General features: G+C 70.5%; 101 protein-coding genes and 2 tRNA genes (1 of these 103 only partly in view). 48 read left to right on the top strand and 55 right to left on the bottom strand.

The genetic code is table 11. From position 1 onward, the window contains the following. Positions 1-178 precede the first annotated feature (178 nt). The 3 genes from ABD978_RS08975 to ABD978_RS08985 all read left to right on the top strand — a co-directional run bounded on the left by ABD978_RS08975 (position 179) and on the right by ABD978_RS08985 (position 5,630). On the top strand, positions 179-2,404 hold the full coding sequence (locus tag ABD978_RS08975; protein ID WP_345351396.1) for an RICIN domain-containing protein: 2,226 nt from the start codon (positions 179-181) through the stop codon (positions 2,402-2,404). Between the two features lie 79 nt (positions 2,405-2,483). Then, positions 2,484-3,872 (top strand): ricin-type beta-trefoil lectin domain protein, encoded by a 1,389-nt coding sequence (locus tag ABD978_RS08980; RefSeq protein WP_345351399.1) that lies wholly within the window; start codon positions 2,484-2,486, stop codon positions 3,870-3,872. Positions 3,873-4,166: 294 nt separating this feature from the next. Further along, positions 4,167-5,630 carry a WGR domain-containing protein gene (locus ABD978_RS08985; protein WP_345351402.1) on the top strand — a complete coding sequence of 488 codons (1,464 nt, stop codon included), beginning with the start codon at positions 4,167-4,169 and terminating at the stop codon, positions 5,628-5,630. 72 nt (positions 5,631-5,702) lie between these two features. On the opposite strand, the gene ABD978_RS08990 is transcribed toward ABD978_RS08985, so the two are convergent. Next, positions 5,703-6,407: a GNAT family N-acetyltransferase gene (locus ABD978_RS08990; RefSeq protein WP_345351405.1), complete on the bottom strand. Its 705-nt coding sequence runs from the start codon at positions 6,405-6,407 to the stop codon at positions 5,703-5,705. A 36-nt stretch (positions 6,408-6,443) separates the two neighbouring features. On the opposite strand from ABD978_RS08990, the gene ABD978_RS08995 reads away from it, so the two are divergent. The 9 genes from ABD978_RS08995 (at position 6,444) to ABD978_RS09035 (ending at position 15,170) form a co-directional block, all read left to right on the top strand. Then, entirely contained in the window at positions 6,444-7,031 is a 588-nt protein-coding gene (locus ABD978_RS08995; RefSeq protein WP_345351408.1) for a potassium channel family protein, read from the top strand. Between the two features lie 387 nt (positions 7,032-7,418). Beyond that, a complete protein-coding gene (tatA, locus tag ABD978_RS09000; RefSeq protein WP_345351411.1) occupies positions 7,419-7,685 on the top strand; it encodes a Sec-independent protein translocase subunit TatA in 267 nt (88 codons plus the stop codon). Between the two features lie 51 nt (positions 7,686-7,736). Further along, positions 7,737-8,057, top strand: a complete 321-nt coding sequence (locus tag ABD978_RS09005) for a sec-independent translocase (protein WP_345351414.1) — start codon at positions 7,737-7,739, stop codon at positions 8,055-8,057. A gap of 243 nt (positions 8,058-8,300) precedes the next feature. Then, positions 8,301-9,776 carry an LCP family protein gene (locus ABD978_RS09010; protein ID WP_345351417.1) on the top strand — a complete coding sequence of 492 codons (1,476 nt, stop codon included), beginning with the start codon at positions 8,301-8,303 and terminating at the stop codon, positions 9,774-9,776. A 140-nt stretch (positions 9,777-9,916) separates the two neighbouring features. After that, positions 9,917-10,270 (top strand): ArsR/SmtB family transcription factor, encoded by a 354-nt coding sequence (locus tag ABD978_RS09015; RefSeq protein WP_345351420.1) that lies wholly within the window; start codon positions 9,917-9,919, stop codon positions 10,268-10,270. Next, positions 10,254-13,007 carry a magnesium-translocating P-type ATPase gene (gene mgtA / locus ABD978_RS09020; RefSeq protein WP_345351423.1) on the top strand — a complete coding sequence of 918 codons (2,754 nt, stop codon included), beginning with the start codon at positions 10,254-10,256 and terminating at the stop codon, positions 13,005-13,007. Before ABD978_RS09015 ends, mgtA begins: the two co-directional genes overlap by 17 nt. A gap of 72 nt (positions 13,008-13,079) precedes the next feature. Then, complete coding sequence (locus ABD978_RS09025; RefSeq protein ID WP_345351426.1) at positions 13,080-13,898, top strand: YbfB/YjiJ family MFS transporter; 819 nt, start codon at positions 13,080-13,082, stop codon at positions 13,896-13,898. A gap of 124 nt (positions 13,899-14,022) precedes the next feature. Further along, a complete protein-coding gene (locus tag ABD978_RS09030) occupies positions 14,023-14,736 on the top strand; it encodes an SDR family NAD(P)-dependent oxidoreductase (protein WP_345351429.1) in 714 nt (237 codons plus the stop codon). 62 nt (positions 14,737-14,798) lie between these two features. Next, positions 14,799-15,170: a nuclear transport factor 2 family protein gene (locus ABD978_RS09035; RefSeq protein WP_345351432.1), complete on the top strand. Its 372-nt coding sequence runs from the start codon at positions 14,799-14,801 to the stop codon at positions 15,168-15,170. A 47-nt stretch (positions 15,171-15,217) separates the two neighbouring features. Here the strand turns inward: ABD978_RS09035 and ABD978_RS09040 are convergent, their stop codons facing one another. Together ABD978_RS09040 and ABD978_RS09045 are read right to left on the bottom strand one after the other, a co-directional pair. Further along, positions 15,218-16,183, bottom strand: a complete 966-nt coding sequence (locus ABD978_RS09040; protein ID WP_345351435.1) for an acyl-ACP desaturase — start codon at positions 16,181-16,183, stop codon at positions 15,218-15,220. A gap of 199 nt (positions 16,184-16,382) precedes the next feature. Next, positions 16,383-16,763 carry an STAS domain-containing protein gene (locus ABD978_RS09045; protein WP_345351438.1) on the bottom strand — a complete coding sequence of 127 codons (381 nt, stop codon included), beginning with the start codon at positions 16,761-16,763 and terminating at the stop codon, positions 16,383-16,385. A gap of 451 nt (positions 16,764-17,214) precedes the next feature. On the opposite strand from ABD978_RS09045, the gene ABD978_RS09050 reads away from it, so the two are divergent. Next, positions 17,215-17,439, top strand: coding sequence for a hypothetical protein (locus ABD978_RS09050; RefSeq protein WP_345351441.1), 225 nt, complete (start codon positions 17,215-17,217; stop codon positions 17,437-17,439). A gap of 71 nt (positions 17,440-17,510) precedes the next feature. Here the strand turns inward: ABD978_RS09050 and ABD978_RS09055 are convergent, their stop codons facing one another. After that, entirely contained in the window at positions 17,511-18,272 is a 762-nt protein-coding gene (locus tag ABD978_RS09055; RefSeq protein WP_345351444.1) for a hypothetical protein, read from the bottom strand. A gap of 186 nt (positions 18,273-18,458) precedes the next feature. Here ABD978_RS09055 and ABD978_RS09060 point away from each other — a divergent pair, with 186 nt between their 5' ends. Then, a complete protein-coding gene (locus ABD978_RS09060; RefSeq protein ID WP_345351447.1) occupies positions 18,459-20,120 on the top strand; it encodes an ABC-F family ATP-binding cassette domain-containing protein in 1,662 nt (553 codons plus the stop codon). Between the two features lie 123 nt (positions 20,121-20,243). On the opposite strand, the gene ABD978_RS09065 is transcribed toward ABD978_RS09060, so the two are convergent. From ABD978_RS09065 to ABD978_RS09090, 6 genes are all read right to left on the bottom strand, one after another. Beyond that, positions 20,244-21,446 (bottom strand): ABC transporter permease, encoded by a 1,203-nt coding sequence (locus ABD978_RS09065; protein WP_345351450.1) that lies wholly within the window; start codon positions 21,444-21,446, stop codon positions 20,244-20,246. Further along, the gene (locus ABD978_RS09070) at positions 21,443-22,147 is read right to left on the bottom strand and encodes an ABC transporter ATP-binding protein (RefSeq protein WP_345351453.1); all 705 of its coding nucleotides are present in this window, start codon (positions 22,145-22,147) and stop codon (positions 21,443-21,445) included. Before ABD978_RS09070 ends, ABD978_RS09065 begins: the two co-directional genes overlap by 4 nt. Beyond that, positions 22,144-23,316, bottom strand: a complete 1,173-nt coding sequence (locus tag ABD978_RS09075; RefSeq protein WP_345351457.1) for an efflux RND transporter periplasmic adaptor subunit — start codon at positions 23,314-23,316, stop codon at positions 22,144-22,146. Before ABD978_RS09075 ends, ABD978_RS09070 begins: the two co-directional genes overlap by 4 nt. After that, positions 23,303-23,815, bottom strand: coding sequence for a hypothetical protein (locus ABD978_RS09080; protein WP_345351459.1), 513 nt, complete (start codon positions 23,813-23,815; stop codon positions 23,303-23,305). The genes ABD978_RS09075 and ABD978_RS09080 overlap by 14 nt, the downstream gene beginning before the upstream one ends. A gap of 169 nt (positions 23,816-23,984) precedes the next feature. Further along, a complete protein-coding gene (locus ABD978_RS09085; RefSeq protein ID WP_345351461.1) occupies positions 23,985-25,100 on the bottom strand; it encodes a sensor histidine kinase in 1,116 nt (371 codons plus the stop codon). Beyond that, the gene (locus ABD978_RS09090; RefSeq protein WP_345351463.1) at positions 25,093-25,788 is read right to left on the bottom strand and encodes a response regulator transcription factor; all 696 of its coding nucleotides are present in this window, start codon (positions 25,786-25,788) and stop codon (positions 25,093-25,095) included. Before ABD978_RS09090 ends, ABD978_RS09085 begins: the two co-directional genes overlap by 8 nt. Positions 25,789-26,017: 229 nt before the next feature. Here ABD978_RS09090 and ABD978_RS09095 point away from each other — a divergent pair, with 229 nt between their 5' ends. Then, the gene (locus tag ABD978_RS09095; protein WP_345351466.1) at positions 26,018-27,313 is read left to right on the top strand and encodes an SGNH/GDSL hydrolase family protein; all 1,296 of its coding nucleotides are present in this window, start codon (positions 26,018-26,020) and stop codon (positions 27,311-27,313) included. Positions 27,314-27,684: 371 nt separating this feature from the next. On the opposite strand, the gene ABD978_RS09100 is transcribed toward ABD978_RS09095, so the two are convergent. The 5 genes from ABD978_RS09100 to ABD978_RS09120 all read right to left on the bottom strand — a co-directional run bounded on the left by ABD978_RS09100 (position 27,685) and on the right by ABD978_RS09120 (position 31,574). Continuing rightward, on the bottom strand, positions 27,685-28,281 hold the full coding sequence (locus ABD978_RS09100) for an alpha/beta hydrolase fold domain-containing protein (protein ID WP_345353657.1): 597 nt from the start codon (positions 28,279-28,281) through the stop codon (positions 27,685-27,687). A gap of 107 nt (positions 28,282-28,388) precedes the next feature. Further along, complete coding sequence (locus tag ABD978_RS09105; protein WP_345351469.1) at positions 28,389-30,200, bottom strand: ferritin-like domain-containing protein; 1,812 nt, start codon at positions 30,198-30,200, stop codon at positions 28,389-28,391. A gap of 64 nt (positions 30,201-30,264) precedes the next feature. After that, positions 30,265-30,498, bottom strand: coding sequence for a hypothetical protein (locus ABD978_RS09110; RefSeq protein WP_345351472.1), 234 nt, complete (start codon positions 30,496-30,498; stop codon positions 30,265-30,267). Continuing rightward, positions 30,495-30,695 carry a hypothetical protein gene (locus ABD978_RS09115; protein WP_345351475.1) on the bottom strand — a complete coding sequence of 67 codons (201 nt, stop codon included), beginning with the start codon at positions 30,693-30,695 and terminating at the stop codon, positions 30,495-30,497. Before ABD978_RS09115 ends, ABD978_RS09110 begins: the two co-directional genes overlap by 4 nt. A 126-nt stretch (positions 30,696-30,821) precedes the next feature. Then, positions 30,822-31,574: an SDR family oxidoreductase gene (locus ABD978_RS09120; RefSeq protein WP_345351478.1), complete on the bottom strand. Its 753-nt coding sequence runs from the start codon at positions 31,572-31,574 to the stop codon at positions 30,822-30,824. Positions 31,575-31,675: 101 nt separating this feature from the next. Between ABD978_RS09120 and ABD978_RS09125 the strand changes: the two genes are divergently transcribed. Continuing rightward, positions 31,676-31,924, top strand: coding sequence for a low temperature requirement protein A (locus ABD978_RS09125; RefSeq protein WP_345351481.1), 249 nt, complete (start codon positions 31,676-31,678; stop codon positions 31,922-31,924). 25 nt (positions 31,925-31,949) lie between these two features. Further along, a complete protein-coding gene (locus tag ABD978_RS09130; RefSeq protein ID WP_345351484.1) occupies positions 31,950-32,267 on the top strand; it encodes a hypothetical protein in 318 nt (105 codons plus the stop codon). Between the two features lie 636 nt (positions 32,268-32,903). On the opposite strand, the gene ABD978_RS09135 is transcribed toward ABD978_RS09130, so the two are convergent. Genes ABD978_RS09135 through ABD978_RS09145 form a run of 3 tightly spaced genes read right to left on the bottom strand, consistent with a single transcriptional unit; the run spans position 32,904 to position 35,762 of the window. After that, positions 32,904-34,304, bottom strand: a complete 1,401-nt coding sequence (locus ABD978_RS09135; RefSeq protein WP_345351487.1) for a purine-cytosine permease family protein — start codon at positions 34,302-34,304, stop codon at positions 32,904-32,906. Between the two features lie 31 nt (positions 34,305-34,335). Continuing rightward, positions 34,336-35,304 (bottom strand): isopenicillin N synthase family dioxygenase, encoded by a 969-nt coding sequence (locus ABD978_RS09140; RefSeq protein ID WP_345351490.1) that lies wholly within the window; start codon positions 35,302-35,304, stop codon positions 34,336-34,338. Continuing rightward, positions 35,301-35,762 (bottom strand): nucleoside deaminase, encoded by a 462-nt coding sequence (locus tag ABD978_RS09145; RefSeq protein WP_345351493.1) that lies wholly within the window; start codon positions 35,760-35,762, stop codon positions 35,301-35,303. Before ABD978_RS09145 ends, ABD978_RS09140 begins: the two co-directional genes overlap by 4 nt. A 94-nt stretch (positions 35,763-35,856) precedes the next feature. Between ABD978_RS09145 and ABD978_RS09150 the strand changes: the two genes are divergently transcribed. Then, positions 35,857-37,368, top strand: coding sequence for a helix-turn-helix domain-containing protein (locus ABD978_RS09150; protein ID WP_345351496.1), 1,512 nt, complete (start codon positions 35,857-35,859; stop codon positions 37,366-37,368). Between the two features lie 362 nt (positions 37,369-37,730). Here the strand turns inward: ABD978_RS09150 and ABD978_RS09155 are convergent, their stop codons facing one another. From ABD978_RS09155 to ABD978_RS09200, 10 genes are all read right to left on the bottom strand, one after another. Then, complete coding sequence (locus ABD978_RS09155; RefSeq protein WP_345351499.1) at positions 37,731-37,985, bottom strand: hypothetical protein; 255 nt, start codon at positions 37,983-37,985, stop codon at positions 37,731-37,733. 16 nt (positions 37,986-38,001) lie between these two features. Further along, the gene (locus ABD978_RS09160; protein ID WP_345351502.1) at positions 38,002-39,426 is read right to left on the bottom strand and encodes an amidase; all 1,425 of its coding nucleotides are present in this window, start codon (positions 39,424-39,426) and stop codon (positions 38,002-38,004) included. Between the two features lie 157 nt (positions 39,427-39,583). Further along, on the bottom strand, positions 39,584-40,330 hold the full coding sequence (locus ABD978_RS09165; RefSeq protein ID WP_345351505.1) for a GntR family transcriptional regulator: 747 nt from the start codon (positions 40,328-40,330) through the stop codon (positions 39,584-39,586). Positions 40,331-40,478: 148 nt separating this feature from the next. Then, positions 40,479-42,149 (bottom strand): purine-cytosine permease family protein, encoded by a 1,671-nt coding sequence (locus ABD978_RS09170; protein ID WP_345351508.1) that lies wholly within the window; start codon positions 42,147-42,149, stop codon positions 40,479-40,481. 627 nt (positions 42,150-42,776) lie between these two features. After that, complete coding sequence (locus tag ABD978_RS09175) at positions 42,777-43,163, bottom strand: SCO5389 family protein (protein ID WP_345351511.1); 387 nt, start codon at positions 43,161-43,163, stop codon at positions 42,777-42,779. Positions 43,164-43,222: 59 nt separating this feature from the next. Further along, entirely contained in the window at positions 43,223-44,053 is an 831-nt protein-coding gene (locus tag ABD978_RS09180; protein ID WP_345351514.1) for a metal ABC transporter permease, read from the bottom strand. Beyond that, complete coding sequence (locus tag ABD978_RS09185) at positions 44,050-44,934, bottom strand: metal ABC transporter permease (protein ID WP_345351517.1); 885 nt, start codon at positions 44,932-44,934, stop codon at positions 44,050-44,052. The genes ABD978_RS09180 and ABD978_RS09185 overlap by 4 nt, the downstream gene beginning before the upstream one ends. Beyond that, positions 44,931-45,794 carry a metal ABC transporter permease gene (locus ABD978_RS09190; protein ID WP_345351519.1) on the bottom strand — a complete coding sequence of 288 codons (864 nt, stop codon included), beginning with the start codon at positions 45,792-45,794 and terminating at the stop codon, positions 44,931-44,933. The genes ABD978_RS09185 and ABD978_RS09190 overlap by 4 nt, the downstream gene beginning before the upstream one ends. A gap of 9 nt (positions 45,795-45,803) precedes the next feature. Continuing rightward, complete coding sequence (locus ABD978_RS09195; protein ID WP_345351522.1) at positions 45,804-46,571, bottom strand: metal ABC transporter ATP-binding protein; 768 nt, start codon at positions 46,569-46,571, stop codon at positions 45,804-45,806. A 2-nt stretch (positions 46,572-46,573) separates the two neighbouring features. Further along, positions 46,574-47,524 carry a metal ABC transporter substrate-binding protein gene (locus ABD978_RS09200; protein WP_345351525.1) on the bottom strand — a complete coding sequence of 317 codons (951 nt, stop codon included), beginning with the start codon at positions 47,522-47,524 and terminating at the stop codon, positions 46,574-46,576. Positions 47,525-47,629: 105 nt separating this feature from the next. Here ABD978_RS09200 and ABD978_RS09205 point away from each other — a divergent pair, with 105 nt between their 5' ends. From ABD978_RS09205 to ABD978_RS09225, 5 genes are all read left to right on the top strand, one after another. Then, on the top strand, positions 47,630-48,112 hold the full coding sequence (locus ABD978_RS09205; protein WP_345351528.1) for a Fur family transcriptional regulator: 483 nt from the start codon (positions 47,630-47,632) through the stop codon (positions 48,110-48,112). A 110-nt stretch (positions 48,113-48,222) separates the two neighbouring features. Further along, positions 48,223-48,612, top strand: a complete 390-nt coding sequence (locus ABD978_RS09210; protein WP_345351531.1) for a Fur family transcriptional regulator — start codon at positions 48,223-48,225, stop codon at positions 48,610-48,612. A 229-nt stretch (positions 48,613-48,841) separates the two neighbouring features. Further along, a complete protein-coding gene (locus ABD978_RS09215; protein ID WP_345351534.1) occupies positions 48,842-49,822 on the top strand; it encodes an ATP-binding protein in 981 nt (326 codons plus the stop codon). Positions 49,823-49,855: 33 nt separating this feature from the next. Continuing rightward, positions 49,856-50,896, top strand: coding sequence for a permease (locus ABD978_RS09220; protein WP_425550702.1), 1,041 nt, complete (start codon positions 49,856-49,858; stop codon positions 50,894-50,896). Further along, positions 50,893-51,612, top strand: coding sequence for a TIGR03943 family putative permease subunit (locus tag ABD978_RS09225; protein WP_345351540.1), 720 nt, complete (start codon positions 50,893-50,895; stop codon positions 51,610-51,612). Before ABD978_RS09220 ends, ABD978_RS09225 begins: the two co-directional genes overlap by 4 nt. A gap of 84 nt (positions 51,613-51,696) precedes the next feature. Here ABD978_RS09225 and ABD978_RS09230 read toward each other — a convergent pair whose 3' ends face one another. Continuing rightward, the gene (locus ABD978_RS09230) at positions 51,697-51,990 is read right to left on the bottom strand and encodes a hypothetical protein (protein ID WP_345351543.1); all 294 of its coding nucleotides are present in this window, start codon (positions 51,988-51,990) and stop codon (positions 51,697-51,699) included. Positions 51,991-52,079: 89 nt separating this feature from the next. Here ABD978_RS09230 and ABD978_RS09235 point away from each other — a divergent pair, with 89 nt between their 5' ends. From ABD978_RS09235 to ABD978_RS09245, 3 genes are all read left to right on the top strand, one after another. Then, positions 52,080-53,090, top strand: coding sequence for an LLM class flavin-dependent oxidoreductase (locus ABD978_RS09235; protein ID WP_345351546.1), 1,011 nt, complete (start codon positions 52,080-52,082; stop codon positions 53,088-53,090). A gap of 84 nt (positions 53,091-53,174) precedes the next feature. Next, the gene (locus tag ABD978_RS09240; protein WP_345351549.1) at positions 53,175-53,963 is read left to right on the top strand and encodes a polysaccharide deacetylase family protein; all 789 of its coding nucleotides are present in this window, start codon (positions 53,175-53,177) and stop codon (positions 53,961-53,963) included. Between the two features lie 692 nt (positions 53,964-54,655). Beyond that, positions 54,656-56,008: a hypothetical protein gene (locus tag ABD978_RS09245; protein ID WP_345351552.1), complete on the top strand. Its 1,353-nt coding sequence runs from the start codon at positions 54,656-54,658 to the stop codon at positions 56,006-56,008. 25 nt (positions 56,009-56,033) lie between these two features. Here the strand turns inward: ABD978_RS09245 and ABD978_RS09250 are convergent, their stop codons facing one another. From ABD978_RS09250 to ABD978_RS09280, 7 genes are all read right to left on the bottom strand, one after another. Continuing rightward, on the bottom strand, positions 56,034-57,017 hold the full coding sequence (locus ABD978_RS09250) for an NAD-dependent epimerase/dehydratase family protein (protein WP_345351555.1): 984 nt from the start codon (positions 57,015-57,017) through the stop codon (positions 56,034-56,036). Positions 57,018-57,090: 73 nt separating this feature from the next. Then, entirely contained in the window at positions 57,091-58,899 is a 1,809-nt protein-coding gene (locus ABD978_RS09255; RefSeq protein WP_345351558.1) for a glycoside hydrolase family 15 protein, read from the bottom strand. 12 nt (positions 58,900-58,911) lie between these two features. After that, entirely contained in the window at positions 58,912-59,517 is a 606-nt protein-coding gene (locus ABD978_RS09260; RefSeq protein ID WP_345351561.1) for a hypothetical protein, read from the bottom strand. Further along, a complete protein-coding gene (locus ABD978_RS09265; protein WP_345351564.1) occupies positions 59,514-60,965 on the bottom strand; it encodes a molybdopterin-dependent oxidoreductase in 1,452 nt (483 codons plus the stop codon). The genes ABD978_RS09260 and ABD978_RS09265 overlap by 4 nt, the downstream gene beginning before the upstream one ends. After that, complete coding sequence (locus ABD978_RS09270; protein WP_345351567.1) at positions 60,947-61,618, bottom strand: TIGR04282 family arsenosugar biosynthesis glycosyltransferase; 672 nt, start codon at positions 61,616-61,618, stop codon at positions 60,947-60,949. The genes ABD978_RS09265 and ABD978_RS09270 overlap by 19 nt, the downstream gene beginning before the upstream one ends. Further along, positions 61,618-62,277 carry a glycosyltransferase family 2 protein gene (locus tag ABD978_RS09275; RefSeq protein WP_345351570.1) on the bottom strand — a complete coding sequence of 220 codons (660 nt, stop codon included), beginning with the start codon at positions 62,275-62,277 and terminating at the stop codon, positions 61,618-61,620. Before ABD978_RS09275 ends, ABD978_RS09270 begins: the two co-directional genes overlap by 1 nt. 391 nt (positions 62,278-62,668) lie before the next feature. Continuing rightward, positions 62,669-62,754 (bottom strand) — tRNA-Leu (locus ABD978_RS09280). A 232-nt stretch (positions 62,755-62,986) separates the two neighbouring features. Here ABD978_RS09280 and ABD978_RS09285 point away from each other — a divergent pair. Both ABD978_RS09285 and ABD978_RS09290 read left to right on the top strand, forming a co-directional pair. After that, positions 62,987-64,294, top strand: coding sequence for a M20/M25/M40 family metallo-hydrolase (locus ABD978_RS09285; RefSeq protein WP_345351573.1), 1,308 nt, complete (start codon positions 62,987-62,989; stop codon positions 64,292-64,294). Positions 64,295-65,312: 1,018 nt separating this feature from the next. Beyond that, positions 65,313-67,070, top strand: a complete 1,758-nt coding sequence (locus ABD978_RS09290; RefSeq protein WP_345351576.1) for a chaplin family protein — start codon at positions 65,313-65,315, stop codon at positions 67,068-67,070. A 996-nt stretch (positions 67,071-68,066) separates the two neighbouring features. On the opposite strand, the gene ABD978_RS09295 is transcribed toward ABD978_RS09290, so the two are convergent. After that, complete coding sequence (locus ABD978_RS09295) at positions 68,067-68,252, bottom strand: DUF5703 family protein (protein ID WP_252782122.1); 186 nt, start codon at positions 68,250-68,252, stop codon at positions 68,067-68,069. Positions 68,253-68,400: 148 nt separating this feature from the next. Between ABD978_RS09295 and topA the strand changes: the two genes are divergently transcribed. From topA to ABD978_RS09315, 4 genes are all read left to right on the top strand, one after another. Continuing rightward, the gene (topA, locus tag ABD978_RS09300) at positions 68,401-71,028 is read left to right on the top strand and encodes a type I DNA topoisomerase (protein WP_345351580.1); all 2,628 of its coding nucleotides are present in this window, start codon (positions 68,401-68,403) and stop codon (positions 71,026-71,028) included. Positions 71,029-71,054: 26 nt separating this feature from the next. Beyond that, positions 71,055-73,073, top strand: coding sequence for a dTMP kinase (tmk, locus tag ABD978_RS09305; protein ID WP_345351584.1), 2,019 nt, complete (start codon positions 71,055-71,057; stop codon positions 73,071-73,073). A 271-nt stretch (positions 73,074-73,344) separates the two neighbouring features. Next, the gene (locus ABD978_RS09310; RefSeq protein ID WP_345351587.1) at positions 73,345-74,499 is read left to right on the top strand and encodes a DNA polymerase III subunit delta'; all 1,155 of its coding nucleotides are present in this window, start codon (positions 73,345-73,347) and stop codon (positions 74,497-74,499) included. A gap of 165 nt (positions 74,500-74,664) precedes the next feature. Next, a complete protein-coding gene (locus ABD978_RS09315) occupies positions 74,665-76,383 on the top strand; it encodes a S8 family peptidase (RefSeq protein WP_345351590.1) in 1,719 nt (572 codons plus the stop codon). Between the two features lie 98 nt (positions 76,384-76,481). On the opposite strand, the gene ABD978_RS09320 is transcribed toward ABD978_RS09315, so the two are convergent. Continuing rightward, positions 76,482-77,996: an outer membrane protein assembly factor BamB family protein gene (locus tag ABD978_RS09320; protein WP_345351593.1), complete on the bottom strand. Its 1,515-nt coding sequence runs from the start codon at positions 77,994-77,996 to the stop codon at positions 76,482-76,484. A gap of 164 nt (positions 77,997-78,160) precedes the next feature. Between ABD978_RS09320 and ABD978_RS09325 the strand changes: the two genes are divergently transcribed. Then, positions 78,161-78,640, top strand: a complete 480-nt coding sequence (locus ABD978_RS09325) for a low molecular weight protein-tyrosine-phosphatase (RefSeq protein WP_345351596.1) — start codon at positions 78,161-78,163, stop codon at positions 78,638-78,640. Positions 78,641-78,643: 3 nt separating this feature from the next. Further along, positions 78,644-79,501 carry a fructosamine kinase family protein gene (locus tag ABD978_RS09330; RefSeq protein ID WP_345351599.1) on the top strand — a complete coding sequence of 286 codons (858 nt, stop codon included), beginning with the start codon at positions 78,644-78,646 and terminating at the stop codon, positions 79,499-79,501. Positions 79,502-79,561: 60 nt separating this feature from the next. Here the strand turns inward: ABD978_RS09330 and ABD978_RS09335 are convergent, their stop codons facing one another. Then, complete coding sequence (locus ABD978_RS09335; RefSeq protein WP_345351602.1) at positions 79,562-82,339, bottom strand: lectin; 2,778 nt, start codon at positions 82,337-82,339, stop codon at positions 79,562-79,564. A 188-nt stretch (positions 82,340-82,527) separates the two neighbouring features. On the opposite strand from ABD978_RS09335, the gene ABD978_RS09340 reads away from it, so the two are divergent. From ABD978_RS09340 to ABD978_RS09350, 3 genes are all read left to right on the top strand, one after another. Further along, a complete protein-coding gene (locus tag ABD978_RS09340; RefSeq protein WP_345351605.1) occupies positions 82,528-83,355 on the top strand; it encodes a PSP1 domain-containing protein in 828 nt (275 codons plus the stop codon). Between the two features lie 84 nt (positions 83,356-83,439). Continuing rightward, complete coding sequence (locus ABD978_RS09345) at positions 83,440-84,945, top strand: alpha/beta hydrolase (protein WP_345351608.1); 1,506 nt, start codon at positions 83,440-83,442, stop codon at positions 84,943-84,945. Positions 84,946-85,007: 62 nt separating this feature from the next. Continuing rightward, positions 85,008-85,080: transfer RNA gene (locus ABD978_RS09350), tRNA-Thr, on the top strand. 421 nt (positions 85,081-85,501) lie between these two features. On the opposite strand, the gene ABD978_RS09355 is transcribed toward ABD978_RS09350, so the two are convergent. Further along, positions 85,502-86,086 (bottom strand): helix-turn-helix domain-containing protein, encoded by a 585-nt coding sequence (locus ABD978_RS09355; RefSeq protein WP_345351611.1) that lies wholly within the window; start codon positions 86,084-86,086, stop codon positions 85,502-85,504. Between the two features lie 63 nt (positions 86,087-86,149). Between ABD978_RS09355 and ABD978_RS09360 the strand changes: the two genes are divergently transcribed. Then, positions 86,150-87,478, top strand: coding sequence for an erythromycin esterase family protein (locus ABD978_RS09360; RefSeq protein ID WP_345351614.1), 1,329 nt, complete (start codon positions 86,150-86,152; stop codon positions 87,476-87,478). A gap of 296 nt (positions 87,479-87,774) precedes the next feature. Here ABD978_RS09360 and ABD978_RS09365 read toward each other — a convergent pair whose 3' ends face one another. From ABD978_RS09365 to ABD978_RS09385, 5 genes are all read right to left on the bottom strand, one after another. Continuing rightward, a complete protein-coding gene (locus ABD978_RS09365) occupies positions 87,775-88,206 on the bottom strand; it encodes a site-specific integrase (RefSeq protein ID WP_345351617.1) in 432 nt (143 codons plus the stop codon). Positions 88,207-88,469: 263 nt separating this feature from the next. Next, positions 88,470-90,050: an alpha/beta fold hydrolase gene (locus ABD978_RS09370; RefSeq protein ID WP_345351620.1), complete on the bottom strand. Its 1,581-nt coding sequence runs from the start codon at positions 90,048-90,050 to the stop codon at positions 88,470-88,472. 390 nt (positions 90,051-90,440) lie between these two features. Continuing rightward, on the bottom strand, positions 90,441-91,445 hold the full coding sequence (locus ABD978_RS09375; protein ID WP_345351623.1) for an NAD-dependent epimerase/dehydratase family protein: 1,005 nt from the start codon (positions 91,443-91,445) through the stop codon (positions 90,441-90,443). Positions 91,446-91,519: 74 nt separating this feature from the next. Then, complete coding sequence (locus ABD978_RS09380) at positions 91,520-92,278, bottom strand: TIGR03560 family F420-dependent LLM class oxidoreductase (RefSeq protein ID WP_345351626.1); 759 nt, start codon at positions 92,276-92,278, stop codon at positions 91,520-91,522. A 31-nt stretch (positions 92,279-92,309) separates the two neighbouring features. Beyond that, positions 92,310-92,876 carry a TetR/AcrR family transcriptional regulator gene (locus tag ABD978_RS09385; RefSeq protein ID WP_345351629.1) on the bottom strand — a complete coding sequence of 189 codons (567 nt, stop codon included), beginning with the start codon at positions 92,874-92,876 and terminating at the stop codon, positions 92,310-92,312. Positions 92,877-92,925: 49 nt separating this feature from the next. Here ABD978_RS09385 and ABD978_RS09390 point away from each other — a divergent pair, with 49 nt between their 5' ends. Further along, entirely contained in the window at positions 92,926-93,930 is a 1,005-nt protein-coding gene (locus ABD978_RS09390) for a DMT family transporter (protein ID WP_345351632.1), read from the top strand. A 195-nt stretch (positions 93,931-94,125) separates the two neighbouring features. Here the strand turns inward: ABD978_RS09390 and ABD978_RS09395 are convergent, their stop codons facing one another. Further along, complete coding sequence (locus ABD978_RS09395) at positions 94,126-95,100, bottom strand: helix-turn-helix transcriptional regulator (RefSeq protein WP_345351635.1); 975 nt, start codon at positions 95,098-95,100, stop codon at positions 94,126-94,128. A gap of 56 nt (positions 95,101-95,156) precedes the next feature. Between ABD978_RS09395 and ABD978_RS09400 the strand changes: the two genes are divergently transcribed. From ABD978_RS09400 to ABD978_RS09410, 3 genes are read left to right on the top strand one after another with little or no spacing between them, the layout of a single operon-like run. Then, entirely contained in the window at positions 95,157-96,344 is a 1,188-nt protein-coding gene (locus ABD978_RS09400) for an epoxide hydrolase family protein (protein ID WP_345351638.1), read from the top strand. 60 nt (positions 96,345-96,404) lie between these two features. After that, positions 96,405-97,247 (top strand): NAD(P)H-binding protein, encoded by an 843-nt coding sequence (locus ABD978_RS09405; protein WP_345351641.1) that lies wholly within the window; start codon positions 96,405-96,407, stop codon positions 97,245-97,247. A 58-nt stretch (positions 97,248-97,305) separates the two neighbouring features. Further along, positions 97,306-98,454 (top strand): winged helix DNA-binding domain-containing protein, encoded by a 1,149-nt coding sequence (locus ABD978_RS09410; protein ID WP_345351644.1) that lies wholly within the window; start codon positions 97,306-97,308, stop codon positions 98,452-98,454. A 204-nt stretch (positions 98,455-98,658) separates the two neighbouring features. Here the strand turns inward: ABD978_RS09410 and ABD978_RS09415 are convergent, their stop codons facing one another. Together ABD978_RS09415 and ABD978_RS09420 are read right to left on the bottom strand one after the other, a co-directional pair. After that, positions 98,659-100,236 (bottom strand): hypothetical protein, encoded by a 1,578-nt coding sequence (locus tag ABD978_RS09415; RefSeq protein ID WP_345351647.1) that lies wholly within the window; start codon positions 100,234-100,236, stop codon positions 98,659-98,661. Between the two features lie 245 nt (positions 100,237-100,481). After that, positions 100,482-101,948: a pyridoxal phosphate-dependent decarboxylase family protein gene (locus tag ABD978_RS09420; RefSeq protein WP_345351650.1), complete on the bottom strand. Its 1,467-nt coding sequence runs from the start codon at positions 101,946-101,948 to the stop codon at positions 100,482-100,484. 100 nt (positions 101,949-102,048) lie between these two features. On the opposite strand from ABD978_RS09420, the gene ABD978_RS09425 reads away from it, so the two are divergent. Then, positions 102,049-102,522: an Lrp/AsnC family transcriptional regulator gene (locus ABD978_RS09425; protein WP_345351653.1), complete on the top strand. Its 474-nt coding sequence runs from the start codon at positions 102,049-102,051 to the stop codon at positions 102,520-102,522. 234 nt (positions 102,523-102,756) lie between these two features. Here ABD978_RS09425 and ABD978_RS09430 read toward each other — a convergent pair whose 3' ends face one another. Together ABD978_RS09430 and ABD978_RS09435 are read right to left on the bottom strand one after the other, a co-directional pair. Then, entirely contained in the window at positions 102,757-103,119 is a 363-nt protein-coding gene (locus ABD978_RS09430; RefSeq protein WP_345351656.1) for a hypothetical protein, read from the bottom strand. Between the two features lie 541 nt (positions 103,120-103,660). Then, the gene (locus tag ABD978_RS09435; RefSeq protein WP_345351659.1) at positions 103,661-104,755 is read right to left on the bottom strand and encodes a helix-turn-helix transcriptional regulator; all 1,095 of its coding nucleotides are present in this window, start codon (positions 104,753-104,755) and stop codon (positions 103,661-103,663) included. A gap of 62 nt (positions 104,756-104,817) precedes the next feature. Between ABD978_RS09435 and ABD978_RS09440 the strand changes: the two genes are divergently transcribed. Further along, positions 104,818-105,552 (top strand): alpha/beta fold hydrolase, encoded by a 735-nt coding sequence (locus ABD978_RS09440; RefSeq protein WP_345351662.1) that lies wholly within the window; start codon positions 104,818-104,820, stop codon positions 105,550-105,552. Between the two features lie 223 nt (positions 105,553-105,775). Next, positions 105,776-106,642, top strand: a complete 867-nt coding sequence (locus ABD978_RS09445; RefSeq protein WP_345351665.1) for a DUF6745 domain-containing protein — start codon at positions 105,776-105,778, stop codon at positions 106,640-106,642. Between the two features lie 62 nt (positions 106,643-106,704). On the opposite strand, the gene ABD978_RS09450 is transcribed toward ABD978_RS09445, so the two are convergent. From ABD978_RS09450 to ABD978_RS09460, 3 genes are all read right to left on the bottom strand, one after another. Beyond that, positions 106,705-107,073, bottom strand: coding sequence for a YciI family protein (locus ABD978_RS09450; protein WP_345351668.1), 369 nt, complete (start codon positions 107,071-107,073; stop codon positions 106,705-106,707). 115 nt (positions 107,074-107,188) lie between these two features. Then, positions 107,189-107,596 (bottom strand): YchJ family protein, encoded by a 408-nt coding sequence (locus ABD978_RS09455; RefSeq protein ID WP_345351671.1) that lies wholly within the window; start codon positions 107,594-107,596, stop codon positions 107,189-107,191. Positions 107,597-107,738: 142 nt separating this feature from the next. After that, the gene (locus ABD978_RS09460) at positions 107,739-108,605 is read right to left on the bottom strand and encodes an NAD(P)H-binding protein (RefSeq protein WP_345351674.1); all 867 of its coding nucleotides are present in this window, start codon (positions 108,603-108,605) and stop codon (positions 107,739-107,741) included. Between the two features lie 124 nt (positions 108,606-108,729). On the opposite strand from ABD978_RS09460, the gene ABD978_RS09465 reads away from it, so the two are divergent. Then, complete coding sequence (locus tag ABD978_RS09465; protein ID WP_345351677.1) at positions 108,730-109,452, top strand: TetR/AcrR family transcriptional regulator; 723 nt, start codon at positions 108,730-108,732, stop codon at positions 109,450-109,452. Between the two features lie 76 nt (positions 109,453-109,528). Here ABD978_RS09465 and ABD978_RS09470 read toward each other — a convergent pair whose 3' ends face one another. Then, a complete protein-coding gene (locus ABD978_RS09470) occupies positions 109,529-109,888 on the bottom strand; it encodes an ArsR/SmtB family transcription factor (protein WP_345351680.1) in 360 nt (119 codons plus the stop codon). A gap of 110 nt (positions 109,889-109,998) precedes the next feature. On the opposite strand from ABD978_RS09470, the gene ABD978_RS09475 reads away from it, so the two are divergent. Further along, complete coding sequence (locus ABD978_RS09475; RefSeq protein ID WP_345351683.1) at positions 109,999-111,099, top strand: NADH:flavin oxidoreductase/NADH oxidase; 1,101 nt, start codon at positions 109,999-110,001, stop codon at positions 111,097-111,099. Positions 111,100-111,288: 189 nt separating this feature from the next. Continuing rightward, complete coding sequence (gene argG, locus ABD978_RS09480) at positions 111,289-112,761, top strand: argininosuccinate synthase (protein ID WP_345351686.1); 1,473 nt, start codon at positions 111,289-111,291, stop codon at positions 112,759-112,761. A 43-nt stretch (positions 112,762-112,804) separates the two neighbouring features. Here the strand turns inward: argG and ABD978_RS09485 are convergent, their stop codons facing one another. Then, positions 112,805-113,039, bottom strand: partial view of an aldo/keto reductase gene (locus ABD978_RS09485; RefSeq protein WP_345351689.1) — the 3' end only. 785 nt of this gene lie beyond the right edge of the window; 235 of the gene's 1,020 nt are visible here — the last part of the coding sequence; its start codon lies off the right edge, out of view — the gene reads right to left on this strand; it ends in the stop codon at positions 112,805-112,807.

A 113,039-nucleotide genomic window follows, 5' to 3' on the forward strand; every position in this document is an offset into this window, starting at 1 on the left:
TCCGCCTGACCCACCCCTGAGCCCCGCCGTGCCTCGACGGCGGCAACGGACGGACCGACCCGGAACCGGACCGTCCCGACGGGGCCCGGCACGTGCCCGCCGGCGCGCGCCGGGCCCACGGAATCCGCCATGCCTCCGCTGCGATCCCCGCGATCCGCCCCGAAGCGAAGGAATCCCCATGCGACATCTGTCGGGTAGGCGCACGCTCGCGCTGAGCTCGGCGACCGCGCTGGCGGCCGCCGCACTGTGCGCCCTTGCCGCAGCGCCCGCGTCCGCGGCCATCTCGGTCAACACGCCTTACACCTTCGTCAGCGCCAACAGCGGCAAGTGCGTCGACGCCGCCGCGGCCGGAACCGCCAACGGCACCGCCGTGCAGCAGTACACCTGCAACGCCAGCACCGCCCAGCAGTGGCAGCTGAAGACCGCCGCCGACGCCGGCTACTACGTGATCGTCAACTCCAACGGGTCGCAGCCCGCGATCGACGTCGACGGCCCCTCGACCGCCGACGGCGCCAAGATCCATCTGTGGTCGAACGGCGGCTGGGCCAGTCAGGAGTGGCAGCCGGTGCAGGAGTCCGGCGGGAACTACCACTTCGTCGACCGCTACAGCGGGAAATGCCTGGACGTCCCCGGGGCGTCGACCGCCGACGGCGTCCAGCTCCAGCAGTACACCTGCAACGGCACGGGCGCCCAGTCGTTCACCCTCACTCCCGTGGGCGGGAGTACGCCGCCGACCAACCCGAACAACCCCGATCTCGGGCCGAACGTCAAGATCTTCGACCCTTCGATGGCGGCGTCGAGCATCCAGTCCACGATCAACTCGGTCTACGGCTCCCAGCAGACCAACCAGTTCGGCACGAACCGGTACGCGCTGCTGTTCATGCCCGGCAGCTACAACGTCGACGTTCCGGTCGGCTTCTACACCCAGGTGGCCGGGCTCGGCGCCCAGCCCACCGACGTCTCACTGACCGGCGGCGGCGTGCACGTGGACGCGGCCTGGTCCGGTGGCAACGCCACGCAGAACTTCTGGCGCGGAGTCGAGAATCTCTCTGACACGCCCGGCTCCGGCACCCTGGAATGGGCGGTCTCGCAGGCCGACCCGTTCCGGCGCGTCGACGTCCACGGCAACATGACGCTGGACGACTACACCTCGGGCAACAACTCCAGCAACTGGTCGTCCGGCGGATACATCGGCGACAGCCGTGTCTCGGGCCAGGTCAACTCCGGCACCCAGCAGCAGTTCCTCACCCGCAACACCGCGATGGGCAGCTGGACCGGCTCGAACTGGAACATGGTGTTCGTCGGCGACACCGGCGCCCCCGGGCAGTCGTTCCCGACGTACACCAACGTGTCGGCGACACCGACACTGCGCGAGAAGCCGTACCTCTACGTCGACTCCACCGGCCTCTACAACGTGCGGGTGCCCGCCCAGCGCACCAACGCCGTCGGGCCCGACTGGACCTCCGGCAGCACCGCCGGCACGACCATTCCCATCACCCAGTTCTACGTCGTCAAGTCCGGCGACACCGCGGCGACCATCAACGCCGCCCTCGCGTCCGGCAAGAACCTGCTGGTGACCCCCGGGGTCTACCACCTGAACGCGCCGCTGAACATCACGCGGCCGGACACCGTCGTGCTCGGGCTCGGCCTGGCCACGTTCGTACCGGACAACGGCGTCACCGCCATCACCACCGCCGACGTCGACGGCATCGACATCTCCGGGCTGATCATCAGTGCCGGCACCACCAACAGCCAGACGCTCATGCAGGTCGGCCCCGCGGGCTCCTCCGCCGGCCACGCCGCCGACCCCATCACCCTGCACGACGTCTTCTTCCGCGTCGGCGGCGACGTCGCCGGCAAGGCCACCCAGTCGCTGGTGGTCAACAGCAGCAACACGATCATCGACCATTCGTGGCTCTGGCGCGCCGACCACGGCAACGGCGGCACCGTCGGCTGGAACACCAACACGGCGGCCAATGGCCTCGTCGTCAACGGCGCGAACGTCACGGCGTACGGGCTGTTCACCGAGCACTACCAGCAGTACCAGGTGGTGTGGAACGGCAACGGCGGCCGCACGTACTTCTACCAGTCCGAGATGCCGTACGACGTCCCCAGCAACGCGAGCTGGACGCCGGGCGGCGGCACCAACGGCTACGCCTCCTACAAGGTCGGCGCGGGCGTCACCTCTCATCAGGCGTGGGGGCTCGGCGTCTACTGCTACTTCAGTACGAACTCCGGCGTGGTCGCCGACCGGGCCATCGAGGTCCCGTCCACCGGCTCGGCCTTCCACGACATGGTCACCGTCTCCCTCGGCGGCACCGGGACCATCAGCCACATCATCAACAACTCCGGCGGCGCCGTCCGCTCCGGTAGCACCGTCGCCTACCTGACCAGCGGCCCCTGATTCGAGAGCCACGGGAGTGAGGGCTCCGCCCTCACTCCGCCTTCCCCGCCCTCACCCCCACCGCAGGAGGAGACCCCGCATGACCCGCCCCCGCCTCAGACGACTCATCGCGGCGCTCGGCGCGCTGCCGTTGGCGGCCGCCACGCTCATTGGCGTCACGGCCGGCTCGGCGTCGGCCGCCGCCAACCCGGGCCCAGGCTTCCCCGCGCACTACGCCGCCCCGTACGCGGAGATGTGGAACGACCCGTCCACCCTCATGAACGCCTACAACGCAACCGGCAACAAGTACTACACGCTGGCCTTCGTCATCAGCCAGGGCACCTGCAACGCCACGATCAACGGCGACACGCCGATCAACGACGCGGGCTGGAACAACGCCGTCAACAGCCTGCGCGCGGCCGGCGGCGACGTGATCGTGTCCTTCGGCGGCGCGGGCGGCACCGAACTGACCTCGTGCGGCACCGTGGCGGCGATGCAGGCGCAGTACCAGAAGGTCATCGACCAGTTCAATCTGACCCGCATCGACCTCGACATCGAGGGCTCCACGCTGGACGACACGGCCGCCAACGACCGGCGCAACCAGGCCCTCGCCAACCTTCAGCAGCAGTATGCGGCGCAGGGCAAGACCCTGACCGTCGACTACACCCTGCCGGTCAGCCCCTCCGGCCTGGAGTCCGACGGCGTCGCCCTGCTGCAGAACGCCAAGAGCCACAACCTCAACGTCAACCTCGTCAACATCATGACCATGGACTACGGGGGGTCCATGGACATGGGCCAGGCCGCGATCAGTGCGGCGAACGGCCTGCACACCCAGCTCGGCCAGATCTGGACCAACAAGACCTCCAGCCAGCTGTGGGCGATGGAGGGCAACTGCCCGATGATCGGCGTCAACGACGTCAGCAGCGAGGTGTTCACCACCTCGGACGCCCAGGACCTGGAGTCCTTCGCCGCGAGCAACGGCATCCAGGAGCTCACCTTCTGGTCACTCGGCCGGGACAACCAGGGCTCCAGCGGCACCCCGCAGAGCAACTACCAGTTCACCAACATCTTCAAATCGATCACCAACGGCGGCGGGACCACCCCGCCGCCGGGGGCCACCCCGATCCACGGCTACGGCGGCAAGTGCGTCGACGTCGCCGGCGCCGCCACCGCCAACGGCACCAAGGTGGACCTCTACACCTGCAACGGCACCAACGCGCAGCTGTGGACGCACAGCGGCAACACCTTCCAGGCGCTGGGCAAGTGCCTCGACGTGACCGCGGCCGGCACCGCCAACGGCGCCAAGGTCCAGCTGTACGACTGCAACGGCACGGGCGCCCAGTCCTGGACCGTCGGAGCCGGCAACAGCCTGATCAACACCAACTCCGGCAAGTGCCTCGACGACACCGACTGGAGCACCGCCGACGGCAACCAACTGCAGATCTGGACCTGCACCGGCACCGCCAACCAAAGCTGGACGCTCGGCTGATCCCGTAACGTCCCACGAGAGCTCGGCGAGACGCTCGGCTGGTGTTCTCCAGCCGAGCGTTTCGCGTGGTCTGGTCAGTGGCCCCCCATTCGGCGCATGGCACGCCTACCGGACGGCGACCCTCGGCCGGAACGGCGCCTTCCGCCCCTTCCGAGCCCGCCGGCGCCGACCTGACGGGCTCCGAATAAGGGTGAAATGTCGTACCCGGCTCGTACGGTTCGGGCTGTCGACGCGGAAGGCGACGTTTATTCGCCTTCTCCTGCCCCCGTCTCCCGAGCCCTTTTGAAAGGCCCGATGTCCGTGGAAACGACCCAAGAGACCACCTACCTCGAACTCTCCGAAGAGGGCGATGGAGCGCACAAGTTCTATGAGGTCACGGTCGACGGCACGACGATGACCATTCGGTACGGCCGGATCGGCGACGCCGGGCAGCGCAAGACCACCACGTTCTCGGATGCGGCGAAAGCGAAGGCGACGGCCGCGAAGAAGATCGGGGAAAAGGTCCGTAAGGGCTACGCCCCCGCCGTACGCGGAGTCCGGAAGAAGCGGGGCTTCTCCCGTCGCCAGGCCATGAGCGCCCACGTCGGCGGCGCGTCGGCCCCCGTCGGCCGCCCGGCGACGCGGCGGGCTCCGGTCCTGTGGCGGTACGCCTCGGGCTCCGCCGCGTTCGGCATTTTCATCGACGAGCGGCTGTGCATGGTGGGCAACGAGGCCGGCCTGATCACGTCGCTGACGCACGACGCCCAGGTGGTCCAGCAGGTCCGGCTGCCCGACGGGGTGAAGTGCATCGTCGCCGACGACGCCTGGCTCTACGCGGGCTGCGACGACGGCAACGTCTATGACCTGTCCGGAAAGGTGCCCAGGCTGGCGTACCAGATCTCCCCGGACATCGACATCTACTGGCTCGACATCCACGACGGCATCCTCGGCGTGTCCGACGCCGGCGGTGGCGTCGTCGCGATCGACCACGAGGACGAGTTCCTGTGGCGCCGGCAGGGCCGCGGGGCGGCGGGCTGGATGGTGCGCTGTGACGCCGCCGCCGTTCACCACGGTCACAGCGGCGGCGTCACCAGCTATGACTGGCGTACCGGCAAGGAGCTGTGGCACCAGTCCACCGGGCCGGTGCTCTTCGGCTGGCAGGAGCGGTCGACGGTCTACGCGGGGACCTCGACCCGTACGGTGGTGCGGCTGCGCAAGGACGGCGGCCGGGAGCGGACCTACCACTGCGACGCACCGGTCTTCTCGTGCGCGACCGCGGAGGACGGCCGGTACGTCTTCGCCGGGGACAACCAGGCCTCGATCTACTGCTTCGACGAGGACGGCACCCGCCTGTGGAAGCTCGCCACCGGCTGCGGTGCCGCGTACTCCATGCAGTACCACGACCAGCGCCTGTACATCGTGACCACGGACGGCTCACTGGCCTGCGTCGACGCGAGCGAGGAGGCCATCAGGTCGGCGGAGCGGGGCTCGGTCCCCGACGTCGTCGACGTCAAGGCGCCGACCGTGGTCGAGACGGTCACCCCGTCGACCACCGTCGACGTCGTCGCCGACAGCAGCGGGGGCGTCGTCGTGGAGTGCTTCGAAGATCACGGCCACCTTCGGGTCCGCGTGGTCTCTCCCGGATTCGACCAGAGCTGGCGGGTCCAGTTCCCGAAGGGAATCCGCGAGCGCGGTGCCCGGTACGTCGTCGCCGAGGTGCGCGAGTCCGGCCGCGGCGGTTTCTACCGCGCCTACGGCGACATCCACCGTCTCGCCTGACGGCGCCCGGTCGTCGAGGGGCGTGGGCCGGTCACCGACGGTCCTCCACGGGACCCGCGTGCCCGGCGGCCGTCAGGGGGTGCGGAACCCGCGGAAGGTCACGTGCTTGCGGGTCTCGAAGCCGAGCCGTTCGTAGAGCGCGGTCGCACGGGTGTTCGCCGCGGCCACGTGGAGGAAGGGACGTTCGTTCCGCGCCAGGACGCGCGCCACGAGCGCACGTACCAGGTGGGCGGCGTGGCCGCGCCCGCGTGCTTCCGGAGCGGTGCAGACGGCGCTGATCTCCGTCCACCCCCGGGGCCGGAGCCGTTCGCCCGCCATCGCCACCAACGTGCCGTTGTCGCGGATGCCGACATAGGTGCCGAGTTCGTGGGTGCGCGGCCAGAACGGCCCCGGCCGGCCCCGCGCGACGAGGTCGAGCATCTCGGGCACGTTGTCCGCGCCCAGTTCGACCACGCCGTTCTCGATCTCGGCAGGAGGACGATCGGGGCGGCCGCCGCCGGGCCAGATCAGCTGGAGACCTTCGAGGACGAAGACCGGCTCCCAGTCCGGCGGCGGAATCACCGGGCAGCTGAACATGTCGGCGAGTTCACCTCGACCGAGCAGCCGGGCGAGGTCGGCCCACTCCGCCGGATCCGGGTCGGTGGACACCGCGGAGAAGGTCGAGACTCCCGGCAGATAGGTGGCGGCCCGGCCGAGTCGGCGGGCGAGGTGCGCGTGCTGACCGCGGAGTGACTCGCCCACCGGGTCGTCGAGTGCCACGGCGTCGCTGTCCGCCATCGTGCTGTACCTCTCGGGTCCTAGGGGGTAGTCGCCATGAGCGCCGCCACGATGGGCTTCACCCGCTGTGACCCGACCGACCGGGCCGCGCTGGAGACCCTCGACGTGGGCTCCTACCAGCACGTCATCGTGCTGTCCGACGACACCTACGAGCCGCAGCACGCCGACGCGCGCACGCTGGTCACCCTGCTGCACCTGCGGGACATGGAAGAGCGCATCGGGGATCCGTACTCGATCGTCAGCGAGATCAACGACGAGAGCAACCGCGAGGTCGCCCAGGTCACCAAGGCCGACGACTTCGTCGTCGGCGCCCGGCTCATCAGCCTGCTGCTCACCCAGCTCACCGAGAACCACGACCTGCGGGACGTGTTCGCCAACCTCCTGGATCCGACCGGGTCGGAGATCTACCTCAAGCCGGCCGGCGACTACCTGCTGCCCGGAGCGTCCGCGAACTTCGCCACCGTCATCGAAGCCGCCCGAATGCGCGGACAGACGGCGCTGGGATACCGGCGGCGTGATGGGTTCCACCGGCCGCCCGGCTATGGCGTGGTGCTGAACCCGGACAAGGCCGCCCCGCTCACTCTGTCCGCCGACGACCGCGTCATCGTCCTGGCCGAAGAATGAGATCGCCGCGTGGCCCGACGTGGGCCATGCGGCGGGGCGGCTCACAGGCGCGCTGAGATCAACGTCCTGTCGAGAACGTCGTACATGACGAGAAGGGTGCTGAACGCCCAGAACGAGACGGCCGACCACAGGTTCCGTTGTCTGGCCATGGCGGATCGCCATGCCGGGGACGGCCGTAGCCCGTCATCGCGGTCGTACGGATCGTGCAGGGGGGCGCCCGAGGACACGAACACCCGTCCCCCTTCCGTGGTGTTTCGAGAACGCCTTGCTGTACGCCTTCGGTTATATCTGTCACTTGTTCAAGTCTGCAAGTATCCTGGTGTCAGGGGTCCGGTCGTGGACGCGCTGTCCTCGAGCTGGCGAGGTCGTGCGGCAAGGAGGGCGACGATGGGGGAGTTGTCCCCGTGGCACTGGTTGATCGTCGCGGTGGTCGTGCTCGTGCTGTTCGGGTCCAAGAAGCTCCCAGAGGCGGCCCGGTCGCTGGGACGCTCGCTGCGGATCTTCAAATCCGAGGTCGGCGGGTTGCGTTCCGACGATGAGGGCTCGCCGCCGGTCGTGACCACCGACGCGGCTCCGGGTTCGGCCGGCCCCACGGGAGCGGGTCGGGCCGAAGTTCCGACCGAGGCCGTCCGGTCGGGCGGGGATGATCAGTGACGCCTGCGGCGGGCATCGCCACGTCGGCGGCGCGGGTGAGCGGGAGAGGCGATGTTCGACATCGGAATCGAGAAGTTCGCGCTGCTCCTGGTGCTCGCGGTGATCATATTCGGGCCCGACCAGTTGCCTCGGGTCGCTCGCCAGGCGGGCCAGACACTGCGTCAACTCCGCCGACTGGCCGCGAACGCCACCAGCGACCTCAAGGAGGGACTCGGCCCCGAATACGCCGACCTGGACCTGGCCGACCTCAACCCGCGTCGCTTCATCCAGAAACACCTGATCGAGGACGTCGATGAGCCACGCCAGGTCGAGCGGCTCGGCGCGGGGCTCCATGGCCGTGGTCGCGCGCCGTACGACACCGAAGCGACCTGAGCACGTCGGCCGTGGCCGAGGTCCGTTCGGTGCCGGCGTCGCCATCTTCGGTGGAATCTCGCGCGTGACCGCCGGTTTCTCCGCAATCGGTTGAGGGCTTTGTCCGCATCTGATATTTGTACAACTCAGCAACTGTCGGATCGGGGCTGATGGATCCGACCATGCCGCAGCCCGTATGACGGAGTGACTTCGGGCTCAGGACGCTTGACCCTCGTGTCGGCGATCGGCAGATCGGGAGACTGTATGGCTCTGCGTCAGGTCGACCGGCGCGTGGTCTCGAGCCGCCAACCGGTTCCGGTGGCGGGATTGTGGCGGGCGCTGGGCCTCACGCTGGCTTCGGCGTTCGTGTGGGGCGTGGCGCATCTGCGGGCCCGTCGCCATCTGGCCGGCTTCGCCCTGATGGGGTTGTACGCGGCGCTGGTGGTGGGCACGGTGACGGCCGGGCTGGCGTTTCAGGAGAAGCTGAAGCAGATCGCGGTCCAGCACACCTGGCTCGGCGTCATCACGGTCGGTCTCCTCGTCCTCGCCCTGGTCTGGGCGGGTGTCGTCATCCGCTCCTACCAGGTGGTCCGCCCGGTCGGTCTGCCGTTCGCGATGCGGGCCGTGGCGGGCTCCTTGGTCATGGTGATGACCCTGTTGGTCTGCACGCCGCTGGTGTACGCGGCCAACAGCGTCTACGTCCTGGGGAACACGCTGGCCAACATCTTCCCCGGAGACGACCACTCCGGTCAGCAGGTGAACGCCGCGAACCCGTGGAAGAACCTGCCCCGGCTCAACGTGCTGTTGCTGGGCGGTGACGGCGGCAAGGACCGCACCGGGATCCGCACCGACAGCATGACGGTCGCCAGCATCGACACCAAGACCGGCGACACGGTGCTGTTCGGCCTGCCCAGGAGTCTGCAGAAGTTCCCGATGCCGCCCCGGCTGCGTTCCCGGTGGCCGAACGGCTATACCGGGGACCCCGGCGACCAGGGGCTGCTGAACGAGCTGTACATCATCGGGGAGCGGCACCCCGAACTCGAGCCCGGCTACAAGAAGGGCCAGCGCGGTCCGCATCTGCTCGAAGACGTGCTCGGGTATCTGCTCGGCCTGAAGATCAACTATTACGTCCTCGTCAACCTCGGCGGCTTCAAGGACATCGTCAACGCCATGGGCGGCGTCCGGGTGCACATCGACAAACGGCTCCCGATCGGCGGTGAACCCGAGCGAGGCATCCCGCCGTCCGGCTACCTCGAACCCGGCTGGCACAAGCTCGATGGCGAGAAGGCGCTGTGGTACGGCCGCAGTCGGCATGCCGATGATGACTTCCACCGGATGGATCGGCAGAAGTGCCTGCTGAAGGACATCGCCGACCAGGCCGATCCGCAGACGGTCGTCACCCATTTCGAAAAACTGGCCAAGGCGGCGCAGAGCACGATCTTCACCAACATCCCGTCGGGGCTGCTGCCGGCCCTGGTGAAGCTGTCCGGCTCGGTGAAGCACGGAGCCGACATCAAGAACATGGCCTACAACCCGTACAAGATCCCCGGATTCCACGTCTACCAGCCCAACGTGGCGGTGATGCGCCGGGTGGCCGCCAACGCGATCGCGGGCGGCGGGAACCCACAGCCGTCGGACACGCCGACCTCCGCCGCGAAGAGGAAGAAGACGGTGACCACCCCGACGGCCTCGGCGAGCTCCGGCGGTGGCGCCGTCTCGCTGAAGAACGTCTGCGGCTGAATCCGGAGCCCGGGGTAGATGCCGAGGCTCGAAAGATCTCGCGGACCAGGTCGGACGTGGCGGGGCCGGTTGCACATCCGAGGCCTTCTCCGAGAGGCTGGCGTCGGGACAGGCGGCCGCCGAGCAGACGTGGAGGGTTCATGACGGATACCGGTGCCGGCGAGCCGGAACATCTGTCGCCCGAACTGCTCCAGGACATGGCGGGCACCTTCGGGCTGCTCGCCTCGACGATGCGTCTGCACATCATGTGGGTACTGGCTCACGGCGCCTGCGATGTCGGGACGATCGCCGGGTACGTCGGCGGGAGCGTCCCGACCGTCAGTCACCACCTGGCCAAGCTCAAGCTCGCCGGCCTGGTGCGGTCCCGCAGGGAAGGCCGGCGCCAGATCTACCTGGTCGACGACCCGCACATCGTGACGATCGTGCGGCAGATGGTCGACCGCATGCGAGACCGGTCCATCGGCTTGGGACGCCGTCGTGGCGTGGGCGCCTGAATCCGCCTCCGCCCTCCCCGAACCGCGGCCTGACGCGGCCGACGAACCCCGGCTTCCCGACGTACGCGGCCGGCTCGCCGAATACGCCGCCATGCCGGTCCTTCAGGTGCTCCGCCGACTGGACAGCGGACCGCGGGGGCTGGAGGAGGACCGGGCTCAGACGCTGCTGGCGCGTCACGGCGAGAACGCCATCGCCGGTCCCACGGCATCGCGCCGGGGCTCCCGTCTCCTGCACGCGCTGACCAACCCGTTCGTCGGGACCCTGCTGGTGCTCGGTGGGGTGTCGGCGGCCCTCGGCGCGTTCGGCGCGGCCACGGTGATCGGCGTGATGGTGCTGATCAGTTGCTGGCTGCAGGTCCGCCAGGAGCAGCGGTTCGATCGGGTCGCCGACACCTTGCGGGCGATGGTGGTCGCGACGACGACCGTCGTACGCCGTGCGACCAGCGACGCGCCCCCCACGAGCCGAGAGGTGCCGCTCGACCAGCTCGTTCCCGGCGACATCGTGACCCTGAGCCCCGGCGACATGATCCCCGCAGACGTACGGCTCCTGCGGTCGGCGGGCCTGGCCGTGGACCAGGCCGTACTGACGGGGGAGGCACTCCCGGTCGCCAAGCAGGCCACTCCCGAGGACGCCGTCCCGGACGTGTCGGCCGTCGGCCGGTCGACCGGCGATCTGGCGACCATCGACTGCCCGTGGCTGTGCTTCATGGGCAGCACGGTCACCGCCGGCACCGGTACGGCAGTGGTCCTCGCCACCGGCACCGCGACCTATTTCGGTGCCATGCACGCCCACCTGGCGCCACGACGCGCCGAGACCGCCTTCGACCGCGGGGTCAAGGGCGTGTCCCGGGCGCTCATCGGCCTCATGCTCGTGTGCGCCCCCCTGGTGTTCATCGTCAACGCCGCGGTGCACGGCATCCGGTTCGCCGCCCTGTGGTTCGGCATCTCCGTCGCGGTCGGTCTGACACCGGAGATGCTGCCGGTCATGGTGAGCACCGCGCTGGCCCGGGGGGCGCGAGCCGCCGTCCGCCACAACGTGGTCATCAAGCGGCTGCCCGCCATCCACAATCTCGGCGCGATGGACGTGCTGTGCACGGACAAGACCGGCACCCTCACCCAGGACCAGGTGGGCGTCGACTGCCACATCGACCCCGACGGCAGATCCGATCCGCAGGTCCTGCGCTGGGCGGCGCTCAACAGCGCCGTCGCCGCGGACGGCGACGCGATCGTCCTGTTCAACGAGCTCGACGAGGCGCTGCTGGCCTATGCCGATCAGATGAGCGTTCCGGTCGACGACGTCACCGCCGTCGAGGTGATCCCGTTCGACTCCACGCGCCGGCGCGGCAGCGTCGTCGTACGAGAGGCAGGTCGCCCGGGGACCGACCTCATGATCACCAAAGGCGCCGTGGAGCAGGTCCTGGAATGCTGTACCCGGCTGCGCCGCCAGGACGGTGACGTCCCGCTCACAGCCGCGGACCGGCAACGGCTCGGCGACGTCGGCGACCGGTACGCCGCCGACGGGGTACGGCTGCTGGCCGTCGCCATCGCCGACAAGCCGGTGCGTCCGCGCGCTTACGGCCCCAAGGACGAACGAGACCTCACGCTGATCGGGTTCGTCGGCTTCCGCGACCGTCCGCGCGAATCCGCGGCCGCCGCGGTGCGGTCCCTCGCGGCGCGCGGCGTCGCCGTGAAGGTCCTCACCGGAGACCATCCGCTGGTCGCCGCGCGCATCTGCCGGGACGCCGGCATCGACCCCGGGCGGATCGTGCTCGGGGACGACATCGAGGCGCTCAGCGACGCCGAGATCGGTGACCTCGCCGACCGGACCACCGTGTTCGCGCGGATCGACCCGGAGCAGAAGGCGCGGATCGTCCGGGTCCTGCGATCGACCGGCCGCACGGTGGGGTTCCTCGGCGACGGGGTGAACGACTCACCCGCGCTCCGGGACGCCGATGTGGGGATCACCGTGGACGGCGCGGTCGCCATCGCGCGCGAATCCGCGGACGTCGTCCTGCTGCGTGGTGACCTGCTGTCGGTGGCCGAGGCCGTCACCGAAGGGCGGCGGACCTTCACGAACATCAAGAAGTACCTGGAGATCACGATCTCCTCGAACTTCGGGAACGTCCTGTCGATGCTGGCGGCCAGCGTCCTGTTGCCGTTCCTGCCGATGCTGCCCCTGCAGATCCTCGTCCAGAACCTCTGCTTCGACCTGTGCCTGCTGCCGCTCGCCTTCGACCACGTCGACCAGCGCGCGCTGCGCCGACCGCAGACGTTCGACTCGGCCCGGCTGACCCGATTCGTCCTGTGGCTCGGACCGGTCAACACCCTGGCCGACCTGACCGCGTTCGGCATCCTGCTCCACATCACCGGCCACCATCCCGGACCGGCCGCCCAGGCGATCTTTCACACCGGCTGGTTCGTCGAGAACCTGCTCACCCAGGCGGCCGCGGTCCACCTCCTGCGCGGCCGCCGACTGCCCTCGCCGCGCGACCACGCCGCGTTTCCGGTCCTGCTCGGTACGACGGCGATCGTGACCATCGCCCTGGTCCTCCCGTGGTCCCCCCTGGCCGCTCCGCTGAGCATGACGGCCCTGCCCGTGGTCTGCCTGCTGGCACTGGTCCTCGTGCTCGTCCTCTACTGCCTTCTGATCGGCGCGGCCAAGACCGCGTGGCAGAAGGTCGAAGGACGTACGTCACGTCCGACCCGACAGGGGACGCGGTCACAAGCGCAGCGGTAGAGATCGCAATCCGGAACACCGCCACCGTACGCCGGTGGGAGGCCGGGCCTACCAGCAGCGAGGAAGCCGGTCGTGGCGTCGGCCCAGGTGGCGGGCGCACTCTGGGGGCATGGGGAACACTTCATGAACGCCGGGTTCTCGCGACCTCGCTCGCCTTGGGGTCACGTCGTCCAGGCCGCCGCCGCCCTGGTGGCGGGAATGGGCGTCGGCCGTTTCGTCTACACCCCGATCCTGCCTCTGATGCACGCCCAGGCCGGCTTGTCGGCAGGGGACGGCGCGAACCTGGCCTCCGCCAACTACGTCGGATACCTGCTCGGTGCTTTCGCCGGCACCTTCCTTCCACGGCTGGTGCGCTCCTCGGTCGCCCTGCGCGGCTCCCTTCTGGCGTTGACCGTGACGCTGGCCGCGATGCCGTTCACCCGCGCCACCGCGGCGTGGCTGGTGCTCCGGCTGCTCGCCGGCGCGACCAGCGCACTGATCTTCGTCATCGCCGTCAGTTCTCTGCTCAGCCACTTGCGTGACGACCCCGCTCATCTGCCCGGCTGGGCGTTCGGCGGCGTCGGCGCCGGCATCGCCGCGTCGGGGCTCCTGGTCCTGATCCTGCACTCGGTCGCCGACTGGCGCGTCGCCTGGTGGGCCTCCGCCGGTCTGGCCGCGGCGCTCACCGCCGTCTCCTGGAACCTGCGGCCCGAACCCGCACCCGATTCGGCGAGCTCCGCGTCCGCAGTACGAGAACAGGCCGACGGCCCGCGGGTGCACCGCTGGTTCAGTACCCCTCCTGGGGGCGTCATCGTCCTGGCCTCCGCTGTCGCGGCCGCCGTTCTCCGGGTCGGATTCCCCCACCGCATGCCGTCTCCGGGCCATCCGGCCCTCGCGCTGGAGGACGAGTGAAACGCATATCGCTGCTCACCGACCGCCGGGTCACGTGACGTCGGCGAGACCAGAAAAGCCAGTCGACCGGTCGGCTAGTAGCCCTCGGGTCGCGGAATCCACACTCATCTCGGAGAAGGTCATCATGAGCTTTCAGGACCAGAAGGTCGCAGTCATCACCGGCGCCTCGCAGGGCATCGGCGCCGGCCTCGTCGAGGCCTACCGCAAGCTCGGCTACGCCGTCGTCGCCACCTCGCGCACCATCGCCCCCTCCGGCGACGCGGACGTCGTGACCGTTCAGGGCGATATCGCCGACCCCGCCACCGCCGAACGCGTCATCGCCGCCGCCGTGGAGCGATTCGGCCGTGTCGACACGCTGGTCAACAACGCGGGCATCTTCGTCGCCAAGCCCTTCACCGATTACACGCAGGACGACTACGCCGCCGTGACCGGCGTGAACCTCACCGGTTTCTTCCGGATCACGCAACCGGCCGTCGAGCAGATGCTCGCCCAGGGCGGCGGTCACATCGTCAACATCACCACCAGCCTGGTCGACAGCGCCGACTCCCGGGTCCCCTCCGTGCTGGCCTCGCTGACCAAGGGCGGGCTGCAGTCCGCCACCAAGTCCCTCGCCATCGAGTACGCCACCCGCGGCATCCGCGCCAACGCCGTCTCACCGGGCACCATCAAGACCCCCATGCACCCCGAGGAGACCCACGAGGCCCTCGCCGCCCTGCACCCCGTCGGCCGAATGGGGGAAGAGAGCGACATCGTGGACGCGGTGATCTACCTGGAGAACGCCCCGTTCGTCACCGGTGAGATCCTCCACGTCGACGGCGGCATGAGCGCGGGCCACTGAGAACCCCGCTCCCCGGCGCCGGGCAACCGCAGGCTTCCTTCCACTCGACAGGAGAACCGGTGATGCACGACATGACGGACACCGACGAGATCCTCCGCGGCGTCCTCGACGAATGGAAGGCGGGCGTTGACGCCCACGAGCCGCAACGCGTCGCCTCCCACTTCACCGAAGACGCGATCTTCCAGGGGCTGCATCCCTACAGCGTCGGAAGGCAGGGCGTCGCCGACTACTACGAGTCTCAGCCCCTGGGCCTGTCGGCCGCCTATCGCGTTCTGGAGAGCAGGCGCCTTTCGGACGATCTCGTGCTCGGGTACCTCGCCGTCGACTTCTCCTTCACCGACCGCCCCACGGTCAACGTCCACCTCAGCGTGCTGGTGAAGCGGATCGCGGAGGACTGGTACGTAAGCCACTACCAGGTCTCCCGCCTCGCCTAGATGTCCGCTGGTCGAGGCGGGCACGGCGGCGCGTCCGGTGGTCAGTGTCAGCGCGACCGCTCATCGTCCGGCGTACCGGCCGTCCGAGCCCGGCGTTCGGCACGGCGTTCGGTGTATCGGGCCGCCGTCGTCTCCAGGCGTTCCATGAAGTCCGACAGTTCTTGGCGGGCCTTGTCCCCCTCGGCGCCCAGGCCTTCGAGTTCGAAGATCCGCCACTGCCGCAGGACCGGGGACAGGACGTCGTCGAGATGGATGCGCAGGTCGTAGATTTCCGCGTTGGCGATGGCGGCCGACTTGCGCAGGAAGCCGTCGATGGTGTGGCCGGGCATCTGGAAGTTCGTCACGACGTCGGTGACGGCGCGCATCGTCTCGTCGGGGGACAGTTCGAAGGCCGCGGCGAGGAGGTTGCGGTAGAAGAGCATGTGGAGGTTCTCATCGGCGGCCACTCGCGCCAGCAGCCGTTCGCATACCGGGTCGCCCGAGGCCTTGCCGGTGTTGCGGTGAGAGACGCGCGTCGCCAGTTCCTGGAACGAGACGTAGGCGAGGCCGTGGAGCATCTTGTCGCCGTGGTCGGCCTGGTAACCGCTCTGCATGTGCTTCATGCGGGCCCGTTCGAGCGCGATCGGGTCCACGGTCCGGGTGACGGTGAGGTAGTCGCGGATGACGATGCCGTGGCGATTCTCCTCGGCCGTCCAGCGGTCCACCCAGGTGCCCCACGCGCCGTCCCGGCCGAAGATGGTGGAGATCTCGCGGTGGTAGCCCGGCAGATTGTCCTCGGTGAGGAGGTTGACGATCAGCGCCTCCCGCGCCGCGGGCGAGACCGAGGAGTCCTCGGGTGCCCATGGTTCGCCGTCCAGCGGACCGTCGAAGTCACGGCCGCGGCTCCACGGCACGTACTGATGCGGGAACCATTCCTTCGCCGTGGACAGATGACGGTCGAGCTCGGCCGCGACGACCGGCTCGAGCTCGATGAGCAGCTCGGACGTCGTCTTGGGCCCCGATGTGAACGGCACTTGATCCCCCCGAAGAGACATGACATGAACACTGCCGACCGATCGGCATCGATGATCTTCATACCTGAGACCGTCTTCGCCCCGTGGTATCGGCACGAACGAAGAGGCCTCGCCTGTCCAGATACCCCGTGCCCGCGGCTTGCTGCCCGCCTGCCGGTAAGGGGTTCTCGCGCCTGGAACGGTCAGGCGTGAGCGAAGGTCACGCCGCGGCGCGGTGATCGGTACGCACGTGGCCGAGCTGGGCGTCGGCGAGGGTGGGGCGGACGACGAAGGCGTGGTCGAGGCCGGTGATGCGCAGCAACTTGGCCACGTTCGGGCGGGGCGCGGCGAAAGTGACGGCGAGCCCGTGCAGCCGCGCGCGGCGCTGGGTGCCTACGAGCAGGGCCAGGCCGGAGGCGTCGCAGAAGGAGACGGCGGACAGATCGATGATGACCGGCGTGGTGGTGTCCGCGAGGATGGTGAGGATCCGGGTGCGGAGTGCCGCGGTGGTCGCGATGTCGAGTTCTCCGCGTATCGCGATGACGGTGTGGCGGGGTAGGCGCCGGCTGAAGAGCCTGGCGCGGACGGTGCTGTGATGCATGGGTAAGTCTCCGGTTCGAGATGCCGCGGCCGAGTACGGCCGCGGTGAGCATGCAGGTCGAGGCGCGTTCTGTCTCCGACTGGAAACGGGTGCCCCAGTGGGTAACGCGCCGACCGTGCTGGAAATTGCTAGATCACGGCGAACGAAGCCACTCGGGAGCCGGCTCGATCGATGGAGCACGGCACCTCCGCACTGTCGTCATGGACCGACATGCGGTGGTATGGGGCTTAATGATCGCCCGACCCGTCTTGGCCTGTGACTGAAGGCCGCGCTAGTGAAAAGCCGGTGAGGCGTCGACTCGACCGCCGACGCGGAAGCTCCTCGGTCACTGTCGAGCATACTCCTTCGGTAGCAGGTCAAGGTGGTCGCCGCTCTCGTGCGGCCCGGTTGCCCGGGCCCGGTTGGGCGTTCCCGCGGGCTTTGATCAGCGAACATGGCCTACTGTTGCGTAATGAGACGTTCCCACGCCGCCACCCGGCGTCACTTGCCCACCAGCCCCTTCAAGGCCCCGGTCGTCGCGCCGGTCGAGGAGTTCGCCTTGCGGGACCAGGTGAGCCATGACAGGTACGGCCTCGGTGTGGTCACCGGTGTCGAGGAAGGCATCGCCGTGCTCGTGGATTTCGGTTCCCATACCGAACGAATCCCGGCGCCCTACGCCAAGCTCGTCAAGCTGTGAGACGGGAACCGTAGCTCTGCGCCGACGCTACTCCTGCCGTTGCGGGCATGCCCGCGGCGGCGGCGTCACGCCTACCGGATGGTCGGCCGATCGGCGTCGACCACCGTGGCGGCGTTCCGCTCTCTGCGGCGATAGGCCGTCATCGTGCTGTGGGTGTGCCGCCAGGTGATGTGGTGGATGCTGGAACCGATCGGCGTCCATTCCCGGGCGAGAAGCCGAAAGAAGTCGTCATCGGCACAGCGGCCGCCCGCACCTTGCCCGATGTAGATCAGCAGGTCGCCGGTGTAGGCGTGGAGGGCATCGCTCGCCCATGGGTCGCCCTGAGACGGCCAGCACAGCAGCAGGGCGCGGTCGGGGTGGTGCCGGGCGGCCGCCGGGCCGTCTCGCCGGACGGCGGAGTATTCGGTGCCGTCGGTGTAGGTGTTGGCGGAGGAACTGACGGGCTCGTAGGCGATGGCGTCGATGCCGGCCTGTTCCGCCTGCCACACCCAGTAGCCCGAGCCCGCGCCGATCTCGACCAGGCCGCGACCGTTCAGGATCTGGGTGAGCCAGGCGATGTCGCCAGGTGAGGGGATCGCCCATGAGTAGCGCTTGGTCAGCAGGTGATGCCCGACGGGAAGTCCGCGGGCGAAACCGTCGGGACAGATCCCCTGCCCGGCCTCGCGCACGGACGGCAGCTGCCGGACGATCTCCCAGTACGGGTTGTCGACACCGGCCGGGGTGACCTGGTCGTAGGCGCTGCCGGCGATCCGGAAGGCCGTCGCGGGGCCCGCGAGGCCGGATCGTTGCGCCCACCACTGGTGGATCTCGGCGAGCTCTGCTGACACGGTCACCCTGACCTCCTTGGCAGACTCCTCGGACGATATACACCCGACTGCGGACGAAGGAACGACGCTCAGGGCCTGAAACCGGTAAGAGACGGTTGTCACCGTCGTGTCCGTTAGCCGCTTCCGACCTACCGTCGCATGGGCGGCGGCCGGGTCCGGCGGCCGCCCGGTGGCGGATAGCGTTGGCGTTCTATGACAGCAACCCTTGTCGCGAAGGACGTCGCCGCAGGGCACGGTGACCGTGTCCTGTTCTCCGGGCTCGACCTGGTCGTCTCCCCTGGAGAAGTCGTCGGGCTGGTCGGGGTCAATGGCGCGGGGAAATCCACCCTGCTGCGGACCCTTGGGGGGCTGCTCGCCCCCGAGGGCGGTTCGGTGACGCTCAGCCCGTCGTCGGCGGCCGTCGGCTATCTGCCACAGGAGCGGGAGCGGCGCGCCGGCGAGACGGTGATCGACTTCCTTGCCCGGCGTACCGGGGTGGCAGGGGCTCAGCGGGAGCTGGACGCCGCGACCGAGGGCCTCGTCGGTGGGCGTGAGGGGGCCGAGGACGAATACGCCTTCGCCTTGGAACGGTGGCTGGCCCTGGGCGGCGCCGATCTCGAGGACCGGGCCGGGGAGGTGGCCGCCGAGCTGGGGCTGGCGGCCGGCCTCGATCAGCGGATGACCTCGTTGTCCGGCGGGCAGGCGGCCCGCGCGGGGATGGCGTCGCTGCTGCTCAGCCGCTATGACATCTTTCTGCTCGACGAGCCCACCAACGATCTGGATCTGGACGGGCTGGAGCGGCTGGAGCGGTTCGTCACAAGCCTGCGGGCCGGCACGGTGCTGGTCAGCCATGACCGCGAGTTCCTGGACCGGACGGTCACCCGGGTGGTGGAGCTGGACCTGGCCCAGCAGCAGGTGAACGTCTACGGCGGTGGTTACGCCGCGTACCTGGCCGAGCGTGAGGTCGCCCGCAGGCACGCCCGCGCCGACTACGAGGAGTACGCGAGTAAGGTCGCCACGCTGGAGCAGCGGGGCCGGACGCAACGGGACTGGGCCGCCAAGGGCGTCAGGAACGCCAGGAAGAAGGCCCGGGGCGCCAACGGGGGAGACAACGACAAGGTCGGCCGGAACTTCCGCGCCGACGCGAGTGAGAAGCAGGCCGCCAAGGTCCGCCAGACCGAGCGTGCGCTCGAACGCCTCGACGTGGTCGAGGAGCCCCGCAAGGAGTGGGAGCTGCGGATGGAGATCGCGGTCGCGCCTCGCGCCGGTGCCGTGGTGGCGACCCTGCGCTCCGCGGTGCTGCGGCTCGGAGACTTCACCCTGGGGCCCGTCGATCTGGAGATCGGCTGGGCCGAACGGGTCGCGATCACCGGTGCCAACGGGGCGGGCAAGTCGACGCTCCTGTCGGCGCTGCTGGGCCGGGCTCCGCTCACCGAAGGCCACGCCGCGCTCGGGCCGGGCGTGGTCATGGGCGAGGTCGACCAGGCGCGAGCGCTGTTCCTCGGCGAAAGTGCCCTTCTGGACGCCTTCGGCGCGGAGGTTCCCGAGTTGCCGCCGGCGGAGATCCGTACCCTCCTGGCGAAGTTCGGCCTGCGCGCCGCGCACGTGACCCGCCCCGCGGCGACGCTGTCCCCGGGCGAGCGCACCCGGGCAGCCCTGGCGTTGCTTCAGGCGCGGGGCGTGAACCTGCTCGTTCTGGACGAGCCGACCAACCATCTCGACCTGCCGGCGATCGAGCAGCTGGAGTCCGCGCTCGACTCCTATCCCGGCACCCTGCTGCTGGTGACCCACGACCGCCGGATGATCAACGCGGTGCACATCACCCGCCGTCTCCACCTCAGCAACGGCCGGGTCGCCGAGGTGGACCCGGGCTGAAACCAGAACCGGCCCCGCGTCGAACGGGGCCGGCGGAGATCGAAACTCTCCTGTGCGGCGGACGGGCGCCTCGTGAGCCACCACCGCGGTGGTACGGCTACGTGTCCAAGCGCCATCAGGCGCTCACAGCGTACGCAGCGCCTCGGTGGGGGAGAGGCGGGCGGCCCGAAGGGCCGGCAGCAGGCCGGCGATCGCACCGATCACGATCGCGGCGCCGATCCCGCCGACCCACGCCTGGACCGGGATGATCACCGCCCAGCCCTTCGTGTTCGCGTAGATCGCGGTGGTCAGCGCTCCGGCCGCGACTCCGGCCACCCCGCCGAGCAACGCGAGGATGACCGCTTCGGACAGGAACTGAGTGCGGATCTGCCCTCGAGTGGCGCCGAGCGCCCGGCGCAGCCCGATCTCCGATCGCCGTTCCAGCACCGAGATGATCATGATGTTCGCGACCCCGACCGCGCCCACGATCAGCGCCACCAGTCCGAGCCCGAGGAACAGGCTGTTGAACGCGCCCTTCGCGGCGGCTCGCGCGGTGAGCGCGTCGGACGGCCGGCTGACATCGACGTCGCTGGGCGACTCCGGGTTCGCGGTCCGCGCGAGCACTTCATGCACCGAGTCGACCTTGTCCGTACGGGCCCGCACGTACACCGTCGTCGGAGCTCCGGCCACCGCCGTGCCTTCATCGACGGTCGCGTAGCTGAGATAACGCTCCGCGGCCGGGTAGCCGACCAAGGCACTGGTGTCGATGTCGGTCGACAGCGTCGCGGGCTTCAGGATGCCGGCGACGTAGAACCACTGGTTCCTCAGCCAGATCCGCTCGCCCGGATGGACCCGATCGATCCCGAGGCGCTGCGCGGCGAGCGCGCCGAGCACGGTGACCGGCTGCCGCTCGGTCGCCGGGTTCAGCCAGCGGCCCTGAGCCACGCCGGTTCCGATCACTTCGGGGAGGTCGAGGCTGGCGGCCCGTACCTTCAGGGCGTTGGTCTCGACCACCGGGATCAGCGGGCTGCGGTACACGTTCGTGTTCTCGATGGCAGCGGCGTGCGCCACGTGCTCGACATCGGGCAGGTGGGAGATCCGTTGCGGCGCGGCGACCGGGAGCCGTGCCGCCCCGCCGGTGAACGATTGGCCGGTGTTCGCGGTCAGCAGGTTCGTGCCGAGCCGGTCGATCTGTGCCAGCAGTCCGGCCTGGGAGGACGCGGACAGGCCGAGTACCGCCACGATCGCCGCGGTGCCGATCGCTATCCCGAGCGCGGACAAGGCGGCCCGCAGGCGGCGAGCCCGGATGCCGACACCGGCCACGCGGATCTGGTCGGACAGCCTCATACGCCCTCCATCGAACGCGCCGCGCTGTCGGCGACGATCCGCCCGTCGAGGACGTGCAACTGACGGGGGAACCGGGCGGCCAGCCCGCCGTCGTGCGTGATCACGAGGATGGTCGCCCCGTCGGCGTTGAGCTCGTGCAGCAGCTCGATGATCGACGCGCCCGTCCTGCTGTCGAGGTTTCCCGTCGGCTCGTCGGCGAGCACGATGGCCGGGCGGCCGACCACGGCGCGGGCGATCGCCACGCGCTGGCGCTGTCCACCCGAGAGCTTGCCCGGCCGGAAGCCCGCCCGGTCCCCCAGCCCCACCCGGATGAGCGCCTCGGCGGCACGCTCGCGCCGCTCGGCGGCTCCCACACCGCTGTACAGCAGACCGTCGGCGACGTTCTCCAAGACGGTGGTGTGCTCGGACAGATGGAACTGCTGGAAGATGAAGCCGATGCTGCGCGCCCGCAAGGCGGCGAGCCGGCGGTCGGTGAGCGTCGCGACGTCTTCCCCGTCGATCCGTACCGTGCCGTCGCTGGGCCGATCCAGCGTGCCGAGGATGTGCAGCAGCGTGGACTTGCCCGATCCCGACGGGCCGACGATCCCGACCAGTTCCCCGCTCCGTACGGTGAAGCTCACGTCGCGCAGCGCGTGGACGGGGGGTTGCGTGCCGTACGTCTTGGTGACCCGCTCCAGTTCGAGGACATTCGTCTCGCTCATGTCGACGGCACCACCACACGGTCATCGGCCGACAGGGCGCCGGAGACCTGCACCCGACCATTGGCATCGTCGAACAATCCCAGCGTGACCGGCACGATCCGGGTCTGGCCGCGGTCCCCCGCCGCCACCTCGACCGCGTATCCCCCGCCTGCCCGGCCGATGAGCGCGGTCACCGGCACGATCAGCGCGTGCTCGACGCCGTCCGTGGTGATCTGCACCTGGACCGGAGCCTGGTCAAGGGTTCCGGCGTCCTTCGGGTGGTCGAGCGTGATGTAGACCGGGATCGTGGCGGATCCCGAGTCGGAGCCGTCCTTGCCGGAGGACGTCGCGACCGTGCCGATCCGGCGGACCACGCCGGACGTGATCCGGTTGTCCGGCAGCGTGATCTGCGCCTGGTCGCCCTTCTTGACCTCGGACTGCTGGGAGGCGTCGAGCTTCACGGTCACCTCGCGCCGGTTCGACGACGCCCCCATGACCGGACGGCCCTTGCCCGCGCCCGTGCCGTTCACGGCCATCACCTTGCCCACCCGCAAGGGGCCGGGCAGGAACACCGCCTGGCCGAGGTTCAGCCTGCCCGTCACGTCAGCGCCACGTTTGTCCTGAAGCTTCGCCAGGGCCGCCGCGGTCTCCGCGCCGAAGTGGTCCGAACCAGGATCGAGCTCGGACCTGTCGGCATAACCCTCGTTCACGAGGGTCTTGTTCAGCGCCCGGACGTCCTTGCCGTCGTCGCCCTCGGCCAGGTTCCGGTACGCGGGCGTGCTTCCGCAGATCAGGATCACCGGTTTCTCGCCGACCTTGTACAGCGTCTCACCGCAGTCGATCTGGGTGCCCGCCGCCGGCACCCAGGTGTAGGTCCCGCTCGCCCGGTTGACCACCGAGTACGGGATCCCGTCGGCGCCGGCCGAGTACGAGAGCGTCCCACTCTGGTCGACCTGCGAGGAGAGCGGGCCCTCCTGGACCGCCGCCAGAGATGTCCCGTCGCCGGCCCTCGTGGTGGACTTGCCGTCGTCGCCGTACAGGCCCGTCACGGCGAGAACCAGGCCACCGCCCGCGACCACGACCGCGACGCCGCCGAGTAGCCTGCGCCGCTTGCGTCTCCACCATGGGCGGGCGGGCGCCTCAGGGGGGATGCCGGTGCTCGCCGGAGTCCCGATCTCAGCCGTTGCCATTCTCGGAGCCTCCTCCCACGTGGGCCACGTCGCGGCATGCGTTCATCGCCTTCTTGAACTGCGGTGAGTTGGTGTTGATCCTGTCCTTCGGCACCAGAAGACGTCCGTCCTGCGGGTCAGGGATGTCCGGTATGCCGTTCTTGCGCATGCACTGCGCCCACTTCAGCCATTCCTTCTGGTCTTGGGCCCTCTGCGCGGGGTCGTCCTGTATCCCGGGCGGCTCCTGCGATTTGCACGCCTGCTGCGCCTTCTTGAACTGCGGCGAGTTCCTGTTCGGCCCTCCTGCCGCGATCATGAACCTGCCGTTCTTGTCGGGGTCGGGGAAGCTGGTCACGCCGTTCTCGCGCATGCACTGCGCGTACTTCACCGCCTGCTCCAAAGCGGGGTTCGCGTTCGATCCGGAGGAGCCTGATCTCGAGTCGCCCGAGCCGCCGCATCCCGCGACCGTCAGGGCAAGGGCGGCGGCCGAAGCGGCCAGCAACACGAAGGCCTTGTTCATCGTGGCCGGCGGCGGCGCGGGTACGGCTCGCGCGGTCCTGCGCGTACGACGGGATGGCGCTGACAGTGATTCGCTGTGGTCCATGCCTTCACTGAAGACGGAAGACCGTTGCGGTCACGTATGCGATTTTCGATACGCCCGCGATACACCGAATCCCTGACGAGCGAGATCAGTCGTTGCTCGGGCCGACCCCGGGAAGTCGGATGGTGACGCGGAGGCCGCCGGTGGGGCGGGGGGTGAGGTCGAGGGTGCCGTCGTGTGCTCGGACGATGCTGTGCACGATGGCGAGTCCGAGGCCGACGCCGGCGTGCTCGTCGGTGCGGGTGCGTTGTGTTCCGCGTTGGAAGGGTTCGGTGAGGGTCGGCAGTAGTTCCGGTGGGACCGGCTGGCCGGTGTTCTCGACCCGCAGCACGCTCGTGTCGTGTTGCGGTTCGGTGTGGATGGTCACGGTGCCGCCGGTGGGGTGGTTGTGGACGATGGCGTTCTGGACGAGGTTCGTCACCATCCGCAGGAGGAGCGCCGCGGAGCCGAGGGCTTGGGCCTTTTCGCCGGTGACGTCGAGGGTGATCTGGCGTTTTTCGGCGAGGGGAAGCAGTGTTTCGGCGGCCTCTTCGGCGATGAGGGACAGGTCGACGGGCTCGCGGGTGAAGCCCTTGCGGTCGGCGCGGCTGAGCAGCAGGAGGGCCTCGGTGAGATCGATCGCCCGCGTGTTGACGATGTGGAGGCGTTCGATGAGTTCGCCTTGGTCCCGTGTGGGGTCGTTGCGGGCGGTGTCGAGGAGTGTCCGGGAGATCGCCAGCGGGGTGCGCAGTTCGTGGGAGGCGTTCGCGGCGAATCGTTGCTGTTCGGCGACGTGGGATTCGAGTTGTTCGAGCATGGTGTCGAACACGTCGGCGAGTTCGCGGAATTCGTCTTCGGGACCTTCCAAGCGGATCCGATGGGACAGCGATCCGTTGGAGGCCATCCGCGCCGCGTCGGCGATCCGTGTCAGTGGCGCGAGCATCCGACCGGCCAGGAACCATCCTCCCAGCAGGCCGAACACGAGTAGGAAGGCCAGTGTGGCGGCCGCGGCGGGGGCGAAGCCGCTCAGGAGTTCGGTGCGGTTGGTGCCCACAATGATCACGCCGCCGAACCTCCTCCGGATGGATCCGGGGTCGTCGTCGGGTAGGTGGCGCAGCACGAATACCCACACCACGGCCAGCAGGAGAGTGCCGGCGAGGAGGAGGAATCCGGCGTAGCTGATGGTGAGTTTCAGGCGAGCGCTGAGCCCTGGGCGCCTAATCATGAGCGCGGCCAGGGTCGGTGGTGTCCATGCCGGTGTCGATTCGGTAGCCGACGCCGGGCACCGTGGCGATGAGCCATGGTTCGCCGAGTCGTTTGCGCAGCGCGGAGACGGTGATGCGGACGGCGTTGGTGAAGGGGTCGGCGTTGGCGTCCCAGGCCCGCTCCAGCAACTGTTCGGCGCTGACGACACCGCCTTCGGCGGCGACGAGGACTTCGAGCACGGCGAACTGCTTTCGGGTGAGGGCGACGTAGCGTCCGTCGCGGTAGACCTCCCGGCGGAAGGGGTCCAGCCGCAGGCCCGCGATCTCGGTGACCGGGGGCCGGGCGTGCGCGCGTCTGCGGTCGAGCGCTCGCAGCCGCAGGACGAGCTCTCGAAGCTCGAACGGCTTGGTGAGGTAGTCGTCGGCGCCGAGCCCGAACCCGGAAGCCTTGTCGTCGATCCGGTCGGCGGCGGTGAGCATGAGGATCGGGATGCCGCTGCCGGAGGCGACGATCCGCCGGGCGATCTCGTCGCCGGAGGGGCCGGGGACGTCGCGGTCCAGGACCGCCAGGTCGTAGGAGTTGACGCTGAGCAGTTCCAGGGCGGAATCGCCGTCGCCGGCGATATCGGCGGCGATCGCCTCCAGCCGGAGACCGTCACGGACGGCTTCGGCCAGGTAGGGCTCGTCCTCCACGATCAGCACGCGCATCCCTGAACCCTAAGCAGCACGACATATCGCCGACATATGCAAACCGGACACGGCCCCGGCACGGTGACGTGACCTCCTCCGCAAGCGGCCCACCACCCGTGAACGCTCCCACTACGGACCGGGGTATATGCCCCCGTCTACGGCGCAGCCGGCAGGTAGGGCTGGACATACCTCAGGACGGTGGAGCACCGTGATGTGCTGCGGGTCGTCGCGGCGGTGAGATCGGATCATGACCTTCGAACTCACCACCCGAGCGATCAAGATCTCGCTCACCGGTGTCGCGGGCGCGGCGCTGGTCTGCGGCGGCCTTGCGCAGACGGCCATCTCGTCGACGCCCACGAGCGCGTCCGACCCGATCGGGGGCTGGTCCGAGAGCTGGGGCGCCGCCATGCAGCGGCCGACTCCAGGCACCGAGGACAACGGCCCCAACTGGTCGATGAAGGGGTTCGCCGACCAGTCCGTGCGCCAGGTGATCAGGCTGAGCGAGGGAGGGGACCGGGTCCGGATCCGGCTGTCCAACGTCTACGGCACCAAGCCGTTGAAGATCGCCGGGGCCGCCGTCGGCACGTCGGCGGGCGGCGCCAAGGTGTGGCCGGGAACGATCAAGACGCTGAAGTTCCACGGCGCCGCGTCCACTGTCGTGAAGCCCGGCGCCGAACTGGCCAGCGACCCGGTCGCACTGCCCACCAAACCGCTGCAGAAGCTGGCCGTCACGCTGCGTTTCACCGAGCCGACCGGGCCCACCACCTTCCATCGCTTCACCACGCAGGAGGCCTACCGCGCGAGCGGCGACCACCTGACCGAGCCCGTCTCGGCCGCCTTCGCCAAGAGCACCAACTCCTGGTACTACCTGACCGGCGTCGACGTGGCCGGCGGCGCCGGCGCCCAGGGCACGGTCGTGACGTTCGGGGACTCCCTCATCGACGGCGTCGGCTCCACCGGCGACGAGCGGATCGCCGACGGTCTGGCCGAACGCCTGGCCGCGCAAGGCCGCCCGACCACCGTGATCAACGCCGGGATCGGCGGCAACCGGATTCTGGGTGACACGGCCTGCTATGGAGACAAGGCCCCCACACGGTTCCGCCGCGACGTGCTCGACCGGCCCGGCGTACGGTCGGTGATCATCCATCTCGGCGCGAACGACATCGCCGCCGCCAAGATCGAAGATCCCTGCCTGCCGAAGGGCGGCACACTGCCGACCGCGCGCCAACTCATCGAGGGCCACCGGGCACTCATCCGCGCCGCCCACGCCCGCGGCATCAAGGCCATCGGCGCGACGATCCTGCCGCTCAAGGGCGCGCTCTTCCCGATCTGGAGCCCGGAGGCGGAGAAGGTCCGGGACGAGGTCAACCACTGGATCCGTACGAGCGGCGAGTACGACGCGGTCCTGGACGTCGACCGCGTCATGGCGGATCGGACCGACCCGGACCGGCCCTGGCTCGGCTACGTCTTCGAGGACGGACTGCACCCGAACGACGCGGGATACCAGGCGATCGTCCGGGCGGTCCCCCTCGGAGCCCTCTGACGACGCCTCCGGCGAGCGGCCCGGCGGTGGCACTGTAGGGGTGTCCATGGAGTACGGGACGGGCGCCGCCCGCGTACGGGCCCTCGACGAGGTCGGCTCGTAGGCAGAGCACCGGACGGCGGACATGCTTCACGAGTTCTGCGGATTCCCGTGGCGGCGGGCGTCCTCGGACGGTGTTCCCGCGTCGGCGTACGGGCTGATCGATCGGCGGGCGACGAGGGCGGCGTTGATGCGCGGCAGGTCCGCCGCGCGGGCCGGGGACAGGCCGATGAGCTGGCGGGTCCTTGGTGATGTCGAGCATCTGCAGCTCCAGCGGCTTGAACACGGCTTCGTAGCCGTCGTCCGTGGACAGCGCCGGGACGGGGATCGGGTCAGGGGCAGACGGTGATCTCGGCCCGCTCGGCTGGGTCGGTGGTGTAGGCGTCCCAGAACCAGGCCATGGCCTTGGCCTTGGCGGTCAGGTGCGGGCCGTCGGCGAACTCGTGGTAGCTGGCGGGGTCCTGCGCGGCGTCGGTGACCGGGTAGTACATCGACTGGTGGACGAACCTCACGTCACCGCGCTGCTTGGCCATGATGGTGAGTGCGGCCGTCATGTTCCCGCCGACCGAGTCGCCCGCGACTGCCAGGCGGGACGGGTCGAGGCCCTCGTCCGCGCCGTGCCGGGTGATCCACTGCGCCATGGCGTAGGCCTGCTCGATCGCGACGGCGTAGCGGGCCTCGGGCGACCGGTCGTACTCGACGAAGACCACCGCGGCCCGTACCCCGGTGGCGAGTTCGCGGACCAGCCGGTCGTGGGTCCCGGCGCCGCCGAGGACCCACCCGCCGCCGTGGACGTAGAGGACGGCCGGCAACGCCGTCCCGGCCGTCCCAGTGGGCTTGACGATGCGGACCCGGACCTCGCAGACCTCGGCCGGGACCGTGATCGACTTGTCGTCGACGTCGGGCGCGGCGACCGGGCCGGCCTGGATGTCGTCGAGGAGTTTCCGGGCGCCCTCGGTCCCCCGCTCCTAGAGGAGCGGCGGCTTGGCGGCCGCTTCGGCGAACGCCTGCGCCGCCGGCTCGAGGATGTGCTCGTTCATGCCGTCCTTCCCTTCTCCGTGGTGGTGCCGTCCGCCGGGCCGGGTGCTTCCTCGCGGAAGTCGATCTTTCGGTGGCTTCCGTCGCACAGCGGTTTGCCGGCCGAGTGCCCGCAGCGGCAGAGCGTCATCCGGTTCCGGGTCTCCAGCGGCTGTCCATCCGCGCGGTGCACCGGCACGCCGCCGGTGACCCACAGCGCGCTGGCCAGGCCGTCTTCCTCCTCCAGGACCGAGATGGCCTGCGGAAGGTCGGGCTCGATCGTCTCGCCTCCGCGCCGCAGGGCGTAGCTGTAGGACCCGGAGGGGCAGTGATCGATCCGGCCCATGATGTTGGAGCGGACGTCGCTGTCCCCGCTGTCGGGGAGCATCTCGGCGATCGGCTTGGTGCGCCCGATGCAGAACGCGGCGTGGATGCACAGCTCACCGACGCGCTGAGCCGAGATGTTCACCCCGTCGTGCACATGCTGCAGTTCCTTGTACGGCCGGACGCTTGCGGACTCGGTGCCGTCGAACCCGATCAGGGCATGCGTCCCGTCGCAGAACGGCTTCGACCGCGAATGGCCGCAGCGGCACAGCGCGTAGGTGGCCTCGGTCGGCAGGGTATCGCCGGTCTGCCAGGTGAGCGCGTCGCCCTCACCGGAGACGATCTTTCGCTTGCGCCTGAGCGGAACCCCGCCGTAGACGAGGTAGGGGCCGTCGGGGAGCACCATGATCCGCTGCGGCTCGTCGTCGGCGCTCCACCCGCGGTGCTCGGGCGGGACGTACTCGAAGGTGGGGCCGGCCGTCGTGCCTTCCCCGTCGGGCATCCGCATCAGGGCCTGGGCCTGTGCCTTGAGCTTGTACATGGTGGCAACGGCGACCACGAGCAGCCGCGGGCCCCCGTTGAACGCCTGCTCCAGCAGATGCAGGAGGGTGCAGTACGTCCGGTTGAACTCCTCCTGGGCCGCGCGGATCTCGCTGCCTGGAGCGTGGTCGGCGATGCGCGGGTTGGACCTCATCGGCAGGACGCCGCCGAAGTCCACGCTGACCGCCTCGCCAGTGGGCCCGGACCGCGGGGTGTCGCCGCGGCGGTAGCGCCGACCGGCCCTGAGCTCCTGGAAGCGGTAGTAGTGGGCGACCTCGTCCCGGTCGGGATGGTGGACGTCCGGGTCGCCGTCCCAGACCGCGCCGCGGGACGTGCCCTCGCCCTCTTCGACGATCTCCTCCAGCGCGGCCAGCGCCGAGGCCAGGTCGTTGACGGCGATCATCCGGCCGGCGGTGTGCCGGAAGTGTCCGGCGTGGACCTGGCGGGCCGGATCGCCGCTGAAGACCTCCCGCTCGCCGAGCCGGTCGCACAGGTGACGCAGCCCGTCCTCGATCGCGTCGTAGAACTGCCCGATCGTCTCGTAGCCGTCGCCTTCGGCGGGAGCGCCGGGAGGTGCCGGCCGCTCGAGCCGGAGGAACATGTCGAGCGCCTCGTCACCGAACGGAAGCAGCGACAGTTCCAGGGAGGGGTCGCCGTGCGGCAGCCGCCGGGGATGCGGCGGCAGCATCCGCGGCGTGTCCAGCCGCGGGCTCCCGCCGACGGCGTTGAGCAGATTCGCGGCCAGCGTCAGGTGGAGCATCTCCTCGATGAAGACGCCCGCCACCGCATCGACGGCTTCGGGGTTGCGTTCCGGGTCGAGCGAGTAGAGCGCGCACAGGTACGGCGGTAGGGTCGCGTGTTCCAGCTCGATCGCCCACTGCAGGTGCTCGCGAAGATCGTCGATCGTGGCGATCCCCGTGGAGGGGGTGGGAACGGGGGCATACTGCCGCCCGCCTGGGTGGTTCATGAGTGTCTCGTCTCGGATGTCGTGAGGTGATGTCACCGGCGCCGCGGCCGCCGGTGCGCGGGGATCAGGCGCCTTCGCCGGTGCGGCGCCCGCGGGACCGGGGGTCGGCCTCCAGTGCCTCGACCGCGCCGAGGAGGTTGCGGAGCTCGACCTCCTCGCGCTCGACGTCGGCCGGATCGAACAGCCACTCCGAGGCCGGAAGCCCCGCAGCCCGCTCCGGGTCGCTCGACTCGGCCAGGCTCAGTTCGGCCTCCGCCTCGAACTCGATCTCGAACTCGTCGCCGGTCGACATGCTCATCTGTCCTCCACACGGGGATTGCTCGGATGGCCGCCCGGCCGGACGTCTGGTCGCGTGGACCAGCAGGCGGCGTCGACCGACTCCGCCCGGAGCGGGATCCGGCCGCCGTCCGCCGAGACGACCAGCAGTCCGAACAGCCGGGCGGCGGTCCACCCCGCGACGTCATCGAACTCGGCGACCATCGCCGATGCGGTCATGATGGGCCTCCCCCAGGTCGGGTGCGGCGGCGTCCTCGACGACGCCGTCGTCGTGTGCCGGTCAGGAATCGCGGGGAGCCCGCAGGCGCGCGCTGGACGAGGTCCGCCTCGTCCACGAGGGTCCCGTCAGCGGGCGCCGGTGCTCGCCAGCCAGTCGGCGTACTTGATCTCACCGAGCCTCGCGCCGTCGCCCGGCACCAGATCGTGCTCGCGCATCTCGGCGCCGAAGTAGGGCGCGTGCGGGTCGGTGACCACCGTGCGCCGGTCGCCCCAGGCCGTCAGGGCGTCGCGGAAGAACTCGTCCATCCGGAACTGCTCGGGACCGGCGATCTCGGTCCGCCTGTTCAGCGGTGCCCCCACCGCGGCCAGGCCGACCGCCTGCGCGACCTCCTCGCCCGCGATCGGCTGGAACAGCACCGAGGGCATCCGGACGGTGTCGCCGTCGGTCGCCTCGTCGGCGATCCTGTGGGCGAACTCGAAGAACTGGGTGGCGTGCACGAGCGAGAACGGGATGCCCGAGTCCTCGATCAGCTTCTCCTGGGCGAGCTTCGCCCGGAAGTAGCCGACGTCGGGCCGTCCCTCGGTGCCCACCACCGACAGCGCGACGTGGTGCCCCACCCCGGCCTTCTTCTCCGCTGCCAGCAGGTTGCCGGTGGAGGTCCGGAAGAAGTTCAGCACCGCGGCGTCCTCGAAGGACGGGGAGTTCGACACGTCGATCACCACGTTCGCGTCGGCCAGCGCCTCGTCCAGCCCCTCGCCGGTGAGCGTGTTGACGCCGGTGTTCGGCGAGGCCGGCACCGCCTGGTGCCCGTGCTCGCCGAGTTTGGTGACGAGCTTCGACCCGATCAGGCCGGTGCCGCCGATGACTACGATCTTCATGAGAAACCCTCCGTTCGCCGGGCCGTCGGTCACCGCCCGGTCGCCAGCTAAGACAGGCGACCCGTCCGGGTTGTGACAGCTGCGGCCAAAGATTCCCGGAAGTGGCCGGATCGGGCGTCGGCCGTCACGAACCGGGGTGCTGCCGGCTGTTCGACCTCACCGTCGTGGTCGCGGTCGCGGCCGTCACCGCCCAGTTCGCGCCCAACATCGACGACGGACGCGCCCTGGCCGGGCTCGTCTCGTTCCTCCAGGTTTTCTTCGCGGTGTGGTGGGCGTGGATGAACTTCACCTGGTTCGCCTCGTCGTACGACACCGACGACGTCCCCTCCTCGTCGACCCGCACAACGTGAGTCACGGCACCCGAACTCTCATGCGGTGGTTCCGGGTGAGGCTTCGTCCGGCGGCGATCTTGCCAGGCTCGCACTGCGGCACCTGGCAGATGTGGAGCCCGGACGAGTTCGGTCCGCCATCGACAGCGACGATGGTCGCATCGAGCGCGACGCCGTCGGAGCCGTGGTCATCGGGGCGCTTGTGCTGTACGCGTTCAGCGCCGAGCTCAAGATCGAGCGGCATCCGGAGAAAGGCTGGACCTTCCGCTTCCATAAGCGACCGCTGAAGGACAGCACAGTCGGCAGGTTGCTATCAGAGCTGTACAACACCTACATCGGTGGTCCGCCGCCGCCCGCGCCGTAGGATCCTTGGATCCAGAGATGGGGACGAGCCGGTCAGGCAAGGTGTCGCGGGACCTGCCGCAGTGACTCTAATCGTCCCGGCTGATCACCAGCATCTGCGAGGGTGAAGCCGTGGTCGGATGGGGAGTCGGTAGAGACAGGCGGCGGGCCGAGTCAGGGCGCTGACGGGCAAGCTCCTCTGCACGCACAGACCATGAAGGCCGTCCGACCGGTGCCTACATTTCCCGTACACACACGGTTGCCGGAATAAAGAGGCCCTCATTCAGTTCGGTATTTTCTCGGTGCGGGATGTGACCCCCATCCGACCAACGGCCGTACCCCGCCGGAGCACGAACGCATCAAGGCGATGGTCGCCTCGCGTGCGTGCTGGGCGGTGAATGCCCGAAGCATGCCACATTCCGGCCGAGCGGCCCGCGCCGCTTCCGGCGCCGAGACGCTCGTCTCCGGAGACCTGTGAGCGAGGGCTGCGGTTTGTGCGGGACATCTCTCCCCGCCCTCCCCGATTCTCCCGCTCTGCCCTGGACGGCCTCTCCGACTGGCCGGCGCAACGGGGCGACCGGCAGGAGGGACCTCCGCCTTGATGTAACACATGACGATGCCGAGTCGCCCTGGCCCGCGGGAGGTCGTGCCAGCCGCTCTACGCCTCCCCGGCGCGGCCGGCCTTCGGCCGCCACAGCACGAGGTACACCAGGGCCGAGATCACGAAGCCGACCTCGAACGCGATGTCACCGACGGACTTGACGTGCTTCGGCACGGGTCCGACGTATTTCTGCTGGTTGGAGAACAGCCACACCGACAGCACCACGCCGACCGCCATGGCAACCGGCCCGGCCCAGTTGTGGTGCCGCCGGTCGAACAGAAGGCCGTCCACGTCGGTTCCGCGCCGCAGATACTGGTCGAGCAGGAACACGGCCAGCCAGGGACCGATCCAGTACGAGATCACCAGGAGGAACGCCTCGTACTTCTGCCCGGCGTCGTGCAGGCCGGACAGCGCGACGACGAAGCCGATCGCGCCGAACACGACGGCGACGATGGCTCGCCGCAGCGTCAGCGGCAGCTTGATGCCCAGGGCGACGAAGGACATCGCCCCCGAGTAGACGTTCAGCGCGTTGGCCGCGATGCCGCCGAGCGCGATGGCCAGCAGCGTGAGGTCGGCGACGGCCGTCGGGAGGTGCCCGGTGAAGGCCGAGGTGGGCTGGCCCAGCGCGTCGCCGCCGATCGTGACGGACGCCGCCCCGACGATCTCCAGGACCAGGCAGGAGACGAACACGCCGAGCCCGGCGTACAGGCCGACGGCCCGCCGGCTGCTGTCCGCGGGGAGGTAGCGCGTGTAGTCCGCCGCGTACGGGTTCCAGCCGGCCGCGTACCCGAACGTCGCGCCGACGGTCAGCAGGAAGCCGCCCAGGCCGCCGCCGTGACCCGGAGCGCCGGGATGCGACTTCGCCAGGATGATCAGGGAGGCCACGGCGAAGATCACCGCGAGCACCGGCAGGGCGTACTTCTCGAAGGCGTGCACGAGGTTGTGCCCGAAGAAGGCCAGGACCACCATGGCCACGACCACGATGACGAGGCAGAGCGCCTTCGGCCAGCCGGTCAGCGTGTTCAGCGCGAGCGCGCCGCTGACGCTGTTGACCGCGAACCAGCCGATCCCCGCGACGACGGCGTTCAGCCCGGCCGGCAGGGCGTTGCCCCAGTGTCCGAAGGAGATCCGGCTCAGCACCATCTGCGGCACGCCGTGCGCCGGGCCGCGCGCGGACAGCACGCCGTGGGTGACCGAGCCGAGGACCGTGCCGACGATGATCGCCAGCGCCGCCTGCCAGAAGTTCAGCCCGAACGCGGCGACCGCGAGCACACCGAGGAACACGGTGGCGAACTCCAGGTTCGGCGACGTCCAGGTCCACAGCAGCTGCCGTGGCCTGCCGTGGCGCTCGGCGAGCGGAATGAACTCCGCGCCGCCGGGCTCGACCGCCGCGACCTTCTCGCCGTACGTGCCCTCCCGTACGTCCAGGGAGGGAGCAGGCTTCTTGAGCACCGTCATGGGCGTGCCTTTCGATCCAGCGGGGGAGCGCTCAGCCCATCGTGATGGCGTTGAGCTTGTCGAGGAGGTAGTCGGAGGCGCGCACCGGCTCGTGGGTTACCCGGCCGATCGGTGCCGCGATGGACTCGATCACGGCGCCCGGATCGCACTCGTAGAAGTAGATGAGCGAGACGAGTTCCTCGTCCGGGGCGCTGGGATCCGGCGGCAGGACGCGGTGCCGGTTCGACCGCCAGCGGTCACCTGTCCAGCGGGCCAGCAGGTCGCCGATGTTGATGGTGAAGGAGTCCTCGACGTACGGCGCGTTCACCCAGCCGCCGTCCGGGCTGTAGACCTGCAGGCCGCCGACACCGTTCTGCCGGTCGAGGATCGTGACCGTGCCGAAGTCGGTGTGCGGGCCGATGCGGAACTGTCCCGGCTCGGCCGGTCCCACCTGGGACAACGGCGGATACCGGTTGATGTTCAGCGTGTACGACGGGTGTCCTGTCCTGGCCGTGAAGAAGTCCGGTGCGAGCCCGAGCGCCGCCGCGCAGAGTGTCAGCAGCTCGTCGGCGAGCGTCCGCATCCGGCCGAGGTAGTCGGTGAGCAACGGCTCGAGCTCAGGCTCCTCGGCAGGCCAGACATTCGGCAGGAACCACTCGGCGTCGATCTCCGCGTCGCCGGTCGGCCGGTCGGCGCCGACCGCGAACGTCTCCTTCAGGTCCGGCGGGGTCGGCGTTCCCTCGGCGTAGCCGTTGGCCTCGACGCCGGGCGGCAGCCAGCCGCGCTCGCCGACCGTGACGGCGTACGGTTCCTTCAGCGCGTCGGGGAGCGCGAAGAACCGTTTGGCCGCCGCCCGGATCCGTTCGCGCAACGCGGCCGGCACGCCGTGCCCGGTGACCACGAGGAAACCGATCTCCCGCAGGGCCGCGTCGACGCGCGCCGCGACGTCCGCCCGGGCGGTGGCGTCGCCCTCGAACCAGGCGGTGAGGTCGATGACGGGAACGACGCCGCTCGCGCTCATGAGCTCTCTCCGATGTCCTCGTTCCAGATGCCGGGGTGTTCCTTGATGAAGGCCGTCATGAGCTCGGCGCACTCCGGGTCGTCGAGCACGACGACCTCGACACCGTGCCCGGCCAGCCACTCGTGGCGGCCCTCGAACGTCCGCGCCTCGCCGACGACCAGCCGGGATATGCCGAACTGCAGGATCAGCCCGCTGCAGTACCAGCACGGCGACAGCGTCGTGGTCATGGTGGTGCCGCGGTACGTGGGCTGCCGGCCGGCCGCGCGGAACGCCGCGGTCTCGCCGTGCGTCGACGGGTCGCCGTCCTGGACCCGCCGGTTGCGCCCGCGCCCCAGCAGCAGCCCTCCGGCGTCGAACAGCGCGGCCCCGACCGGGACGCCTCCCTCGGCGTACCCGGTGCGCGCCTCCTCCAGCGCGACGCCCAGCGTCGCCGCGTCATCAACGACATCAATGGTCATGGGCCCACTATCGCCGCGCGACCTGGCAAGGGGAATGGACAAGACGTCCGTACTATGAGCCTCTGCAGTGGACGATCCGTAATGAGATGGTGTGATGCCCCTCACGCTCCGCGAGATTCTCGCGTTCGACGTGATGCGCGAGGCACGCCCCGTGGTGCTCGCCGGTGAGCGCGCGCTCGGCCGCGTCGTCCGCTGGGTGCACTCGAGCGAGATCTATGAGATCGGCCCGCTGCTGACCGGCGGCGAACTGCTGCTGACCACCGGTCTCGGTCTGGCGGGCACCGACGCCGGAGCGCGGCGGCACTATCTCCGTGAGATCGCCGAACGCGACGTCGCCGGCGTCGCGCTGGAGCTCGGCCGGACGTTCCCCGAGGTGCCGGGCGAACTGGTGGCCGAGGCCCGCCGGCAGGCACTGCCGTTCATCACCCTGAACGCCGTCGTCCCCTTCAGCCGGATCGCCGAGGTCGCCAACACCCGCATCGTCGACCACGCCGGCCACCGGCTGCGGCTGGGCGACTCTGTCAGCCGCGCGCTCAACGACGTCCTGATCGCGGGCATCGGCGTCCCCGGTCTCCTCGCGGCAGCCGCCGGGGTGGTGGGCGGGCCGTTGGTCCTGATCGCCGAGAACGGAGCGCTGGTCGCCGCGCACGGCGTCGCCGGCGACCGCGAGGCGTGGCGGGCCACGGAGACACCGCTGGCCGAGGCGCCGGTCACCGTGCTGGGGACGACGTGGGGACGGCTGGTCGCCGGGCCGGGCTCTCCGCTGCCCGCCGAGGACTTGGCGGTGGCACTGGAGCGGACCACGGTCGCGCTGGCGCTGGCGATGCTGCGCACCGGAGACCCGCCGCGCGAGCCCGACCGGCTGGCCGCCGCCCTGCTCACCGACCTGCTGGAGGGCACCGCCGAAGGCCAGGCCGAGTCGTCGGTACGGGCGGCGCTGGCGGGTTTTCGTCCGGCGGCGGATCACCTGCTCATCGGGCTCGCCGCCGACGCGCTGGAGACCGCGGCCGCGCTGGCCGTCGTCGACCGAGCCGCCCGCATCCTGCATACGCCCGCGCTGCGCGGCCGGGTGTCGCGGCTCGTCCTGGGCGTCCTCGCCGTCCCCCGCAGCGTCGGTGACGTGGTCGGCGCGGCGCAGCAGGCGCTCGATGAGGCGCTTCGGCGGTTGAGCGCGCCGCAGGTGCGGATCGCCGTCGGATATCCGGCGACCGAGGTCGGCGAACTCGGGGGTTCGCTGCGCGACGCCCGGGCCGCCCTGGACCTGCGGCCAGGCTCCCGGCTGATCAGCGCGCGTGCCATCGCCCTCGACCTGGAACTCACGCGCCACGGCGGAAGCGGCCACCTCGACCACCTGGTCCGCCACACCATCGGCCCGCTCGTGGAGTGGGACGCCGCGCACCGTACGGACCTCGTGCGCACCCTGGAGACCTTCCTGCTGCACGGCTGCAGCGCCACCCGCACCGCGGCAGTGCTCCATCTGCGCCGCCAGTCCTTCTACCAGCGCCTGCAGCGCATCGAGGCACTCCTCGGCCACACGGTCACCGACCCCGACGTGCACGCCGCCCTGCTCCTGGCCACCGCCGCCCACCGTGTCACCGGCCGCTGATCCCTTGTCGGCACGAAGCGCCCTTCAGGACGCGCGGTACGCGAGGCGGAAGACGAAGTGTGACCCGAGAGGCGACACGGGGCGGGTGTGCATAGCGTCTATCCCCCCAGATCCATCAGGTTCGAGCTGACGTCCGTTGGCATACTGACGGTCGAACGGCCGGGATACCACCTCTGGACCCTCACCGCCCGCTAGATCCCACCGACCCGACCGACGTGTGGTGCCGGGCCGCGCCCCGGCACCACACCCACCGGCCATCCGAACCGGGCTGAAGAGGACTCACGGTCCCGGCGGCTGCCACCGGACCGCCGCAGAACCGTCGCGGGAGAAGTCCCACACTCGGCGGTGCGTGGCCGGCCGGTTCAGTCGGCCCAGTCGACGATCCGGGCGTCGGCGCGGAATCGGAGCGCGGGGTCGACGTAGCGGGCCTCGGGCAACGCGTACAGCAGGGTGATCCCGGCGTTCTGCGCCTCGTACCCGGCGGCCAGCAGGGCGGTCTCCGGCTCGCTGAGGGCCAGGCCGGCACGCATCAGCAGTACGCCGACGTCGGCGAGCGCCTGCGCGTCCGGTGCGGCGGCCGGGCCGGGCGGTGCGATGGGCGACGGGGTGGTGGTCATCGGTGTTCTCCTCGGATCAGGCGGTGACGGGGGCGGGGGCGGCGGCGAGTTCGGGCACGCGACGGTGCCAGTCGGTGACCTGCTGGAAGGCGTCGCCGGTGGCGAGAATCGCGGCCTCACCGAAGGCCGGGCCGGCGAACTGGATCGACAGCGGCAGGCCGGACGCGGTGAAGCCCATCGGCGCGGCGAGAACGGGATTGCCGATGCAGTCCCAGTACTGCGTGAAGATGTACTGGAACATCCCCTCGATGTTGATGTTGCCGTCGGCGTCGGTGACGTCCTCATAGCGCGGCGCGCCCGTCGCCGTGGTGGGGCAGACGATGACGTCGACGTCGTCGAACAGCCGGGTCACCGCGTCCTGCGCGACCCGCCGGACGCGCTGGGCCTGAACGTAGTCCGCGCCCGACACGAGCGCGCCGCGGGCCAGCAGCAGCCGGGTCGCGGAGAAGTAGTCCTCCCACCGTCCGGCCAGGTCGTTGCGGTGGTAGGCGAGCGCCTCGGAGGCCATGGTGACGATGTTGGCGACGAGCATCTCCGGCCAGTACGGCAGCGAGATCTCGGTGAGCGTGGCGCCGAGACCGGTGAGGGCGGCGAGTGCTCCGTCGAACGCCGGGGCGAGCGCCGGGTCCGCGCCCTCGGGGAAGTGGTGCTCGCGGACCACGCCGATCCGTACGCCCTCCAGCGAACCGTCCAGGTCCGGCATGGTGAACGGCTGGTCGATGCAGTCCGGGTCACTCGGATGGCGGCCCGCGATGATCTCGAGGACGGCGGCGCAGTCGCGGGCGCTGCGGGCCAGCGGGCCGACGTGGTCGAGGCTGTAGCCGAGCGGCGCGCACCCGGACTTCGGCACCCGGCCGAACGTCGGCATCAGCCCGGTCACCCCACAGTACGCCGACGGGATGCGGATGCTGCCGGCGGTGTCGGTGCCGAGCCCGACGAGGAACATGCCGGCCGCGACACCGCTGCCCGTACCGGAACTCGACCCGCCCGGCCAGGTGGCGGTGTCCCAGGGGTTCCGGGGGATCGGGAACGGCTTGCTCGGGTCGGGCATGCCGCAGGCGAATTCCATCGTCGTGACCTTGCCGGTGATCACCGCTCCGGCGGCCTTGAGCCGGGCGACCACGGGAGCGTCCTTGCCGGCCCCCCACTCCGGGTCGAGGACCAGGCTCTGCGCCGTCGTCGGTCCCTCGGACACGGCGAGGATGTCCTTCACACCGAACGGGATGCCGTGCAGGGGACCGCGGTCGACGCCGTCCGCGAGCTCCCGGTCGGCGCGTTCGGCCGCGGCGAGCGCGGTCTCGTCGAAGCGGGCGAGGTACGTGCCGAGTTCGCCGTCGAGCCGGTCGGCCTGGGCGATCGCCGCGCGGGTCAGTTCGGTGCTCGTCACCGTTCCCGCCCGCAGGGCCGCCGCGGCCTCGGTCACGGTCAGGGGTGTCTCCATCCGGATTTCCTCCAAGGGGGACGCGACCGCCCGTACGGCGGCCGGGGGACGGGGACCCGCACGGCCGTCCGTACGGTGGACGGTGCGGGCCCGGGCTTCAGCCGGGTCATTGCGACGACGCGGAGTCAGGACTCGACGGGACGTCCGGGACGCGACGTCACGGTGTGGCCCGTACGGCGCGGGACACGAAGAGGAAGCGGTCGCCGCGCGTGTGAATGTGCGCCAGGTTGAACGGCCGCCCGTCCGGATCGCGGATCACCTGCTCGAACGTGATCAGCGGAGCGCCCTCGGCGACGGCGAGCAGCGACGCCGTGGCCGGATCGGCTGCAGAGCAGCCCATGATGAACTCCGACTCGCCGAAGCGGAGACCCGCCTCGCGTAGTAGGGCGTACCAGTCGGAGTCGAACGGCGGGGCGAGCAGTCGCTCACCCTCCGGGAACAGCACGTAGTTGGTGGCCAGCGCGGTCGGTTCGTCCTCGACCAGGGCGACGTACTCCAACCGGAGGCACGGCGCGCCGGGAGGCGCGCCGAGGCGTTCGGCGGCGACCGCGGGCAGCGGAACCTCCGAGCGGTCGAGCACGCGGGGACGCATCCGCCGGTTGAAGATGCTGTCCGCCATCGGGTCGGCCGCGCCGTGCGCCTCGGCCATCCGGGCCAGGACGGCGTTGACGACGACGTGGGTGCCGACTCCCTGCCGCCGGTCGATCAGCCCTTCGCGGCGGAGCAGGTCAAGGGCCTCGCGTACCGTCGCCCGGGTCGCGCCGTAGGAGGCCATCAGCTCCGCTTCGCCGGGCAACTGGCCGCCGTCGAAGCGGCCGCGCAGGACCGCCGAGCGCAGCAGGTCGCGCAGGCGACGGACCTGGGCGTCATGCGCTCCTCCCGGTCCGTGTCCCCGAGCAGCCATGGGCGGGCACATTACGGGCGTTCGATTTCGCGGTGATTCCCGGTCCATTATCCGGGTGTTACGCGGCCTGGTCATGAGCGACGTCGTCACGAGCCCTCCTTCGCCGGAGAGCCGACCGTGCTTTCGCTTCCCTCGCTGCACTCGGTCGTCACCGCCCCATCTCCTCGGCGGACGCGGTGGCCACCGCGGGCAGGGTCGCCGCGCGCTTCTCCGGCATGCCGAGGAGTGTCGGCTCCCCGGCCGGGCGCCAGGCGTTCGGTTTACACCGGTCGCGGCACGAGCCCTCGGTCGAGCAGCACAGTGAGCAGATCGTCCCGTCGTGGAACGGGCAGGCGGCCATGTCCGCGGTGTCGTACGAACCGGCGCAGACCGCGCACGGCAGCACCTCCGCGTCCGCCGGCAGGTCGCTCGTACGCGCGATGTACCAGCGGCCACGCGTGGCGCCCGCGAGGATCGGTGGCAGCAGGAACGCCAGGACCAGCGCGATGAACGGCGAGAGCGCGGCGGCGGTCGCCCCGAACACCCCGTAGTAGGCGACGATCGCGACGACCGCCGCGACCACCATCGAGCCGAAGCCGACCGGGTTCACGTTGTAGAGATGGGCGCGACGGAACTCCACACCCGGCGGGGACAGCTTGAGCAGCCGCTTGTTGAGGAGCAGGTCGGAGCCGACGGCGGCGATCCAGGCGATCCCGAGGTTCGCGTACCAGGCGAGGACCGTGACGATGTGGTGGTAGACGTCCAGCTCCATGAGCAGCAGCGCGAGCGCCACCTGCAGGAACACCCACGCCGCCCGGCCCGGGTGACGGTGCAGCAGCCGGGAGAAGAAGTTCGACCAGGACAGCGACCCCGAGTAGGTGTTCATGATGTTGATCTTGATTTGGGAGAGCAGGACGAGCAGGCCGGCGAGTACGAGCGCCACCGTGTGGCTGCCGGTCATCCGCTGGTAGACCACGGTGAACAGTTCCACCGGCTCGGCCGCCCGGTCCGGCGTGGTCTGCGTCTCGGCGTACCCGACGAGGAGCGTCGACGCGAAGAAGATCACCACCGCGAACAACGTCAGGCCCGGCCCGCCGAAGATCACCGCGAGCTTCCACCGGCCGGCGCGGCCCGGCCGTGGATCGGGCATCAACCGCAGATAGTCGCCCTGCTCGCCGACCTGCGCGGCGAGGGAGAGCTGGGCGGCGGCGATCGTGAACACCGCCAGCACGGTGACCCCGGTGGCCGCCGCTGCGGGAACGTGCGGCTTGACCATGTGGTGCACCGCGTGCGGGGCGGTCGCCGCCGACCACAGCGCCAGCCCGATCAGCGCGACCCAGATCGGCCACGTCCACGCCTGGAACCTCGCGCTGAACGTCATGCCGTACACCGTCAGCGGGATCATCACCACGGCGACGACCGCGTACGCGATGTGCAGTTCGAGGTGCGTCAGGGCGGTCAGCGCCTGCGCCATGATGGCGCCCTCGTACGCGAGGAAGATCAGGGTGTACGTGGCGTAGACGAGCGAGGTGAGCGTCGACCCCAGGTAGCCGAAGCCGGCGCCACGGGTGAGCAGGTCGATGTCGATGTGCCGGCGCGCGATGGCGAACGCGGCGACCAGGGTCAGCGGGAAGGTCACCGCCGTGGCGACCGCGAAGCCGATGAGCGCATTGCCGAATCCGAAGGCGTTCACGAACGCGGCGTCGAGCGCGTAGCCGGCCATGGCCGACAGGCCGACCAGGCAGCTCAAGAAGATCATCCATGGCGACCAGGAACGGAAGGCGCTGGGCGCGTAGCGGAGCGAGTAGTCCTCCAGCGCCGGATTCTCCGCGAGATCCATGTCTCTCCTTCGTTGCGTCGATCCCCGTCCGGGACGCTAAGAAGGGCGAGTTGCCGCGGAATGACGGAGCGATTGCGCCCTGTTACGCCGCCAGTCGGCCATGGGCCACAGGCGCTGAGCTGCGCAATCGCGAGCAGGACTGGGCGTTTCGCCGGATAGTGCCGGATAGCGCCGAATGTCACCTGGTGCGGTCCCGGCGGCGACCGCAGGGCGCGACGACGGGAGGCGACCTGGGGAGCGGCAAGCGACCCTGCCGGACTGGACGCCTACCGGGCCGGCAATCGGCTCGCCGTCCACTTCCAGCAGCCCACCGACCCGATCCCGTACCGGGGGACAGCTCGAACGTCTGCGAGCAGTGCGGTGCAGGGGCAGACGCCCGCCAGATCCGCGAGATCGAGCGGCAGCAGTCAGGTGCCGTCCTTGCCGCCGATGTGCCGCGCCCGAGATGCTGCGGGGACCCCGGTACCGCCATGGTGCCGTAGCGGCACTTCGCCACGGAGCGCGTGCGGCATGGGCGACAGTCTGGCTTCGAAGCGCCGCGTTTGCCGGAAACCCAGCGGCAGAGATCGATGACCTGCGGCATGGGCCGTCCGCGAAATGCGGAAGGGCCCATGCGGCATGGAGGTCTCAGCAGTCGACCAGTTCGGGCTTTTGGTTGAGGATCTGGGCGCGAGCGGTGATGAACTGCCGGTATGCCCGCTCCGCGCCGGGGCGGAAGACGGCGACGCGGTGGCAGTTCTGGAACGCCAGCCGTACGCCGAAGTGGTTCTCCAGAGCGGCGCGCATGGCGTCGCTGGCCATCATCCGCAGGAGTTGGCCCCGGGCGGTCTCGTCCGGTGGTGGGGTCTGGTTGTCGGCGAACTCTCCGCCACTGTCCCGCAGCTCGTCGATGAGGCTGGTGACGACCTGCCAGCCGTATGGCAGGGAGGTGCGGATGCAGTCGACGAACGCGGCGTCGTCGACATCGCCGCGCTGGGCGTCCTGGAGGAGTTGGGGGGACACGGTCAGCGACATGTGTTCTCCTGCCGGATTGATGGGGTCGCCTCGGACGGTAGATCGGTTGGGCGGGACGGTCAGGTAGCGGTGGCGTCACAGGCCCGTTGCCGGGCCGGCGTGCTGCGGGTGGTGAGGGTGCTGGTGGTGGCCGCCAGAGCGAACAGCGTGCCGCAGATGACGGCGGTGCCGGCGGCGGTGGCGATGCGGTAGTGCAGGGAGATGGCCAGGCCTGCCGCCCCGGTCGCGGCGCCGAGCAGGCCGCCGAGGAGCGTCGCGGGAAGGATGCGGCGGGTCCACAGCAGCGCCGAGGCGGCGGGGCCGACCAGCAAGGCCAGGGGCAGCGTCGCGCCGACCGCCGGGACGGCGGTCACCACGGTGACGGCGAGCAGGGCGAGCAGACCACCGTCGATGAGACGCGTGCGGTATCCCAGAGCCCGCGTCACGACCGGGTCGAAGGCGGCGAGCGTGAGTTCCTTGTGCCCGATCGTGAGTGCGACGGCGACGAGGACGGTCACACCGGTCGCTGCGGCGATGTCGCCTGTTCCGGCGGTGAGCGGGGAGCCGACGAGGGCGGCGGTGAGGTCCTTGCTGAAGCCTGGCCGGGCGGAGATGAGCACGACGCCGAGCGCCAGCGCACCGCTGACTACGACGCCCGAACGCTGGTGATGTCGCCGGGACGCGAGGCCGCTTCGGCCCATCACCGCCACCGCGCCCACCGCGGCCAGCCCCGCGCCGACCTTGACGTCGGTGCCGGCCATGGTGGCGACGATGACGCCGAGGAAGATGACGTGGCCCAGGGTCTCGGAGAAGAACGCCAGGCGCCGCAGCACGACCTGGACACCGAGGACCCCGCACACCGCCCCGACGAGGATCAGTTCGGCGAGTGCTCGCCCGGTGAGCGCGCTCATCCGGCCTCCTCGGCGGTCTTCATCCGCGGAGGCCCGGCACTGACCGGAGTCGACGGATCGGACGCGGGCCGGCGGCCGCGTCGTCGCGAGACGATCGTGTGCCGCGTCGCCGTCATGGCCAGCGACAGTGCGAACAATGCTCCGGTGACGACGGTGATGGTGCCTCCGGCGGCGACGTCGTAGTGGGTGGAGATGACCACGCCGGTCAGTCCGCTGCCGGCGCCCGCGGCCACCGCGATGGCGGTCATCACGGTGATGTGGTGGGTCCAGAGCCGGGCGATGGCGGCCGGGGCGACGAGTACGGTGACCGCCAGGATCGCGCCGACGGCGGGGACGGCGATGATGATGACGGCCTCGACGGTCAGCAGCAGCGCCAGGTCGATGGCGGTCGGCCGGTATCCGGCGGCCGCGTGACCACCGGGGTCGAACGCGCGGAAGGTCAACTGCCGGCCCGCGACGAACAGAAGGGCGACGATGATGAGACCGACCACGCTCACGGCGAGCAGGTCGCCGTTGCCGACGGTGAGGATCTGCCCGACGGTGTAGGCGCTCAGGTCCTTGGAGAACCCGTCGCGTGCCGACAGCAGCACGACGCCGAGCGCGAACCCGGCCGACAGCACGATCCCGATCGCCGTGGCCGTGCCGTGTTCGGGCCGTCGGGACAGCGCCAGGATTCCGAGGACGATCAGGACACCGAACAGCCCGCCGCCGACGTAGAGGTTCAGGCCCGCGATCGCGGCGAGCACGACGCCGGGGAACGTTGCGTGCGTCATCGCGAGGGTGAAGAACGGCAGCCGCCGCAGCAGGATCTGTACGCTGATCAAGCCGCCGACCATGCCGAGGAGCACGGCCTCGAGGATCGCCCGGTCGACGGTGGTCATGCCGCCCTCCGCACCGGACGTCGCCGCCGGAGCGTCCCGGCCGTGAGTGCGACCAGGTGGCAGGCGATGAGCACCAGAACGACGGTGCCGCCGGAGGCGAGCCGCAACCCGTGGTGGATCGAGGCGTCGTAGCTGACCGCCAGACCCGCCCAGCCGGCCAGGGCTCCCAGGACGGCGGCGACCGGCACGATCACCGCGATCCGCTCGCTGACCGCGCGGGCCGCGGCGGCCGGAACGATGAGCAGCGCGATGACCAGGACGGTCCCGACGGCGCGTACGGCGGCCACCACGACGAGCGCGACGATGGCGTTGGTGACCAGGTCGAGGAGACCGATGCGGTACCCGGCCGCCTGGGCGCCGTCGGTGTCGAAGGCGCGGGCGAGCAGCGGCCGTCGCAGGACGGCCAGTGCGGCGATGACCAGGGCGGTGACGGCGACGGTCTGGGTGAGCTGCTGAGGGGTGACGGTGAGGATCCGGCCGAACAGGAACGCCGTCAGGTCGGCCGTGTATCCCGACTCGCGGGAGACCAGGACCACTCCGATGGCGAAGAAGGTTGTCAGCAGCACCGCGAGCGCGGCGTCCTCGGTGACGGCCCGGTGCCGGGTCAGAAGCGTGAGGAGGACGGCGGTCGCGGCGGCGGCCACGAGCGCGCCCCAGAAAATGCCGCCTTCGCCGGCGAGGAGGTAGCCGATGACGACGCCGGGGAAGACGGTGTGGGTCAGGGCGTCGGTCATGAAGGCCAGGCGGCGCAGCAGGATGAGTACGCCGACGGTGCCGGCCAGCGCTCCGAGGATCACCAGTTCGGCCAGGGCTCGGGCCATGAACGGGAACCGGAAGGGTTCGATGAGGATCTGGTTCATGGCCTGGCCTCAGGAGTGGGCGACGATGACGCGGTCGCCGCGAAGTTCGAGGGCGTGCCCGCCGTAGGTGGCGCGTAGCCGGTCGGGGGTGAGGGTCACGTTGGTGGGGCCGAAGCCGTACTGGCGGCGGTTGAGCAGGCAGACCTCCTCACAGGCCAGGTGGGCCAGGGCCAGGTCGTGGGTGGAGACGACGACTGCGGCACCGTCCTGTTTCAGTGCGGCGATGGCATCGAGCAGTGCCTGTTCGCTGACGGCGTCGACGCCGTTGAACGGCTCGTCCAGCAACAGCAGGCGGGGTTCGGCGGCGATGGCGCGGGCCAGCAGCACACGCTGGCGCTGTCCGCCGGACAGCGTGCCGAACCGATGTCGGGCGCGGTCGGCGAGCCCGACCTGTTCCAGGGCACGGTGGGCGGCTTCCCTGTCGGCCGCTTTGGGGCGGCGGAGCCAGCCGATGCGCCGGTATCGGCCCATGAGCACGACCTGCCCGACGGAGATCGGGAACTCCGGGTCCAAGGTGTCGGCCTGGGGGACGTACGCGACGTCGCGACGCGCTGCGGCGGGGGACCGTCCGAGGACTGTGATCCGTCCTCCGGCGAGCGGGACCAGGCCGAGGATCGCCTTGATGAGGGTGGACTTGCCGGCGCCGTTCGGGCCGATCAGGGCGACGGCTTCGCCGGGGGCGACCATGCCGTCGATGTTCTCCAGCGCGAGGGCGGGCCCGTAGGCGACGGTGACCTCGTCCAGGTCCAGCGCCGGGGGCGGGATCTCAGGTTCCATGGTCAGCCCTTCAGCGCGGTGACGATGGTGGTGGTGTTGTGCCGTTCCATGTCGAGGTAGGTGGCCCCGGCTGAGCCGGCCGGGCCGAGGGTGTCCCCGTACAGGGAGTCCTCGCCGGCCTCGACCTTCACCCCGGCCTGCTTGCCGATGGCCTCGGCGGTCTTGGGCGGCAGCGAGGACTCAGAAAAGATCGCCTTGACACCGGTCGCCTTGATCTTGGAGACCAGCGTGCCCAGTTGCTTGCCGGACAGTTCGGCGGAGGTGTCGAAGCTCGGGATGATCGAGCCGACGAACGTCAGGTGGTAGCGGTCGATGTAGTAGCCGAACGCGTCGTGGTTGGTGACCAGCTTGCGCTGGTCGGCGGGGATCGTGCCGATCTGTCCGGCGATCCAGGAGTCCAGTTGCTCCAGCTTGGTGGTGTAGGAGGTCAGGTTCGCCTCGTAACTCGCCTTGGCGGCCGGGTCCTTGGACTCGAACGCGGCGGCGATGTTGCGGCTCATGGTCTCGGCGTTCTTGGGGTTGTGCCAGATGTGGGGGTCGCCCGCCGCTTCCTCGTCGGATCCGTTGCCCTTGCGGACGGCCACGCCTTTGCTCGTGTCGACGAGCGTGCCGTGGAACCCGGCCGACTTGATCGTCTGGTCCAGCCACTTCTCCAGGCCGACGCCGTTCTCCACCACCACGTCTGCTTCCGCGATGGCCTGCACGTCGGCGGGGGAGGGTTCGTAGTCGTGTGGGTCGACGTTGGGTTTGAGGATCTGGGTGACCTTGACCTTGTCGCCGCCGATGTTGCGGGCGAAGTCGGCGACCTGCGTGGTCGTGGCGACCACCTTCAGCTGCTTGCTGCCGCCGGCTGAGCCGGCGTCACTGGCGGAGCTGGAGCCACAGGCGCCGGCTGCGGCCAGCAGGCCCGCCAGAACCAGGGCGGCCGGCTGAGGGGTTCGGATACGCAACATGTCTCCTCGGGTTCGGCCCGGGACGGGATGCAAATGAAAACGGATGCCATGTTCGTCCTAATGGAAATGGTTGTCAATATCGGTGGATGTCCGTAGGGTCGGAACATGGGCTCGCACACCGCAACCGCCGGCCGCCGACCACGCGACGGGACCAGTGATGAGATCGCCGTACGGCTGCGCGCGGCCGGGCTGTCGCCGACCCGGCGCAGGCGTCAGGTGCTGGAGGCGCTCGAAGGCAAACGGCGCCTGGCCGGCGCGCACGAGCTGTACGTCGAACTCGCCGGGCAGGGGCACCCCGTCGGAATGTCGACGGTCTACCGGACGCTGTCCGCGCTCGCCGACGCCGGGCTCCTGCACGTCTTCGTACGGGATGGCGAGACCCGATACCGGCCGTGCGCTCCGGGGCGTCACTATCACCTGGTGTGCCGCCGCTGCGGCGACGTCCACGAACACCCTGCTTGCGACGACGGCATCTGGCTGGACCGCATCGCGGTCGAGGTCGACTTCGAGCCCGACCCGCGCCTGGCCGAGGTGTACGGCGTGTGCGGCCGGTGCCTGCGAACCCCAGGCGATGTTCCGGCGGATTGATACGGTCGAAAGACACCCGATGATCAGACGAGACCGGCCGGAGCACGCCCATGACCTCGCACTCGACCGAACGTCCCGGGCGGCAGGCCGCCGCCGGCCGGGGAACCCGCGTGCGAGGCACCCGTCAGGCCGAGGCGCTGGGGCAGGTGCTGGCCGGCCTACCGGGATTCCGTAGCGCCCAGGACATCCACGCCGAGCTGCGCCACCGCGGCGAGCGCATCGGATTGACCACCGTCTACCGCCAGCTACAGGTCCTCACCGAGAACGGCACGGTTGACACCCTCCGCGACGAGAACGGCGAGACGCTCTACCGCCGCTGTGCGACCAGCACCCACCATCACCACGTGACCTGCCGCGCGTGCGGACGCAGCGTCGAGGTCGAAGGGCCCGCGATCGAACACTGGGCCGAACGCGTCGCGACCGAAGCGGGCTTCACCGACGTCGACCACACTTTGGAGATCTTCGGGCTGTGCCCTGACTGCGCGGCCGAAGACCGCTGACCGGTCCGTTCATAGTGCCGCCTTAGCTGCGGCGACAGCTCGTGCTCGATGAGAAGGACGTGTCGGCTCCCTTGCACGGATCCCTTCAGAAAGGTTACGAAAACCGTTTTCAAAGTCGATAAGCTCTTCTGTCTCTGGCCATGGTCGCGCAGGCCGACCTGTGTAACAGTCCGTGGTTGAATGGTTGACGCTGCGTTACGTTCGTGGGCGTGGGATGAGGAGAGATCGAGTGAAGGTCGCGTTCGTCGGCAAGGGCGGCAGCGGCAAGACGACCTTGTCGTCCCTGTTCATCCGTCATCTGGCGGCGGCCGGCGCGCCGGTCGTGGCGGTGGACGCCGACATCAACCAGCACCTTGGCGTCGCCCTCGGCCTTTCCGAGCAGTCCGCCGCCGCGATCCCGGCGATGGGCGCGCACCTGGCCGTGATCAAGGAGTACCTGCGGGGCGAGAACCCCCGGATCCGTTCGGCGGCGGCGATGGTGAAGACCACGCCACCGGGCCTGGGGTCCCGGCTGCTGCGCCTGGGCGGCGACGACCCGATCCACTCCCGGCTGACGGTCCCGGCCGCCGGGGCCAGGCTCATGGTGACCGGGCCGTTCAGCGACGAAGACCTGGGCGTGGCCTGCTACCACTCCAAGACCGGGGTGGTCGAGCTGTACCTCAACCACCTGGTCGACGGGCCCGGCGAGTACGCCGTCGTCGACTGCACCGCCGGCGCCGAATCCTTCGCATCCGGGATGTTCACCCGCTTCGACCTGACCTTCCTGGTCGCCGAGCCCACACGGAAGGGCGTCGCGGTCTACCGGCAGTGGACCGAGTACGCCGCCGACTACGACGTCGCCTTGAAGGTCATCGGCAACAAGGTCCACGGCGCCGAGGACGCCGCCTTCCTGCGCGAGCACGTCGGCGCGGACCTGCTGTGCTGTGTCGGCCAGTCCGGCGCCGTCCGTGCCATGGAGCAGGGCCGCCCGTTCGACCTGGACGACCTGGCCGAGCGCGACCGCGCCGCGCTCGCCACTATCCGGGCGGCGGTCGACGCCCGCCGCAAGGACTGGGACAAGTTCACCCGCCAGGCGGTCGAGTTCCACCTCAAGAACGCCCGCGCCTGGGCGAGCGCCGCCACCGGCCAGGACCTCGCCGCCCAGATCGACCCCGACTTCACCCTCGATCCCACGGTCGCTGCGACGGCAGCCGGGCCGGCCGCTCGATGAAGGTGGGGACGTAAGAGAGGCTTCGGCGCGATGATGGGCGTGTCCAGGTGGCAGGCCGCCGACGCGGCGTGGGACGAGCGGGCGGATCTCCCGCCCGCCGAATGGGGGAGACGCTCGCCGATGCCGGCGGGTCGCCGCGCGCTGCTGGGGGCCGCCGCTGTGGCGGGCATGCTGGTGGCGGGCAGGCTGCTGGCCGCACCGCACCTGCACGAGGCGCGGCTGCAGGGCTGGGCGACCGTATTCGTGGCGATCTGCGCGCAGGCGCTGCCGTTCCTGGTGTTCGGTGCCACCGTCTCCGCAGCCATTTCGACCTTGGTGCCCGCGGCGTTCTGGCGGCGGGCGCTGCCACGTCGCGGTCTTTGGGCGGTGCCGGTCGCCGGTGCCGCGGGTGCCGTGCTGCCGGGATGCGAATGCGCGTCGGTGCCGGTCGCGGGCGGGCTGATGGCCCGTGGCATCACGCCCGCCGCCGCACTGGCCTTCTTGCTGTCCTCGCCGGCGATCAACCCGGTGGTCCTGACGGCCACGGCCGTGGCCTTTCGCGGTCACCCGGAGATGGTCGTTGCCCGGTTCGCGGCGTCGCTGCTGGTCTCGGTGGCGGCCGGGTGGCTGTGGCTGCGGTTCGGCCGGATCGAATGGCTGCGGATCCCCGCACGCCCGCACGCCGCCCAGGACACCCGAGGGGCGGCATTCGCCGCGGCCATGCGCCATGACCTGCTGCATACCGGCGGCCTGCTCGTGGCCGGAGCCGCGATCGCCGCCACCTTGAACGTCACCGTGCCGTCGGCCTGGACGGCGGCCGTCGCGAGCGCTCCGTGGCTGTCGGTGGGCGTCCTGGCGACGCTGGCGGTGGTGATGTCGATCTGCTCCGAAGCCGACGCGTTCGTCGCCACGAGCCTGACCCAGTTCTCCGCCACGGCCAAGCTGGCCTTCCTCGTGGTCGGCCCGATGGTGGACCTGAAGTTGATCGCGTTGCAGGCCGGCACCTTCGGCCCACGGTTCGCGGTGCGGTTCGTCCCCATGACATTCGCGCTCGCGATCGTCGCCAGCCTTCTCCTCGGCCGGGTGTTGCTGTGAGGAAGGCCGCCCAGAACGTTGCTCTGCTGGCGGCCGGCGGGGCGTTGCTGTGGATCACGTTGGCCGGGCATGAGTACCTCAATTACGTCCGTCCCGGCTTCCGGATTCCGCTCATCGCCACCGGAGCCGTCCTTTGCGCGCTCGGCGTGCTCGGTATCGCCACCTCCTGGCGCCACACCGACGCCGAAACCTCCGACGGGACAGCCCCGGGGCACGATCACAGCCATGGACCACGGGCCGCGTGGCTGCTCCTGCTCCCGCCGCTCGTGATCGCCGCGATCGCGCCCGCGGCCTTGGGCTCCTTCACCGCGTCCCGCGCCATCAACCAAACCCCGCCACCGACCGGACACAACCTGGCCGCACTGTCCACCAGCGGCCCCGCCCGGATCTCCCTGACCGAATTCACCGCCCGCGCGTTCCAGGCCAAGGCCGGACACGACACCTTGACCGGACACCGGGTCACCCTGACCGGCTTCGCCCGCCCGGCAGGCCCCGACCGGTGGCAGCTGATCCGCCTGCGCATGACCTGCTGTGCGGCCGACGCCGTCCCGATGACCATCGTGATCAAAAACGCGCCGCAGCCCCGCCCCGGCACCTGGGTGCAGGTCACCGGCACCTGGTCACCGGCCTGGGCGCACATCAACCGCATCGCCCTGCCCCAGCTGATCGCGACCGATCAGCAGCGCATCACCGAACCCGCCGACCCCTATGAATAAGGCGGCGGGGTCCATCGTGTGCGGCTGCCACAGTTGCCACTGTTCACGGGCGCCTTCTCTGGGCAGGACGAGACAGAGGGGGGTTCACCGATGACAGCGATGACAGAGCACCGGCGACATGCCGTTCATGATCATGCTCACGGGCCGGGATGCGGCCATGTGGCCGTGCCGCACGGCGATCACGTCGACTACGCCCACGACGGGCATCTGCACCGTCCGCACGACGGACACGTCGACGAATGCGAGGCCATCGGCCACACGCGACACGACGACCACCCGCACCAGCACGGCGGGGGCTGCGGCCACGTCAGCGTGCCGCACGGCGATCACGTCGACTACGTCCACGACGGATGCCGTCACGCCGCCCACGAGGATCACTGGGACGAGCACTGAACACCGCACACCACCACATCCACGCGATCGCTGAGTGACGCCCACGCCACGCCGGTCTCCGGCAGAGTGGGGGCATGCGGGTGGGAGTGTTCCTGCTGGCGGCGCGGTTCCCCGGGCAGGGCGACGGCGAGGTGCTGTCCGCGACCGTCGAGGCGGCCGTCGCGGCGGAGCAGGCCGGGTTCGACGACGTGTGGTTCGCCGAGCATCACTTCATGTCGTACGGGATCTGCCCGTCGGCGGTCACGCTCGCCTCGTTCGTCCTGGGCCGTACGCGGCGGATCGCGGTGGGGCCGGCGGTGAGCGTGCTGTCCACCGCGCACCCCGTCGCGCTCGCCGAGCAGACCGCGCTGCTCGACCAGGTCTCAGGCGGCCGGTTCCGCCTCGGGGTCGGGCGCGGTGGTCCCTGGATCGACCTGGAGGTGTTCGGCACCGGACTCGCCCGGTATGAGACCGGCTTCGCCGAGAGCCTGGACCTGCTGCTCGCCGGGCTCGGCCGTCCCCGGGTGTCGGCGAGCGGGCCGACCTTCACCTTCCGCGAGGTGCCGATGGTGCCGCGCCCGCACACCCGCCCGCGTCCACCGGTCGTGGTCGCCTGCACCTCGACCGGCACTGCGGCGCTGGCCGCCGAACGCGGCCTGCCCATGCTGCTCGGCCTGCACATCGACGACGAGGGCAGGCGGCGGATGGTCGACGCGTACACCGCCACCGCCGGCCACGCGCGCGGGAACCATGTGGCGGCCGCCCTGGCCTACGTCGCGGACACCCGAGCCGAAGCCCGGAGGCTACTGCGCGCCGAGCTGCCGCGCTGGCTGCGACCGGGGCTGACCGGATACACACCGGTCGACGGTCGGACCCATACCCCGCGCGACCCGGACGCGTACGCCGAACTGCTGTGCCGCATCCACCCGGTCGGCACCGCCGGGGACTGCCTGGACACCATGACCGCGACCGTCGAGCGCACCGGGATCCGCCACCTGATCCTCATGGTCGAGGGCACCGGGTCCTCGCGCCGGACCCGCGAGAACATCGCCCGGCTCGGCGCCGAGGTCCTCCCTCACCTCCGCGCCCGCTTCGGAGACCACTAACCGGGAACCAGGATCCGAACTTCTCGATGAACCCGAGAGTCCTAGCTGATGGATTAACGGTCGTATCGGCGGTTGGGGATCGATATGAGGAAGCTGGACCGGCGTCAGGCGCTGCTGACGATCGGCGCGGCCGGCGCCGGTCTCGTAGCCGGCGCGACACCAGAATTCCTCCGTGGCACTGGTACGACGAGGACACGGCACCAGCTACGCGCGGCGGCCCACACCACCCGGCCCGATCCCGGATACGCGCACGGACGGCCACTGCAGGCGCTGCGCCGCCCGATCCACAACCTGCATGACCTCCAACCGGCCGCGCCGCCGAACGCGGTGGCGTTGACCATCGACGACGGCCCGCATCCGGTGTGGACCCCGAAGATGCTGGATCTGCTGGCCGAGTTCGGCGTGCCGGCGACGTTCTCGCTCATCGGGACGCAGGTCACCGAAGAACCGCGGTTGGTCCAGCGCCTCGTCGCGAGCGGGCACCAGGTGTCCGACCACACGGTGACGCACCCGTTGAACCTGCCCCATCTCACGGAGTCCCGGATCCGGGAGGAGATCGGCGGCGCGCACGACAGGATCGCGCAGGTCATCGGTGTGGCACCCAAGTTCTTCCGCTCCCCGGGCGGCGCGTGGTCGCAGCAGATCATCGACGTTGCCGCCGAACACTCCATGATCTGCATCGACTGGCAGGTCGACCCACGCGACTGGGCCCGCCCCGGCACCATGACCATCACGGACCGGCTGCTGCGCGCACAGGCGGGCGACATCCTGCTCTGCCACGACGGCGGCGGCGACCGGTCCGAGACCATCCGCGCGCTGCGGACGGTCATCCCCGCGCTGAAGCAACGGGGCCTCACTTTCGTCGCTCTCTGATCCGCCGCCTGGCCGGCTGGGGGAAGACCACTCACGGTGGACGCGCGGGGCCGGCGTTAGAGCGGGGAAGTCAGCATATCCGCGAACATGGCACGCCGAAGCTCCAAAATGATCATCGTATGACCTCGTGGAGCTCATAGGTCGTTCAGATCGGTCATGGAACAACGACGCCAACGGGAGCCGCGAACGGCGTTCGTCGTCTCGAAGGCCCAGCCGAGGCGACTCACGAGCCCGGGAGCAGGCATGGCGGTGGGCCCAGGCCCACCGCACATCCGGGGGTGAACTCCCGCAGGGAAAGGCAATAGCCGACGAGTTCGGCCGCAGCGAACGCTGGGGGCGGCTAGTCAAGCAGGCTGGACAAGCCGGGCGACTTGGCGAAACCGCAGCATAGGCCGACAAGACTGATTCCGCGTTTCGTCATTGTCGCTCCGCACGCTTGGTTCTCGAAATCAACCTTCACGGTGATGGCCTAGCCGAATACCTTGCCTGGCCGCACCTACGGTGAAGGAATGATCCGCTTTCGGTCGGCGCGGTCAGACGCCGACTCAAGGCACCACCGGTCTCAGCCCTCTTCGGAGTCGGGCGACGGGCCGCCTTCATGTACCCGTCGGAAGGTAGGCGTCCGCCGACTTCCGGCACGGTCACGCCGAGTGCGGAATCGCGGCGGACCGGTACGGCGGAAACCGGGGTGGGTGGTCTGGCTGTCTCTCGTTGGCTGGGCTGCGTTGATCGTCGGCGCGTTCGGGATAGGCGCACTGATGCGTCGGGCCGGGGCGATGCCGGTGGATGCGTTCCCGCCGTTGCATGCTCAGGCTCGGTTGCTGCTCCGTCCCTTGCTGCCTGCGGTGGCCTTTGGACTGGTCGGGGTCGCGGTTCTGCCCGTGACGGCGCGGCGGTTGCCGTGGCGGCCGCTGCTGGCGGTCGCGTGGCTGGGTTCGGTGGGCTGGGCAGTGATGCTCCAGCTTCCCGACGGCATTTCCCGGCCGCTGACCACCCCGACGGAGTACCTCGCCGAGCTGCCTGCGATGGGTGATGATCCCGTGGACTGGCTGCGCGCTTTCACCATGGAGATGCAGGCGTTTCCCACGCACGTGAAGGGGCATCCGCCGCTGCCCATGCTGGTTCTGTGGACGATCCAGTGGATGGGGCTGGCCGGTGCGGGGTGGGCGGCTGCCTTCGTGATCGTGGTCGGGGCTTCGGCGACGGCTGCCATCGGGATCACCGTGCGGGTGATCGCTGGTGAGGACGTCGCGCGCCGGGCGGTGCCGTTCCTTGTGCTCTCGCCGGTCGCGCTGTGGGTCGCCACCAGTGTGGACGCCTTCTTTCTCGGGGTGGCGGCGTGGGCGGTGGCGCTGGTCGCTGTCGCGGCCGCCGGTTCGGGCTCGTCCCTGAACGGTGTGGTCGACCGGAGCGCGCGTATCGGGTCATTCAAGCGGGTGGCGGTCCCGTTCGCGGGCGGGCTGCTGCTGGGGGCCCTGCCGTACCTGAGTTATGGCCTGTTGCCGATCTTCGCGCTGCCGCTTGCGGTGCTCGTCCTGACGCGGCCGGCCTGGCCGGTTCTCATGGCGCTCGCGGCCGGATCCCTGGTCGTTCCAATCGCCTTCACCATGGCCGGGTTCTCCTGGTGGGAGGGAGTGGTAGGGACCCATGTCGCCTGGCTGATCTCTCATGGATCCAGGCGACCGTACGCGTACTTTCTCCTCGGCGACCTGGCCGTCTTGGCCCTTCTGGTCGGTCCGGCGGCTGCTGTGGCCCTGCCGACCGCGCTGCGGTGCGCCGCCGGTCCGGTGTTCACCGGATTACCTGGCGGACGAGGACGCCCTGTGCCGGACAGGCTCGGATGGCTCGCCGCGGCCGCACTCGCCGGGGTGCTCGCGCTGGACCTGTCCGGCGTCACATCTGGTGAGGTCGAGCGAATCTGGATTCCCTACGCGGCGTGGGTCGTGACCGTGACCGCGGTCCACCGGCCACCGGGCCGTACGATGCTGCTCGCGCAGACGGTGACCGCCCTTGTGATCGAGGCCTTTGTGCGGTCGCCATGGTGAAGCGCACGCCGTGTGGCAGGGCTGCTCAGGCACGCCTGGCGAACTCGGCCATGCCGTCCTCGAAGCGGACCGACGCGCGGAAGCCGAGCTCGGCGGCGGCCCGGCCGGGCTCGGCGACGATGTGCCGGACGTCACCGAGCCGATAGTCGCCGGTCACGACCGGGTCGGGGCCGCCGTAAGTGTTGGCGAGGGCCGCCGCCATCTCCCCAACCGTGTGCGGCCTTCCGCTGGCGATGTTGTAGGCGCGCGGTTCACGCGGACCGGGCTGGGACTCCAGCGCGAGGACGTTGGCGCGTGCGACGTCCCGGACGTGGACGAAGTCGCGCCGCTGGCCGCCGTCTTCGAAGACGAGCGGCGGCTCTCCGTGTTCGAGGCGGGAACGGAAGATGGCGGCAACGCCCGCGTACGGGGTGTCTCGCGGCATCCGCGGCCCGTACACGTTGTGGTAGCGCAGCGCCACGACGGACCCGCCGGTCGCCCGCGCCCACGACGCCGCGAGGTGCTCTTGGGCGAGTTTGGTGTCGGCGTAGGCGTTGCGGGGGTCCATCGGGGCGTCCTCGTCCACGGTGCCGGGGGTCAGCGGCGCTGCACAGGCCGGGCAGCGCGGTTCGAAACGGCCGCCTGCGAGGTCGGCGGCCGCACGCGGGCCGGGCCGGACCCGGCCGTGGTCCGGGCAGTCGTAGGCGCCCTCGCCGTACACCACCATCGAGGAGGCCAGCACGAGGCGGTTCACACCCGCTTGTGCCATGCCGGCGAGCAGCACGGCGGTGCCCAAGACGTTCGTCGAGGCGTACGCCGGGAGGTCGGAGACGTCCACGCCGAGACCGACCTTGGCCGCCTGATGGCAGACCGCCTCTATTCCTTTCAGATGGCGTGCGACCGATGACTCGTCGCGTATGTCTTCATCGCCTCGCAGGTCGAACGGACGTGTGTCATGGCCACGCTCGTTCAGTGCCTCGACGACATGAGAGCCGATGAACCCTGCCGAGCCGGTGACGAGTATGCGCATGTCCGGCACGCTAACCAGACAGGGCCGCGCGGAGTCCCGCGACGTGACCGGCTGTACGCACTCTGTAAGAAGTTCAGCGGTCGCGGATGGCGCACGCGGCGTTGATCAGGCCGATGTGGCTGAACGCCTGGGGGAAGTTGCCGATGGGCTCACCGGTGGCGGAGTCGACCTCTTCGGCGAGCAGGCCGACGTCGTTGGCGTGGGAAACCGCGGTCTGGAACACCTGGCCGGCTCGCGTGGCCTGGCCGGTCAGCGCGAGGGCATGGGCCAGCCAGAACGTGCAGAGCAGGAAGGCTCCTTCCCCACCGGGGAGCCCGTCCGAGGTGATGTATCGGCGAACGAGACCGCGGGCATCGGTGAGGTGTGCCGCAATGGCGTTCACGGTGGCCCGCACACGCGGTTCATCGCCGGGCAGGAATCCGACCATTGGGATGGCCATCGCGGACGCGTCGAGATGCGGGTCGCCGAAGGCCTGGGTGAACGCGCCGACGTCTGGGTTCCAGCCCTGTGTGAGGATCGCCGTACGGATCTGAGCGCGGATGCGTTCCCACTCGCCGACGCGAGCGGTCGCTCCCAGGGCGGGGGCCAGGGCGATGGCGCGATCGAGGGCCACCCAGCACATGAGCTTGGAATGCAGGAAGTGCCGGCTCGGACCGCGGACCTCCCAGATGCCTTGATCGGGTTCCTGCCAGCGGTGGGCGGCCGTCTCCGCGGCGCCGAGCAGGAACCTGCGCGTGATCGGGTCGTAGTGCCGGTGCGTCGTGCTGGAGCGGAGCTGGTGGGCGGCGTCGAGCAGTTCACCGTAGACGTCGAGTTGGCGCTGGCGCCATGCGTCGTTGCCGACGCGCACGGGGGCACTGCCGCGCCAGCCGGTCAGATGCGGCAGCAGGCGTTCGCTGAGGTCACGTTCTCCGCCGACGCCGTACATGATCTGCAGATCGGAGGCGTGGTCGAGCCGGGTGGCCGCCGCGCGGGCGAGGAAGCCGAAGAACGCCGCCTCCTCCTTCTCACATGCCGTGATGTCGAGGGCCTGCAGGGTGAGGCTGGCGTCGCGGACCCAGGTGTAGCGGTAGTCCCAGTTGCGTACTCCGCCGGCATCCTCCGGCAGCGATGTGGTGGCCGCGGCGACGATCGCTCCGGTGGGGGCGAATGTCAGTGCGCGAAGCACCCGTCCGCTGTGGGCCACCTGGTCCTGCCAGGGCCCCTCATAGCGGGCGTGTTGGCGGGACCAGGATCGCCAGCCTTCGATGGTGTCCTTGATCCGGCGGTGGATTCGCCGCTGACTCCAGCACGCCGGTTCGGCCTCCCACGCTGCGCCGACGTGCAGCGCGAGGCCGAAGCGTTGACCGGCGGTCAGGGTGACCGTGGCATGCGCGGTGGCACCGTCGGTCCGCAGTTCGGCGGGGATCGACAGGCTCAGAACGTGGGCGCCGCCACGGGCGATCAGTCCACCGCGCACCGGCTCCATCAGGGGGCGTACGAGACCGAACTCCGGGCGTGGCGCGTACGTCACGGCGAGAGTGACGGTGCCGTCCACGCAGGTCGCCTCGCGGAGAAGGACACCCGGCGAGGACGCGCCGATGCCGTGCCCGCGCTCGCGTCTGCCCAGCGCGAGCGCGTCGACGAGCACGATCGTGCCGTCCGGCGTGCGGAAGGTGGTCTCCAGGACGAGAGTGCCCTCGACGTATCTTCGGGCGATCTCGGCGGGACCGGTCGGGCGGATCGACCAGTGTCCGGCGTCGTCGTCGAGCAGGCGCGCGAAGATCGCCGGACTGTCGAACCGGGGGAAGCACAGCCAGTCGACCGAGCCGTCCGAGGCGACCAGGGCGGCCGAACGGCAGTCCGCCAGCAACGCGTAGTCGCTGATCGGCCGTGTGCTCACCAGACGGCCCTCCTACCTGCGACGGAGTCTTTCCGGCCGCTGTTTCGGGCGTTGTCCGCGCTCCGCGGACGCCGCGGACCGCAGACGCAGGGCGTAGATGATGGCGGATCCGGCGAACAACACGCCCGTCACCAGGAGCCACCGTCCCAGATAGGGGCTGAGACCCAGACCGACCGCCTTCCGGTACGTCTCTCCGGACTGCCGAAGAATCAGTGGGAACCAGACGAGCAGCAGAAGCCCCGACAGCCCCGCCGGTACGCGAACGTAGTTGATCCACGGCCGCCACCGGACGCGAGGGCCCGGCCGGCGTCGTCCCCACCGGCGTCGCTGCACGGCGACGTCGGCGAGCGCGTACAGCGGGAACAGCACGAGGTCGTGAACGATCGCCGCGCCGACGAACCAGATCAAAAAACCCACCCAGATACCTGCGGCGGCGACCCGGCTCGCGGCGTAGCCGGCCAGGGCGAAGCAGGCGAGCAGAGCGAGCAGATGCAGGGGATCGGCGCCATAGTGCGGGGCGATCCGCCGGCGGACGGCACCGAGCGGACGCCGAAGGCCGTCCCGGTGATGTGCGGTGATCCGTCGGCGGACGCCCTGGGACGGTGACTTGGCGCTCATGATCCTGCCGGCCGGAAGGTGAGCCGGGTGACCCACTTGGTGTTGTGCACGCCCGGCGCGTTCGGAACGATGATCCGGGCGGGGAACCCGTGGTCGAGGGACAGGTCGGCGCCGTTGACGCGAAGCGCGAGCAACGAGGCCGGGTCGGCCACCTGGCGGGCGCTGAGGGTCACGTGGCCGAAGACCCCTCCGCGTTCGAGGGACTCGACGAAGACCTCGTCTCTTCCGGGTGTGGCGCCGGCCAGCCGGGCCAGGTCGGCCAGGCGCACACCGGTCCAGCTTTGCTGGGTGGACCATCCCTCAACGCAGGCGATCGGCAGGTCGTAGGTGTGCAGGGGCATGGTCAGAAGATCCGGACGGGCAAGGCGCATCCGCTGCGGGCCGACCAATTCCAGCCGCCAGCCCGGACCGGCCTCGTGTGCCGTGATGCCCTTGGCGGCCGCGGTCTTGTTCACTTGAAAATCGTTGGGCCCGGTGCCGTATTCGCGGCCGTGTGGGGCCAGCAACGCGGTGCGCCGCAGCGGCCCGTCGATCGTCTGGCCGACGGACAGGCCGAACAAGGTCAGTGACGCACCGCCCACGAAGCCGAGCAGCCCTCGTCGTGAGACGGTCGGATCCGCCGGATGAACCGCGACCAGACCGTCGGGGTCGGGGGGTTCCGGACGGGTGTCGCCCAGACCGGTACGCAACTCCTGGCGGAAGCTCCGCGAGCGCAGTGCGCTGATCATCCTTGGCAGCTTCAGCGCGACATGAACGACGAACGCGCCCAGGAAGATCCACGCCCCGTACAGGTGCGCCGGATAGAAGAACGGAAACACATAGAACAGCTGGATGTTGAGGATGCCGGTGACGAACTCGAACACCGCGCCACCGACCAGCAGCAGCAGGCTGATCCGCTCCAATGCCTGAGCCGGAGAACGCGCCGGAGGCCAGTCGAACAACTTGGGGATGACCGACCACAGCTTGGCCAGCAGGACCGGAACGAGCGTGATCCCGAGGATGACGTGGACCGCCTGGCTGAGCCGGTACAACCAGGCCGGACGGGTCGGCCAATCGAACAGATAGAAGCCCAGCCCGCCTTTCTGTGGTGTCAAGTCGTTGCCCGCCAGCCGCGGATCGTAGGCGGCGTAGGACAGCAGCCCGGTCACCGCGATCAAGGTGATGCCGACCAGCAGGACGACACCGAACACCGACGTCAGCCACGGCCCACGCACCGGGCTCCGCCAGAACTCACGACGAAACGGCCCAGGCGGTGGATGCGCGGTCAGCCACGCGCTTACCCCATGCCTGCGCCGGCCCGAACGCTCATCAGAGCGGGCCCTGTTCCGTTCGTCTCGCGGCATTCGTTGATCTGCCATGGCTCCCCCCGAAAGCCACTCCTTCTCCCATTCCCCGCAACATTCGGCCCGATTCGCGCGCAAGCGCACGATCACGGGGCGGACCGCCACGGTGGCGAGGCGATGACAGGGGCGAGATCGCGAACGCAGGCGGCGAAACGGGTCTGTGGGGCGAGACGAGCGACCGCGGCAGCGTCCACAGCGGTGTCGACGTCCCGCAGCACAGGGAGATCGGAGACCCGCAGACCGGCGGCGCACAGCCGTGCCCGCTGTACGGCACCGGTGGCGGGCGTGGACATGGGCACACCCCGTAGCAGTTCGGGGTCAGGCTCTCGTAATCCCAAGGCCCAAAAGCCTCCGTCGACGGCCGGACCGAACCACGCGTCCACCCCGTCCCAGGCCACGGTGAGCAGGTCGGGGGTGATCTGCGGTGTGTCCATACCGATCAGCAGCGCCGGCCCCGACACCGCCGCGAACGCCGCGGCCAGTCTCTCATCCAGCCCTCCCGCGACTTGGGGGACGATCTCGAATCCGTCCGGGACCCACGGCCCAGGCCGGCCGTCCAGGACCAGGACCCGGCGGCAGGCGGGCGAGGCGAGTGCCGCACGCAACGTGTCCGCCAACGCGGCCTCGGCGAGCACGGCCGCCTGCTCGAAAGAGTACGGCGGCACCAGCCGTGTCTTGACCCGCCCCGGCACCGGCTGCTTCGCGATGACCAGCAGGGTCGTCACCACGCCGGCACGCGTGAACGCGCCACCGCCCATCACCGGCCGAGCACCGCGCTCATGTCCTGGACAGCCTGCTGGAAGCCACGAAGCGTCCCGGTGACCTTCGACCGGCCGATCCGCGGCAGGTAGTCCACCTCGACCTCACGCACTCGCCAGCCGGCCTCCGCCGCGCGTACCACCATCTCCAGCGCATAACCGCACCGCCGATCGGCCAGCCCCAACGCGAGGAGATCCACACGCCGGCCCGCCCGCATCGGCCCGAGATCACGCACCCGGACGCCGGTGCGGCGCCGGATGCGCCGTGCCAACTCCCGGTTGGCCAGCCGGGCCGGCAGCGGCCAGGCCCCACGTGCGACCGGCCGACGGCGCCCCAGGACCAGATCGGCCGAGCCGTCCAGGACCGGTCCGGCGACCCGCGGCAGCTGACGCGGATCCAGGCTCGCGTCGCAGTCACAGAAGCAGACCACTTCGGCGACGGCCGCCGAAAGACCCGCGTGACATGCCGCGCCGAACCCGCGCCGCGGCTCCCCGATGACCACGGACCCGAGCGACCGGGCGACACTCGAAGATCCGTCCACGGAACCGTTGTCGACCACGATCGGGCGAAAACCGTCGGGGAGTCGACCGAGCACCCACGGCAGGGCCTCGGCCTCATCAAGGCAGGGCAAGATGACATCAACGACCACGTCGGTCACACTCGGTAATGTCCCCTTAGTGCCTCAGCGCCACACGACCGTAGTCAGAGAAGACGCTCATGTCCTGGACAGCCTGCCGGATGGCCGCGAAGCGTCCCGCTGACCTTCGATCGTTAGGTGGTCGGTAGACACAGTCGGTGACGGGCCGAGCGAGACCCGCTCGTGATGAGCAACACCGACGCGACCAAAAGAGTCCGTCTATGTCGTCGAGGACGCCGACGCAGGCGGCGCCGTCGTCGCCGCGGTGACCAGCTTCCCCGTGCCCCCTGGCAGCGCCGTCGACCTCGCACTGATCGGGGAGAGGATGGCAAGGGCGACACGCCCAGGACATCGACGCCCGGCAGAAGCGCAGAGCGGGACAGATGCCCATCTGTCCCGCTCTGTCACGATGTGTCCGAGGGGGGACTTGAACCCCCATGCCCCGTAAAGGGCACTAGCACCTCAAGCTAGCGCGTCTGCCTATTCCGCCACCCGGACGTGGTGTGCCCCCGCGTCTCTCCGCGTCGGCTGCCACAGACTAGCAAATCCCTGGTGATGCCGCGAAGTCGGTTTCAGCGGCCACCCTGACCAGGCGTGCCAGGCCTGGGGGCGGCTGCGGGAGGATGGGGTGGACATCCCGGGCGAGACGAGCCGGGTACCCGCGACAGGCGGTGCGCCGCGCCTCAGGCGGCGGTGCTCCGGTTCTGCGCCGCGCGTGCGAGGAGGCAACGTGAGTAATCCTTCGGCTGAGGACGAGGTCGTCCAGCTGTGCAGTGACCTCATCCGTATCGACACCTCGAATCCGGGTGATCACAGCGGGCCGGGGGAGCGGGTGGCCGCGGAGTACGTCGCGGAGAAGCTCGCCGAGGTCGGCCTCGAGCCGAAGATCTACGAGTCGCACGCGAAGCGGTCGAGCGTCGTCGTACGGATCGAGGGGACCGATCCGCAGCGGGACGCGCTGTTGATCCACGGGCACTTGGACGTCGTTCCGGCGCGCAAGGAGGACTGGACTCGGGATCCGTTCGGCGGGGAGGTCGCCGACGACTGCGTGTGGGGGCGTGGCGCGGTCGACATGAAGGACATGGACGCGATGGTCCTCGCGGTGATCCGGGAGCGGCTGCGTCAGGGTCGTCGGCCGGAGCGGGACGTCGTGCTGGCCTTCCTCGCGGACGAGGAGGCGGGCGGCAAGTGGGGCGCGCACTGGCTGGTCGACAACCACCCGGAGTTGTTCGAGGGGTGCACGGAGGCGATCGGGGAGGTCGGCGGGTTCAGCCTGACCCTGCCGAACGACGAGCGTCTGTACCTGATCGAGACGGCGGAGAAGGGCCTGGCCTGGATGCGTCTGATCGCCGAGGGCACGGCGGGGCACGGGTCGATGGTGCATCCGGACAACGCGGTGACGGCGCTGGCGGCGGCGGTGGGCCGGCTGGGGGAGCACGAGTTCCCGGTACGGCTGACGAAGACGGTGCGCGCGTTCCTGGAGGAGGTCTGCGACGCGACGGGTGTGGAGTTCGACCCGGACGACATCGAGAAGACCGTGCGGGAACTCGGGCCGCTGTCCCGGATGATCGGTGCGACTCTCAGAAATACCCTTAATCCGACTGTTCTGGACGCAGGCTACAAAGCAAATGTAATTCCGCAAAACGCCACGGCTCAGGTCGACGGTCGATTCCTGCCCGGGTACGAGGAGGAGTTCTTCGCGACCGTCGACGAACTGCTCGGCGAGCACGTACGGCGGGAGTTCGTCCACCACGACATCGCGGTGGAGACGGAGTTCGACGGGCCGTTGGTGGCCGCGATGGCCTCGGCGCTGCGGGCCCACGACCCGCACGCGCGGCCGGTGCCGTACTGCCTGTCGGGCGGCACGGACGCGAAGTCGTTCGCCACCCTGGGCATCCGCTGCTTCGGTTTCGCGCCGCTGAAACTGCCGAAGGATCTGGATTTTTCCGGAATGTTCCACGGCATCGATGAGCGTGTTCCGGTCGACGGTCTGCGCTTCGGCGTGCGCGTCCTCGACCATTTTCTTGATCACGCCTGAAAACCTCTCGGCAATTGTCGATTCAATGCTCTCCGTGGTGATAGCGTGACTCACCGTACGGAGCGCCTTTGCGTTCCGCGCGGTGGGTCGATGCCGAGGAGGGCGCGTGGTTGCCAGGTGGTCGCGGTCACGGAGGTGCACCTCCGTCGTCCCGCGCCGCCGTGGTCTCCGCGCGCGATCGGTCACCCAGTGCCTGCGCGGTCTCCTCGCGCGGTCGGTCACCCGGCGCCTGCTGACCATGGCGGGCATCGCGGTCGCCGGCTGGCTGTTCGGAGCCGCCGGGCAGGCACACGCCGACACCGTTCCGGGCGCACGCCTTCCCAGCGCCGTCGCGCACGCGGCCCCGCACGTCACCGTTGATCCAGGTGACGCGCTGCCGTCGTTGCGCGCCGCCGCACCGGCCGTGCACATTCCCCGGGCGACTCTCCGGCACTCTCACCCGCCGTTGATCCCCGCCTCGCCGGCACCTGTGGCGAGCGGATCGGCCGGAGCCGTACGGCCCGGCACGTCGGAGGTCACGGCGGACCCTTCTCGGGCACCGCGGCAGCTCGGCCACGGCCATCGCGCCACGGTCGGTCGCGGGCCGGTGACGAGCACCGGTCCGGTCGCCGCAACGGGGGCGTCCGAGAAGGTCTCCGTCGATCATGCGACCCGTTCCCGGGTCCCCGCGCCGGTCATGCCACGGATGCCGCAGCAGTCGCCGCATCGGGCACAGGCGCTTCCCCCGTCCATCGGCGACGGTGTCACCCAGACGGGGCTATGGCGTGCCCTCGGGTTCGGGGCGGCCTCAGGCCGCTCGCGCGTGTCCGCCCTGATCGTGCGGACGGTCCCCCCGGCCGTCCGCACTGCGGCGGACGAGCCCTCCTTTTCGCCTGACTAGTTCCCCCACCACCGGCCCGGCCCCCGCCGGGTCGAGGCGTGCCCGCATGCGCGCGGCCACGCCGTGAATTCCCCCCAGGGACGTTCTCCGACTCCTGAGAGACGTACCCCCCAACCCTGTATCGAAGGAGCTTCATCCATGGCTACGTGGGCGAAGAGCACCGCGCGTGCCACGCTGCTCACCGCGAGTTTCGTCGCGCTCGGTGCCGGTCCGGCCCTCGCCGACGTCACCGACGGCTCGGGCAGTGTGCTCGGTGGCAACCAGGTCAAGGCGCCCGTTTCGGCGCCTGTCAACGTCAGCGGCAACGCCGTCGCGGTCATCGGTCACTCGATCGCCGGCTCGGTCGGCGGCGCGTCCGTGCACCGCGGCGGCAGCGGCCGTGGCGGGCAGTCGACGTCCGGGCGGCACAGCATCGGCGGCGGCAACCAGGTCGACGTCCCCATCACCGCGCCGGTGAACGTCTGCGGCAACGCGGTCGCGGTCATCGGTCGCTCCGCGGCCGGGTGCGCGGGCGGCGCCTCCGTCTCCGGCGGCCACGGCGGCGGGCACGGCACCGGCCACCACGGGCACACGACCGGAGCCGGATCCATCCTCGGCGGCAACCAGATCAACGTCCCGATCACCGCGCCGATCAATGTCTGCGGCAACTCGGCGGCCGTCCTCGGCGGGGCGCTCGCCGGATGCAAGGGCGGCGCCTCCGTCTCCGGCGGCCACGGCCATGGGCACGGCGGCGGCGGGACGACCTCCGGCCGGCACAGCATCGGCGGCGGCAACCAGGTCAACGTGCCGATCAAGGCCCCCGTCAACGTCTGCGGGAACGCCATCGGCAACGCCCTCGCCGGGTGCGAGGGCGGCGCGTCGGTCACCGGCTCCGGGAGCGCCGGCGGCGGCCGTACCAACGGTCGGCACAGCATTCTCGGGGGTAACCAGGTCACCATCCCGATCACCGCGCCGATCAACGTCTGCGGCAACGCCGTCGCGGTCCTCGGTGACGCCGCCGCCGGATGCGCCGGCGTGATCCCCCCGGTGCGCGGTGGCTCCGCCTCCGGCGGGCGCACGAACGGCCGGCACAGCATCGGCGGCGGTAACCAGGTCACCGCCCCGATCACCGCGCCGATCAACGTCTGCGGCAACGCCGTCGCCGTCATCGGCCGTTCCCTGGCCGGATGCGAGGGCGGCGCCTCCGTCTCCGGGGGTCACGGCGGCCACGGTGGCGACCACCACTGCGTCTCCCCGCACCACGCCATGGCGGCACGGGCGCCACTCAGCGAGCTCCCGGTGCTGCCGGGTGCGCCGTCGCGTACGGGAGCGGTGGCGGCCAACCCCGCGGCCATGCCGGTCTTCACCGGACTGCGGTTCCAGCCGCGCCGGCGCATGAGCGCCCCCGTGACGTCGACCCTCCCCGACGCGCCTCAGTCGCCGCTGGCCGTCCCGGCGCCGAGAACCCCGGTGGACGGCCGCCTGGCCGACCTCGCCGACGAGATCCCGGGCGCGCTCCCCGCGCTGCCGAACGCGGCGCGGGTCGGTGGTAACCCGCTGAACCTCCCGCAGTCCTCCTCCGACACCTCTCAGACCGCCTCCGGCACTGAGAAGACCGGCGCCCCCGTCCCTCCGGGAGTCGCCGGCACGGTCCCGGGTGCGCGGGCGCTGCCGGACCTGCCGAGCGTTCCGGTCACCCGGCCGGTCCCGGCCGCGGGCGCGGCGCTGCCCGTCCCGGCCCGGTTCGGTCTCCCGCAGGTGGGCGGACCGCCCAAGCGCATCCCCCCGATGCGGACGGTCGCGGCCCAGGAGCCGGCTCAGGCGGAGAACGGTGCGCTGGCCGCCCTGGCGCTCGCGGCGCTGCTCGCGGCGTCGTCCGGCACCGTCTCCCTGGTCCGCCGGTTCCGCGACCGCTGACGCCGACCTTCGACATCGACGCGGGCCCGCGACGGTGATGCGGGCCCGCAACGTCGACGCCGGTTCACGACGCCGGCACGGGCCCGCGGACGTCGCCGCGGGCCCGTGCCGGCTGAGGCGGGTTCGCGGCAGGTTGAGGTCCCCTGTAGGCGGTCAAGACGCAGCCGCAGCGGGGTCGACACCGGGCTGCGGGTCCGTGGCAGTCGGAGGGGACGCGGCATCGCAGCCGGTCGAGGCGAGCCATGGGCGGTCAGAACGCAGCCCCGGCGGGGTCGGCGCGGGCCCCTGTCGGCTGAAGCGGGTTCGCAGCCGGTCAGGGCGAGCCGTGGACGGTCGAGGCGCAGCCGCGGCGGGGTCGGCGCGGGCCCCTGTCGGCTGAAGCGGGTTCGCAGCCGGTCAGGGCGAGCCGTGGACGGTCGAGGCGCAGCCGCGGTGGGTCGGCGCGGGCCCCCTGTCGGCCGAGGCGGGTTTCCAGCCGGTTGAGGGCGTGCCTCCAGCCGTTTGGGGCGAGCCGTAGACGGTCGAGGCGCAGCCGCGGCGGCCGAGGCGTGTGCGCGGTTGCAGCGGGTCCGCATCTGGCCAGAACGCGCGTGATGCCTGAGGCGGGCCAGTGGCGGCTGAGGCGCCTGCGCGGTTACGGCGGGTCCGCATCCGGCCAGACGGCAACCGTACGGCTGAGGCCGCCCTGCCGATCCGTCGGCCTGCCGCTCTGCCGCTCCGCGGGCCCGCAGGTCCGCCGCTCCGCAGATCCGCAGGCCTGTCGGGCCGCCGCTCCGGCCTGGTCTCGCGGCCGTAGGGCGGGTCGGTGGCCGTCGTGACGGTTCTGTGATCGGTGTGGTGGGCGGGCGCTCGCTGATGTCCGGCTTCGTCCGGCTGGGGGCTTGCCTTCCGGCCCGGCAAAGCCCGGTAAAAGGGAAAGTTTGTGCCAAGATGTGCCCCGCGCTCACGCTCGGGGCACATTGCTGTAACGTCGAGGAGGTCGAGTACTGGCCGCCTCTACAAGGTGCGCGTAGCGCGGATGACCTTGCGGCGGAGCTGGATTCGGCGGCGTCCGTCGGGGTACACCCGCACGCGGACGAGTTCCCACCCGCCATGTTCGGCGTGCTCGACCATCACCTGCCTCGCGGCGTCCCGTGTCGTGCCGCGTGGTAGATGCAGTACTAGGTAGGAGTACTCCAGCATTGGCCTTATTCTGCTCCGTCTAGGGTCCTCACGGGGAGCGGGTGATCCTCTTCCGCGGATCCGGTCTGCCGAACGTCCCAGGTGGATCGGCTTCGGGGTGGCACTTGACGACTCCCGCCGCAGTCGAGATTTGTGAGGTTCAAGCACCGTGCCCGACAGCAACGGCACAACGAGGTCCAGCCGCAACCGCCTGGTGATCGTCGAGTCGCCCGCCAAGGCCAAGACGATCGCGGGTTATCTCGGCCGTGGCTACGTCGTGGAGTCCAGTATCGGCCACATCCGTGATTTGCCGGAGAAAGCCGCTGATATTCCCTCGAAGTACAAGAGCGAAATCTGGGCTCGCCTGGGCGTGAACGTCGACCATGGCTTCGAACCGCTGTACGTCGTCAACGCCGACAAGAAGCAGCAGGTCGCCAAGCTGAAGAAGCTGCTGCAGGAGGCCGACGAGCTCTATCTCGCGACGGATGAGGACCGCGAGGGCGAGGCGATCGCCTGGCACCTGCGCGAGGTTCTCAAGCCGAAGGTGCCCGTGCGGCGCATGGTCTTCCACGAGATCACCAAGGACGCCATCCGCGCCGCCGCGGAAAGCCCCCGCGAGCTGAACCTCAAGCTCGTCGACGCCCAGGAGACCCGGCGCATCCTCGACCGGCTGTACGGCTACGAGGTCAGCCCGGTGCTGTGGAAGAAGGTCATGCCGAAGCTGTCGGCGGGCCGGGTGCAGAGCGTCGCCACCCGCCTCGTCGTCGAGCGCGAGCGCGAGCGCATCGCGTTCGTCCCGGCGCACTACTGGGACCTGTCGGCCACCTTCGACACCGGCAAGCCGGAAGAGCCCTCGACCTTCGCGGCCACTCTGGTCTCCCTCGACGGCAAGCGCGTCGCCCAGGGGCGTGACTTCACCGCGCAGGGCACGCTGAAGACCCAGGACGTCCTGCACCTCGACGAGGCCGCCGCACGGGGGCTAGCCGAGCGGCTGCGGGACCGGCCGTACGCCGTCAGCTCCGTGGAGCGCAAGCCGTACCGCCGCAGCCCGTACGCCCCGTTCCGTACGACGACGCTGCAGCAGGAGGCCAGCCGCAAGCTGGGCTTCTCGGCGAAGTACACGATGCAGATCGCGCAGCGGCTGTACGAGAACGGCTTCATCACCTACATGCGAACCGACAGCATCACGCTGTCGGAGATCGCCATCAACGCCGCGCGCCAGCAGGCGAGGGCGCTGTACGGCGCCGACTACATCCCCGACAAGCCGCGCGTCTACCAGAGCAAGGTGAAGAACGCCCAGGAGGCGCACGAGGCGATCCGCCCGGCCGGCGACACGTTCCGCACGCCCGGCGAGACGGGCCTGTCCGGGGACCAGTTCAAGCTGTACGAGCTGATCTGGAAGCGCACCGTCGCCAGCCAGATGAAGGACGCCACCGGGCAGTCGGTGTCGGTGCGCGTCGGCGGCGAGTCCACCACCGGGGAGCGGGCCGAGTTCGGCGCCTCCGGAAAGATCATCACCTTCTACGGCTTCCTGAAGGCGTACGTCGAGGGCGCGGACGACCCGTCCTCCGACCGCGACGACCAGGAGCGCCGCCTGCCGCCGCTGGCGGAGGACGACCCGCTCACCGCGACCGAGCTGGGCGCCGAGGGCCACTCGACCCGGCCGCCGGCGCGGTACACCGAGGCGAGCCTGGTCAAGGAGCTGGAAGACCGCGAGATCGGCCGGCCGTCGACGTACGCCAGCATCCTCGGCACGATTCTGGACCGCGGGTACGTCTTCAAGAAGGGCACCGCGCTGGTGCCGTCCTTCCTGGCGTTCGCCGTGGTGAACCTGATGGAGAAGCACTTCGGCGAGCTGGTCGACTACGACTTCACCGCCCGCATGGAGGACGCGCTGGACGCCATCTCGCGCGGCGAGGCCGAGCGGGTCCGGTGGCTGCAGCGGTTCTACTTCGGCGAGGACGGGGACGGGCTCAAGGAGCTGGTCAGCCACCTCGACGAGATCGACGCCAAGGAGGTCAGCTCCTTCCCGCTCCCCGACAGCGACATCGTGGTCCGGGTGGGGCGCTTCGGTCCGTACCTCGACCGTGACGGCCAGCGGGTGAACATCCCGCAGGACATCACGCCCGACGAGCTGACCAAGGAGAAGGCCGAGGAGCTGCTCGCGCAGCCGAGCGGCGATCGCGAGCTGGGCGTCGACCCGGAGAACGGCCACGCGATCGTGGTCAAGACCGGCCGCTTCGGCCCGTTCGTCACCGAGATCCTGCCGGAGGACGCCCCGAAGAGCGCGAAGGCGCGTACGGCGTCGCTGTTCAAGTCGATGTCGCCGGAGGCCGTGACGCTCGAGGAGGCCCTCCAGCTCCTGTCGCTGCCGCGCGTCGTCGGGGAGCTCGACGGTGAGCCGGTCACGGCGCAGAACGGCCGGTTCGGCCCGTACCTGAAGAAGGGCACCGACAGCCGGTCGCTGCAGGGCGAGGACCAGCTGTTCACGGTCACCATCGAGGAGGCCAAGGAGATCTTCGCCCAGCCGAAGCAGCGCGGGCGCGGCCGGGCCGCCGCGGCGCCGCCGCTGCGCGAACTCGGCGAGGACGCGGGCAACAAGATCGTCATCAAGGAGGGGCGCTTCGGTCCGTACGTCACGGACGGCGAGACCAACGCCAGCCTGCGGAAGGGCGACGAGGTCGAGTCGATCACGATGCAGCGGGCCCTCGAACTACTCGCGGAGCGTCGCGAGAAGGTCGCCGCGGGCGGCGGGAAGAAGCCCGCGCGGCGGCGTACCGCGAAGTCTCGTTCCTGACGCTCTCAGGTGGATACGCTGACACAATGACCAGAACGGGCAGCTCTTCCGGCGTGCTGTCGATCAAGCCGTTCCGTCGGCTATGGATCGCCCTGTCGTTGTCGAGTTTCGGCGATTGGCTCAGCATCCTGGCGCTGACCGCGCTGGCCGGCTCACTGACCAAGGGGTCGGCGCAGAACTACGCGATCGGCGGCGTGCTCGTCATCAAGCTGCTGCCGGCGCTGATCTTCGGGCCGCTCGCCGGCGCGGTGGCCGACCGCTTCGACCGCCGCACCACGATGGTGATCGCGGACATCCTGCGGTTCAGCCTGTTCCTGTCGATCCCGATCGTCGGGCGGCTCGACTGGCTGTTCGTCGCCACCTTCCTGGTCGAGATCGTGACGCTGTTCTGGATCCCGGCCAAGGAGGCCACGGTCCCGAACCTGGTGCCCAAGGACCGGCTCGAGAAGGCCAACCAGATCAGCCTCATCTCGACGTACGGCTCGGCGCCGGTGGCGGCGGGGACGTTCTCGGTGCTGGCGCTGATCTCCGGGGTCATCTTCAAGACCCACCAGCAGCAGGCCGACCTCGCGCTGTACATCAACGCGGTGACCTTCCTGGTCTCCGCGCTCACGATCTTCTCGTTGCGCGAGATCCCCCGGCAGGACGGCAAGGTCTCGGTCCCGTCGGTCCTCAAGCAGATCGTCGACGGCTGGCGGTTCGTCGGCTCGACGCCGATGGTGCGCGGCCTGACCGTCGGGATCATCGGCGCGTTCGCCGCGGGTGGCGCGGTGATCGGCGTCGCCAAGGTCTACGTCAAGGCCCTGGGCGGGGGCGACGCCGCGTACGGTGTCGTCTTCGGCATGGTCTTCGTGGGCATGGCGGTCGGGATGTTCCTGGCCCCCCGCATCCTGAAGGACTTCAGCCGCCGTCGGCTGTTCGGCCTGGCGATCATAGGGTCCGGCGTCGCGCTGGCGCTGATCGCCATCATCCAGAACCTCGTCATCGTCTGCCTGCTGACCGCGCTGCTCGGGGCGGGCGCCGGCATCGCCTGGGTGATCGGCTACACGCTGGTCGGCCTGGAGGTCGAGGACAGCCTCCGCGGCCGTACGTGGGCGTTCCTGCAGTCGCTGGTCCGGGTCGTGCTGCTGCTCACCGTCGCCGCCGTGCCGTTCATCGCCGTGGGGGTCGGCGAGTACCGGATCAAGGTCGCGGACGGCGTCTACCGCTTCGCCGGCCCGAACGTGGTGCTGCTGCTCGGCGCCCTGATCGCCGTCATCGTCGGCCTCCTCGCCTACCGGCAGATGGACGACCGCAAGGGCATCCCGCTGTCCCGTGACCTGCTGGCCGCGCTGCGCGGTGAGGAGTACGTCCCGGAGGAGCCGGGGCACGGCGAGCGCGGCGTGTTCGTCGCGTTCGAGGGCGGGGAGGGCGCCGGGAAGACCACGCAGGCCCGCCTGCTGGCGATCTGGCTTCGCGACCAGGGCTTCGACGTCGTCACGACCCGCGAGCCGGGCTCGACGAAGATCGGAATGCGGCTGCGCGCGCTGCTGCTGGACAAGGAGACCTCGGGCCTGTCTGCCCGCGCCGAGACCCTGCTGTACGCGGCGGACCGCGCGCAGCACGTCGCCGAGGTCATCCAGCCGGCGCTGGAGCGCGGCGCGATCGTCGTCACCGACCGGTACGTCGACTCGTCCCTGGCCTACCAGGGCGCCGGCCGCGAGCTGAAGGTCAAGGAGATCGCCGAGGTGAACCGCTGGGCCACCAGCGGGCTCACCCCCGACCTGACGATCGTGCTGGACGTGCCGTCCGAGGTCGGGCTGAGCCGGTTCGCGTCCCCGGCCGACCGGATCGAGTCCGAGCCCCGGGAGTTCCACGAGCGCGTACGCCGCGGGTTCCGGGCCCTCGCCGAGGCCGAGCCGCACCGGTACCTCGTCGTCGACGCCACCCAGCCCCAGGAGCAGATCACCCGGCAGATCCACGACCGGGTCCGCGCCATCCTGCCGGACCCCGTCCCGGCCACCGCCGAGGCCGTCACGAGCACGATGCCGGTCATCAGCGACTGACCGCCGACCTGGGAACGACCACTCCGCGTCGTGGCGGGACCGCCCGGCCCCCGGAGGTCGCCGTCGACGCGGGCGTAACGCTCGGCGAAGCCGCCGAGAGCGGGCCCGCTCTCGGGATGAACCACCGGGCAGGGTGGCCTTTCACCGAGTGTCGCGCCCGCATCGCCGAGCGCGGGGTGGCATGGGGACACCGAGTCGGTCGGCCCATGCGGCGAACGCTCGCGCCAGGCCCTAGCATCGAATGCGCCACGGGGCTGGAGGGGATCGACGCGTGACGGTGTACGACGACCTGGTCGGGCAGGAGCCCGTCATCGAGCAGCTGCGCGCCGCCGCGGCCGCCGGAGCCGACGCCCTGGCCGGTACGGGCGGCGGCGGCATGACGCACGCCTGGCTGTTCACGGGCCCGCCCGGATCGGGGCGCTCGACCGCGGCCCGGGCGTTCGCCGCCGCGCTGCTGTGCCCCGACCAGGGCTGCGGGCACTGCGCGTCCTGCCACCAGGTGCTGTCCGGCAGCCACGCCGACGTCGAGGTCGTACGCCCCGCCGGGCTGTCGTACGGCGTCCGGGAGACTCGCGCGCTGGTGCTGCGGGCCGCCTCCTCACCGACCGGCGGGCGCTGGCGGATCGTGCTGTTCGAGGACGCCGACCGGTCCACCGAGCAGGCCGCGAACGCGCTGCTCAAGGCCATCGAGGAGCCTCCGGCCCGTACGGTCTGGCTGCTGTGCGCGCCGTCGCCGGACGACCTGGTCGTGACGATCCGGTCCCGCTGCCGGCTCGTGACGCTGCGGACGCCCCCCGCGCACGCGGTCGCCGACGTCCTCGTACGCCGTGACGGGATCGACCCGGACGTCGCGGCCGCGGCGGCCCGGGCCGCGCAGGGGCACGTCGGCCGGGCGAAGCGCCTGGCCACCGACGAGCAGGCGCGCCGGCGCCGGGCCGAGGTGCTGGCCGTCCCCGGCCGCCTGAACGGTGTCGGGCCCGCCGTCGACGCCGCCGAGGCCCTCGTGAAGGCCGCGGAGGCCGAGGCCAAGGACCTCGGCGCGGAGCTGGACGCGGAGGAGACCGCTGCGCTGCGCCAGGCGCTCGGCGAGAGCGCCAAGGGCCGCATGCCGCGCGGCACCGCGGGCGCCCTGAAGGAGCTCGAGGACCGGCAGAAGTCCCGGACGACCCGCATGAAGCGCGATTCCCTCGACCGCGCGCTCCTGGACCTGGCCTCGTACTACCGGGATCTGCTCGTCGTGCAGCTCGGCGCGGGGGTGGAGCTGGTCAACACCGACCGGGCCCGGGAGCTGCGGTCGGTGTCCGGGCCGCCGGAGGCCACGCTGCGCCGCCTCGAGGCGATCATGGTCTGCCGGGAGCGTCTGCAGGCCAACGTCAATCCCCAGCTCGCGGTCGAGGCCATGGCGATGGCCCTGCGCACCGGCTGATTCCGCCGGTCCGGCGCCCCAGCGTGGCGCGGATCGTCCTCCATGGCCATTACCGGCCATAGATCTCACCCGTCGCACCACTGGACCAACCACCCGTTGAACCGCTCTGATGCCTCCATTGCCTGTTCTTTACCGGCAGCAGGTTGACACCAACGGAGGTGTGCAGTGCGGCGTGCCATCGTTCTGGCCGCCTGCGTCGCTGTGACGGCGGCGCTCGCGGCACCCGCTCAGGCGGGGCCCTCACCGACGGCCTCGGCCGGCGGAAAGGCCACGGAGTACGTCGTGCTCTACAAGGACGGCGTCTCCCCTGAGCAGGCGCACGCGGCGATCAAGGCCGCGGGCGGCACCATCGTCCGGGAGAACACGGCCGTGGGACTGGCCACGGTCCGCTCGACGCGCAGCGCGTTCGGCACCGACGCCCGGCGGCAGTCCGCCGTCGACGGGGTCGCGCGCAACCGGGCCGTCGGCGAGGCTCCCAAGATCACGCGCCGGGCGGCCGACAAGAACATCGCGGTCGAGAAGGAGGGACGTGACGGCGGAGGCCACGGCACCGCCGCGAAGAAGGTCAAGGGCGACCCCCTCGCCGGCAGCCAGTGGGACATGCAGAAGATCCACGCGACCGCCGACGGGTCCTACAAGGTGGAACCCGGTGACCGCCGAGTGCTGGTGGGGGTCATCGACACCGGCATCGACGGCAACCATCCCGACATCAAGGCGAACTTCGACCGGAGGCTCAGCCGCAACTTCACCACGGACATCCCGGTCGACGCCAACGGCGCCGAGGTCGACGGCCCCTGTGAACACCCCTCCTGCGTCGACCCGGTCGACGAGGACGACAACGAGCACGGCACGCACGTCGCCTCGACGATCGCCTCCCCGCTCAACGGGCTCGGCATCGCCGGCGTGGCGCCGGGCGTCACCCTCGTCAACGTACGGGCCGGGCAGGACTCGGGCTTCTTCTTCCTGCAGCCGGTCGTGGACGCGATCACGTACGCCGCGGACGCCGGCATCGACGTGGTCAACATGAGCTTCTACACCGACCCGTGGCTGTTCAACTGCCCGGACAACCCGGCCGACTCGCCGGAGTACCAGGCCGAGCAGCGTACGGTCATCGCCGCCACCGAACGCGCCCTGGCCTACGCCCACCGGCACGGCGTCACGATGGTCTCGGCGGCGGGCAACGGGGCGACCGACTACACCAAGACGATCATCGACACCTCGAGCCCGGACTACGTGGCCACGCCCGGCGAGGCCCCGTACAGCCGCACGATCCCGCCGAGCTGCGTCTCCGAGCCCAGCGAGGGCCAGAACGTCATCGCGGTCTCCTCGGTCGGCGTCAGCGGCCGTAAGGCGTACTACTCCGACTACGGCAACGGCTACGTGGACGTCGCCGCGCCCGGCGGTGACGTGTACGACACCGCCGACGGCAAGCGCGACGTCACCAAGGGCATCCTCGCGGCCTACCCCGAGTCGCTGGCCCGCGCCCGCGGTGAGCTGAACGCCGACGGCACGCCGAACGTCCCGTACGTCGTCCGCGACTGCAAGGGCACGACCTGCGCCTACTACCAGTACCTGCAGGGCACCTCGATGGCCTCCCCGCACGCCACCGGCGTCGCGGCGCTGATCGTCAGCCGGTACGGGCACCGCGACCCGAGGCACGGCGGCCTGACCCTGTCCCCGGACGTCGTCCAGCGGATCCTGCAGGGCACGGCCACCGAGCAGGCCTGCCCGTCGCCGAGCGCCTTCACGTACACGCGCTACGTGCTGCAGGCGGACGGCACGTACCAGAAGGTGACCGCCACCCACACCTGTGAGGGGTCGGCCGGCCACAACGGCTTCTTCGGCAGCGGCGTCGTGGACGCCCTGCACGCCGTGGGCCGCTGACGCCCCGCTTCGTGAGGCACGGCCCACCCGCACCGCGCGGATGGGCCGTGCCCGTCTCGGGCCGTGCTCGTCTTCGGCCGTGCGCGTCTGGGGCCGGGTCAGCGGGCCCGGAAGGCGGAGACCGGGGCGCTGTGCGGGATCACCGCCCGCTCGGTGAGCACGATGTAGCGGCTCCCGGCCGAGTAGAACAGCTCGTCGTCGTCATCGCCGGGGAAGCGGGGCACGCCGACGTAGGTCAGCCTGCCGTCGCGCAGGGACAGCGCCCACAGACCCGGCTTCCACGAGGTGCCGCCGAGGACGTGCACGAGTCCGGGCTCGGCCTGCAGCGCGGCGAAGTCGCCGACACCGGTCGACCAGCGCAGCCGGCCGTCGGCCAGGTCGTAGCCGACCAGGCGGTACTTGCCGCCCGGCAGCTGCGCCTTGGCCACCAGGAACCCGTCCTGCAGGACCAGGTGACGGGCGGGCGTGGCCCGGAACCCGTGGTCGCTCACGTCCAGCCGCCGCTGCCCGTCGTCGATCGGGATCGTCGCCCGCACCCGGCCCGTCTCGTCGAACGAGGCGATGACGCTGACGCCCCGCTGCCCGCCCTCCTGGACGGCGAAGACCGCGGGGTCCGCCGAGAGCGGCCGGATGTTCGCGGAGGTGCCCTGGATGGGCGCCTTGACCGTCCACCGGGCGCGCCCGGTGGCGGCGTCCAGGGCGCGGATCCGCGGCACCTGCTCGAAGCAGGAGACCGTCGTCAGGACCTGGTCGTGGCCGGCGGTGACGGTCGCCAGGCGGCAGCGGTCGGCCGCCTTGTCCTGCCAGAGGGGAGTGCCGTCCCGCAGGCGCAGCGCCATGACCGCCTGAGAGGTCTGCACGGCCGCCATGCCGTCCGTGACGGCGAGGACGTCCGAGCTGATCGACGACGAGATGCCGTCGGCGGGCACGCCGCGCTCCCACAGCGCGCGGCCGGTGTTCAGGTCGACGGCCGTCACCCGGCCGCACGGCTGCGTCTCGGCGCCGTGCGCGATCAGGCCGACGCCGTCGGCGGTCGTACGGCTCATCGCGCACAGGACGTCGCGTCCGGGCACGGTGTAGGTCCAGCGCACGGCGCCGGTGGCGACGTCGTAGCCGACCAGGCGGTCGAACCGGGCGCGGACCACCGTCGTTCCGGAGAGCCAGCCGCCGAGCCCCTCCGTCGTGGTCGGCCGGTCGGGCGGCGCCTGCCACACCGCGGCGAGCGTCCGGCCGTGCGACCAGCGGAAGACGGCCATTCCGGGGAGGACCCCCACGAGGGCGAGGACGATGACGCCGAGGCAGCCGAGCCGGCGGGAGCCCGCCCGCACGACGCAGAGCATCGCGGCCGGGACCACGACGAAGAGCGAGACGATCGAGACCGGCAGCATCCAGGCCGTCCCCCGGGGACACGGCCCGTACGAGATCCCATTGCGGTCCGTTCCGCACGATCCGCCGGCCTCGGTGCCCAGGGTCCAGAAGCTGGCGACCAGCATCGTGAGCACCGTCCCCAGCAGGACCGCGCCGATCACTCCGATGACGATCGGGAGAATCCGCCTGGGCGGCTTACGCGTCGGCTCCGGCGGCACGATCCGGAACCCGTTGTCCACGGACATCCCAGCGCTCCTCTTTCGCTTGCGGCTGGGATGGAACGGCCAGTCCGGAACAGCCGAAGCGTTGAACGATGAGACTCCCGAGAGGCGGATTCGGTTGCCGCCATCCGAGCGGTCGTCCACAACCTGTGGATGCCGAATGGCCGGGCGCTGAATAGGCTTTCCGCATGCCGTACCGCGTCACATTCGTCTGCACGGGCAACATCTGCCGCTCCCCGATGGCCGAGCACGTCTTCCGCCGGCACGTCGAAGAAGACGGCCTCGACGTGGAGGTCGACAGCTCCGGCACCGGACACTGGCACGTCGGCGACCCCGCCGACGAGCGCACGGTCGCGACGCTGCGCCGCGCCGGGTACACCTCCGCGCACCGGGCGCGGCAGTTCGAGGCCGCCTGGTTCGACCGGTACGACCTGATCATCGCACTGGACCAGGGACACCAGCGCGACCTGCGATACCTCGCCCCGGACGAGGAGGCCGCCGCGAAGATCCGGCTGCTGCGCGAGTTCGACCCGGATGCCGGGCACCTCGACGTCGCCGACCCGTACTACGGCCGCAACTCCGCCTTCGAGGAGGTGCGCGAGCAGATCGAGGCGGCCGTCCCCGGCCTGCTCGACCACGTGCGCGAGCAGCTCAAGAACGCCGGCTGACCCGTGGACCGGCTCCTCGGCACACCCGTCGCCGAGGTCACCGACCTGGGCACGAGCCACGAGTGGTCGCTGCGGCGGGCCACCCTCACCGACGGGCGACGGCTCTTCGTGAAGGAGGCCCGGCGGCGCATCGACGGGCTGTTCGCGGCCGAGGCGGCGGGGCTGCGCTGGCTGGCGGAGGGCTGGCGGCGGGTCGCGGGCGACGCGCAGGGTCCCGTTCCCGAGGTGCTGGCCGCCGACGAGACCACCCTCGTCCTGCCGTGGATCGGGGGGAGCGCGCCGACACCGGCGGCGGCCGAGCGGTTCGGGCGGGAGCTGGCCGTCCTGCACGGCGCGGGCGCGGAGTCGTACGGCGCGCCGTGGCGCGGCTACATCGCCGAGCTGCCGCTGGACAACACGGCCGGATCGTCCTGGCCGGAGTGGTACGCCGAGCGCCGCCTGCTGCCGTACGTCCGGATGGCGGTGGACCGGGGAGCGCTGTCGGCGGCCGACGCCGCGCTGGTCGAACGCGCCGCCGCCCGGATCCCGGACGTCGCCGGCCCCGCCGAGCCGCCCGCCCGGATCCACGGCGACCTGTGGTCCGGCAACGTCCTGTGGGACCGCGACCGGGCCTGGCTCATCGACCCGGCCGCGCACGCCGGGCACCGCGAGACCGACCTGGCGATGCTGGCGCTGTTCGGCGCGCCGCAGCTCGAACGGATCCTCGCCGCGTACGACGAGGCGGCGCCGCTCACCGCCGGGTGGCGGCAGCGGGTGCCGCTGCACCAGTTGCACCCGCTGCTCGTCCACGCCGTCCTCTACGGCCGGGCCTACCGTGGACAGGCCCTCGACGCCGCGCGATCCGTGCTGCGCGCCTGCTGAAGAGCCCGCACGGAATGGAATGCCGGGCTCCCGGCGCCCATTTCGCGCGGGCTCTGACCGTCAGCTCGGTAGCGTCCACTGCCGCCCGGGACCGCCGTCGCAGGCACCGAGCTGCAGCTGCGTGCCGTTGGCGCCGGTGTCGTCCGGGTCCGCGAGGCACTTGCCGGACTCCTTGTTCACCAGTGCCCTGCCCGACGCGTCGTACATCCACCGCTGTCCGCCGCCGGTGGCACCGCACTCCCACAGGCGCACCTTCGCGCCGTCCGCGGTGCCGTCGGCGTCCATGCACAGGCCGAATGCGGTGAGCGTGCCGTCGTCGTGCACGGTCCACTTCTGCGCGTTGGTCCCGTTGCAGACGTACATCTGGACGGGGTTGCCGTTGGCGGCCCTGCTCGACTGGACGTCGACGCACTTGCCCGCGATCGCCGAGGTGATCGGCCCGGTACGCGTCGCCGGGCCGCCGGTGCCGGCGTAGGACGGCGGGGCCGACGACGGCGCCGTGGCCCAGGACGTGCGGGCGGTCGTGCCGAGGTCGAGGTGGAGCGTGCCGCCCTTAAGGACGGCCGACGGCCGCAGGTACGCGTTGTTCCACGCCGTGCCGTTCCAGGTGGCGCCGTGGACGTACGGCGCATCCGGCGCGGCCTTCGGCGCGTCGATGGTGAGCTTCCGGCCGGTGCCGAGCGCGATGACGATCTTGGTGAACTCCGGGCTGCCCAGCGCCAGGTCGGCCGTGCCCGGAGTCTCGGGGTAGACGCCCATCGCCGCCCAGACGTACCAGGCGCTCATCGTGCCGAGGTCGTCGTTGCCCACGCCCCAGCCGGTGGGGGAGTCCGGCCACAGCTTGTCCCGTACGTCGCGGATGATCGCCTGGGTCTTCCACGGCTGCCCGACGTAGTCGTACTCCCACGGCAGCTCGATGCTCGGCTCGTTGCCGAGGTTCGCGTGGTCGCCGCCGCTTCCGTCGTACGCGGCGAGCACGTGGTCCAGGTAGGCGATCATCGCGGCGTTCCCGCCTTTGGCGTCGGCGAAACCGCGCACGTTGAACGGAACCATGCCGGTGTACTGCCAGGATGTTCCCTCGGTCATGTTGCTCTTCGACGCGGGGTTGAATCCGCTCGTCCAGGAGCCGCTGGCGGTGCGGGGCTGCATGAAGCCGCTCGTGGTGTTGAGGAGGTTCTTCCAGTCCTGGGCACGGGTGACGAACCTCGTCTGCGTGGCCTTGTCGCCGAGCGCGCCGGCGAACGCGCCGATGGCGAAGTCGGCGGTGTTGTACTCCAGGGTCGTCGAGACCGAGCCGTTGTAGTTGCAGCAGCCGTACACGCCGTTGCTGGGCGTGTACCCGATGCTCTCGAGGTAGTTCAGCCCCGGCCGGATCTTGCTGGCGACCGTCGCACCATGGACCATCGCGTTCTTCGCCGCCGCCGTGTCGAAGTGCCGGGCGCCGAAGGCGTACAGGTCGGCGATGATCGGGTCGATGGGGTCGCCGATCATTGTGTACGTCTCGCCGTTGGCCTGGGACCACTTCGGCAGCTGGCCGCTCTGCGCGTAGTCGTTCACCGCCGACTGGGCGATGTCGCTCGCCTGATCCGGCGCGATCATGCCGAGGAGCTGCGCCTGCGCGCGGTAGATGTCCCAGCCCGAGTAGTTGGCGTACTGGGCGTGGCCGTGGGCGACCCGGTGCACGGCGTTGTCGAAGCCCATGTAACGGCCGTCGGCGTCGCTCATGACGTTCGGGTGCAGGAGCGCGTGGTAGAGGGCGGTGTAGAAGACGTGCCGCTGCGCGAGCGTGCCGCCGGCCACACGGATGCGGCCGAGGGCGGCGTTCCAGGCCGTACGGGCGGCGGCCCGTACGTGCTCGAAACTCGGCGTGCGGACCTCGGCGTCCCGGTTGGCCTGGGCCTCGGCGTCGGAGGTGAACGAGAGGCCGACCCGGGCGGTCACCACCGGGTTCTTGGTCGTGTCGAACGTCAGGTATGCCCCGTTCGGGTCGGTCAGCGGGGCGGCCTGCGGCCGCTGCGGGCCGTGCGGGTGCGGGCTGTTCGGTGCGTCGCCCTCCTCGGCCGAGGCGGCCTGCGACGTCATCCGCGCGGCCGAGGTGGCGGTGAGGGACTTCGCGCCCGGCCGCAGCGTCGTGGCCTGCCACGTACCGGCCGCGAACGGGCGGTCGAAGGTGACGGCGAAGTGGACGGTGTAGCGGTTGCCCTGGCCGCAGAAGTTCCCGCTGGTCACCGACCCGACGACGGCCCGGTCACCGACGACCTTCCAGGTGTCGGCGAAAGTGCCGTTCTGGCTGCCGGTCAGCTTGAACAGCAGGTTCGCCCGGGTGGTGGCCGGAAAGGTGAACCGGCCGATCCCGCCGCGGGTCGTCGTGGTCAGCTCCGTCCGTACGCCGTTGCCCAGCTTGACCGAGTAGGAGCCGGGCGAGACGGACTCATCGTCATGAGAGAAGGACGCGCTCGCCGAGCCGGCGTCGGTGACGGCGCCGACGGTCGGCATGATCGGGACGTCGCCGTACGCCTTGCAGCCCGGCCCGGCCATGTGGGTGAGGCTGAACCCCGTGATCGTCGAGCCGGTGTAGGAGTAACCGCCGCCGTACGGCCGCGGGTTCGTGTCGGGGCTCCACTGCACCATTCCGAACGGCACGTCGGCGCCGGGGAAGTCGTCGGCCGCGTTCGTGGTGCCGAGCAGGGGATTGACCAGCGAAGCCGGGTTCGTGACGAGGGACGCGGCGTCCGCCCGTACGGGCGTCAGCAGTGCGCCCAGGACGGCGGCGACCGCCACGAGCAGTGTGAGGGAGCGGGGCGCTCTCGGTGGATCGACGGGGCGGGGGAGGGCCATACGGGTCGCCCTTCACGGAGGAGGCTGATCACGGCAACGTTGCCCGGATCACGTCTACGCCCCGTCCGATGGGGCGGTCAATGATCTTGTCAGAAGTCGGCCATCCGTGTGATCTCGCTCACGACGGAGGCATACCGGTTGCGCGTAGTCTGACGGGCAGGTCGACCCCCCGGCGGACGGAGCGAGGCATGGGCATGATGATGGCCGTCAGCTTCACGCGGTACGGACGTCTCTACTACCTCGACCCGGGGCCGTACTCGCCGAAGGTCGGCGACAAGGTGCTCGTCCCCACCGAGGCCGGTGCCGAGGTCGCCGAGTGCATCTGGGCCCCGCAGTACGTCTCGGAGGACGTCGAGCTGCCGGTCTGCGCGGGCATCGCCGGGGAGGAGCACCTGGCCCGCGACGAGGAGAACCGCCGACGACGCGTGGATGCGCGCTCCGTCGCCAAGCGGCTGATCCGCAAGCACGACCTCCCGATGAAGGTCATCGGCGTCGACTACCTCGACCAGGACAACGTCTACAAGATCTACTTCACCGCGCCGCACCGCGTCGACTTCCGCGCGCTCGTCCGCGACCTCGCCCGCGCGATGAAGGCCCGCGTCGAACTGCGCCAGGTCGGCCCGCGTGACGAGGCGCGCCTGCAGGGCGGCATCGGCCCGTGCGGCCGCGACCTGTGCTGCGCCACCTTCCTCAAGGACTTCGAACCGGTGTCGGTGCGCATGGCCAAGGAGCAGGACCTCCCGGTCAACCCGCTGCGCATCGCCGGCGCCTGCGGGCGGCTCATGTGCTGCCTGAAGTACGAGCACCCGCTGTACGTCGAGGCGCACAACCGCATGCCCCGGCTCGGCGCGCGGGTACAGACCGAGTCCGGCCCCGGACAGGTCGTCGGCCGCAACGTGCCCTCCGACACGGTCGCCGTACGGCTCGACGGCGGCGGCCGCTGCGCCTGCCCGTCCGCGTCGGTCTGCTCACCCCGCAAACAGCACGACCAGCGCTATGGCGACACTCTGGGATGACTCGCCAGTACGCTGAGTAGCGAAAACGGGGGTAGATCCGCGTAGGCTGCCAGCGAACCCAATGGCGACGAGAACGGTGACGGCGTGAAGAAGTTCCGTACGGTCTCCGTGCTGGCGGCGGCCGCGATCGTGGTGACGGCCTGCACGGACGCTCCGAAGTCCACCGCGTCGGCCCCCACTCCCAGCGGCAGCACGCCGGTCTACGCCCAGCACATCTCCTGGCGCGACTGCGGCAACGGCTTCCAGTGCGGCAGCATCCACGTCCCGCTCGACTACGCCCACCCGACCGGCCGCCTTCTCACGCTCCCCGTGATCCGGCTGCCCGCCGAGGGCGGCCAGCGCAGGGGATCGCTCGTGCTCAACCCCGGCGGCCCCGGCGGCTCCGGCGTCGAGTTCGCCCGCGGCTCCGCCCGCTCGTTCGGCCCCGACCTGCGCCGCAACTTCGACATCGTCGGCTTCGACCCGCGCGGCGTCGGCCAGAGTCGCCCACCGGTCCGCTGCCTGACCGGCAAGCAGCTCGACAAGTTCTTCGAAACCGACACCTCGCCCACCGACCAGGCCCAGCTCAACGGTCTCGTCGACGTCAGCAAGATGTGGGCCGACGAGTGCAAGACCCGCATCCCCACGCTGCTCCCGTACGTCGGCACCGCCAACGCCGCCCACGACATGGACGTCCTGCGCGCCGCCCTCGGCGACAAGGGCCTCACCTACTACGGCGCCTCGTACGGCACCTACCTCGGCGCGTACTACGCCCAGGAGTTCCCCAAGCACGTCCGCGCCCTCGTCCTCGACGGCGCCATCGACCCGAAGCTCGGCGCCGACGAGATCAACATCGAGCAGGCCAAGGGCTTCGACACCGCCACCAGGTCCTTCGCCGCCGACTGCGTCAAGACCAAGGACTGCCCGCTCGGCACCGGCAGCACCGACGCGGCCCTCGACCGGCTGAGCCAGCTCTTCGAGCAGACCAGGCAGAAACCGCTCCACAACGGCCTGGGCGACGGCCGCACCGTCAACAACTCCATGGTCGAACTCGGCGTCGCCGCCGCGCTCTACAACAAGCAGACCTGGCCGGTGTTGAAACTGGCCCTGCGCAGCGCCATCGACCAGAACGACGGCACCACCCTCCTCCGCCTCGGCGACCTCCTCATCGAGCGCAACAAGGACGGCAGCTACTCCAACCAGACCGAGGCCAACATGGCCATCAACTGCATCGACAAGCCGTATGACCGCGACCTGGCAGCCTGGCAGAACCAGGCCGACCGCGCGAAGAAGGCCGCTCCGCTCTTCGGCCAGTTCGTCGTCTGGGGCACCCTGCCGTGCGGCTACTGGCCCGTCCAGGACAACACCAAGCCTGTCGCCTTCACCGCCAACGGCGCGAAGCCCATCCTGGTCGTCGGCACCACCCGCGACCCGGCCACCCCGTATAAGTGGGCTCAGGGCCTGGCGTCGCAGCTGAAGTCCGGCGTCCTGCTCAGCCTCGACGGCGACGGCCACACCGCCTACCTCCAGGGCAACCCGTGCATCACCACCGCCGTGGACCGCTACCTGGTCACCGGGACCCCACCGCGGAAGAACACCATGTGCCGCTGATATGGGTGTACGAGGAGCCTGGAGAACCCGGTAGACTCTCTGCGTCACACCACGTGTGGCAGGCCGCCTTAGCTCAGTCGGCAGAGCGATTCACTCGTAATGAATAGGTCGTCGGTTCGATTCCGACAGGCGGCTCCCGTGTTGACCTGGGCGTCTCTCCTTGGGAGAGGCGCCCAGGCTCGTTTTGTTTCATTTTTGGTCTCATACACCGCTCCCCGCGCGGTCGACATGCGCCGGCGTTGCTAGGGCCGGCATCAGGGCCGCGCCACGAGCGTCGCCGGGTCTCTGTTCCGGCCGTGCTCGCGTCCATGCGGTCGCCGTCGTGGCGGCGATGTCGGCGACGGCGGTGCTCCTGCCGGGCCGATCGTGGTGGTTGGCCCGCTCGCCGGACTCCTCCAGGCCCCCGAGGTAGTGATCCGCCGACCGCTCTCATGCTCGCCCTGAGCGTGCGCTCTTGCCGACGGGAGTGTGCGGCGGACGGCGTCGGCCACCCGGTGTGTTCGGGCTTCATTTGGGCCCGTCGGCCGGGGCTGGGCTGTGGGGCAGGCCCCGGGTGTCACTGCGGGTCGGGCTCAGGGGCGGTGGTCGTCTGGTGGTCGGTCGTGGGGTGCGGTGATTCGTCGATCGGGAATTGGATCAGGCTCATCAGGCGGGGGCTGCGGCCGGGTTCCGGCCGGTTGTGCGTCCGGGCAGCGACGACGGCGCGGAACTCGCCGATCATCTCGGTGAGCTCGTCCTGGCTGAGCCAGAGGATGCCCTGTCGGTAGCCCACCAGGTCGGCGTACGGGTCGGCGCCGGGACGGTCGAGGTAGGCGTTGAACTCCGCGTGCAGGGCGGCCATGGCCGCGGCGAACCCGTGGCGGTGGTCGTCCAGTGACATCGAGGCGCCCGCCTCCGCGTCGATCATTGCCCGGTCCCGACGCAGGCGGTAGCGACGCTCCACCGCGCCTCGTACGCGCTGCTCGCCGACGACCTCAAGCACTCCACCGTCGGCCAGCAGGCCGACATGTCGGTACAGGGTGGTCTTCGGGACCTCGGGCAGGCTCGCACACAGATCGGCGGTGGAGCGCACACGACCGCCGGACAGGGCGTAGACGATGCGCAGCCGTACCGGGTGCAGGAGCAGATCTAGCGTGTCCACCGCCGAATTATCCCACGTTCGGTACCATTCCCAATATTGGGAACATTCGAGGGAGGCGTACGAATGACCGAGGGCACCTCCACGGCGACGGCCGGGCTGAGCGGCCAGGCGGTGATGCCGCTGCGCACGCTGGATCCGTCCGGGCCGCTGGACGATCTGGAGTGGCTGGATGAGGCGATCGGCGACGCGCGGGTGGTGGCGATCGGGGAGAGCGCGCACTACAACGGCGAGACTTACCGACTCCGCCACCGCCTGCTGCGCTACCTGGTCGAGCGGCACGGGTTCGGTGCGTACGCAATGGAGTCGGGATTCGCCGAAGGATGGCGGACCGACGCGTGGGTACGGGGTGGTGAGGACGATCTCAGCCAGGTCCTGGCGAACGGCATGACCTCGCTGATGGGACTGTGGACCCAGATGCGCGCCCACCTGGAGTGGATGCGGCACCACAACCGGACCGCCGCACGGCCGGTCGGCTTCTACGGCGCCGACCTGTCCGGCTCCAACACATCCCTGCTGCCGAGCCTGGACGCCGTCATCGCCTACCTGGCGCAGGCCGATCCCGAGTACCAGGTGGATCCGAGCATCCGGGAGACGGCCGCCGTCTTCGCCGCGTCATCGGCGTTCTCCATCCCCACGGCCATCGGCGCCTATGCACAGCTCGTGGCCCAGGCCAAGGACGCGCTGACCGCGGGCCTGGCCGAACTGACCGTGCGCATGACCGGACGCCGTCTCGAGTACACCCGGCGGACCACGGCCGGCGCGTACGAGCGGGCACTGCGCTCGCTGCACCTCACGATCACCATCGACGCGCTCGCCCGCGCGATGGCCCGCGGCGACCGGCCGACGGTGATGTTCGACCGCGGCGCCGCGATCGCGGACAACCTCGAGTGGATCCTGCGCCGCGAAGACCGAATCGTACTGGCCGCCCACAACGGCCACATCCAGCGCTGGCCCTTCCCCCTGCCCGGGGTACCGGAGGCGGCGACACCTGCGGGCATGCACCTGGCCGACCGGCTCGGCGAGGACTACCTCGTCATCGGTACGACCACGGGAACCGGCCAAACCCTCAACACCGAGGCCGACTTCTACACCGGCACGCTCTTCACGCAGATGGGGCCGCCGGAGCCCGGCACTCTCGACGCGCTCATGGCCGCCAGTCACGACGGGCCCTTCGCGACCGACCTTCGGCGGCTGTCACCGGCTGACGCCGACGCCGTCCGCGCCGCCGCCCGGCAACGTTTCGGCGCCTTCCACGTCGACCTGAACCCACTCGACGCCTACGATCTCATCGTCCACCTCCCCAACGTCACGGCGGCCGAACCCGACCGGGCCGCCCTCGCCTGCTCCCCCGACGACGTACAAGAGACGTTCTCGCGCTGGAACCCGCGGTGAAAACCAGGTCGACACCCGGAATCACGAACACCCTCTTCTGCCGCGATGATCGTAGAGCCGTCTCAAACGTGGTCTCATTCAGAGGTGCGTCAGGCGGGATCCGTACCCGTCCGCCGAGGTACGCCACATACCGTCTGAGCTGGCTGGGCGTACCTCAGTGGACGTTGCCGAACGGTTCTTACCGGAGCTCGTAATGAATAGGTCATCGGTTCGATTCCGATAGGCGGCTCCCAGGTCAGAGGCCCCTTCCGATCATCGGAAGGGGCCTTTTGCAACGCGTTTGCTAACAGCGGCTCCTACGCCGCCTTGATCGCCTTTGCGAACACGTCCGCCGCAGCCGTCTCGGCCGAGCGGACGACGTGCGCGTAGACCCGGAGTGTGATCGCCGGGTCAGCGTGCCCCAGCCGGGCCGTGACGACATGGACGGGGACGCCCGCCAGGAGAAGCGTCGTCGCGTGGATGTGCCGAAGGTCGTGCAGCCGCGCGTACGGCAGCGGTTCGGCCGGCGGCCTTCCCCCCTTGGGGTGGTTGTAGGCGTTGATCAGCATGCGGGGAGCGCGGTCACGGTGTCGGGCCGCTCTTGGTCGTCCCTTCCGCTCACCGTCGACCACACCCGCCGGCCCGGTAATGGTGATCTGCTTGCCGTCGAGGTCGACGTCAGACCAGCGCAGGTTGAGCAGTTCACCGCGCCGCGCCCCCGCGTACGGCAGGTCATCGAGGCGGCTCATAACGATGAACGCGTCATCGCCGCCGTGAGCAGCAACTTCCGCGAAGCCGTCGCGTTACCTCACGGCCGCCGGCCTTGCACCGATGTCCACCGCCATCATCGGCCGCACCGATCCAGACCTCCGGCTGCTCAAACCCGAATGGGAGCGACGGCGAAGGCCATGCGGAGCCTGGCGGCCCAATGAGCAGCCGGGCAGCTCATTGGGCCATTCGTTGCCGGCTGGACCCTGATCTGTCCTGTCGGCTGTTGGCTCCGGTGGAGTGGTCAGGTCCGGGATCCGGCTTGTTGTGCGTCCTGCGGTGTTGGCGCCTTCTGTCCGTCGCAGCCGTTGTCGATCCGGCCGGTGGTGAAGTAGGCCACCACGTCTGCGGCGCATTCGGGCACGTATGTGGCTGATATGTGGACGTCGTCGTCGACGGTGTAGACCTTGCCGCCGATGGCGGCCTGCATCTGCAGGGTCCACTTGTAGGCGGACATGATGTCGTAACGGTGCCCGGACAACACCAGCGACCCGCCAGTGCGGTGTACCCGGGTCTGTTGTACGGGCAGCGGCCAGCCGGCGCATCCGGCGCCGAAGTAGAAGGCCGTTACCGGGTAGCGCTTGAGGCGCTGCTGGTAGGCGGTCCAGGCGGCGGAGAAGCCGCTCCGGCTCTGATCTTCGTTGCAGATGGTCGCCCGGTTCATCGTCATGTTCATCATCTCGGGTGCGCCGGGGACGGGCTTGGGCGGTTCGGCGCCGAGAATCTCTTTGACGGTAGGCGGTGCTTGGGGGCTGGTCGCGTCCCGCAGCTCGGCGAGCGCTCGGCCGGCCTGCGGCCAGTGAGGTGAGGTCATGCCGGCCAGTTGGGCGACCGAGGAGCCGTCGATGGGTCTGTTCAGGTCGGTGAACGTCTTGGGGTTGGCGTCGTAGTCGTGGCGCAGCTTCAAGACCGTGGCCCGCACCTGCTGCGCGGTGGCGCCCAGGCCGTACGTCGTGTGGTAGCGCGCGAGCCACGCCGCCATACGGGCGAAGTCACGCTCTGTGGCCTCGGCGACTCCCTCGTCATGCTCGGCGAAGCTGGTATATGGCGGCGCCGGGCTGTCCAGGAAGACGCGCCCCGTACGGCCGGGGAAGAGGCTGCGGTACACCGCGCCGAGCCAGGTGCCCCACGAGAAGCCGAGGATGTTGAGCCTGCGCTCGCCGATTGCGGCCCGCACCCGATCCAGGTCCCGGGCCACGTTCGCGGTGGTGAGCTGCCCGAGGAAGGCCGGATCGGACCGCCCGCAGGCGGCGTTGTCGGCCGCCGTCGCCTCGTAGATCCGCTCGGCCGACGCCTTGGTCAGCGGTCCGGGTCCCGCATTGGGAGGAGGCGTACCCGCGCAGTTGGTCTTGGTGCTGTAGTTCACCCCACGGGGATCGAAGCCGATGAGGTCGTACCGGTCGTTGAGCTGGGCGATCACCTTGTTCCTGAGCGTCATCCTGATGGGGTCGAGATATCCGCTGCCGCCGGGCCCGCCCGGGGCCATCGCCAGCGCGCCGAGCCGGTGTTCGGTGTCCACGGCGCCCAGCCGGGTGACCGCGATACTGATCTTCCGGCCCTTCGGATGGCGGTAGTCCAGTGGGACGCTGATCGTCCCGCACTCCAGGCGCTTCATCTGCGCGCGGAACTGCGGTATCTGCTCGTTGGGGGTACCCAGGCTCGCGATCGCCTCATCGGAATAGGTGGGGCAGGGCTTCCAGTCGACAGTCGAACCCGACCGACTCGCCGCAGCGGCGGCCGGCACGGCGTTGCTCAGTGCCGCACTGCCCAGCGTCAGAACGACGCAGGCCAGACCACCCATGCCCCCGACTCTCGCACGTCTCATAAAAGAACCTTTTCCTCGTGGGAAACACGAATGCCGAGCAGACTGCCAAGGAGCCGGTCACAGCAACGTCACAGAATCGGTCACCGCCTCGTTCACGGCGCACGCCGGTCCCGCCATTGGTCTCATTCACCGCTCTCCCGGGCGGTCGGCATGCGCCGGCGTTGCTAGGCCGGGCGTCAGGGCGGCGCCACGAGCGTCGCCGGGTCTCTGTTCCGGCCGTGCTCGCTCCATGCGGTCGCGGTCGTGGCGGCGGTATCGGCCCGGCGGTGCTCCCGCCGGGCCGATCGCGGTAGCCGGCCCGCCCGCCGGACTTGCGCCACCGGCGTAGTGATCCGCCGACCGCTCTCATGCTCGCTCTGAGCGTGTGCTCTTGCCGAAGAGAGGTTGACGCTATGCGGCGTTGAGCGCATGCAGGAGGCGCCGTTCGTCGTGGTCGGAAAGCCCCGCGCGGCGTGGTCGTTCCGGGTCTCTGGTCAGTTCCCATGCAAGGGTGTCTGCGAGTGTCTCGGCGAGCGGCCGCGAAACCAGGCCCGCGGTTCTGGCCGCACTGCCGTCTCGAGAGCTGAAACCGGCGTACTCGGGCAGAGGCAGCCACAGAGGCAGGGAGCGTTCGCCCATCCACGGCGCGACGTCGTGGGCGAGCAGCCACTCTTGGTCGACCGACACTACCGAGCCGCGGTGGTCGGCCACCTCACGCGCTACCGCCAGGTGCTCGGGCAGGGCGAGCGTCTCGCCGACGACGTTGAAGACCCCGCTCAGGCAGTCCTCGCCGGCTTCGATGAGCCACGTCGCCGCATCGCGAACATCGACCACCTGCGTCATCAGGTCAGGCGCGTCCGGCACCAGCACACTGCCATCGTCGGCAGCCGGTCGGGCGAACCGCAGCGGCCAGTAGCCCGTACGGTCGAAGATGTCTCCTGGACCGCCGATAAGCCCGACGCGGGCGATGAGCGAACGGTCAGGGCCGAAAGCGTTCAACACGCGTCGCTCGCACGCGACCTTCGCCTGCCCGTACGTTTCCATGGTCTCCATGACGTCCCCGGCAAGCGCTGGGAGCAGGGCGGCGCCTTCGTCATCTCCGGGTCTGAAGTAATCGGCGTACACGTTCACCGACGAGACGAAAATGAATGATCCGGCGCAGCCGGCGAGAGCCGCGGTCGCGCGTTCGACCTGCCCCGGTTGACGGGATACGTCGACCACCACATCCCAATCGGTGCGCACGACTTCGCTGTAAGCATCGGGGCCGTCTCGGTCGGCGCGCTTGAACTCCGCGCCGCGCGGAACGGTCCCGGACTCCCCACGAGCCAGGCAGGTGACGTGGTGTCCACGTTCCAATGCCATCGTCGTGATGTAACCGCCGAGCCAGGCCGTGCCGCCGAGAACGAGGAGTCGCATGCGAACAGTCGAGTCCGTCCGACAGGGTTTCCGGAAGGCGGTTCGCAGAGGGCGTAGCGCCGCATCGGAGTCGCTTACGCGGGGTGGGCGACGAGGCCGGCTGCCGCGGCCACCCGCTCAACGGCTTCGACCGTCCAGGCACCGTCAACGATCATGACGATGTGGTCGATCCCCAACTCGGCGAAGGCCGCGCAGCGCTCAGCGACCGCTGTCGGGGTTTCGTCGGCCTCCAGGCGGCTGCTTATCGTCTTTTCGATCTCACCGAACGGACGGCCGACGGCCTGACAATGCCCGGCGAGCACATCGAGCTTGCGTCGCAGGAGGTCCCCCCGCCCGGGAATGTCGAACAGATTGCAGGCATCGGCATAGGCCGCCACCAGACGTAGCGTCTTCTTCTCACCGGCGCCTCCCACCACGATCGGCGGATGCGGACGGCACAACGAGTTCGGCCGGTTCGTGGGATGCTCCAGCCGGTAGTGCACGCCCTCGAACGGGGCTTCCACACCCGCCCACATCTGCCGGGCCAGCCGTAGCGTCTCCTCCAGCCGCTCGAACCGTTCCTTGGTCGGCGGTAGCGGCAGTCCCATCGCCTGCGCCTCCGTCTCGTTGTAGCCGGCGCCGATCCCGAACCATGCCCGGCCACCCGACAGCACGTCGAGGCTGGTGACGGCCTTGATCAGCAGGCTCGGTGGACGGAAGGTCACCGCTGTGACCATGGCGCCGAGGCGGACACGCTCGGTCCGGGCCGCCAGGAACCCCAGGGGGGTGTAGGCCTCGAGCATGTCGTCGCCTGCTGTGTCATACGGATTGGCCTGGATCAGGTGATCTCCCACCCAGATGAGTCCTCCGCGGAGACGGACCACGTCATTCCAGTAGAGCGGAGGCGGCGACGGCTGCGCTGGTGAAGGGGTCCTCAATGGCGCGCATGCCGGCGGTCACGACGGCTCCCTCATGGAGCAGCATGATGTGCTCACCGACCTGTCGGGGATCGGCAACGCCGGCTGCGGCGGCCAGATCGGTGAAGAGGGCCAGCATCCAGCGCTTCTGTCCCATGATCACGGGGTACGCCGGGTGCGCGGGGTCGCTGATTTCGGCGTGCGCGTTGATCATGCTGCACCCTTTCCGTCCTCGCTCCCGCGCCCATGCTGCCGAAGCGTTGAAGACGGCGGCGACCTGGCCGCGCGGGGACGGGTCGGCCGGGACCAAGTGGCCGTCGAGGAACCTGCGCCACTGGCTGTCGCGCTCCGTCAGGTACTCCACGACCAGGCGCTCCTTGGACCCGAACCGGTCGTACAGCGTCTTCTTGGTGACTCCGGCGCGTTTGGCGATGACATCGACTCCGACGGCATGGATGCCGCGCTCGTAGAACAGGTCAGAGGCGGCCTGGAGTACAGCGTGCGCCTTGGGGGTCCAGTCGATGGCCTCGCTCATGACACCCAGGATACCGCCATCGATATACCGATCTGTATAGTCGTGCCGCATGGGTAAACAGATCGGTATACCTAACGCGCTGCGGGCATGGTCGACGAGCGTTCTCGCGGCCTTGTTCGTGCTCTGCTGGTCCTCGGGGTTCGTCGGCGCGAAGCTCGGCGCCGCCGAGGCTCCGGTCACCACGATCCTGATGTGGCGGTTCCTGCCGCTGGCGGTTCTCCTCCTCGCCGCCGTGCTGACACGACGCAGGCGAGGATCCCCACCGCCCTCGGGCGGCGACGTGGCACGCCACGTGCTCATCGGTCTGCTCTCGCAGTCCGGGTACCTGCTCACCGTCTACTGGGCTATCGGTCTCGGGGTGAGCACGGGCACCACCGCCCTCATCGACGGAGTGCAGCCACTCGTCGCGGCCGCGCTCGTAGGCCCGCTACTCGGCGTCGCAGTGGCGGGGCGTCAGTGGGCAGGGCTGGTGCTCGGACTCGTCGGCGCGATCCTCGTCAGCTGGACCGACGCCTCCCTGCCCGCGACTCAGGCCCCCAGGTGGGCCTATCTGGTCCCCTTCGTCGGCATGCTCAGCCTCATCGCGTCCACGATCCTCGAACGCCGCGCCAACATACTCACCCCACCCTTGCAGGCGTTGGCGATCCACTGCACCACCTCGGCCATCGTGTTCACCGTCCTCGCCGTCGCCACTGGGACCGCCACCCCGCCTTCCTCGCCCTCGTTCTGGATCGCCATGGCGTGGCTGATCCTGCTCGCGACCTTCGGCGGCTACGGCCTCTACTGGTTCTTGGTCCAGCGCATCGGTGTCACTCCGGTCAACAGCCTGATGTTCTTCATCGCACCCGTCACTTCCATCTGGGGTGCCGTGATGTTCGGGGAGCCCCTCACCCTTGTCACCTCGGTCGGGCTCACGCTCGCGCTCGTCGCGGCACTGATCGCCCGTAGCGCACCACGCCTCGCAGCAGACCGGAAGGCATCGGAACCTTCACCGAATGCACCAAAGCCGTGCCCACGACGCTGCGCGGCCATCCGGCGGCGAGGTCCTGGTTGAGGCTGTGAACGCACTCTTCAACCACGAAGATCATAGAGCCGTCTCAAATGCCCCTTCCGATCACTTGGGTTCTAGTGGTCGTTGCAACACCTCTGTTGAGGGGATGCGATGGCCTTTGAGATCCGGGAGAACCGGGGACGATGTCATGGTCCTCGAAGGGGCGTACTCGCGTCCATGTGGGCGGTCTTCGTCCGCCTAGGTGTCCTGCGGCCATGGCTCGGTGGCGCGGTGATAGCGGTCGGCGAGTGCACGTACGAGTTCGACGAGTTCCGCCGGCTCCGTCACGGTGAAGTCGACGCCGAGCAGGCCGAGGTGAACCGCGAGTGCCTCCACGCTGCCCGCGCCGGTGTCCAGCAGGCAGTGGGTGTCGTCGACCGGCGTGATCGTGCCGATGGCGGCGTTGATCCGTTCGGCGAGTTGTTCGGCCGGTACGTGGATGACGACCTGGGCCCGGTATCGCCAGGCGGCCGACGACGCGCCGCGGCGTACCTGGTCGATGGCCTCCTCGGGGAGATCGCGGGGGGTGAATCGGGGCCCCGCCGGGGTGCGTGGGTGGAGCCGATCCACGCGGAACGTCCGCCAGTCGGCCCGCTCGACGTCGAACGCGACGAGGTACCACCGTCGTCCCCAGTTGACCAGCCGGTATGGTTCCACGTCGCGCCGGCTCTGGGAGCCGTCGTGGCTTCGGTAGTCGAATCGCTGGCGCTCGTGATCCCGGCAGGCGGCGGCGAGGGCGCTCAGCGTGTCCGCGTCCACCCGCGGGCCCGAGTCGTCCCGGGGTACCGCGACGGCGTACCGCTGGAGGGCGTTGACACGGCGCCGGAGCCGGGCCGGTAGCACCTGCTCCAGTTTGGTCAGCGCGCGCAGCGAGGTCTCCTCGACTCCCGTGATCGTGCCCCCGGCGGCGGTGCGCAGCCCGATCGCCACCGCGACCGCCTCTTCATCGTCGAGCAGCAGCGGCGGCAGCGCGGCCCCGGCACCGAGCCGGTAGCCGCCCACCGCGCCTCGGTTGCCGTGCACCGGATAGCCGAGGTTTCGCAGGCGTTCGACGTCGTTGCGGATGGTGCGGGTGCTGACCGACAGCCGTTCGGCCAGTTCGGCGCCCGTCCACTCGCGGGGCGTCTGGAGCAGCGAGAGCAGGCGCAGCAGCCGCGCCGAGGTTTCCAGCATTCTTCAAGTCTGCCAGGTCATTAGGAACGGGCCTTACCTAATTGGCTCCTACGCTGATGACCATGACGAACGACAGCACGATCGCCCCGTTCCGGATCGACATCCCCCAGTCCGAGCTCGACGATCTCCAGCAGAGGCTGGCCCGGACCCGGTGGGCGGAGGAGCTGCCCGCGAGCGAGTCGGCGCCGGCCGGTCCGGTGCCGCCCGGGTGGGAGTACGGCGTCCCGGTCGGCTACGTCAAGCAGCTGGTCGAGCGGTGGCGCACCGGGTACGACTGGCGGGCCTGGGAGGCGAAGCTGAACGCGTACCCGCAGTTCACCACTGAGATCGACGGCCAGAACATCCACTTCCTGCACGTGCCGTCGCCGGAGCCGGACGCGACGCCGCTGATCCTGACCCACGGCTGGCCGACCTCGGTGGTCGAGTGGCTGGACGTGATCGGCCCCCTCACCGACCCGCGGGCCCACGGCGGCGACCCGGCGGACGCGTTCCACCTGGTCATTCCGTCGGTGCCGGGCTTCGGCCTCTCCGGGCCGACCCGGGAGCGCGGCTGGGACCGGTACCGGGTGGCCCGGGCCTGGGCCGAGCTCATGGGCCGACTCGGATACGCCCGGTACGGCGCGGCCGGCAACGACGGCGGATCGCTGATCTCGCCCGAGGTGGGCCGGATCGATCCCGAGCACGTCTGCGGCGTGCACGTGACGCAGGTCTTCTCGTTCCCCTCGGGCGACCCCACGGAGCTGGCCGGTCTCTCCGAGGAGGAGCGCGGCAAGCTCGCGTTCGCCGAGTGGTTCACCCAGAACCGGGGCGCGTACGACAAGCTCCAGTCCGCCGAGCCGCAGAATCTGGCGCACGCGCTGGCCGACTCCCCGACCGGGCTGCTGGGCTGGCACGCGCAGCTGCTCGGCGCTCTCGACCCGGATCACGTGCTCACGAACGTGATGATCTACTGGCTGACCAACACGGCCGCTTCAGCCGCCCGGTTCTACTACGAGGACGCGGCGGCGGCCCCTGCACAGCAGAAGTCGAACGGCCGGGGCACCTCCGTTCCCGAGCCGACCACCGTGCCCCTCGGCCTGGCTAATTTCGCCTGGGACTTCCAGTCGATCCGGACGTTCGCCGACCGGGACCACAAGAACATCCTCTCCTGGAACGTCTATGACCGGGGCAGCCACTTCGCCGCGCACGACGCTCCCGATCTGCTCGTCCACGACATGCGGCAGTTCTTCCGCAAGGTTCGCTGATTCGCCGCCGGTCGTCGGCGGACCCCTCAGACCCTCATGTCCTCGCGAAAGGAAACACTCATGTATCTCGTCATCGGTGCCACGGCCCACTTCGGGCGTCAGGCGGTAGAGGAACTGGTCGCCGCGGGTGCGCCGGTGCGTGCGCTGACCCGTACTCCGGAGCGGGCCGGGCTCCCGGAGGAAGTCGACGTCGTCCGGGGCGACCTGACCAAGCCCGAGACGCTGCCGGCGGCGCTGGCCGGCGTCGAGGCCGCCTTCCTCGTTCTGCCGTACGGGATGGATGCCGCTCCGCTCCTGGCGGCCGCGGGCCGGGCCGGGGTACGGCGACTGGTGTTCCTGTCCTCGGGGGCGGTCGTGCCGGGTGCCGAGCGGCAGCCCGACGTGATCGCCCAGTACCACCGCGACGTCGAACGGGCCATCGAGGCGTCCGGGATCGAGTGGACGTTCCTGCGGCTGCTGTTCCCCGCCATCAACTCGCTGACGTTCGCGATGCAGCTCCAGGGCGGTGACGTCATTCGCGCGCCGTACGCCGAAGCGGCCTTCAGCGCCGTGCACGAGAGGGACGTCGCCGAGGTGGCCGCGCGGCTCCTGATCGGCGGCGGGCACGCGGGGCGGGCCTACGACCTGACCGGCCCCGAGTCGCTGACCCAGGCACAGCAGGTCGGCATCCTCGGCAAGATGCTGGGACGCCCGCTCACCCTCGAGGACCTGCCCCCGGAGCCGGTGCTGGAGCAGATGAGCCGGTTCATGGACCCTGAGTTCCTGGCGGCGCTGTTCGGTCTCATGGCGCAAGCGGTCGGCAAGCCCGCGCCGGTCAACGACGTCATCGAGCAGATCACCGGGCACCCCGCGCGCACCTACGCTCGGTGGGCCGCGGATCACCGGGCCGACTTCGGCGGCTGATCAACGAGACAGGAGCGGCGGATGCCGCTCCTGCCGTACGGACGGAAAGGACGGCACGGTGACACGGGTGCTGGGGCGACGAGAGTTGGGACGAGCTCTGCTGGCCCGACAGTGGCTGCTGGAACGGGTCGACGCGACCGCCGAGGAGGCGGTCACCCGGCTGGTCGGCCTGCAGGCGCAGGCACCGTACGCGCCCTACTTCGGACTCTTCAGCAGGTTGCGAAAGTTCGGCACCGCCGACCTGGCGGACGCGCTGACCGAGCGCCGCCTGGTGCGGGTCGCGCTGATGCGCAGTACCGTGCACCTGGTCACCACGGCGGACTACCGATCGTTGCGGCCATGGGCGCAGCCTGCGCTCGACCGTGAGCTGAACACGGCGTTCAAGACGATGCTGACCGGTCTGGACCGTGCGGCCGTGGCGGAGTCGGGCCGGACGCTGCTGGGCGCACGGCACCTCACCCCCAGGGAGCTGAGGGCGGCGCTGCACGAGCGCTGGCCCGATCGCGAGCCCCGCGCGCTCGCCACCGTCGTGCGCAACCTGGTGCCGCTGGTGCAGGTGCCACCACGCGCCGTCTGGGGCGTCGGCGGCACCACGCGGTACGCCATGGCGGCCGACTGGACCGGAGCCGAGCCCGCCCCCGCCGCCGACTGCGAACACATCGTGCTGCGCTACCTCGCCGCGTTCGGACCGGCCGCTGTCACCGACGTGCAGACATGGGCGGGCCGAACGCGGCTGCGTCCCGTCCTGGAGGGGCTGCGACCGCAACTGGCGGTCTTCCGCGACGAGCACGGGGTGGAGCTGTTCGATCTGCCGGATGCGCCACGCCCCGGTGCCGACGCCCCCGCGCCGGTTCGCTTCTTGCCCGAATACGACAACCTGCTGGCCTCCCACGCCGACCGCACCCGTGTGATCTCGGAGCAGGACCGCAAACGGGTCATGACGCGCAACGGGATGCGCGCCGCCTTCCTGGTGGACGGGCAGGTGACGGGCGCCTGGAAGCTCCATCTGGGCAACGCGTCAGCGACTCTGGAGATCGACCCGTTCCGGCCACTGACCACCACCGAGCGCGCCGAAGTCGAGGCCGAAGGCGCCCGGCTGCTGGAGTTCGCCGCGCCCGGCGCCGACCACGACCTCTGCAGCGGCAGAGCCACGTTCATCGGCCGCGAGAACGCGGTGACCGGCCCCCTGGCATCTGCTGCCTCCTAGCGGCACCAGATGCCAGGGATCACGGCTTGGAACCGGTCATCGGCCACGGGCAGGCAAGAGCGCTTCACCGTAGCCGGGGCCGACGCCGTCATCATGGACATGGCCGAACTCGTCCCGCACCTCACCCAGCGGCAGCCCACGGCCGACCGACCAGGAGACGGCGAGACACCGTCGCTCGCGAGCCTCGAACGAGACACCAGCGCTCTAGCGGACGCTCAAGCTGAGCGTCTTCGACCTGGCGATGACGGTGTCCTCGTCACGGAACAGGGTGTAGAAGATCTCCACGCCACCTCGATACGCGGCGGCGTAGGCGTGCTGCATGTCGAAGGTGAATTCCATCGGTGTCTCCGGCTGCGCGATCGGATCCCACTGGACGGTGCTGGAACGGTCGACGACCCACTCCACCTGAACCACGCCGCCCACCGCCATGGCGTGATGGGCCGGGATCCGCACGGTGACGCCGTCGATGAGCGCAGTGTCGAGGAGCCCGTCGACGGCCTCCAGGACGACGGGCGCGGGCAGCGTGCCGGACTCGTCGGAGCCCTGGACGGGCACTGGGCCGCCGTGGGGGTCCTTCAGGGGAAGTTTGCCTTCGGAGAGGGAGGAACAGACATTCCAGACCTCCCGGAGGAACGCCGGGTAGTCCTCGCCGTACGTGTGCACGGCGGCCGACACGGCCGCGATGGCCGCCTCGAGTGCGTTGGGCCGGCCCGCATGGAACACCGCGGGCAGCGCCATGTGCGGTTGCGATATCCGCGGCGGCTTCGGAGGGCTTTTCGCTGAGGACACGACGGCGGTCTCGACTTCGAGCCCGCGCCGCCGGCCCGGAGCCGGCGGGGAGTGGGGCATCGGGGGTGGCTCGGCCTCGCCGATCGTGCGGTCCGGGACGTTCGGGTCGGCCTTCAGGGACCGCCACATGCGGTCCCAGTCGTCGAAGGGGGAGGGGAGCGGACGTCCCTGTGCGAGCGCGGTGAGGGCCGGGGCGACCCAGTCGAGGTCGGCGAGACCGGCCGTCGTGGTGGCGCTCCGGGCGGCGAACGCGGCCACCCTGCGCTGGACGCCGGGTCCTGCGGCATCGAGCGCGTGCACGAGGTCGGCGTCGTACCGCACGAGGCCCAACGCGCTCGGGGTGGCGCGCAGGGCGTCGGTCGGCAACCGGCCGCCCCACTCGTACCGCTCGGCCTCGCGCCGCCGTTCGTGGTCGGCGCGCTTGCGCTCGGCGCGGGCCCGCTGTTCGGCCCCGGCGCGTACGGCGGTCGTGGGAGGCGGCGGAAGCTCGCGGGCGGATCGGTGCCAGTGGGCGGCTATCTCGGAGGTCTGCCGTACGATCCGATCCGGTTCGGGCGGGGCCGCCCAGAACTGGAGCAGATAGCGGTCCGCCTGCGGCTGGTCCACCCGCGTGTCCAGGGCGTTTCCCTCGTCCATTCCCTGCGCGCAGTAGCGCACCCGGTAGTCGATCTGCGCGAGGTTCAGCTCCCAGGCGCCTTCGCCGCCCCAGAGTTCGAGGAACGTTTGGGAGGTCCGTGGGCGAAAGGACACCTCCACGACGTCCGCCCATGCCGGGTCCAGCTCCGGCGCGTGCTCATGGATTTCCACGGTGAAGCCCACATCGCCGGTGTGCAGGCCGGTGACCAGCCACAGGAAGCCCGGCACGGCGGCCCCGCAGAGTCCTGACGTCTGTCCGGCGAAGGCATCGTCCAGGTCCGGCATGTGCTTGGAACCGCTCTCGACATAGAGCTGCCCGTAGTGGACACGCACCTCTCCATCGACCGGCCTGCGCATCGGAACCTCCCCTATGAACTGCCGCGGAATGCTAGAGGAGGCGACCGACAGTCCCATGGTCACGACCGCTTCCCACGTCCGCAGGCGATGGCCGGTCTCTTAGCCGTGATCCCTGGCGGGTGGCGCCTCTAGGAGACAGCAGACGCCAGGGATCACGGCAGCCTGTCGGCCGACTGCAACGGTCGCGTGCGAGCGCGTGAGGCGAGGCGATCTCAAGCCGTACGGCATCCGGACGCGAGGCCCGTTCAGCGGGCGGCGGTCCTCTCTCCGAGCAGGAGCGCCTGTCCCAGCTCGTCCGCCACCTCCAGGACGGTCTTCACGACGTCGGGGGTGGTGCGGAAGTTCACGAAGCACGCGCGCAGGCAGGTGCGGCCATCGACGATCGCTGGTGCGAGGAAGACGCGGCCGTCGGCCTGCATGGCCCGGGCGAGCCGCTCGTTGTGGGTGTCGAGCTCGCCGTCGCTCATCCCGGGCGGGACGTGCCGGAAGCAGGCGGTCGACAGCATCGGCTCATGAAGCAGCTCGAAGGAGGCGTGCGCCCGTACCTCGTCGGCGAGCAGCGCCGCGTTGGCGAGCGTGCCCTCGATCCAGGTACGGAACTGGTCGGCGCCGTGGACCCGCATCGCCAGCCACAGGCGCAGGGAGCGGAAGGGCCGGGAGTATTCGAAGGTGTGGTCGACCGGGTTGCCGGTGTCCTCCGCGTGGAGCATGTAGCGCTCCTCGTGCCCGAACGCCGCTCGTAGCGGACCGCGGTGACGTACGAGGATGACGCTGCAGCTCTTCTGCATGCCGAGCCACTTGTGCGCGTCGATGGTGACGGAGTCGGCGCGGTCGAGTCCGGTGAACCAGTGCGCGGCCGTCGAGGTGGCGGCGGCCGGTAGGCCGTAGGCGCCGTCGACGTGCAGCCATACCCCTTGGCGCTCGCACACGTCGGCGATCGCGGCGAGGGGGTCGACCGCTCCGGTCAATGTGGTGCCGGCGGTCGCGACGACGGCCACGGGAGTGAAACCCTCCGCCCGGTCGCGCTCGAGGGCATCGTGGAGCGAGTCCACGCGCATTCGGTGCCGTTCGTCGGTCGGGATCCGGCGCAGTGCCCGGCGGCCCAGGCCCGCCGCCTCCACGGCGCGCGCGATGGAGTGGTGCGCCTCGTCCGAGCAGTAGACGGTGGCCCGGTGGCTGGCGACTCCCTCCTCACGGGCTCCCGGCAGCGCCTGCTCCCGCGCCGCGAGCAAGGCGGTCAGGTTGGAAGTCTGGCCTCCGCTGGTGAAGTGCCCCTCACCCAGCGGGAAGCCGACGAAGTCGGCCACCCAGCGTACGGCCTGCTGGTCGAGCAGGTCGGCGGTCCCGGCGGCGGTGGCCAGGTTCGCGTCATAGGCGGCGGACAGCGCCGAGGCCAGCACGCTCACCTCCAGACCGCTGGAGCCGACATAGGCGAGGAACAGCGGCCGCGACGGCGACACGCTGGACTCCAGGATGTTCACGGCGTCATCGAGCGCGGCGCGCGTGTCGTCCGGCTGCTCCGGCAGCGGGCCGCGCAGTCGCTCGACCAGGTCCGCGTCGACCCCCGGCTCACACGGTCGGGGACGGTCGAACGACTCCCACGCCGCCGTCAGGTAGCGGCACAGGTCTTCCAGGACTCCTGCCCGGTCGGCGAGCGCCGAAGGCGAGGTACGAAGCAATTCCGGAAGGTGGTGGCCAGGCGAATCGGTCATGCCGGAACTGTGGAGAGGGCATGGGCATCAGCGCAACAGGCCATCGTTTCATTGCGCAGGATGGCATTTGTACGGGACAGAAGGTGTCATACTGCGCAATGTGGATGCTCTCGATGCCCGGATCCTTCTCGCCGTCGACGACGATCCCGATGCCACCAGCCTCGCCCTGGCCAAGCGGCTCGGCATCGCCCGCAACACTCTCCACGCCCGGCTGCAGCGGCTCCAGGCGGCCGGCGCCGTACGCGAGTTCTCGCGCCGCGTCGACCCCGCCGCCCTCGGGTACGGCCTCGTCGCGTTCGTCTCCGTCGCCCTGAGCCAGACCACCGGGCGCCGTGCGACCGCCGCCCTCGCGGACTTCCCCGAAGTCATCGAGATGCACTCCACGACGGGCGAGGCCGACCTGCTGCTGAAGGTCGTCGCTCGCGACACCGCCGACCTGCACCGCATCTCCGGAGAACTCCTCGCCGTCCCTGACGTCGTGCGCACCAGCACAGTGATCTCCCTCCGCGAGGAGCTGCCGGTGCGCACCCGCGCGCTGATCGAACGAGCCGCCGACCAGCGGCACCCCTGGTGAGTGACGAGGCGTGACAGGCGGTGGTGGCGGCCGCGCTGCCGGCAGGGATGATGCCGTCCTCTGCGGAACATCCATGGGTGGTTTCGCCGTCGGCCGGCCTTCGGGCCGAGCTCGAGGCTGAGGCGGTCATCGCAGGCCGGAGTTGGAAGGAACCCCCGGCCGTACGGCCGGGGGCTCGGGGGTTGGCTGGAAGGTCGGTCCTGGAGGCGGGACACCGCCGGACCGCCCTCTATTTCAGCGGCCGGACTCGATGATCTGGTCGGCCGCCGCGCGGAACGCCTCCATGTGCGTGCCGGCCGTCTTGAGCAGCGTCACGACGGCCTGCAGCCGGCGCTCGTCGAGCTGCCGGAAGTCGTCCGGGGTCGCCTTGGCGAGCTTCGCGATCTCCGCGGCCTGGGCCTCGAACATCTGAGCCGTTGCCGCCGCCCAGTCGGGCAGCGCGGCCGTCAGCGTCTGATGAGCCAGCTCCTCGGCCTTCTCGGCCTCGTCGGGGTTGTTCTCAGCCTCGAAGTCGGAGGCCAGCTCGACCAGGGTCCTGAAGCGCTCGAGCTTGCGCTTGAGAGCTTGCGGCAGACCGGACGGCTTCTGGTGGTTCATGGATCTCCTTTTGGACCAACACACCCGAGTTTGTTCGGGATCACCGGGGACCGTCCGGCTGCGACTACGGAATGCAACCGATCTTCCTTTCACGCCGCTGATCCGCCGTGTCTCCTGGCTTGAGCGGAACAAAGGAAGGTCCGACGGGGCCGTCCTCCGATGCCGCGGAAGTCCCCGCCGCGGTGGCGCGTGAGGTCGGTCGTGCGAGTGGCCAAGGCCAGGGAAGCAGGGACTGTCCTTTTCGGGTCTGCGGCAACAGCCGTAGGTCAACGCAACGGAAGGACCCGAAAGATGTCTGGAACCGCTGGCAGCGGACCGGCCACCCCTCCGACCGGACGACCCGGCACGAGCCCGAGCGGCCCGGCGGGAAGCTCCCCGGGCAGGAAGGGCGGGACCGGCCCCACCGGTACCTCGGGAGCGGGGCCGGACAAGCCGCGCGGCCACTGAGCCGGGGCCGGGTGCAAGCCCGGCTCTGACAACATTCGCCCGGTGGGGTGCGGCTGAGCGCCGCCCCCACCGGGCATTTCCGATGTACTTCGGTTCAATGCTTTGCAGGCGTGACCGGCCCTGTTGTCTCTCCGTCGGCATCCGGGGCGGTGTCGGCGCAGGTGGTGAGCCGGTGGGCCAGGGCGCGTACGTGGTCGCGCAGGGCGTCCGGGGACTCGATCACGAACGGGAGGTCCAGCCAGGCCAGAACGCCGGCGACCCAGTCCAGCCGCTCCGCCCGCAGCCGGACCCGTACCCGGCCGCCGCCCTCCTCGCCTCCGGAGGCCGCCGGCGGCTCGGCGGAATCCGGCACGTCACGGGGCGTGGCGGGATCCTGTGCGGGGTCGGCGGGGAGTTCCTGCACGGTGGCGATGCCGGCCGGGAGCCGGGAGCGGACCTGTTCGGCGGTGCCCTGGACCCGCAGCGACACCTCGTGCAGGTAGGGGACCTCGGTGAGCCCGGACAGCACCCGGGCGGTCGGGTCGAACCCCTCGGGCACCTCGAACGACCCCTGCAACGCCGTCGCGCTCTCGATCCGGTCCAGCCGGAACGTGCGGACCTCGCCGCTGGCCGAGTCCGCTCCGGTGACGTACCAGCGCCCGGAGTGCAGGACGATCCCGTACGGGTGCACGGTGCGCTCGCTGCGCCGTCCGCCCCACGCCTGGTAGCCGATGGCGACCGGCCACCGGTGCCGCGCGGCCTCCGCCAGTACGAGCAGCACGCCCGCCTCGGGGGAGGCCACCGGCCGGGCCGGGGCGGTGAACTCGGCGGTCGCCAGCAGTGCCTCGAGCCGTCGGCCGAGCGCCGCGGGCAGCACCCGGCGTACCTTGGCGGCGGCGTTCTCCATCGCCGCGGCGGAGGTGGTCACCAGCCCGGCCCGCCGACCGGCGAACAGGCCCAGCAGCACGGCCAGCGCCTCCTCGTCGGTGAGCATCAGCGGGGGCATCCGGTATCCGGGGGCGAGGTGGTAGCCGCCGTACCGGCCGCGTACCGACCGGACCGGGATGTCCAGGTCGATCAGGTGGTCGACGTAGCGCCGGACGGTGCGCTCGTCGACGCCGAGCCGGTCGGCGAGGTCGGCGACGGTACGGGTGCCGCCGGCCTGGAGGATCTCCAGCAGGGCGAGCACTCGGGCGGTGGGTCGGGTCACGTCTGAAGTGTCTCGCGAATACCGGGCGGATACTGTCCTGTATCCGGCCTAGCGTGCCGATCATGACGACTTACGTACTTGTCCCCGGGTTCTGGCTCGGCGCCTGGGCCTGGCGCACGGTGGCGGCCGACCTGCGCGGCCGCGGGCACGACGTCCACCCGCTCAGCCTGACCGGGATGGGGGAGCGGGCGCATCTGGCCCGGCCCGACACCGACCTGGAGACGCACGTCACCGACGTGCTCAACCTGATCCGCTACGAGGACCTGCGCGACGTCGTGCTGGTCGGGCACAGCTACGCCGGGGCGGTGGTGATCCCGAGCGTGGCGGACCGGATGCCGGACCGGATCTCTCGGCTGGTGTTCATCGACAGCGGGCCGCTGCCGGACGGGATGTCGCAGGCGGAGTTCGCCTCGCCCGAGGAACAGGCCCGCAACGCCGAGCTGGTGCGCACGGCGGGGGACGGCTGGCGGCTGCCGCCCCCGCCGTGGGCGCAGCTGGCCGCCGGGGCGGCCGAACTGCCCGGCGGCGCGCTCGAGCGGCTCGAGGAGCTGTCGGTGCCGCAGCCGTGGGCGACCGTCACCGCCCCGGCCCGGCTGACCGGAACCTGGGAGAAGCTCCCACGGCTGCACGTGCTGTGCGGCTTCTCAGTGGAGCAGGTCCGGGCGAACATCGGCATCGTTCCCGCCTTCCGCCACATGGCGGTCGACGACGGGGCCTACCGGGAGCTGCCCGGCTGGCACTGGCCGATGTTCGACCGGCCCGCCGAGCTGGCGGCGATCCTGCACGAGGTGGCCTGACCGCAGCCCTGGCGGCGATCCTGCACGAGGTGCCTGACGGCGATGAGAACCGCCGCCTCGTCGTGCCGCTTCGCCTCATCGCCGGTCCCGCGCGCCACCTGCGCGTCCGCTCGGCCGCAGCCGGTCCGCCGGCTGCGGCCGGCCGGAGGTTGCGCGAAGCGTGGAACGCGGGCCATCATCGGGGCATGATCTCCAACCGAAAGGGCGGCGACGCCCAGGCGCTTTGATCGCGCCCCCGCGGCGCCATGACGCCGCAGAGCCCAAGGCCGCCCTCCGCAGTAAGAGCGCTTACGGCCTATGGCAGGAAGCCGTCGAGATCCGGCAGGAGTGGCTCGCCTACGGCCTGTCCACGCAGCCGGCCGACCGACGGACCGCCGAACACAGCCTGACCAGGATCTACGCGAGACTCTCGCGCGGACGGCCGCGGTTCGTCTGGGTGGACTCTCCGGAACAGGCGATCCCGCTGGTCACCGGCCTGCCCACTCTCGACCGGCTGTACGAGTGGATCCGGGATCCTCGGCCGCGGGGGACACCCCCACTGGCCGGCGATCTCGCCATGGTCGGCTCGCAGTTGCGCGGTGCGCTCAGCGCCGGCGTCGCACACGCCGACCCTGAACTGTCATCCGCGCGCAAGGACAAGCGCGACGGGCAGTGGCCCGAACTGCCACCGCTCAAGGCGATCGAGGCGGGCGTTCCGTTGGGTGTCGTGCTGCACCGGGGCGTCCGCGCCGCACTGCACCGGAGCCTCGCCCACGGGTTCCGGACACCCGTTCGGAACACGCTCGCGGGCCGCGGGCCCGTACCGGTGTGCTGGTACGGGCAGCAGGACGCGGGATGGGTCGCCTACTACGACACCCTGTACCGGCTCGGGCTGGCCTCCTACCGGCCGGACGACCTCGAGCACCTCGACGACTGGGCCGCGCTGACGCGCTCGTGCGGCTGGTGGTGGCCCGGCGAGGACGTGTGCGTCGTCGTGGAGCGGCCCGAACTGGTCGTGACCGAACCGGTTCCCGGGGCCTGGCACGACGAGGTCCGGCTCCGTCGCGGCGGCGTCCGCTACCGCGACGGCTGGCATCCGCTCCTGGCCTGACCCACCGGTGGGCCGGTCCGCTCGCCACCGTGAGCGGACCGGCCCACACACCGGTCGTCGGGTCAGGCCTGGGGCGGGAGGTCGTCGAACTCGACGATCTGCCGCACCTCGACCTCGATCTCCTCGAACAGGTCGGCGTACTCCTCGGCGTACCGCACGGCCTGCGCCCGGTCCTCGGCGTTGATCAGCGCGAAGCCGCCGATGACCTCCTTGGCCTCGGTGAACGGCCCGTCGGTGACCTTGGTCGCCGCGCCTCGGTCCTTACGGACCAGCGCGCCCTTCGCGGACGGGTGGACGCCCTCGGCGGTGATCAGGATGCCCCGGTCGGTCCAGTCCTGGATCATCTCGCCCATCTTCTGCATGAACTCCTGGCTGGGGTTCCAGGCCTCCGGGGCGCGCTCGTCGAGCCGGTGCATCATCAGGAATCGCATGACTTTCTCCCTTGTCGTGTCGGGCCGGGTCCGGTCGGTTCCGGACGCGATGGCCGGCCGTCACCTACGCGTCGAACGACGACACGAGGAATCGACACCCCGGCATCAGATTTTTTTATCCGATTCCCGGCAGTGAGCCGACGGGGCCGACGTACAGCCAGGCGCCGTCCTGGAGGATGAAGCGGCTGTTCTCCTCCAGGTGCCGCGGGCGGTTCCGTAGGACGTAGTGCGCGCGGAAGTGGACGGTTCCGTCGGTGTCGAGATAGCTCCCGCCGGCGGTCCGGAGGACCTCGAGGCGCTCCCACCGCAGGGCCTCGTCGAAGTCGACGTGCGGCGGCCGCGTCGACGGATGCCACGTACGCAGGAGATAGGCCTCGTCGCCGACGCAGAAGGCGCTGTAGCGCGAGCGCATCAGCCGCTCCGCGGTCGGCGCCTTAGCGTCGCCGCGGTGGTATCGCCCGCAGCACTCGTCGTACGGTGCGGGCAGCCCGCAGTGGCAGGTGTCCGGGCCGCGCTCGCTCATGCTCGTCATTCTGTCGCGACGCGGTCAGGGCCGCGACCGCGGCGCGGTGACGCCCTCGGTCGCGGACGCGGCGCGGGCCGGCGGCCGACCGGTCCGCCGTGGCCCGTCGCCGGGTGGCGGCGGGCGGCGGCGGGCGGCCGACTCATCGCGCCGGCGACACGGTCGCGGCGAGAACGTCCCTGAACGACGTGGGCGGCCGGCCGAGGAGGCGGGCCAGGGTCGGGTCGACCTCGGCGAACTCGCCCTGCCGGCTCGCGACGAAGATGCCCAGCAGCAGGTCGGCCACCGCCTCGGGAAGGCCGTGGGCGACCAGACCGGCCCGGTACTCCTCGTCGGACACGACGACCCGGCGGATCGTGCGGCCGGTCAACTCGGAGGCGATCTCGGCCACTCGGGTGAGGTCGATGGCCTCCGCGCCGGTGAGGGCGGGGGTCAGGCCGTCCAGACCACCGTCGTCGGTGAGGGCGATCGCGGCGGCCTCGGCCAGGTCGGCGTGGGCGGTCCAGGAGACCGGGCCGTCCTCCGGCGCGGCCAGTTCGCCGGTCTCCAGCGCGTTGCCGAGCAGCATGACCCCCGATGCCGCGTAGAACCCGTTGCGCAGGGAGGTGAACGGCATTCCCGAGTCCGTCAGCGCGGCCTCGGTGGCGGCGTGGTCGGGCATCGGCGCGAACGGCGAGGACGGGTTCGCCCCCATGTGGCTCGTGTAGAGGACGCGGCTCGCCCCGGCCCGCGCGGCCGCCTCGATCGCCGTACGGTGCCGGCGCAGGGCCGTCTCGCCGGTGTCGTCGACGGACACGATGAGGACCCGCGACGCCCCTTCGAAGGCGTGCGCGAGGTTCTCGGGGTCCTCGAAGTCGCCCTGGCGCACGCGGACGCCTCGCGCGCGAAGCTCGGACGCCTTCTCCGGGTCGCGGACGCTGACGCCGATCCGGTCGGCGGGGACGCGTTCGAGCAGGCGCTCCACGGTCGCCTTGCCCAGCTGACCACTGGCTCCGGTGACGATGATCATCTCGACCTCCAGTCGCGGGGCGGCGGATCCGTGTCGGCCCGGTGGGCTGCTCCGCCGCCGCTAACGCGAAGACGTTAGCATCGTTATCAGCGGGCCGCTAACGATGAACCGTTAACATTGATTCATGGACGATCAGGGCACCGCCGCCTCGGCCGGCGCGCGTGACGGAACGCGGCTGCGGATCCTCGCCGCCGCGGCCGACCTGCTCGCCGAAGGCGGCCATGAGGCCGTGTCGACCAGGGCCGTCGGCGCGGCCGCCGGCGTGCAGGCGCCGACCATCTACCGCCTCTTCGGCGACAAACGCGGGCTCCTCGACGCGCTGGCGACCTACGGGTTCACCGCGTACCTGGGCCGCAAGACGGAACGCGAACCGAGCGACGACCCGGTCGAGGACCTGCGGGCCGGGTGGGACCTGCACGTCGGCTTCGGCCTGGCGAACCCGGCGCTCTACGCGCTGATGTACGGCGACCCTCGCCCCGGCGTCCCGCCGTCGGCGGCCGTCGCCGCGGCCGAGATCCTGGCCGGGCACATCGGCCGGATCGCCCGGGCGGGCCGCCTGAAGGTCGGCGAAGAGCGCGCCGCGCAGCTCGTCCACGCCGCCGGCTCGGGGACGACGTTGGCGCTCATCGCGCTGCCGGAAGAGGCCCGTGACCTGGGGCTGTCCGACCTCGCCCGGGAGGCCGTCATCGCCGCGATCACCACGGACGTGCCCGTTCCGGCGGCGAGGGGCCCGGTCGGCGCCGCGGTCGCCCTCCGCGCCGTCCTTCCGGAGACGACCGCCCTGAGCGAGGGCGAGCAGGGCCTGCTGCGCGAGTGGCTCGACCGCATCGCCGGCGACGCCTCGTGAGGCCGAGACCCGAAGCCGGCGTCAGGGCGGCGGGTGGTGCGCCCGGACGCGGGCGTGGTCGTGAGGTGGCGCGGGCTCATCCGTCCTGACGGGCCGCGGAGCGGTGTCGCTGGGCGGCGTCGGCCGTCAGTACGGCGTCGAGGAGACCGGGGAACAGCGCGCCCAGGTCGGCTCGGCGCAGGGCGGTCATCTTGGCGGTGCCCCGGTAGACCTGGCTGATCAGCCCCGCCTCCCGGAGGACGCGGAAGTGATGGGTGGTGGTCGACTTGGTGACCGCCAGGTCGATGGCGGAGCACGCGACCTCCTCGCCGGGCGGCAGCTCGGCGAGAAAGCGGACCACCTGGAGGCGCGCCGGGTCGGAGAGCGCGTGGAGCACCGACTCGAGTCGGATGTCCGCGCGTGCGGGGTGATCGAGGACCCGGCCGGCGGTCGGCACGGCAGCTCCCTTCCCGGCCCGTCGATTAAGTACGACGACCTTCGTAGTTTGACGTTTTGCGTACTACGGCGTATATCGTACTAAGAACCCCGGCCGAAGGAGAATGATCCGTGAGTGCGTTGTTCGAGCCCCTCACCCTGCGGGAGCTGACGTTCCCCAACCGCGCCTGGATGCCGCCGATGTGCCAGTACTCCGCCCCGGACGAAGGGCCGGACACGGGCGTCGCGGGCGACTGGCACCTGGCGCATCAGGCGGCGCGCGCGGTGGGCGGCGCGGGTCTGATCATCACCGAGGCGACGGCGGTCAACCCCGAGGGCCGGATCAGCCCGGCCGACCTCGGCCTGTGGAACGACCGTCAGCAGGACGGCCTCGCCCGCGTCGTCGCGTTCCTGCGCGCGCACGGCAGCGTGCCCGGCATCCAGCTCGCCCACGCGGGCCGCAAGGCCTCCACCGAGCGGCCTTGGCGAGGCGGGGCTCCCATCGCTCCCGACGAGCCGTACGGCTGGCGGCCGGTGGCCCCGAGCCCGCTGCCGTTCACCGCGGACGGTCCCGTGCCGGCCGAGCTGACCCGCGAGCAGATCGGCCGCATCGTCGAGGACTTCGCGGCCGCCGCCCGGCGGGCCCTCGCGGCAGGGTTCCAGGTGGCCGAGATCCACGGCGCGCACGGGTACCTGCTGCACGAGTTCGTCTCGCCGCACGCCAACCGGCGCACCGACGAGTACGGCGGCTCGTTCGAGAACCGGATCCGCCTCTCGTTGGAGGTCGTCGACGCCGTCCGCGCGGTCTGGCCCGACGAGCTGCCGGTGTTCTACCGGATCTCGGCGACCGACTGGCTGAGCGAGAACCCCCAGGACGGCCGCGAGGGCTGGACCGTGCCCGACAGCGTGCGGCTGGCCAAGGAGCTGCTGGCCCATGGCGTCGACCTCCTCGACGTCTCCAGCGGCGGCATCGCCCCCGACGCGCGGATCACGGCCGGGCCGGGCTACCAGGTCCCGTTCGCCGCGCAGATCAAGGCCGAGACCGACGTGCCGGTCGCCGCGGTCGGTGAGATCACCGAGCCCCGGCAGGCTGAGGAGATCATCGCCTCGGGGCAGGCCGACGCGGTGCTCGTGGGACGCGAGCTGCTGCGCGACCCGTTCTGGCCGAACCGCGCGGCCCGCGTGCTCGGCGCCGAGCCCACCTGGCCCGATCAGTACCACCGCGCCGTCTGAGGACCGTGGCTCCGCCCCGCGCGGGTCGCCGGTACGACCGCTCGGCGGGGCCGCGACTCCGGGTCGTCGGTACGGCCGCCCGGCCGATCGGCGGAGCTCGGCCCGGTCTCTCGACTTCGGTCTGTCCCTTTCTCGGGTCGTGGCCTCGGTCGCTTGCATAGTGATGCATCCTCATGCATACTTGTGCTCATGTCCAAGGTGCTGACCTCCCTGCCTGTCGGCGAACGTGTCGGGATCGCGTTCTCCGGCGGCCTCGACACGTCGGTTGCGGTCGCGTGGATGCGCGAGAAGGGTGCGGTTCCCTGCACCTACACCGCCGACATCGGGCAGTACGACGAGCCCGACATCGCCTCGGTGCCCGGGCGCGCCACCGCGTACGGCGCGGAGGTCGCCCGGCTGATCGACTGCCGGGCGGCCCTCGTGGAAGAGGGTCTGGCGGCCCTGGCCTGCGGGGCGTTCCACATCCGCTCCGGCGGCCGCGCGTATTTCAACACCACCCCGCTGGGGCGGGCCGTCGCGGGCACGCTGCTGGTGCGGGCGATGCTCGAGGACGACGTGCAGATCTGGGGCGACGGCTCCACCTTCAAGGGCAACGACATCGAGCGGTTCTACCGGTACGGCCTGCTCGCCAACCCCTCCCTGCGGATCTACAAGCCGTGGCTCGACGCGGACTTCGTGAACGAGCTCGGGGGCCGCAAGGAGATGTCCGAGTGGCTGCTCGCTCACGGCCTGCCCTACCGGGACAGCACGGAGAAGGCCTACTCCACCGACGCGAACATCTGGGGCGCGACCCACGAGGCCAAGTCGCTGGAGCACCTCGACGCGGGCATCGAGATCGTCGACCCGATCATGGGCGTCCGGTTCTGGGACCCCGAGGTGGAGATCCCCACCGAGGACGTCACGATCGGCTTCGAAGCCGGGCGGCCGGTGACGATCAACGGCAAGGAGTTCGGCTCCGCCGTCGACCTGGTGCTGGAGGCCAACGCCATCGGCGGCCGGCACGGCCTGGGCATGTCCGACCAGATCGAGAACCGCATCATCGAGGCGAAGAGCCGGGGCGTCTACGAGGCGCCGGGCATGGCGCTGCTGCACGCCGCGTACGAGCGGTTGGTCAACGCCATCCACAACGAGGACACCCTCGCCAGCTACCACAACGAGGGCCGGAAGCTCGGCAGGCTGATGTACGAGGGCCGCTGGCTCGACCCGCAGGCGCTGATGCTGCGCGAGTCGCTGCAGCGCTGGGTCGGCACGGCCGTCACCGGCGAGGTGACGCTGCGGCTGCGGCGCGGTGAGGACTACTCCATCCTGGGCACCTCCGGGCCGGCGTTCAGCTACCACCCCGACAAGCTGTCCATGGAGCGGACCGAGGACGCCGCGTTCGGGCCGGTCGACCGGATCGGTCAGCTGACGATGCGGAACCTCGACATCGCCGACTCCCGGTCCAAGCTCGAGCAGTACGCCGCACTCGGCATGGTCGGCAGCAGCCGCCCGCACCCGACCCTGATCGGCGCGGAGCAGGCGGCCTCGACCGGGCTGATCGGCGCGATGGCCGAGGGCGGCGCCGAGGCGATCGCCTCCGGCCGGGCGGAGTCGGCCGCCGGGGCGGTCGCCGTCGACGACGAGCTGCTCGACAACGCCGCGATGGAGTTCGGCGTCGACTGACCCGCCGGCGGTCCGGGCCGGGAGCCCGGACCCCCGACGACGGTCAGAACGACCGGGAGCGCTGGTCCACTCCCGGTCCGCCGTACGGATAGTCGGCGACCGTCGGGGTGCTGGCCTCGTCCAGCAGCGCGGTCTCCGACTCCGACAGGTGCAGGCCGGCCGCGCCCAGGTTGTCGTCGAGCTGCTCCAGGGTCCGGGCGCCGAGGATCACCGAGGTGACCATCGGGCGGTCGGCGACCCACGCCAGCGCCACCTGCGCCATCGACACACCACGGGCC

The organism is Actinoallomurus liliacearum (assembly GCF_039542035.1).
GTDB classification, from domain to species: Bacteria; Actinomycetota; Actinomycetes; order Streptosporangiales; family Streptosporangiaceae; genus Actinoallomurus; species Actinoallomurus liliacearum.

Excerpts from the sequence above, each read along its gene's own strand:
- ABD978_RS09455 (WP_345351671.1), bottom strand. The coding sequence starts at position 107,596 with ATGAGCGAGCGCGGCCCGGACACCTGCCACTGCGGGCTGCCCGCACCG.
- argG (WP_345351686.1), top strand. The coding sequence starts at position 111,289 with ATGTCCAAGGTGCTGACCTCCCTGCCTGTCGGCGAACGTGTCGGGATC.
- ABD978_RS09340 (WP_345351605.1), top strand. The coding sequence starts at position 82,528 with ATGGGCATGATGATGGCCGTCAGCTTCACGCGGTACGGACGTCTCTAC.
- ABD978_RS09440 (WP_345351662.1), top strand. The coding sequence starts at position 104,818 with ATGACGACTTACGTACTTGTCCCCGGGTTCTGGCTCGGCGCCTGGGCC.
- ABD978_RS09180 (WP_345351514.1), bottom strand. The coding sequence starts at position 44,053 with ATGAGCGCGCTCACCGGGCGAGCACTCGCCGAACTGATCCTCGTCGGG.
- ABD978_RS08980 (WP_345351399.1), top strand. The coding sequence starts at position 2,484 with ATGACCCGCCCCCGCCTCAGACGACTCATCGCGGCGCTCGGCGCGCTG.
- ABD978_RS09140 (WP_345351490.1), bottom strand. The coding sequence starts at position 35,304 with ATGAGCGCGAGCGGCGTCGTTCCCGTCATCGACCTCACCGCCTGGTTC.
- ABD978_RS09190 (WP_345351519.1), bottom strand. The coding sequence starts at position 45,794 with ATGAACCAGATCCTCATCGAACCCTTCCGGTTCCCGTTCATGGCCCGA.
- ABD978_RS09160 (WP_345351502.1), bottom strand. The coding sequence starts at position 39,426 with ATGGAGACACCCCTGACCGTGACCGAGGCCGCGGCGGCCCTGCGGGCG.
- ABD978_RS09365 (WP_345351617.1), bottom strand. The coding sequence starts at position 88,206 with ATGAGCCGCCTCGATGACCTGCCGTACGCGGGGGCGCGGCGCGGTGAA.
- ABD978_RS09120 (WP_345351478.1), bottom strand. The coding sequence starts at position 31,574 with ATGAAGATCGTAGTCATCGGCGGCACCGGCCTGATCGGGTCGAAGCTC.
- ABD978_RS09085 (WP_345351461.1), bottom strand. The coding sequence starts at position 25,100 with ATGATTAGGCGCCCAGGGCTCAGCGCTCGCCTGAAACTCACCATCAGC.
- ABD978_RS09320 (WP_345351593.1), bottom strand. The coding sequence starts at position 77,996 with ATGTCCGTGGACAACGGGTTCCGGATCGTGCCGCCGGAGCCGACGCGT.
- ABD978_RS09090 (WP_345351463.1), bottom strand. The coding sequence starts at position 25,788 with ATGCGCGTGCTGATCGTGGAGGACGAGCCCTACCTGGCCGAAGCCGTC.
- ABD978_RS09325 (WP_345351596.1), top strand. The coding sequence starts at position 78,161 with ATGCCGTACCGCGTCACATTCGTCTGCACGGGCAACATCTGCCGCTCC.
- ABD978_RS09260 (WP_345351561.1), bottom strand. The coding sequence starts at position 59,517 with ATGAGCGCCAAGTCACCGTCCCAGGGCGTCCGCCGACGGATCACCGCA.
- ABD978_RS09030 (WP_345351429.1), top strand. The coding sequence starts at position 14,023 with ATGAGCTTTCAGGACCAGAAGGTCGCAGTCATCACCGGCGCCTCGCAG.
- ABD978_RS09390 (WP_345351632.1), top strand. The coding sequence starts at position 92,926 with ATGGGTAAACAGATCGGTATACCTAACGCGCTGCGGGCATGGTCGACG.
- ABD978_RS09360 (WP_345351614.1), top strand. The coding sequence starts at position 86,150 with ATGACCGAGGGCACCTCCACGGCGACGGCCGGGCTGAGCGGCCAGGCG.
- ABD978_RS09385 (WP_345351629.1), bottom strand. The coding sequence starts at position 92,876 with ATGAGCGAGGCCATCGACTGGACCCCCAAGGCGCACGCTGTACTCCAG.
- ABD978_RS09050 (WP_345351441.1), top strand. The coding sequence starts at position 17,215 with ATGAGACGTTCCCACGCCGCCACCCGGCGTCACTTGCCCACCAGCCCC.
- ABD978_RS09110 (WP_345351472.1), bottom strand. The coding sequence starts at position 30,498 with ATGAGCATGTCGACCGGCGACGAGTTCGAGATCGAGTTCGAGGCGGAG.
- ABD978_RS09170 (WP_345351508.1), bottom strand. The coding sequence starts at position 42,149 with ATGGATCTCGCGGAGAATCCGGCGCTGGAGGACTACTCGCTCCGCTAC.
- ABD978_RS08985 (WP_345351402.1), top strand. The coding sequence starts at position 4,167 with ATGTCCGTGGAAACGACCCAAGAGACCACCTACCTCGAACTCTCCGAA.
- ABD978_RS09235 (WP_345351546.1), top strand. The coding sequence starts at position 52,080 with ATGCGGGTGGGAGTGTTCCTGCTGGCGGCGCGGTTCCCCGGGCAGGGC.
- ABD978_RS09395 (WP_345351635.1), bottom strand. The coding sequence starts at position 95,100 with ATGCTGGAAACCTCGGCGCGGCTGCTGCGCCTGCTCTCGCTGCTCCAG.
- ABD978_RS08975 (WP_345351396.1), top strand. The coding sequence starts at position 179 with ATGCGACATCTGTCGGGTAGGCGCACGCTCGCGCTGAGCTCGGCGACC.
- ABD978_RS09060 (WP_345351447.1), top strand. The coding sequence starts at position 18,459 with ATGACAGCAACCCTTGTCGCGAAGGACGTCGCCGCAGGGCACGGTGAC.
- ABD978_RS09465 (WP_345351677.1), top strand. The coding sequence starts at position 108,730 with ATGGACGATCAGGGCACCGCCGCCTCGGCCGGCGCGCGTGACGGAACG.
- ABD978_RS09375 (WP_345351623.1), bottom strand. The coding sequence starts at position 91,445 with ATGCGACTCCTCGTTCTCGGCGGCACGGCCTGGCTCGGCGGTTACATC.
- ABD978_RS09065 (WP_345351450.1), bottom strand. The coding sequence starts at position 21,446 with ATGAGGCTGTCCGACCAGATCCGCGTGGCCGGTGTCGGCATCCGGGCT.
- ABD978_RS09075 (WP_345351457.1), bottom strand. The coding sequence starts at position 23,316 with ATGGCAACGGCTGAGATCGGGACTCCGGCGAGCACCGGCATCCCCCCT.
- ABD978_RS09405 (WP_345351641.1), top strand. The coding sequence starts at position 96,405 with ATGTATCTCGTCATCGGTGCCACGGCCCACTTCGGGCGTCAGGCGGTA.
- ABD978_RS09460 (WP_345351674.1), bottom strand. The coding sequence starts at position 108,605 with ATGATCATCGTCACCGGAGCCAGTGGTCAGCTGGGCAAGGCGACCGTG.
- ABD978_RS09035 (WP_345351432.1), top strand. The coding sequence starts at position 14,799 with ATGCACGACATGACGGACACCGACGAGATCCTCCGCGGCGTCCTCGAC.
- ABD978_RS09115 (WP_345351475.1), bottom strand. The coding sequence starts at position 30,695 with ATGACCGCATCGGCGATGGTCGCCGAGTTCGATGACGTCGCGGGGTGG.
- ABD978_RS09070 (WP_345351453.1), bottom strand. The coding sequence starts at position 22,147 with ATGAGCGAGACGAATGTCCTCGAACTGGAGCGGGTCACCAAGACGTAC.
- ABD978_RS09005 (WP_345351414.1), top strand. The coding sequence starts at position 7,737 with ATGTTCGACATCGGAATCGAGAAGTTCGCGCTGCTCCTGGTGCTCGCG.
- ABD978_RS09145 (WP_345351493.1), bottom strand. The coding sequence starts at position 35,762 with ATGACCATTGATGTCGTTGATGACGCGGCGACGCTGGGCGTCGCGCTG.
- ABD978_RS09045 (WP_345351438.1), bottom strand. The coding sequence starts at position 16,763 with ATGCATCACAGCACCGTCCGCGCCAGGCTCTTCAGCCGGCGCCTACCC.
- ABD978_RS09400 (WP_345351638.1), top strand. The coding sequence starts at position 95,157 with ATGACCATGACGAACGACAGCACGATCGCCCCGTTCCGGATCGACATC.
- ABD978_RS09185 (WP_345351517.1), bottom strand. The coding sequence starts at position 44,934 with ATGACCACCGTCGACCGGGCGATCCTCGAGGCCGTGCTCCTCGGCATG.
- ABD978_RS09080 (WP_345351459.1), bottom strand. The coding sequence starts at position 23,815 with ATGAACAAGGCCTTCGTGTTGCTGGCCGCTTCGGCCGCCGCCCTTGCC.
- ABD978_RS09135 (WP_345351487.1), bottom strand. The coding sequence starts at position 34,304 with ATGACGGTGCTCAAGAAGCCTGCTCCCTCCCTGGACGTACGGGAGGGC.
- ABD978_RS09250 (WP_345351555.1), bottom strand. The coding sequence starts at position 57,017 with ATGCGCATACTCGTCACCGGCTCGGCAGGGTTCATCGGCTCTCATGTC.
- ABD978_RS09105 (WP_345351469.1), bottom strand. The coding sequence starts at position 30,200 with ATGAACCACCCAGGCGGGCGGCAGTATGCCCCCGTTCCCACCCCCTCC.
- ABD978_RS09240 (WP_345351549.1), top strand. The coding sequence starts at position 53,175 with ATGAGGAAGCTGGACCGGCGTCAGGCGCTGCTGACGATCGGCGCGGCC.
- ABD978_RS09155 (WP_345351499.1), bottom strand. The coding sequence starts at position 37,985 with ATGACCACCACCCCGTCGCCCATCGCACCGCCCGGCCCGGCCGCCGCA.
- ABD978_RS08990 (WP_345351405.1), bottom strand. The coding sequence starts at position 6,407 with ATGGCGGACAGCGACGCCGTGGCACTCGACGACCCGGTGGGCGAGTCA.
- ABD978_RS09205 (WP_345351528.1), top strand. The coding sequence starts at position 47,630 with ATGGGCTCGCACACCGCAACCGCCGGCCGCCGACCACGCGACGGGACC.
- ABD978_RS09430 (WP_345351656.1), bottom strand. The coding sequence starts at position 103,119 with ATGAACCACCAGAAGCCGTCCGGTCTGCCGCAAGCTCTCAAGCGCAAG.
- ABD978_RS09290 (WP_345351576.1), top strand. The coding sequence starts at position 65,313 with ATGGCTACGTGGGCGAAGAGCACCGCGCGTGCCACGCTGCTCACCGCG.
- ABD978_RS09335 (WP_345351602.1), bottom strand. The coding sequence starts at position 82,339 with ATGGCCCTCCCCCGCCCCGTCGATCCACCGAGAGCGCCCCGCTCCCTC.
- ABD978_RS09270 (WP_345351567.1), bottom strand. The coding sequence starts at position 61,618 with ATGGGCGGTGGCGCGTTCACGCGTGCCGGCGTGGTGACGACCCTGCTG.
- ABD978_RS09370 (WP_345351620.1), bottom strand. The coding sequence starts at position 90,050 with ATGAGACGTGCGAGAGTCGGGGGCATGGGTGGTCTGGCCTGCGTCGTT.
- tatA (WP_345351411.1), top strand. The coding sequence starts at position 7,419 with ATGGGGGAGTTGTCCCCGTGGCACTGGTTGATCGTCGCGGTGGTCGTG.
- ABD978_RS09200 (WP_345351525.1), bottom strand. The coding sequence starts at position 47,524 with ATGTTGCGTATCCGAACCCCTCAGCCGGCCGCCCTGGTTCTGGCGGGC.
- ABD978_RS09150 (WP_345351496.1), top strand. The coding sequence starts at position 35,857 with ATGCCCCTCACGCTCCGCGAGATTCTCGCGTTCGACGTGATGCGCGAG.
- ABD978_RS09015 (WP_345351420.1), top strand. The coding sequence starts at position 9,917 with ATGACGGATACCGGTGCCGGCGAGCCGGAACATCTGTCGCCCGAACTG.
- ABD978_RS08995 (WP_345351408.1), top strand. The coding sequence starts at position 6,444 with ATGAGCGCCGCCACGATGGGCTTCACCCGCTGTGACCCGACCGACCGG.
- ABD978_RS09415 (WP_345351647.1), bottom strand. The coding sequence starts at position 100,236 with ATGCGCAGGCCGGTCGATGGAGAGGTGCGTGTCCACTACGGGCAGCTC.
- ABD978_RS09095 (WP_345351466.1), top strand. The coding sequence starts at position 26,018 with ATGACCTTCGAACTCACCACCCGAGCGATCAAGATCTCGCTCACCGGT.
- ABD978_RS09175 (WP_345351511.1), bottom strand. The coding sequence starts at position 43,163 with ATGTCGCTGACCGTGTCCCCCCAACTCCTCCAGGACGCCCAGCGCGGC.
- ABD978_RS09295 (WP_252782122.1), bottom strand. The coding sequence starts at position 68,252 with ATGCTGGAGTACTCCTACCTAGTACTGCATCTACCACGCGGCACGACA.
- ABD978_RS09165 (WP_345351505.1), bottom strand. The coding sequence starts at position 40,330 with ATGGCTGCTCGGGGACACGGACCGGGAGGAGCGCATGACGCCCAGGTC.
- ABD978_RS09220 (WP_425550702.1), top strand. The coding sequence starts at position 49,856 with ATGGGCGTGTCCAGGTGGCAGGCCGCCGACGCGGCGTGGGACGAGCGG.
- ABD978_RS09010 (WP_345351417.1), top strand. The coding sequence starts at position 8,301 with ATGGCTCTGCGTCAGGTCGACCGGCGCGTGGTCTCGAGCCGCCAACCG.
- ABD978_RS09420 (WP_345351650.1), bottom strand. The coding sequence starts at position 101,948 with ATGACCGATTCGCCTGGCCACCACCTTCCGGAATTGCTTCGTACCTCG.
- tmk (WP_345351584.1), top strand. The coding sequence starts at position 71,055 with ATGACCAGAACGGGCAGCTCTTCCGGCGTGCTGTCGATCAAGCCGTTC.
- ABD978_RS09195 (WP_345351522.1), bottom strand. The coding sequence starts at position 46,571 with ATGGAACCTGAGATCCCGCCCCCGGCGCTGGACCTGGACGAGGTCACC.
- ABD978_RS09450 (WP_345351668.1), bottom strand. The coding sequence starts at position 107,073 with ATGCGATTCCTGATGATGCACCGGCTCGACGAGCGCGCCCCGGAGGCC.